At 48.0% G+C, this 115,343-nt stretch carries 102 protein-coding genes, 5 tRNA genes and 1 riboswitch (2 of these 108 only partly in view); of the genes, 55 read left to right on the forward strand and 52 right to left on the reverse strand.

Going from position 1 to position 115,343, the window contains the following annotated elements; all coding sequences use genetic code 11:
- From POREN0001_RS00880 to POREN0001_RS00935, 12 genes are all read right to left on the reverse strand, one after another.
- Positions 1–787 carry the 5' portion of a T9SS type A sorting domain-containing protein gene (locus POREN0001_RS00880; RefSeq protein WP_004332207.1) on the reverse strand. It extends 932 nt beyond the left edge of the window, so the window shows 787 of its 1,719 coding nt (coding positions 1–787); its start codon is at positions 785–787; its stop codon lies off the left edge, out of view.
- A gap of 58 nt (positions 788–845) precedes the next feature.
- Positions 846–1,682 carry an Omp28 family outer membrane lipoprotein gene (locus tag POREN0001_RS00885; RefSeq protein WP_040579915.1) on the reverse strand — a complete coding sequence of 279 codons (837 nt, stop codon included), beginning with the start codon at positions 1,680–1,682 and terminating at the stop codon, positions 846–848.
- Between the two features lie 44 nt (positions 1,683–1,726).
- Positions 1,727–3,457 carry a DUF6029 family protein gene (locus tag POREN0001_RS00890; protein WP_004332059.1) on the reverse strand — a complete coding sequence of 577 codons (1,731 nt, stop codon included), beginning with the start codon at positions 3,455–3,457 and terminating at the stop codon, positions 1,727–1,729.
- 82 nt (positions 3,458–3,539) lie between these two features.
- On the reverse strand, positions 3,540–4,031 hold the full coding sequence (locus POREN0001_RS00895) for a TlpA family protein disulfide reductase (RefSeq protein WP_004332313.1): 492 nt from the start codon (positions 4,029–4,031) through the stop codon (positions 3,540–3,542).
- Positions 4,032–4,047: 16 nt separating this feature from the next.
- Positions 4,048–4,809, reverse strand: a complete 762-nt coding sequence (locus tag POREN0001_RS00900) for an Ig-like domain-containing protein (protein ID WP_040579998.1) — start codon at positions 4,807–4,809, stop codon at positions 4,048–4,050.
- Between the two features lie 440 nt (positions 4,810–5,249).
- Positions 5,250–5,573, reverse strand: coding sequence for a PG0541 family transporter-associated protein (locus POREN0001_RS00905; protein ID WP_040579917.1), 324 nt, complete (start codon positions 5,571–5,573; stop codon positions 5,250–5,252).
- 12 nt (positions 5,574–5,585) lie between these two features.
- The gene (locus tag POREN0001_RS00910) at positions 5,586–8,717 is read right to left on the reverse strand and encodes an efflux RND transporter permease subunit (RefSeq protein ID WP_004332031.1); all 3,132 of its coding nucleotides are present in this window, start codon (positions 8,715–8,717) and stop codon (positions 5,586–5,588) included.
- Positions 8,718–8,721: 4 nt separating this feature from the next.
- Positions 8,722–9,801 (reverse strand): efflux RND transporter periplasmic adaptor subunit, encoded by a 1,080-nt coding sequence (locus tag POREN0001_RS00915; protein WP_004331990.1) that lies wholly within the window; start codon positions 9,799–9,801, stop codon positions 8,722–8,724.
- A gap of 11 nt (positions 9,802–9,812) precedes the next feature.
- A complete protein-coding gene (locus POREN0001_RS00920; protein WP_004332073.1) occupies positions 9,813–11,222 on the reverse strand; it encodes a TolC family protein in 1,410 nt (469 codons plus the stop codon).
- Between the two features lie 24 nt (positions 11,223–11,246).
- The gene (locus POREN0001_RS00925; protein ID WP_004332009.1) at positions 11,247–12,038 is read right to left on the reverse strand and encodes a LytR/AlgR family response regulator transcription factor; all 792 of its coding nucleotides are present in this window, start codon (positions 12,036–12,038) and stop codon (positions 11,247–11,249) included.
- A complete protein-coding gene (locus POREN0001_RS00930) occupies positions 12,035–13,162 on the reverse strand; it encodes a sensor histidine kinase (RefSeq protein WP_004332270.1) in 1,128 nt (375 codons plus the stop codon). The genes POREN0001_RS00925 and POREN0001_RS00930 overlap by 4 nt, the downstream gene beginning before the upstream one ends.
- Positions 13,163–13,337: 175 nt before the next feature.
- Positions 13,338–14,051, reverse strand: a complete 714-nt coding sequence (locus POREN0001_RS00935; protein ID WP_004332081.1) for a porin family protein — start codon at positions 14,049–14,051, stop codon at positions 13,338–13,340.
- A gap of 526 nt (positions 14,052–14,577) precedes the next feature.
- Between POREN0001_RS00935 and POREN0001_RS00945 the strand changes: the two genes are divergently transcribed.
- Both POREN0001_RS00945 and POREN0001_RS00950 read left to right on the forward strand, forming a co-directional pair.
- A complete protein-coding gene (locus POREN0001_RS00945) occupies positions 14,578–14,838 on the forward strand; it encodes a SemiSWEET family transporter (RefSeq protein ID WP_004332192.1) in 261 nt (86 codons plus the stop codon).
- Between the two features lie 262 nt (positions 14,839–15,100).
- Complete coding sequence (locus POREN0001_RS00950) at positions 15,101–15,883, forward strand: DUF481 domain-containing protein (RefSeq protein WP_004331991.1); 783 nt, start codon at positions 15,101–15,103, stop codon at positions 15,881–15,883.
- A gap of 367 nt (positions 15,884–16,250) precedes the next feature.
- On the opposite strand, the gene POREN0001_RS00955 is transcribed toward POREN0001_RS00950, so the two are convergent.
- Positions 16,251–16,337: transfer RNA gene (locus tag POREN0001_RS00955), tRNA-Ser, on the reverse strand.
- Positions 16,338–17,157: 820 nt separating this feature from the next.
- On the opposite strand from POREN0001_RS00955, the gene POREN0001_RS00960 reads away from it, so the two are divergent.
- The 19 genes from POREN0001_RS00960 to POREN0001_RS01050 all read left to right on the forward strand — a co-directional run bounded on the left by POREN0001_RS00960 (position 17,158) and on the right by POREN0001_RS01050 (position 38,825).
- Entirely contained in the window at positions 17,158–17,451 is a 294-nt protein-coding gene (locus tag POREN0001_RS00960) for a hypothetical protein (RefSeq protein WP_004332087.1), read from the forward strand.
- Between the two features lie 18 nt (positions 17,452–17,469).
- Entirely contained in the window at positions 17,470–18,012 is a 543-nt protein-coding gene (locus tag POREN0001_RS00965) for a lysophospholipid acyltransferase family protein (RefSeq protein ID WP_004332161.1), read from the forward strand.
- A gap of 22 nt (positions 18,013–18,034) precedes the next feature.
- Positions 18,035–18,838, forward strand: a complete 804-nt coding sequence (locus POREN0001_RS00970) for a nitrilase family protein (protein ID WP_004332169.1) — start codon at positions 18,035–18,037, stop codon at positions 18,836–18,838.
- A 213-nt stretch (positions 18,839–19,051) separates the two neighbouring features.
- The gene (locus tag POREN0001_RS00975) at positions 19,052–20,395 is read left to right on the forward strand and encodes a PhoH family protein (RefSeq protein WP_004332162.1); all 1,344 of its coding nucleotides are present in this window, start codon (positions 19,052–19,054) and stop codon (positions 20,393–20,395) included.
- A 12-nt stretch (positions 20,396–20,407) separates the two neighbouring features.
- Positions 20,408–21,376 carry a ketopantoate reductase family protein gene (locus POREN0001_RS00980; protein WP_004332200.1) on the forward strand — a complete coding sequence of 323 codons (969 nt, stop codon included), beginning with the start codon at positions 20,408–20,410 and terminating at the stop codon, positions 21,374–21,376.
- A 66-nt stretch (positions 21,377–21,442) separates the two neighbouring features.
- Entirely contained in the window at positions 21,443–23,629 is a 2,187-nt protein-coding gene (locus POREN0001_RS00985; protein WP_004332239.1) for a heavy metal translocating P-type ATPase, read from the forward strand.
- A gap of 266 nt (positions 23,630–23,895) precedes the next feature.
- Positions 23,896–25,095: a methionine gamma-lyase gene (gene megL / locus POREN0001_RS00990; RefSeq protein WP_004331988.1), complete on the forward strand. Its 1,200-nt coding sequence runs from the start codon at positions 23,896–23,898 to the stop codon at positions 25,093–25,095.
- Positions 25,096–25,334: 239 nt separating this feature from the next.
- Complete coding sequence (rsmI, locus tag POREN0001_RS00995) at positions 25,335–26,093, forward strand: 16S rRNA (cytidine(1402)-2'-O)-methyltransferase (RefSeq protein ID WP_004332147.1); 759 nt, start codon at positions 25,335–25,337, stop codon at positions 26,091–26,093.
- Between the two features lie 12 nt (positions 26,094–26,105).
- The gene (locus POREN0001_RS01000; RefSeq protein WP_004332230.1) at positions 26,106–26,960 is read left to right on the forward strand and encodes a Cbp1 family collagen-binding glycoprotein adhesin; all 855 of its coding nucleotides are present in this window, start codon (positions 26,106–26,108) and stop codon (positions 26,958–26,960) included.
- A 197-nt stretch (positions 26,961–27,157) separates the two neighbouring features.
- Positions 27,158–27,853, forward strand: coding sequence for a YjjG family noncanonical pyrimidine nucleotidase (locus tag POREN0001_RS01005; RefSeq protein WP_004332097.1), 696 nt, complete (start codon positions 27,158–27,160; stop codon positions 27,851–27,853).
- 23 nt (positions 27,854–27,876) lie between these two features.
- The gene (locus tag POREN0001_RS01010) at positions 27,877–29,415 is read left to right on the forward strand and encodes a PepSY-associated TM helix domain-containing protein (RefSeq protein ID WP_004332078.1); all 1,539 of its coding nucleotides are present in this window, start codon (positions 27,877–27,879) and stop codon (positions 29,413–29,415) included.
- A gap of 131 nt (positions 29,416–29,546) precedes the next feature.
- Positions 29,547–30,149 (forward strand): manganese efflux pump MntP, encoded by a 603-nt coding sequence (locus POREN0001_RS01015; protein ID WP_004332014.1) that lies wholly within the window; start codon positions 29,547–29,549, stop codon positions 30,147–30,149.
- 328 nt (positions 30,150–30,477) lie between these two features.
- Positions 30,478–30,993, forward strand: a complete 516-nt coding sequence (locus POREN0001_RS01020; protein ID WP_040579924.1) for a hypothetical protein — start codon at positions 30,478–30,480, stop codon at positions 30,991–30,993.
- Positions 30,994–31,166: 173 nt separating this feature from the next.
- Positions 31,167–31,820, forward strand: coding sequence for a YiiX/YebB-like N1pC/P60 family cysteine hydrolase (locus POREN0001_RS01025; RefSeq protein WP_052296656.1), 654 nt, complete (start codon positions 31,167–31,169; stop codon positions 31,818–31,820).
- A gap of 346 nt (positions 31,821–32,166) precedes the next feature.
- Positions 32,167–32,727 (forward strand): Fur family transcriptional regulator, encoded by a 561-nt coding sequence (locus POREN0001_RS01030; protein ID WP_004332235.1) that lies wholly within the window; start codon positions 32,167–32,169, stop codon positions 32,725–32,727.
- A gap of 13 nt (positions 32,728–32,740) precedes the next feature.
- A complete protein-coding gene (locus POREN0001_RS01035) occupies positions 32,741–34,009 on the forward strand; it encodes an adenylosuccinate synthase (protein ID WP_004332141.1) in 1,269 nt (422 codons plus the stop codon).
- 18 nt (positions 34,010–34,027) lie between these two features.
- Positions 34,028–35,353 (forward strand): bifunctional folylpolyglutamate synthase/dihydrofolate synthase, encoded by a 1,326-nt coding sequence (locus tag POREN0001_RS01040; RefSeq protein WP_004332056.1) that lies wholly within the window; start codon positions 34,028–34,030, stop codon positions 35,351–35,353.
- An 11-nt stretch (positions 35,354–35,364) separates the two neighbouring features.
- Positions 35,365–36,747, forward strand: coding sequence for an MFS transporter (locus POREN0001_RS01045; RefSeq protein ID WP_004332025.1), 1,383 nt, complete (start codon positions 35,365–35,367; stop codon positions 36,745–36,747).
- A gap of 38 nt (positions 36,748–36,785) precedes the next feature.
- Positions 36,786–38,825 carry a transketolase family protein gene (locus tag POREN0001_RS01050; protein ID WP_040579927.1) on the forward strand — a complete coding sequence of 680 codons (2,040 nt, stop codon included), beginning with the start codon at positions 36,786–36,788 and terminating at the stop codon, positions 38,823–38,825.
- A gap of 350 nt (positions 38,826–39,175) precedes the next feature.
- On the opposite strand, the gene rsmA is transcribed toward POREN0001_RS01050, so the two are convergent.
- Positions 39,176–39,973, reverse strand: coding sequence for a 16S rRNA (adenine(1518)-N(6)/adenine(1519)-N(6))-dimethyltransferase RsmA (gene rsmA, locus POREN0001_RS01055; RefSeq protein WP_040579928.1), 798 nt, complete (start codon positions 39,971–39,973; stop codon positions 39,176–39,178).
- Positions 39,974–40,064: 91 nt separating this feature from the next.
- Between rsmA and POREN0001_RS01060 the strand changes: the two genes are divergently transcribed.
- The 12 genes from POREN0001_RS01060 (at position 40,065) to POREN0001_RS01115 (ending at position 50,827) form a co-directional block, all read left to right on the forward strand.
- Positions 40,065–41,138 (forward strand): lysylphosphatidylglycerol synthase transmembrane domain-containing protein, encoded by a 1,074-nt coding sequence (locus POREN0001_RS01060; protein WP_004332074.1) that lies wholly within the window; start codon positions 40,065–40,067, stop codon positions 41,136–41,138.
- 26 nt (positions 41,139–41,164) lie between these two features.
- The gene (locus POREN0001_RS01065; RefSeq protein ID WP_004332172.1) at positions 41,165–42,619 is read left to right on the forward strand and encodes an aminoacyl-histidine dipeptidase; all 1,455 of its coding nucleotides are present in this window, start codon (positions 41,165–41,167) and stop codon (positions 42,617–42,619) included.
- Between the two features lie 22 nt (positions 42,620–42,641).
- Positions 42,642–43,529, forward strand: a complete 888-nt coding sequence (gene fabD / locus POREN0001_RS01070) for an ACP S-malonyltransferase (RefSeq protein ID WP_004332253.1) — start codon at positions 42,642–42,644, stop codon at positions 43,527–43,529.
- Positions 43,530–43,543: 14 nt separating this feature from the next.
- Entirely contained in the window at positions 43,544–44,488 is a 945-nt protein-coding gene (gene trxB, locus POREN0001_RS01075; protein WP_004332076.1) for a thioredoxin-disulfide reductase, read from the forward strand.
- A 106-nt stretch (positions 44,489–44,594) separates the two neighbouring features.
- Entirely contained in the window at positions 44,595–45,329 is a 735-nt protein-coding gene (locus POREN0001_RS01080) for an SIMPL domain-containing protein (protein WP_004332139.1), read from the forward strand.
- A complete protein-coding gene (locus POREN0001_RS01085) occupies positions 45,329–46,405 on the forward strand; it encodes a tetratricopeptide repeat protein (RefSeq protein WP_004332254.1) in 1,077 nt (358 codons plus the stop codon). Before POREN0001_RS01080 ends, POREN0001_RS01085 begins: the two co-directional genes overlap by 1 nt.
- A 26-nt stretch (positions 46,406–46,431) precedes the next feature.
- Complete coding sequence (locus POREN0001_RS01090; protein WP_004332004.1) at positions 46,432–47,313, forward strand: nucleoside phosphorylase; 882 nt, start codon at positions 46,432–46,434, stop codon at positions 47,311–47,313.
- Positions 47,314–47,563: 250 nt separating this feature from the next.
- Entirely contained in the window at positions 47,564–48,853 is a 1,290-nt protein-coding gene (locus tag POREN0001_RS01095) for a sigma-54 interaction domain-containing protein (protein ID WP_004332280.1), read from the forward strand.
- Positions 48,840–49,373 carry an LptE family protein gene (locus tag POREN0001_RS01100; RefSeq protein WP_004332058.1) on the forward strand — a complete coding sequence of 178 codons (534 nt, stop codon included), beginning with the start codon at positions 48,840–48,842 and terminating at the stop codon, positions 49,371–49,373. The genes POREN0001_RS01095 and POREN0001_RS01100 overlap by 14 nt, the downstream gene beginning before the upstream one ends.
- Positions 49,374–49,404: 31 nt before the next feature.
- Positions 49,405–50,076, forward strand: coding sequence for a hypothetical protein (locus POREN0001_RS01105; protein WP_004332264.1), 672 nt, complete (start codon positions 49,405–49,407; stop codon positions 50,074–50,076).
- 24 nt (positions 50,077–50,100) lie between these two features.
- Entirely contained in the window at positions 50,101–50,451 is a 351-nt protein-coding gene (secG, locus tag POREN0001_RS01110) for a preprotein translocase subunit SecG (RefSeq protein WP_004332216.1), read from the forward strand.
- A gap of 302 nt (positions 50,452–50,753) precedes the next feature.
- Positions 50,754–50,827 (forward strand) — tRNA-Asn (locus POREN0001_RS01115).
- Between the two features lie 187 nt (positions 50,828–51,014).
- On the opposite strand, the gene POREN0001_RS01120 is transcribed toward POREN0001_RS01115, so the two are convergent.
- Genes POREN0001_RS01120 through pdxH form a run of 5 tightly spaced genes read right to left on the reverse strand, consistent with a single transcriptional unit; the run spans position 51,015 to position 56,094 of the window.
- Complete coding sequence (locus POREN0001_RS01120) at positions 51,015–52,745, reverse strand: acyl-CoA dehydrogenase family protein (protein WP_004332062.1); 1,731 nt, start codon at positions 52,743–52,745, stop codon at positions 51,015–51,017.
- A gap of 24 nt (positions 52,746–52,769) precedes the next feature.
- Complete coding sequence (locus POREN0001_RS01125) at positions 52,770–53,789, reverse strand: electron transfer flavoprotein subunit alpha/FixB family protein (protein WP_004332166.1); 1,020 nt, start codon at positions 53,787–53,789, stop codon at positions 52,770–52,772.
- Between the two features lie 29 nt (positions 53,790–53,818).
- Positions 53,819–54,685, reverse strand: coding sequence for an electron transfer flavoprotein subunit beta/FixA family protein (locus tag POREN0001_RS01130; protein ID WP_004332197.1), 867 nt, complete (start codon positions 54,683–54,685; stop codon positions 53,819–53,821).
- A gap of 36 nt (positions 54,686–54,721) precedes the next feature.
- Complete coding sequence (tsaB, locus tag POREN0001_RS01135; protein ID WP_147286662.1) at positions 54,722–55,474, reverse strand: tRNA (adenosine(37)-N6)-threonylcarbamoyltransferase complex dimerization subunit type 1 TsaB; 753 nt, start codon at positions 55,472–55,474, stop codon at positions 54,722–54,724.
- The gene (gene pdxH / locus POREN0001_RS01140; protein WP_004332257.1) at positions 55,447–56,094 is read right to left on the reverse strand and encodes a pyridoxamine 5'-phosphate oxidase; all 648 of its coding nucleotides are present in this window, start codon (positions 56,092–56,094) and stop codon (positions 55,447–55,449) included. Before pdxH ends, tsaB begins: the two co-directional genes overlap by 28 nt.
- A 131-nt stretch (positions 56,095–56,225) precedes the next feature.
- On the opposite strand from pdxH, the gene POREN0001_RS01145 reads away from it, so the two are divergent.
- Positions 56,226–57,500: an L-serine ammonia-lyase gene (locus tag POREN0001_RS01145; protein ID WP_052296664.1), complete on the forward strand. Its 1,275-nt coding sequence runs from the start codon at positions 56,226–56,228 to the stop codon at positions 57,498–57,500.
- Positions 57,501–57,684: 184 nt separating this feature from the next.
- Here POREN0001_RS01145 and mscL read toward each other — a convergent pair whose 3' ends face one another.
- On the reverse strand, positions 57,685–58,113 hold the full coding sequence (gene mscL / locus POREN0001_RS01150) for a large-conductance mechanosensitive channel protein MscL (protein ID WP_004332152.1): 429 nt from the start codon (positions 58,111–58,113) through the stop codon (positions 57,685–57,687).
- Positions 58,114–58,183: 70 nt separating this feature from the next.
- Positions 58,184–59,854 carry a formate--tetrahydrofolate ligase gene (locus POREN0001_RS01155; protein WP_004332095.1) on the reverse strand — a complete coding sequence of 557 codons (1,671 nt, stop codon included), beginning with the start codon at positions 59,852–59,854 and terminating at the stop codon, positions 58,184–58,186.
- Positions 59,855–60,274: 420 nt separating this feature from the next.
- Here POREN0001_RS01155 and POREN0001_RS01160 point away from each other — a divergent pair, with 420 nt between their 5' ends.
- The 6 genes from POREN0001_RS01160 to POREN0001_RS09200 all read left to right on the forward strand — a co-directional run bounded on the left by POREN0001_RS01160 (position 60,275) and on the right by POREN0001_RS09200 (position 65,840).
- On the forward strand, positions 60,275–61,492 hold the full coding sequence (locus POREN0001_RS01160; RefSeq protein ID WP_040579931.1) for an S-adenosylmethionine:tRNA ribosyltransferase-isomerase: 1,218 nt from the start codon (positions 60,275–60,277) through the stop codon (positions 61,490–61,492).
- Between the two features lie 44 nt (positions 61,493–61,536).
- Positions 61,537–61,743: a heavy-metal-associated domain-containing protein gene (locus tag POREN0001_RS01165; RefSeq protein WP_040579934.1), complete on the forward strand. Its 207-nt coding sequence runs from the start codon at positions 61,537–61,539 to the stop codon at positions 61,741–61,743.
- A gap of 37 nt (positions 61,744–61,780) precedes the next feature.
- Positions 61,781–62,632, forward strand: coding sequence for a pantoate--beta-alanine ligase (panC, locus tag POREN0001_RS01170; protein ID WP_004332189.1), 852 nt, complete (start codon positions 61,781–61,783; stop codon positions 62,630–62,632).
- 14 nt (positions 62,633–62,646) lie between these two features.
- Positions 62,647–64,254 (forward strand): glycoside hydrolase family 10-like protein, encoded by a 1,608-nt coding sequence (locus tag POREN0001_RS01175; RefSeq protein WP_004332000.1) that lies wholly within the window; start codon positions 62,647–62,649, stop codon positions 64,252–64,254.
- A gap of 11 nt (positions 64,255–64,265) precedes the next feature.
- Positions 64,266–65,465, forward strand: a complete 1,200-nt coding sequence (gene hemW, locus POREN0001_RS01180) for a radical SAM family heme chaperone HemW (RefSeq protein ID WP_004332020.1) — start codon at positions 64,266–64,268, stop codon at positions 65,463–65,465.
- A 207-nt stretch (positions 65,466–65,672) separates the two neighbouring features.
- Complete coding sequence (locus tag POREN0001_RS09200; protein ID WP_083797812.1) at positions 65,673–65,840, forward strand: DUF362 domain-containing protein; 168 nt, start codon at positions 65,673–65,675, stop codon at positions 65,838–65,840.
- A gap of 237 nt (positions 65,841–66,077) precedes the next feature.
- Here the strand turns inward: POREN0001_RS09200 and POREN0001_RS01185 are convergent, their stop codons facing one another.
- A complete protein-coding gene (locus POREN0001_RS01185) occupies positions 66,078–68,138 on the reverse strand; it encodes an alpha-L-fucosidase (RefSeq protein WP_004332290.1) in 2,061 nt (686 codons plus the stop codon).
- A 247-nt stretch (positions 68,139–68,385) separates the two neighbouring features.
- Here POREN0001_RS01185 and POREN0001_RS01190 point away from each other — a divergent pair, with 247 nt between their 5' ends.
- Together POREN0001_RS01190 and efp are read left to right on the forward strand one after the other, a co-directional pair.
- Positions 68,386–69,219: a hypothetical protein gene (locus POREN0001_RS01190; RefSeq protein WP_004332219.1), complete on the forward strand. Its 834-nt coding sequence runs from the start codon at positions 68,386–68,388 to the stop codon at positions 69,217–69,219.
- Between the two features lie 152 nt (positions 69,220–69,371).
- Positions 69,372–69,938: an elongation factor P gene (gene efp / locus POREN0001_RS01195; protein ID WP_004332272.1), complete on the forward strand. Its 567-nt coding sequence runs from the start codon at positions 69,372–69,374 to the stop codon at positions 69,936–69,938.
- A 278-nt stretch (positions 69,939–70,216) separates the two neighbouring features.
- Here efp and POREN0001_RS01200 read toward each other — a convergent pair whose 3' ends face one another.
- From POREN0001_RS01200 to rplU, 15 genes are all read right to left on the reverse strand, one after another.
- The gene (locus POREN0001_RS01200) at positions 70,217–70,438 is read right to left on the reverse strand and encodes a DUF2795 domain-containing protein (protein ID WP_004332134.1); all 222 of its coding nucleotides are present in this window, start codon (positions 70,436–70,438) and stop codon (positions 70,217–70,219) included.
- A 70-nt stretch (positions 70,439–70,508) separates the two neighbouring features.
- Positions 70,509–71,075 carry a cob(I)yrinic acid a,c-diamide adenosyltransferase gene (locus POREN0001_RS01205; RefSeq protein WP_004332220.1) on the reverse strand — a complete coding sequence of 189 codons (567 nt, stop codon included), beginning with the start codon at positions 71,073–71,075 and terminating at the stop codon, positions 70,509–70,511.
- Positions 71,076–71,081: 6 nt separating this feature from the next.
- The gene (locus tag POREN0001_RS01210) at positions 71,082–71,672 is read right to left on the reverse strand and encodes a hypothetical protein (RefSeq protein WP_004331998.1); all 591 of its coding nucleotides are present in this window, start codon (positions 71,670–71,672) and stop codon (positions 71,082–71,084) included.
- Positions 71,672–71,938: a GNAT family N-acetyltransferase gene (locus POREN0001_RS01215; RefSeq protein ID WP_004332007.1), complete on the reverse strand. Its 267-nt coding sequence runs from the start codon at positions 71,936–71,938 to the stop codon at positions 71,672–71,674. The genes POREN0001_RS01210 and POREN0001_RS01215 overlap by 1 nt, the downstream gene beginning before the upstream one ends.
- A gap of 10 nt (positions 71,939–71,948) precedes the next feature.
- A complete protein-coding gene (locus POREN0001_RS01220) occupies positions 71,949–73,202 on the reverse strand; it encodes an ABC transporter permease (RefSeq protein ID WP_004332170.1) in 1,254 nt (417 codons plus the stop codon).
- 22 nt (positions 73,203–73,224) lie between these two features.
- Positions 73,225–75,108, reverse strand: a complete 1,884-nt coding sequence (locus tag POREN0001_RS01225) for an ABC-F family ATP-binding cassette domain-containing protein (protein ID WP_004332017.1) — start codon at positions 75,106–75,108, stop codon at positions 73,225–73,227.
- Positions 75,109–75,132: 24 nt separating this feature from the next.
- Positions 75,133–75,720, reverse strand: coding sequence for a transglycosylase SLT domain-containing protein (locus POREN0001_RS01230; protein ID WP_169307825.1), 588 nt, complete (start codon positions 75,718–75,720; stop codon positions 75,133–75,135).
- Positions 75,721–76,016: 296 nt separating this feature from the next.
- Positions 76,017–77,444 (reverse strand): 23S rRNA (uracil(1939)-C(5))-methyltransferase RlmD, encoded by a 1,428-nt coding sequence (gene rlmD, locus POREN0001_RS01235; protein ID WP_004332266.1) that lies wholly within the window; start codon positions 77,442–77,444, stop codon positions 76,017–76,019.
- 21 nt (positions 77,445–77,465) lie between these two features.
- Positions 77,466–78,857 carry a phosphoglucosamine mutase gene (gene glmM, locus POREN0001_RS01240; RefSeq protein WP_004332186.1) on the reverse strand — a complete coding sequence of 464 codons (1,392 nt, stop codon included), beginning with the start codon at positions 78,855–78,857 and terminating at the stop codon, positions 77,466–77,468.
- Between the two features lie 9 nt (positions 78,858–78,866).
- Complete coding sequence (locus tag POREN0001_RS01245; protein WP_040579938.1) at positions 78,867–79,499, reverse strand: DUF4827 family protein; 633 nt, start codon at positions 79,497–79,499, stop codon at positions 78,867–78,869.
- Between the two features lie 69 nt (positions 79,500–79,568).
- Positions 79,569–80,729 carry a DHH family phosphoesterase gene (locus POREN0001_RS01250; protein WP_004332150.1) on the reverse strand — a complete coding sequence of 387 codons (1,161 nt, stop codon included), beginning with the start codon at positions 80,727–80,729 and terminating at the stop codon, positions 79,569–79,571.
- A 121-nt stretch (positions 80,730–80,850) separates the two neighbouring features.
- The gene (gene smpB, locus POREN0001_RS01255; RefSeq protein ID WP_004332109.1) at positions 80,851–81,321 is read right to left on the reverse strand and encodes an SsrA-binding protein SmpB; all 471 of its coding nucleotides are present in this window, start codon (positions 81,319–81,321) and stop codon (positions 80,851–80,853) included.
- Between the two features lie 26 nt (positions 81,322–81,347).
- A complete protein-coding gene (gene serS / locus POREN0001_RS01260; RefSeq protein WP_004332201.1) occupies positions 81,348–82,619 on the reverse strand; it encodes a serine--tRNA ligase in 1,272 nt (423 codons plus the stop codon).
- Positions 82,620–82,944: 325 nt separating this feature from the next.
- On the reverse strand, positions 82,945–83,199 hold the full coding sequence (gene rpmA / locus POREN0001_RS01265; protein WP_040579940.1) for a 50S ribosomal protein L27: 255 nt from the start codon (positions 83,197–83,199) through the stop codon (positions 82,945–82,947).
- 31 nt (positions 83,200–83,230) lie between these two features.
- A complete protein-coding gene (rplU, locus tag POREN0001_RS01270) occupies positions 83,231–83,548 on the reverse strand; it encodes a 50S ribosomal protein L21 (RefSeq protein ID WP_004332077.1) in 318 nt (105 codons plus the stop codon).
- Between the two features lie 302 nt (positions 83,549–83,850).
- Between rplU and POREN0001_RS01275 the strand changes: the two genes are divergently transcribed.
- Together POREN0001_RS01275 and POREN0001_RS01285 are read left to right on the forward strand one after the other, a co-directional pair.
- On the forward strand, positions 83,851–84,534 hold the full coding sequence (locus POREN0001_RS01275) for a hypothetical protein (RefSeq protein ID WP_004332060.1): 684 nt from the start codon (positions 83,851–83,853) through the stop codon (positions 84,532–84,534).
- Positions 84,535–84,862: 328 nt separating this feature from the next.
- Entirely contained in the window at positions 84,863–85,240 is a 378-nt protein-coding gene (locus POREN0001_RS01285) for a hypothetical protein (RefSeq protein WP_004332044.1), read from the forward strand.
- 489 nt (positions 85,241–85,729) lie between these two features.
- Here POREN0001_RS01285 and POREN0001_RS01295 read toward each other — a convergent pair whose 3' ends face one another.
- From POREN0001_RS01295 to POREN0001_RS01345, 10 genes are all read right to left on the reverse strand, one after another.
- Complete coding sequence (locus POREN0001_RS01295) at positions 85,730–87,280, reverse strand: MBOAT family O-acyltransferase (RefSeq protein ID WP_004332051.1); 1,551 nt, start codon at positions 87,278–87,280, stop codon at positions 85,730–85,732.
- Positions 87,281–87,308: 28 nt separating this feature from the next.
- Positions 87,309–88,475, reverse strand: a complete 1,167-nt coding sequence (locus POREN0001_RS01300; RefSeq protein ID WP_004332293.1) for a GDSL-type esterase/lipase family protein — start codon at positions 88,473–88,475, stop codon at positions 87,309–87,311.
- Positions 88,472–89,917, reverse strand: coding sequence for an SGNH/GDSL hydrolase family protein (locus POREN0001_RS01305; RefSeq protein ID WP_004332181.1), 1,446 nt, complete (start codon positions 89,915–89,917; stop codon positions 88,472–88,474). The genes POREN0001_RS01300 and POREN0001_RS01305 overlap by 4 nt, the downstream gene beginning before the upstream one ends.
- A gap of 67 nt (positions 89,918–89,984) precedes the next feature.
- On the reverse strand, positions 89,985–91,331 hold the full coding sequence (gene nhaA, locus POREN0001_RS01310; RefSeq protein WP_004332094.1) for a Na+/H+ antiporter NhaA: 1,347 nt from the start codon (positions 91,329–91,331) through the stop codon (positions 89,985–89,987).
- Between the two features lie 83 nt (positions 91,332–91,414).
- Positions 91,415–92,419: a tRNA dihydrouridine synthase DusB gene (gene dusB / locus POREN0001_RS01315; protein ID WP_004332035.1), complete on the reverse strand. Its 1,005-nt coding sequence runs from the start codon at positions 92,417–92,419 to the stop codon at positions 91,415–91,417.
- Positions 92,419–93,363, reverse strand: coding sequence for a hypothetical protein (locus POREN0001_RS01320; protein WP_004332013.1), 945 nt, complete (start codon positions 93,361–93,363; stop codon positions 92,419–92,421). The genes dusB and POREN0001_RS01320 overlap by 1 nt, the downstream gene beginning before the upstream one ends.
- Before the next feature lie 69 nt (positions 93,364–93,432).
- Positions 93,433–95,559 carry a M3 family metallopeptidase gene (locus POREN0001_RS01325; RefSeq protein ID WP_004332302.1) on the reverse strand — a complete coding sequence of 709 codons (2,127 nt, stop codon included), beginning with the start codon at positions 95,557–95,559 and terminating at the stop codon, positions 93,433–93,435.
- 36 nt (positions 95,560–95,595) lie between these two features.
- Positions 95,596–95,802 carry an exodeoxyribonuclease VII small subunit gene (xseB, locus tag POREN0001_RS01330; RefSeq protein WP_004331994.1) on the reverse strand — a complete coding sequence of 69 codons (207 nt, stop codon included), beginning with the start codon at positions 95,800–95,802 and terminating at the stop codon, positions 95,596–95,598.
- Positions 95,803–96,599: 797 nt separating this feature from the next.
- Positions 96,600–96,799, reverse strand: a riboswitch (cobalamin riboswitch).
- 175 nt (positions 96,800–96,974) lie between these two features.
- A tRNA-Gly gene (locus tag POREN0001_RS01340) sits at positions 96,975–97,047 on the reverse strand.
- Between the two features lie 67 nt (positions 97,048–97,114).
- Positions 97,115–99,076, reverse strand: a complete 1,962-nt coding sequence (locus tag POREN0001_RS01345; RefSeq protein ID WP_169307826.1) for a DUF4139 domain-containing protein — start codon at positions 99,074–99,076, stop codon at positions 97,115–97,117.
- A 436-nt stretch (positions 99,077–99,512) separates the two neighbouring features.
- Here POREN0001_RS01345 and POREN0001_RS01350 point away from each other — a divergent pair, with 436 nt between their 5' ends.
- The 10 genes from POREN0001_RS01350 to POREN0001_RS01395 all read left to right on the forward strand — a co-directional run bounded on the left by POREN0001_RS01350 (position 99,513) and on the right by POREN0001_RS01395 (position 109,371).
- Positions 99,513–102,086 (forward strand): FtsK/SpoIIIE family DNA translocase, encoded by a 2,574-nt coding sequence (locus POREN0001_RS01350; RefSeq protein ID WP_004332278.1) that lies wholly within the window; start codon positions 99,513–99,515, stop codon positions 102,084–102,086.
- Complete coding sequence (locus POREN0001_RS01355; protein ID WP_004332288.1) at positions 102,083–102,730, forward strand: LolA family protein; 648 nt, start codon at positions 102,083–102,085, stop codon at positions 102,728–102,730. The genes POREN0001_RS01350 and POREN0001_RS01355 overlap by 4 nt, the downstream gene beginning before the upstream one ends.
- Before the next feature lie 44 nt (positions 102,731–102,774).
- Positions 102,775–103,125: an aspartate 1-decarboxylase gene (panD, locus tag POREN0001_RS01360; RefSeq protein ID WP_004332028.1), complete on the forward strand. Its 351-nt coding sequence runs from the start codon at positions 102,775–102,777 to the stop codon at positions 103,123–103,125.
- Between the two features lie 39 nt (positions 103,126–103,164).
- The gene (ffh, locus tag POREN0001_RS01365) at positions 103,165–104,493 is read left to right on the forward strand and encodes a signal recognition particle protein (protein ID WP_004332102.1); all 1,329 of its coding nucleotides are present in this window, start codon (positions 103,165–103,167) and stop codon (positions 104,491–104,493) included.
- Positions 104,494–104,519: 26 nt separating this feature from the next.
- Complete coding sequence (gene folD / locus POREN0001_RS01370) at positions 104,520–105,407, forward strand: bifunctional methylenetetrahydrofolate dehydrogenase/methenyltetrahydrofolate cyclohydrolase FolD (protein WP_004332050.1); 888 nt, start codon at positions 104,520–104,522, stop codon at positions 105,405–105,407.
- Positions 105,408–105,572: 165 nt separating this feature from the next.
- Positions 105,573–106,487, forward strand: coding sequence for a glycosyltransferase family 9 protein (locus POREN0001_RS01375; protein ID WP_004332179.1), 915 nt, complete (start codon positions 105,573–105,575; stop codon positions 106,485–106,487).
- Positions 106,468–106,974, forward strand: coding sequence for a S4 domain-containing protein (locus POREN0001_RS08940; protein WP_004332065.1), 507 nt, complete (start codon positions 106,468–106,470; stop codon positions 106,972–106,974). Before POREN0001_RS01375 ends, POREN0001_RS08940 begins: the two co-directional genes overlap by 20 nt.
- A 28-nt stretch (positions 106,975–107,002) precedes the next feature.
- Positions 107,003–107,536 carry an alpha-ribazole phosphatase family protein gene (gene cobC, locus POREN0001_RS01385; protein WP_004332036.1) on the forward strand — a complete coding sequence of 178 codons (534 nt, stop codon included), beginning with the start codon at positions 107,003–107,005 and terminating at the stop codon, positions 107,534–107,536.
- Between the two features lie 171 nt (positions 107,537–107,707).
- Positions 107,708–108,727, forward strand: coding sequence for an NAD-dependent epimerase/dehydratase family protein (locus POREN0001_RS01390; protein WP_004332120.1), 1,020 nt, complete (start codon positions 107,708–107,710; stop codon positions 108,725–108,727).
- Positions 108,728–108,783: 56 nt separating this feature from the next.
- A complete protein-coding gene (locus POREN0001_RS01395; RefSeq protein WP_004332175.1) occupies positions 108,784–109,371 on the forward strand; it encodes a hypothetical protein in 588 nt (195 codons plus the stop codon).
- Positions 109,372–109,695: 324 nt separating this feature from the next.
- On the opposite strand, the gene POREN0001_RS01400 is transcribed toward POREN0001_RS01395, so the two are convergent.
- The 3 genes from POREN0001_RS01400 to POREN0001_RS01410 all read right to left on the reverse strand — a co-directional run bounded on the left by POREN0001_RS01400 (position 109,696) and on the right by POREN0001_RS01410 (position 112,164).
- Positions 109,696–109,771 (reverse strand) — tRNA-Lys (locus POREN0001_RS01400).
- A 55-nt stretch (positions 109,772–109,826) separates the two neighbouring features.
- A tRNA-Arg gene (locus tag POREN0001_RS01405) sits at positions 109,827–109,900 on the reverse strand.
- A 554-nt stretch (positions 109,901–110,454) separates the two neighbouring features.
- Positions 110,455–112,164, reverse strand: a complete 1,710-nt coding sequence (locus POREN0001_RS01410; RefSeq protein ID WP_004332193.1) for an AMP-binding protein — start codon at positions 112,162–112,164, stop codon at positions 110,455–110,457.
- 153 nt (positions 112,165–112,317) lie between these two features.
- Between POREN0001_RS01410 and POREN0001_RS01415 the strand changes: the two genes are divergently transcribed.
- Complete coding sequence (locus tag POREN0001_RS01415) at positions 112,318–113,661, forward strand: DNA recombination protein RmuC (RefSeq protein WP_004332306.1); 1,344 nt, start codon at positions 112,318–112,320, stop codon at positions 113,659–113,661.
- A 139-nt stretch (positions 113,662–113,800) separates the two neighbouring features.
- Here POREN0001_RS01415 and POREN0001_RS01420 read toward each other — a convergent pair whose 3' ends face one another.
- A complete protein-coding gene (locus POREN0001_RS01420) occupies positions 113,801–114,436 on the reverse strand; it encodes a nitroreductase family protein (RefSeq protein ID WP_004332064.1) in 636 nt (211 codons plus the stop codon).
- A 5-nt stretch (positions 114,437–114,441) separates the two neighbouring features.
- On the reverse strand, positions 114,442–115,343 hold the 3' portion of the coding sequence (locus POREN0001_RS01425) for an FMN-binding protein (RefSeq protein WP_004332196.1). Its footprint extends 193 nt past the window's final position; 902 of the gene's 1,095 nt are visible here — the last part of the coding sequence; its start codon lies beyond the right edge, outside the window; the stop codon is at positions 114,442–114,444.

A 115,343-nucleotide genomic window follows, 5' to 3' on the forward strand; every position in this document is an offset into this window, starting at 1 on the left:
TGTCGCTCACCTTCGTTAGTTTGATTCCTGCAGGAGCCTCCCACTTTACCGAAGTAATAGGAGCCACTGTATTATAAGCAAGCTTCATGGTGTGTGTCTCACCTTGATAGAGATCGGTTACCCCCGAGATGCTAAGTGCTTCGGGCTTATCTTTCTCTGTCATAAAGAGAGCGAGTAGTTTCTTAAATTCCTTGAAATCCGGATCATTCGTTTGAACTTCACCACGACACTCTACCCATTTGTTGCCTGGCCCTATGAGTACGAGCGTCGGGAATCCCTCAACAGGTATACCCAAAGCCGAAGCCATCTGGGGATCTGCAAATATGGGATAAGGCACGGGGTTTCCATTGCTATCTTTGGTCCAGTCTCCCTGTGTAGCACCACCCTTACCCTTGATTTTTTCAACGGTAGAGCGAGAGTCTCCTCCGACCCAAAAGACCTCTATCTGATTTGTTCCCTTAGGACCAAATTTCTTGTAGAGTTTCTCCATGGCTCCACTCTGGTGTAGTCCCCAGCAAGGACCGCACCATACGGCAGAGATGTCAATCATGATGGCTTTGCCCGATTTGAGGATAGCATCAATGTTGTGATCTTTACCATTAATGTCTTTAGCAACATACTCTGAGCTTTTTAAGGGTTTGGGTTCCCCTGCGCGAAGTTGTGTCGCACTACGAAGCTGTACATTAGACGTTAAGAAAGATTGCTGTGCCACAACATCAGTCGTAGCCACTAGCGTGCCGGTAAGCATAGTAATGCCTACGGCCAACTGAGTAATAACTTTTTTCATACGAAACAGAATTAGTGTTTGTTATTTGAACTTTATTACATATGTCTCTTGCATTATTTCAGAGAGCTTTCTTGAGCACTTCATAGACTTCTCCTGTCTTATGGTCGTAGAGAATTGCCACCACAGCACAGTGCTCTAGCTGTATGACATCTCGATCTATGGTGCCGGTATGGTTGTACGTCTTTCCTAAATCATAAGGCTCTCCATCAATCCCATTAAGTGCTTGACGGAATATGTGGTTATGTTCGTACTCCTTATCTAAGCCCTTCTTTAGATGCTGCGGTGCCACAATATGATCTTCTACGAGCCATAGTTGTATATAAAGTTGGTGCTCTTTGAGCGATGCGGAGAGCTCCTCCGATAGGTCTAGAGCGGATGCGCTGCACTGCACCGAGATCTTGCGATCTTGTTTTGAGACTTGGAGCTCAAGCTTGTAGAGTTGGGGTAGCTCACGTATAGCTTGCATTTCTGCTGCCCATTTCGTCGCCATAGGGCTGAAGGTCTTCCCCCCATTACTTGCCAATGGCCTCCGATTGAAGGTGGCTATGGGTAGTGAGCCTCCGGCTTGTAGTCGCTCTAGATAAGTTGCAGCATCGGCATGATACAGACCTTTTGGATCTTCTTTGGGGCGTGTCCCTATTTGTGTGTTGCTACCATGTAGAGCCACGATAACAACCTTATCACCATGGGCTGAGGCTGCTTCGGCTATCGCTTTTGCCGCTGTGGGACAATTGACACAGCCAACGCCACTATAATCCTCAATAAGGACGGAGCGACCCTTGGAGAGTTCAACCTCATTGGGGATCAGTCTATCTTTTTCCGGCATAGGCCTGCACGCCACAACCAGCGCCGTAAGGAGTGTAGCTAGTGTGAGGGAAAATGTATGGAGTTTCATCTTATAATCTTGGCAAATATTGAATGATCAAAAGAGCTTTGGGGCTAGAAAGTACCGTTGTAGGTTAGGTAGATCCCTTTTGTCTCGGGCATATAGCGACACACCCCTCCCGAGCAGTTAATACCCGCTCTCGTGCGCCCATAGCCTAGTTGTACCCTATGGTTGCCGGCAGAATAAGCCACAGTACCCATATAGTAGTGCTGCTTGGTCACGGTCATATTGTATTGATCTGATAGAGAGATCATCCATTTGGGAGCTATGGAGAGCTCCGCAAGACCGAAGAGCCAGCTGCCCTCCGCTTGACGGCTATTGAGGTACTGTAGCTCGGTGCGTAACGTGTAGTTTGGTGCTAGTTTGAACTTCCCATCTAGGACAAATATATTACTATAGACGAGCGGATTATTGATTGCATGCCCCTCAACTACCTGTTGGTTGTATATCTGGTGGTAATAGTTGAAAGCGACTGAGACTGTTCGAGAAAACTTCTTACTCAGCTCAATATTCAAGTCTGAGTAGTAGAGCTGACCCATACCAAAGAAAGGATGTGAATAACCATCTGTCCCATATAGGTCTTTCTCGGAGGCATCTAAAGGCAATCGATCTGTTCCTACATTCTTTAGACCTCGTACATGGGCATAGTTAACGCGTATCCCGGTACCATACTTGCCCCCTAGTAGAGATCCTCTAGGGATTGTGTAGCGGAAGTCCCCCTGGAAGGCCCATTCTCCATCGGGTTGGGTAGCATAGGGATAAAGTGCTGCAAGTGTATAGGTATGGTTTGCCGTAAAGGCCGGGAGGTGATTGATGTGAAGAGGTGTACCTACTGAGGATCGTGCTGAGAGGAAGTTGAAGTTTTCGCTTCGTTTGGCCTGTAGTAAAAGGCTTAGACCTTTTCTTGAGTACGAAGTAGAGAGCATCGCGACAGATCCCGGAGAGTAGATATAGTGGTTACTTGCCGTAGGGTCACTACTCTTATAGGCATACTCTCCATTGAAAGCCCAGTTTCCTACAGAAAACTTGGCACGCCCCCCAAAGGCGTGTACTTGCCTAGGAAGGTTGAGACGCATTGCTCCAGTCATGCCCGGTGGAGTGGCAACAGGGATAATCTCATCTCCCTCCACTTTATTTATATAGGAGCCCCCCACGCTCAAGGTCATTCGCTTATCTCTCATGGAGGGAACCCATTGCTGGATTGCGAGCTCTCCATCTCCCCCACGGATGTATCCGCGTTCGTTGGTAAATAGTCGGGCGGTGCGATCGAAGTAGTTGCGTTGTTGTCCTACAAAACCCTTGATGCGTATCCCATCATAAGGGGTAAGCAATACATGGGCTCCTCTGACGGCATTGTCAATACCCAGCGTCCGCTCTTCATAGCTACGGAAAAGTATACCGGAACCGAATTGATCGTAAAAGTCTCCTAGGGTGACCTCAGCATACTTGCCGACATATCCTTTGAGGTGTAGGTGAGGGATACCACGCCCCTGCTCCGGCTCATGCCCAGGCATCGGACGGAGCAGATCTTCATAGCGGAGCCCTAGCTCAAGGTAATTGTTGCGGAGCGTACCGGTTACGTAGCTATTGCCCATCCACGATTTATTCCCGGCCGCTTTGTCGTCGAGAGAAAAGAGCATGTCGCTCTGTACACTAAAAGAGGGTTTGAACTTTTCCCATGGTGCCCACTCTCTTTTATCTTGAGCGGAGAGCGTAGAGAAGACCCCTACACTCACCGAAAAGATAGTGATGAGGTGCCAAGTACGGTGTAGTATCTGTCGCATACGTATTGTGCGGTATAAGAAGATAAAATAGTCTATTGCTAGTTGTAAAGAGGTCGGAGGAAAACTCTAAGGAAGACTTTGATTATTCCTCCGATTTTAGGAGCTCCCGTACTTTAGCGATAAGCTCTTGCTCTCCGCCTTCGGTATAACCGGTATGAGCGTATGCGACATTTCCCTTCCCGTCAATCACAAAGACATGGGGAATCATATTGACATTCATAGCCCGCTTGAAGTCTCCATTGGGGTCTAGTAATACTTCATACTCAAGGCCCAGCGCATCCATAAGAGGCTTGACACGATCGGTATTTTGTCCCTCGTCAATAGATACAGCAACAAGCTTGACACCGGTCTCTTCCTGCCAATCTTCATACACCTCGTTGATAGCTTTGAGCTCACGAAGACAAGGTTTGCACCAAGTCGCAAAGAATGAAATAATAAAAGGCTTACCTTCATTATTCAGTTTGCTCGTATTGATTGATTTCCCCTGTAGATCTTTGAGCTCGACCTGAGGAAGTTGTGCATGTGCTACTGGCACAATTAGAAAGAAGAGTAGGATAGATAGTAGATGTTTCATAGTTTTATGGAATTGACTAGATAATTGTTACGGTTAGATTCACTGTCCAAACGAGAGGTTCTCCACCAGCCTTAGGAGTGAGGGTGATCGTAATAGTATTTGTATAGGTTTGTCCCACTATAGGATTGGGGATATCTATATGAGTAGATATAGGGGTGGTTGCTCCTTTCTCTTTCTCATAAGGAACCTCTTCTTCGTCGGCAGTCAGTTTGATGTCTTTCTTAAACGAGGTTTGGTTTTCAAAAGCTTCGCAGGAGCCTAAGCATACAGTTCCGGAAGTCTCTTTGGCAAAAGAGAGGGAGAAGTTGTAATTAGCAGTCTTCCGCACACTAAAGTCCAATTGTAGATCATAAGACTCTGCTTTTTCCGTTGATGCAGAGACTTTGTAATCTATCGTGCTACCGGCAACATACTTCTTTTGGTCTATTTTGTTGATTAACATCACCTCAGAAGCTTTGACAACAGTGATCGTGCAAGTAGACTTTTTATCTCCTGCCTGAGCGGTGACAATTGCTGTCCCCGGAGTGAGTGCTTTGACGAGACCCGACTCGGAGACTGTGGCTACTGAGGATTTGTCAATAGTATAGGTAACCTTAGTACCTGCCGGTGTTGTCGTTGCTACGAGCTGTAGAGTCTCTCCTTCTAGCATTGTTGTAGTTGCGGGAGAGAGCGTAAGGTTGGTAACTTCTACAGGGGTGTTTATCGTATTGGGTCCACAGGAAGTTAGGAGCGATAGCGTGACTAGCGATAGTGCTACGGCGAATTTCGTTAGTTTCATTCGAGTAATTATATGGTTATAAGGGTTAAACATTATACTGTCTATTTTGTTCTGTCCTTTATTATTATACGAGTCATTCTCAAAAAAGTAACTCTCCATTGCTCATTAGAGGTTTCATCTTGTCTAAAAGAGACTGCCCAAAGGTAATAAATGTCTTGTAAATAGCAATACTTATTATGCAATAGATTAGGGATAGGGGGTGGAACCCGATGGTTGAGTCCGTATAACGTCTGTTTTCTCTGGACAATAGGTTATAGTGACACTTGAGTGTCGCCTTTCTGATAAAAGAGTATCGGAACTATTGCTGTCCGATAAAAGTGGTTGGAGAGAAAATTCAAAGGCTGACTCCAAAAGAAGAAGTCAGCCCTACTTTTCGTTATCCTTAAGTGTCTTCTAGACACTATCGGAACTAATTACAGTTGCCATCAAAGGCGAGTCCTCTATACTGATTCTATGGGTTTCGGTGCGACGAAAGATTCGACGGGCCAGAGGTAGGCACTCACGAGTTCGCTGTTGTTGTATGCCTGCTCGTTCATTTTCGCAATGCGCCCTAAGAGCGCGTTGGACTTAGAGGATTCCGCCTCTTGCACCAATAGGCAAGCATTAAAACTAGGCCATACGGCAGTATCCTTGTGAGGGATGTCAAAGTCGCTCTCAGCCAATGCTTTCGGAATGACTTGGTATACGCCAATTTCTAGCTCGTGAAGGAGCGACTCTATCTGCTCCAGCATACTGATGTTACATGTGATATATATAAGTGTCATATCAGTTGTTATCTATAGTTTTCGTCTCATCCTAAATAGTCTACGCTCCCTGTAGAGTCTACGTTGGTGCATAAATGCATAAGCAGTAGGTACCAAAATCAGTGTTACAAGCATAGAGATTAGCAAACCTCCGATGATTGTGATACCGAGAGGAGCGTACATCTCCTTTCCCATGCCGGTACTTAATGCCATTGGTAGCATCCCCAGTATTGTCGTCATTGAGGTCATCAATACGGGACGCAAGCGGGAGCGACCAGACTCCATCACGGCGTCTCGGATACTATACCCACGCCGTACAAGCATATTACTGTAGTCCACCAGCACGATACCGTTATTCACTACAATACCAACTAACATGATCAGTCCGATAAACGTTACCACACTTAAGGTTGTCCCGGTAATGAGGAATGCTAAAATGATACCGACCAATGTAAATGGTATGGCAAAGAGGATAATAAATGGATCCAAAAGAGACTCAAACTGAGCAGCCATCACCATAAACACCAACATTAGACCTATGATAAAGATAATCGTAAGCGAAGAGAAGGTATCGCTCTGATCCTCTATCTGACCACCTAATGAGATGCTTACACCTTGAGGGATCTGCGTATCGGCGATGATCTCTTTTGCCTTTTGGGCTCCATCTCCGAGTGAAATCCCATTAAGGTCGGCAGTAACTTTGACATACCTTTGTTGGGTAAGACGCTCAATCTGTATTGGCCCCTCCTTTTCTTGGAGATCTGCAACGGCAATCAATGGTATCTGCTGCCCCAGCAGATTTGTTACCTGCATTTCATTGAGCTTCTTGATAGAATTGCGATAGTCAGAAGCATATTGTATCCTAATATCGTAGTCAGTACCATCCTCGGTGTAGGCACCCGCGTTGGCACCATAGAGGTTTTCTCTCACTTGTATACCAATCACCCCGGGATTGAGAGCCATCTGAGAGGCTTTGTCCTTGTCAACTATGATATGAACCTCACGATTGCCCGCCGATACTAATGCCTCAACATTGGCAAACTCCGAATACTCCTTGACTTTTTTCTCAAGGTCAAATGCCACCTTATTCAGTTGATCCATGTTTTTCCCAAAGATGATAAACTCTATAGGAGCTTTATTTCCCGTTAGAACAGTAGCCATAGCACTGCCTCCTGAGACGGTCACTTTTTCGATTTCCGGTATCGCCTCAATCAGAGGACGAATATCGTCAGCGATCTGTTGGCTACTACGATTACGCTCACTGACGGGCTTGAGGTGGCAGAAAATCGTACCAATATTTTTACCCTCCTTAAATCCTACTGCCGTGAGGACTCCCTCTTGGGTTTGCCCGGTAATACTTGCGAGTCCCCCTTCGGCAACCTCCGGCACATTGTCGCGCAACAGCTGTATGATCTCATTACCTACCTGCTCAGTAAAGGAGTGTGATGTGCCTTGCTCTGTCTCAAACTGGATAGAGATAGAGCCGGCATCAATATCGGGGATGTAGTCGGTACCGACAGCCTTTCCTAATAACAATACTAAGACGAAGACGACCAGAGCAGAGCCAAGGGTGATACCCTTATGGAATACAGCCCAGCCCAGAAAGTTGCGATATATCCTCTCAACCCTTTGGAACATACGCTCGCTCCAATTAAAGAGTTTGCCATGTTTTTTGCTCTCCTTGCTACGTGGGGCCGGTTTGAGCAATACGCTTGAGAGCATTGGGGTCAGAGCTAATGCTGTGAAGAGAGAGGTGATCAGACAGGTAACCGTAAGGACGGCTAATTGCTTAAACATTACGCCAACGATACCACCCATAAATACTAAAGGGAGGAATACCACAATGGTGGTTAGGGTAGATGCGGCAATAGCTAATCCCATCTCGGATGCACCAAACATTGCAGCTTGCTTAGGCATAGCCCCTCGCTCTATGTGCTGTGTGATGTTTTCGAGTACTACGATGGCGTTGTCGACTACCATACCAATCGCAATTACCAACGCCACCAAGGAGAATATGTTGATGGTATAGCCGAGTATGTTCATGACGATAAAAGCCGAGATCAATGATACCGGCATCGTCAGGAATACTATGAGGCTAGATTTCCATTCTCTCAAGAAAAGCAATACCACCAAGGTGACGAAGATCAGGGCATACCAAATAGATGAACTGAGGTTGTTAATAGATGAGATTACCAATTCGTCCGAACCTATCACTTCAGAGATTTGCACGTCCGAGGGTAACTCATTTTGTATGTCGCTTATCTTTGCACGTACGGCGTTGGCGACCTCTACGGTATTGGCTCCTGATTGTTTCTGTATCAATAGGGCGATACCTCTACCCCTATGATTGAAGGCTGACGCATTAGTTTCCTTAAAGGTATCCTTGATGGTAGCAACATCTTTGAGGCGTACCACCTTTCCTTTGAATGCCTTGATAACAGTATTCTCAAGCTCTTGTACACTCTCGTATTTACTGGGCATGCGTACAGAGAAGTCGTAAGCACTCTCCGTTACAAAGCCAGAAGGCACGTTGATGTTATTGGCTTTGAGCATCATGGAGAGCTGAGTCACAGACATACCATAGCCCTGCATCCTGATAGGATCTATCTCAACTCGGATCTCACGTTCAGGCTGCCCTAGATAGATTACCGTACCTACGCCATCTACCTTTCTCAGCGTAGAAGCGATTTGGTCCTCTACAATCTCTTCTAGACCGTTGTAGTTTTCGTCTGCATTGATGGCATAACCGATCACCGGCATCATCGATGCATTGATCTTATAGATGATTGGAGTATAGGCTTGAGCCGGCATTCGAGACTTGACTAACTCCAATAGATCTCGAGCATTATTTGCCGCCGCTGTAATATCTTCTTCCCACTCATACCTCAACTGTATGAACGATACATTCTCTTTAGAAATGGATTTGATCTCGACCAAATTCTCGGCAGAAGAGAGTACTGCCTCTAGGGGCTTAGAAACCTGTTCCTCCACCTCCATTGCCGAAGCTCCGGGATAGACCGTGATGACTGTAAGGGAGGGGAACTCCATGTTAGGCATCAGGTCTAATGGCAACTTTGTCAGAGAGAATACACCTATCACCAGTATGGCCACAAAAAGCATTGCGGTCGCGATAGGCCTTTTTACGCCAAATTCAGGAAGCTTCATAGACTTACTTCTTTTTTACAACACTCACTTTAGAGCCGTCGTTGAGCTTATTTTTGCCATCTACTACAATTGAATCCCCACTCTTGATTGCATCGCTTTCGATGTATGCCCAACCGTCATTAATCTCCCCTCGAGTCACGGGGATGCGACTAACTTCGGTGCCTTCGGTATTGACTTTGAATACGAATTCTTCGGCCGTCCCGGCTAAGCGGTATATGGCATTGAGTGGTACGAATAGACCTTCTCGCTCTGGTAGAGTAATAGAGACGTTGCAATACATACCGGGTTTTAGGCGGTTGTCTTTGTTAGGGATATTGACTTCAACAGCTGCCGTACGTGTCATTGGCGAAAGTGCGGGAGAGAGGTAAGATATTTTACCCTCAGTCGGTTTATCCGGATAAGCGTCAAAAATTATGGTAGCACTCTGCCCTTTTTCTATGTAATTGAGTTCCTTTTCATTGACCTCAATGGTTATTTTGAGAGGATTGATTTGGCGAAGCTCTATGATGCCGCTTTCCAACTTAAGCTCATTGCTGAGGCTTGGTGTGAATGTATACGTCTCCCCTTCATTGACCAAAATATCAGTGATGATGCCACTAAATGGGGCGGTAATAGAAGTATTCTTTTTGAGCATAGCCACTTTGGCCACGGAGGCCTCGTACTTAGCCTTGACGTGGTCGTAATCCATTTGGCTGATGCTCTTCTTTTCTAACAAACGGGTAATACGCTCGAAGTCGCGTTTGATGGCGTCGTTTTCGATCTGTGCCTGTAATAGCATTTCGTCGGACATCTCCACGATGAGGGCTCCCTTTGGAACAAAACTCCCTTTGCCGTAGTGTATCCGCTCTATCCTTCCTGGTAGGGCAGTGCCGAGATTCGCACTTTTAGATGCCTCAGCAGTACCCGAAAAACGAATTTTTGGGGTAAATATCATTTGTTTGGCTTGGATAATGGTCACGGGCACAACTTTGTCCGCATCGGACTCCTGATCTTTATCTTTCTTTTTGCTGCAGGAGGTAGTTGTGCCGATAAGTAGGAGCAACACCGCCGGGAGCAAGAAGCTCTTAATTCCTTTGATATGCATATTGTTTTTGTCTATCTATTTTGTTTGTGAACAAGACTATGTCCCTCGGCATATTTATAGAGAGCACCGGAAGACTTCTCCAATTGAGACAATGTTACGGCAGCTTCTACTCTTGCATCAATATCGGCAGAGCTGGCTTTTTCCCACATGACCTGAGCTTCTAAAATATCCCTTATGCTGTTCATCCCCTCTAAGAGGCTGTTTTTTGTAATTCGCAGGTTTTCCTCAGCTTGCTCCTTAGAGAGCTTTGTTAGTTCCATCTTTTTAAGAGCCTCAGCATGCTTAAATCTATTTTGTTGTATCTGCAAGTTGATTTTCTCTTGGGAGTCTTGCAGTTCTAACTTTGCCTTGGCCACTTGTTGGTCTGCCATGTGTACTTGGTGTAATCTATCGCCCCAGGTTAGCACTGGGATCTGTACTCCCACGCCTATCATCCAGTCTCCGCCGAAGTTGTTTTGAGACCCTTTGTAGAGATTAGGTTGTGTCCAGTTGTATCCTGCCGTGAGGAAGATGTTGGGCAGGAATTGCGACTTCACCATCTTTCTTGCCGACTCTGTAATCGCGAGCTTATTGCGAAGCATCACTATCTCGGCACGCTCAATGGTGTTGTTATTTGTAAGCGCCAAGAGACGGCTACTCAGTTGCTCCTCACTGATAATGCCAGTGTCTAATTCTATTTGATTAGCATCTACTCCTATGATTTGTCCGAGCAACATCTTGGAGAGCTCAAGGCCGTTCTCCGCTTTGACTAAAGAGAGCTCCACTTCATTTTTCTTGACTTGAACCTTCAACACTTCGTTCCTAGTTGTCATGCCCTCGGCATAGAGATTTTCTAAGTCTTGTCCGAGATGATCTAAGAGGGACTTGTAGGTCTTAGCCAAAGTCACTTTTTCTTGTATAGAGATCACTCTCCAGAAGGCTTCATCTACAGATGCTAAGACATCCGCTTCCTCCATTTTTACTTTCTCATGCAGAAGCTCAGATGTGTAGCGAGCTATCTTGTTTGCCTCTACAATTTTAAATCCCATAAAGATAGGCTGGCGTAGTATAAAGCCTCCCGTATACACCTCCTTGGGAGCGACACTTATAAAGTCAAGAGGGATCGAAAGTCCTTGAGGTGTCACCCCCGGGATATTAAAGTTGATCGCAAAAGGGCGGATGGGTCTATCTCCCGGATTGACCCATCCCCCGGCGAAGTCAATGCGAGGTAAATACTTTGTTTTAGCCGACTGCACTAAATAGTCAGAGGCTACAGCATCAGCTTGAGCCATTTGTATCTGTTTGTTGTGCTCTAAGGCTAACTCTCTGCACTGCTCCAAAGACATTAGAGCTTGGGATTGTGCCTCTGTCTTCAATCCCACGGAGAGAACAACAGTCGTGATCAGAAAGAAGACCATTCTTTTGTTGACTGTTTGAATCATGATTTGCGCGTATTAGTTGTCTTATTATAGTTTGGTAGAGGACCCATAAGCTCCCTGATACCACTCCTTAAACTCTCTGTTTTTCGCTTTACTTACTATGACCTTCTCAGGGGTTTCTACGGAGAGTGTTACCATTAACTTGCCCCCAAACCATACAGACATACTCTGTATTGCACTATGTGCTACGATGTATTGTCTATTGGCTCTAAAGAATAGTTTGGGGTTTAAATCTTGTGCTATCTTTTCCAAAGAGAGGTCTATAAAGTGCTCCTTCTTATCGATGGTCACCAATACAGATGCTTTGCTTTCGGAGCGTATGTAGGCGATCTTTTCTACCGATATCGGGAAAAGTTTATCTCTAAAGGGAATCAAAAAATGGCTCTTATAACTCAATTGCGACTTGTTGAGTGCTTCAATCATCTTGTCCATCAGGTCTTGGTTATACACCCTCTCTCCACTCTGACCAAATCTTTTGATCTTGTCTAAAGCTCTTTGGAGGTCGCTTTGTTTGATTGGTTTGAGTAGGTAATCAATGCTATTGACTTCGAACGCTTTGAGTGCATACTCCTCATAAGCTGTGGTAAAGATGATGGGACAGGATACATTGATGCGCTTGAAGAGCGAGAATACTTGACCATCAGCCAAATGTATGTCCATAAAAGCCAAGTCGGGCTCCGGGTGGCTTTTGAACCACTCTACACACTCAGATACACTCTGGAGTATGGTCAATACCTCTATGTCAGGGCCAGTTTCGGTGAGCAGAGTTTGCAACCCTTTGGCGGTAAAATACTCATCTTCTACGATTATTACTTTCATATTAGAGATTTGGCTTTGGGTTCTAATTGGTCTAAACTCTTTATCAATGGTAGTGAAACGGAGAACTGTCCATCCTTTGAGACAATATCAATATCCTTGCCAAATACCAAACGATATTGCTCCATCAGATTATCCAGTCCTACTCCCGTACTGCCTGATGTACTTTGCTCTCTTAGTTGCAGCTTATTCTCTACTACGATCTTGTCTTCTTTCGTGCTGATGGATATGGTCAATGGTATTTTGGCACTTGCTATATTGTGTTTGATAGCGTTCTCCACCAAAATCTGCAGACCGGAGGGTATGACATAGTAATCCAAATATTTGTCATCAATATGCCACACTACCTTAAGACCATCGAAATAGCGGATACACATCAAGTAGAGATACGACTTGACAAACTCTAACTCTTCCGACAGCCGTACCACCACTTTATCGCGCATCGTATGCCTAAATACCATTGCCAACTCCTGCACATACTCCTGAGCCCGCCTATCATCCCTGCCGATTAGACCATTGAGCGTATTGAGACAATTAAAAAGGAAGTGTGGATCTGTCTGATTCTTCAGAGCCGTGTACCTGTTTTGCAGATTCTCAAAGTCCAACTTCTGCATTCCTACTACTGCCAAGTGATTTTGTTTCATCAAATAAATGGTCATAGTAAAAAGGAAGGTTACTACTAATATGACGAGATCCTTAGCATACTGCACCGTAGCATAAGTATGATAATTAAGAATATCTCTAAACCACCACCACTGCAATCGCGACAAATAGGGCGATAGTAATACCACTCCCATCAACAGCCCGAATAATATCAGCCAGAGCTGGTACTGTCGTATATCATACCTATTGATTGCCCAGGATTGGATGCTCAACAATAGATAAAAGAAGACCATGTTGACGAGTAGTGAGGCAATGGAACTCACCGACAAGATGGTTCTTAGGTCAAACTCTCGGCCGGCATCAAGCAAGCTGTAGTAATAGATAGAAGACGACAGCATCACAAACGCAAGCAAGAAACTGATGATAAGTGTAGCTAGTAATACACTCTTCTTTTCATCTCTTAAAAATATAAATCCGTTACTTCGTCGCTGTCTTAAACGGCGTTTTATGCGCGGTGTCGTCATAAGTCTTCTGTCTTTATGGATACTTTGTATCCCAAAAAGTTGCGTTTATGTTTGTATGTTGAGCTTTCCCGGTCTTCTCGCACAAGAAAGAAAAAGCAACGAGCCTATCTCACACCCTTCGTTTTTCGTATTTAGGGTGAAGGGATAAGACTCGCTGTTTTTAGGGCTTCTAAAATCAGAAGCGATAGCCTAAGCCTACGGTAACCACACTCGCATGAGCCTTATAGGCGGCGTTCTGTAGAGGGAAACCAAGCTTAGATGTGACATTGTTTATAGAGGTCTTAATGTCATCAATCTGGTTGATAAAACCATATTTATAGCCAGCATTGATTTGAATTCCGTTGGTAAACTCATACCCCAATTGGCAAGCAATACCTACATCCCACCTTTGGAGAGCCGACTTATCGTTGTGCTTCTCGTACAGGTCAATTGGGTCAATTTTCACTAGGTTATTGAATTTCTTAATTTCGTCTGTTTTAGCGGAGAATCCTATCCCAACATAAGGCCCAACACCACCATACAGAAGCCCATTACCCAACTGTAGTTTACCTAGGGCATATATGGGGATCTGCATCCCCCATTGGTTGATCTTGTTTTCCAAAGATACAGGGCCGGCCTCTGCCTTTAGACCTATCCCTCTGTAGAAGAACTCAAGCTCGGGTTGGATAGCGAAGTTGGAGTGTAGGTTGATTCTCATGAAACCACCAAAGTCGGCTCCCGGTTTCATTTGGCTTTTAAGAACATGAAAGTCGTTGCTTAAGGCAAGCCCCGAGAAGTTTACACCCGCTTTTACACCATAATCTGTAGACACTGATGACTGAGCCACGGCAGAAGTCGCTGCCATCCCCATGATTACACTTGCTGCGATAGCAATAATATTACGTCTCATACTTTCTTCTTTTTACTTTCGTTGTATTTGTTACTTACGTTTATTCTGTTGTATGACCTATCCGATCGCAATAGGCGCATCAACCATATCACAAAGGTAGGAAGAATAAAAACCCATACCAATCAGTTATTGACCCAAACGACTTAAATACCTGCCGAACACCTCTGTACTACGACTGTGGCAGAAAAGATGGAGCACAAGAAGCTAAACGCAAGTGACGGAGGGGAGTGTGCCGGTGCAGCTGGCAAAACCTAAACCACAAGGGCGACGTAGTGATGTGTATGATGCAATCTTTTCTCTCGGATAGAGGTAAGAACGAGTCGGCTTGCATGGGTGTGTCTGCTTTGGGTGGCTACGAGGACCCGGATGAAGACAAGAGGGAAACCCCTCGTTTGCTCGTTTTGTCGGCACAAGGGGAAACTACTTATGTGAGATATTTCCCTCATATGTTTTTTCGTTGGATATATGCTTTGATTAGGTTGGAAATACTACTTTTGCTACGCACAAGAACTAATATAGTAGTAATATGAATCAAGAAAAGTTTTTATCTATCCTCGGGTGGGTAGCTACTGCAACAGCCATGGCAATGTACATCTCTTATATACCACAGATTGGCTCTAACCTCGCCGGACATAAAGGCGACTGGCTGCAGCCAATGGTGGCAGGTATCAACTGCACACTATGGGTGGCATATGGCTTTGTTCGCAAGAAGAAGGATTGGCCCATCGTTATAGCCAACCTCCCGGGGATTGTTTGTGGCTTCTTGGCCTCTTTCACAGCCATGTAAAAGATTTTACTGATTCAACGAAGAACGGATGACCGGACAATAGACGATCCGGTGATGGACAAGTTATTTAAATAAAGAGCCCTCAGGGGTGTGCTAAGGGCATCCCCAGAGGGTTGTTTTATATAACTAGGAACGTTGCCTGTGTTGTTGCTTGCAAAGCTCAGATTCCCTTTCTTCTGTGTACCTAGTCGCTTTCATGGTCTTTTTACTTTAACTCCCAAATAATTTATAGATCACAATGAAACCATTTTATAGATCAACGATGAAGCTATTGCTTTGTTTTCTATTGGTCTTGTCGAGTCTACCCTCTATGTATTCGCAAATGCTCTTCTCTGAGAATCTCACAATGAGGATAGACAGCACCAAAAGAATACAAGGAACACTATTACCCGTACTGGAATTCAAGACAGAAAAGGAGAATGTATTCACCTTCAAAAACACTGCCAATCTCAATTTGATGGTAAAGCATGGTCAAATAATAAATCTAATTAATAAGATTGAGCTCTCTACCTACGGCGATAAAGTAACCGTAAGTGGAGGATATGTACATGCCGAATACCGCTATTTGTTGAATCGTGCTTTTGAGATTTATCCTTATGCCGAGTCGCAATGGGCAGAAAGTAGGGGAATGAAATTTAAGGTCTCTACGGGGTTGCAGTCGCGTTGTCGGCTGGTGAATAGTGCTAACTGTCTTTTGTTTGCAACCGTGGGGCTATTCTACGAGTTCGAAAAGTGGGAACAACCAGCCACTAGCCCCCTTGCAGGAACGGATGCATACAGTCGTAGTATTAAAAGCCACTTGTCTCTCAGTTTCAAACATCAGTTGGGTGAACGTTGGGAATTGATAACGACGGCCATTCACCAGGGGAAGCCTGACAGCTACTTAAAGGAGGCTCGTTTTGGAGGAGCTGTCGACCTCAAATACCGCATTACCCCTACGATAGGAATACGCGGAGCCTATCGACTCATCTACGATACTGCCCCCATTGTACCCGTGCGGAAAGATTATAATACTCTTGATGTTGGTATTGATCTTTCGTTTTAAGCGGGTGCTATAAATAACGGATTTGAAGTACTCTCCTCCATAGTAAAGAGCTTCAATCTTATCCAACGATAGGTAACCGTCTATTGAGTGGAGTTGATAGATTTCGTGCAAAGTAGCAGAGATAGAGCCTAATGTCGCATTGGTTTTAGTTTTGCCTTCACTGCTATGTTTTTGACTGCTGATGTTTATGTCATAGTTTCTGTAGCACAAAATGATCGATTGATGACTATGAAAGCATAGGTCTATACCTTCATATCGTTGGCTGTACATAAAGAAAAATCGTTGTAAAACCTAGTTTTACAACGATTTTCTACTTTCTAAAAGCTGCTTTGATAGAGAGGTTTGGAACGCTCTCGGAGCCTTGAAGCGGAAGCGGGGGGATTCGAACCCCCGGTACGGTTGCCCGTACGTCAGTTTAGCAAACTGGTGGTTTCAGCCACTCACCCACACTTCCTTCCATCAACCAAGGGGCACGCCCTTTTTTGACGTTGCAAAGGTACTATTTCTTTTTGAATACGCAAGATTCCTCGCTATAATAGTTCGTTTTTGAGGAGATAGAGGAGTATCAGGGTTTGGTTAGCTGCTTTCGGGAGACTAGAAAGTGGGTATAAAAAGAAAGTGAGCTTGTCTCCCGACAAACTCACTCGTATTAACCTTAAAATCTAATACCATGAAAAACACGATGCAAAGGTAGGAAAAAAATTGAGATATAGATACTCTCTCTTCTCTTGATTTTGTAGTGAATAGTTTGTTTTTCCTGTAATTGGCTGATATATAGTATATAGGCTTCTTGCTTTTTCGGTAAAGAATATTATCCAAAATAGGGTTTAGTTCATTTAATAGAGGAAAGAGAGTGGTGGATCTTGGGCTATTTGTGACTGAAATTTCGCCTTACACCCTCACGCATCGACTTCTTTCTCTGATTTCTGAAAAGTTTTAGACTGAAAATGGTCTAGGAAATCAGGTGGAAATGAAAAATTTTTTGGGCAGAAGTCCACTCCATTTTAGGCTGATTTCGGAGAGCGAAAATAGGTGGAAATATTTAGCGGTTCCTGTGGGGGATGAATGGAAGTAGGGCAGAGCTGGTTTGTTTGCTCGGGGCGGAGAGTGTTTGGGTCGCTTGGTAAGCCAAGGGAAATAAAGGACTGTTTGGGGGAAGTCCGTGGTATGTATGGGCTATTATTGGTTAATTAGCACTACCTTTGTGGGAGAGCCTTCACCTTATAAATGAGGAGGAGGGTCATACAATAATAATGATATAGACTAATAACACTATGGCATCACGTCGCAAACTTAAGAAGGGAATCAAAGAAATTACAGACTTCCTAATTGACGATATTCTTTTTATTTCTCTCGATGCAAAGGAAGAGGATCTTCGAGCTCTAGAGCTGTTGCTCAATCGTGTAGTAGACTTGCACGACGAGACAATCGCTAAGATCGGGGCTCCCGATGGGGCAAAGAATCCTCAGTTGGTAAGGAAGTTTTACGCAGACCTCAAGGCTAAATATAACGAAGAAATAGAGGCTGTAGAGTCTGAGTTGGAGAAGTATATCAGTCTCGATAAGTAAGATAGGGGCTGCGATACATTGAAAAACTTTGCTTCGTGGCTTTTGGGAGTATTTGACTGGAGGGTGATCACCCCTCCGGATAATCCTCCTAAGAGTATCATTTGTGTGGCTCCCCATACGAGTAATTGGGATTTTATATTGGGCAAACTCTACTACTCTGCCATTGGCAGGCATGCGGGGTTCCTGATGAAGAAGGATTGGTTCTTTTTCCCATTGGGGGGGATTCTGAAGTCGATGGGAGGGATTCCTGTGGATCGTTCGCGCCGCGGCTCTATGGTAGAGCAACTGGCAGAGCGGATTAACGAGAGTCCCAAACTATCCATTGCTATTACTCCGGAGGGGACACGCAGTGCTACTGAGCGTTGGAAGACAGGCTTTTATCGGATTGCCTATGCTGCAAATATCCCCATTCAGTTGGCGGTGATTGATTATAAGAAACGAGAGTTGGGGATCCTCGAAACCTTCTATCCTACGGGAGACGAAGAGGCTGATATTCGTTATATCCGGAGTCGTTATCACTCAGAGCAGGCTCGTTATCCCAAGAAATTTATAGAGCAATAACATCTCTCTTTTACCCTTCAATATGGCCCAAGAGACCCTAACTCTAGCTCTCGCGCAGTGTGATATAGTATGGGAAAATCCCACTGAAAATCTCCAAGTGATGCGTGAGACTTTCGCTCAAGCAGCCCAAGGAGGTGCCGAGATTGTCGTCTTTCCGGAGGTGATGACCACGGGTTTTTCGATGCACCTAGAGGCTATTGCCGAGCCTTTTGAGAGTTCACCCTCTTTGCAGAGCATCCGTGCAATGGTGCAGCAGTATGGCGTGGCTGTGGTCTCTTCTTTGCTTGTAAAGGAGGGGGATAAATACTTTAATAGGATCTTTTTTATCACCCCCGAGGGAGAGGAGTTTTTCCAAGATAAACGACACCTCTTCCGTATGGGAGGGGAGGCTAAGCAGGTCTCTCCGGCAGGGGGTCGGCATGTTTTTTTGTATCGGGGTTGGAACATTCTTCTGATCGCTTGCTACGATATGCGCTTCCCCGTCTGGTGCCGCAATAGAGCCAATGAGTACGACCTCTTGATAGATGTAGCCAATTGGCCCGAGCCACGTAGGCTTGTGTGGAGTACCCTGTTGCGTGCCCGAGCTATGGAAAACTTGGCCTACGTGTGTGGCGTTAATCGTGTGGGACGCGATGCCGAGGGGTTGGTCTACACGGGAGATTCTGCTCTTATCGACCCCAAAGGCAGGGAACTGGCAGCCCTAGAAGAGCGTCGTATCGAACTGAAAATAGCCACTCTGGAGCGAGCTCCCTTGGATAAACTTCGGAAGAAATTCCCTGTTTATCTCGATGCGGATGAGTTCTCAATCGTAGGGGCTACCCTCTGAGATTTTTTACTAATTATCCATTGCGGAGAGGTGAGTTGTGCTCCTCTCCTTTTTGTTATGGGGTGTTTTTGCCTCTTCCATGGCTGCATTTTGTTGCTGGGAGGGGCTTTTTGTTAGGAATAATTACGTACCTTTAGGGGACGTAAGGCAGAGGTGTTGCAGACTTCTCGCCTTGCCAAAACGGAATCAGGATGCTAAAAGCAAACTAAGACTATGGCTGTAAAACAGAAAAAATCGACCAAGAAGAATTTCGTTCTTGATACGAACGTAATCCTCCACGACTACGAATGTCTCGAGAAGTTTGAGGAAAACGATATTTACATCCCCATTACAGTTCTCGAAGAGCTGGATAAGTTTAAGAAGGGTTCGGAGCAGATCAATCATAATGCCCGAGCCTTCGCCCGTTTTTTAGATTCGCTGGAGAGTGAGAGCTTTTTTACAGAGGGGGCTCCTCTGGGCGAGGGACGAGGACGTCTCTATATCAAGATAGATGGCTTGGAGCATCCGGTCGTGAGAAAGGCTTTTTCTGAGCGTATTGCGGATCACCGAATACTCTCTTGTGCTCTTACTTTGAATACAGAGCAGAAGGACGAACCCACCATCCTCGTAACAAAAGATGTCAATCTGAGGGTAAAGGCGCGCGCCCTAGGGATGCAGGCAGAAGACTATATCAACGATAAGGTACCCACTCGCTCGCTGTTCGACGCTGCGCACGAAGAGTACACCGATATACCTGCCGAGCTGATCGATACGATCTACTCTCGTACCGAGGGTATCGCTGTGGAGGAATTGGATTTCTACTCCAAACTGCAACCCAATCAGTGCTTTATCCTCAAGAGCGACCGCAATAGTGTGATGGTGCGTTACAATCCTTTTTCGGGGCGTGTCACCAAAGTAGACAAGGTTACTCGCTCCGGGATTACCCCTCGTAATGCGGAGCAGGCTTTCGCTTTTGATGTGATTACAGACCCCAATGTCAAGTTGGTGGGGCTTACGGGGAAGGCCGGTACCGGTAAGACACTTCTTGCTCTAGCCGCTGCCCTTAGTATGCGAGAAAGCTACCAGCAGATACTGCTTGCTCGCCCCATTGTAGCTCTTGCCAATAAAGACCTAGGTTACCTCCCCGGGGATGAGAAGCAGAAGATTACCCCCTACATGCAGCCCCTTTTTGATAATCTCAACTTCATAAAAAATCAACTCCGAGCCGGGAGTGCCGAGGTGCGTGCCATTGAAGAAATGCAACACGACAACCGACTTATCATTGAGGCTCTGGCTTATATTCGTGGACGTAGTTTGTCGGATTCTTTGTTGATTGTAGACGAAGCGCAAAACCTTACTCCCCACGAAGTCAAGACCATCATAACCCGAGCCGGAGAGAATACCAAGGTGGTGCTTACGGGGGATGTGGAGCAAATAGACTCCCCTTACCTCGATGCTGAGAGCAACGGCTTGGCGTATATGATCGACAAGATGACGGGGCAGCAACTTTTTGCCCACGTCAATCTTATTCGTGGGGAGCGTAGCGAATTGAGTGAAATAGCTTCCAATCTTCTTTAATACGGCACTGTTATGTCTCAACCTATGCATATTGTCGTCTCAGGTTTAGGGGCTATAGGAGGCTATTATGGCGGAATGCTTGCTGCTTATACAGAGCAGATGCAAGCCCTACATACCTCTTTCTTTATGCGACCCGGGGAGCATCTTGAGCAGGTAAAGAGCCAAGGTCTCCATATTTCCTCCCCTACGATAGACTCCACGGTTCACCCATATAGGGTCTCTTCTGTTGCGTCAGAATTGCCCACGGCAGACGTACTTTTCTTAGCAACAAAGAGCTACGATGCCCTAGAGAATATAGAGCAGCTTCGCCCGATTATCACACCCTCTACCGCAATCGTTCCTCTCCATAATGGTTTGGATGTACCCCCTGCCATACATCAAGCCCTGCCCGATAATCTGATTCTTCCCGGGGTATGTCACATCACGGGGCGGCGCACGGCTCCGGGCGAGATTGTGGTACGTTCGGATAGTAACGTGCTGAAGTTTGGGGCTAGCGAGGCTCTCAATAGTCGTATCTCGATGGCCGAGTGGGCTACCGCCGAGTGGCTCTACACCCTGATGCAGGCGGCAGGTATCAAGTGTCGTCTCTATCGTGAGATGGCGCCTTATTTGCGAGAGAAGTTTTTGATGCTTAGCCCTTCTGCCGCTGCAACTGCCTACTTCGATATGCCCATCGGTAGGGTACAAGATGAACACAATGAGGAGTTCCGTGCCCTGATGAGCGAGCTGGCTTCGCTTTACCGTGTGGCAGGCTGGGAGCAAGATCTCTTTCTCGAAGAAAAAGGCTATCGGGCTGTGGAGAAAATGCCACGAGAGGCAACCACCTCAATGCACTCCGATATTTTGGTAGGGCATCGTTCGGAGTTGGAAAGCCTTGTGGGCTACGTCGTGCGAGAGGGGCAACGCCTAGGGGTTCCCACGCCGCTCTATCGGAAGATGTATCATGCCCTATTAGAGCGTATTGCCTCCGCCTCCATCTGATTTTGTATGGGAAGACTTACCTCAAAAAGGGGGCGAATCTTCCCTTTTTCTTGACCTCTTTTGACGATGCAACCCAATGAACGATATTTCCCTGTAGTGGGGATGCGCTGTGCCGCCTGTGCCGAGAAAGTGGAGCAGGCTGTGGCACATGCTGTAGGTGTAGAGAGCGCAGCCGTTCTTTATACCGAGAGGATATTACACGTACGCTACCGCCCTACGGAGACCTCTCCCGAAGCACTTGCCAAAGTGGTGGAGGGGGTAGGTTTCGAGCTTATTTTGGCTGATACGGAGTACGAACTGGCCGAGCAGCACCGCAAGGCTCTCCTTGAGGATGCAAAGCGTATGCGGCGCAATCTCATAGGAGCTTGGGTAGCTACCCTCCTTATGATGCTCTTGATGTTATTGCCCTTTCCCCACCTTGTGCATCAGTTGGGCATGGCTCTTGCTGCGGCTTCGGTCTATTTCTTTTTTGCTGCAGACTACCATAGGGCTGCCCTTCGGCAGATTGTACATGGGGTTTTCTCTATGGATACCTTGGTTTCGCTCAGTACTACGGTTTCGTTTGTCTCCGGAGTGCTTGCCCTTTTTGGGGGATGGGGGATTTTTACCGACGCACATATCTATTTTGATGCTACTGTAATGATTCCCGCTTTCGTCTTATTGGGGAAATGGCTAGAGCAGCGAGCCACGCAACGGACGGGGGACGCTGTGGCTGCTCTTGTGGAGAGCCGACCGAGATGGGCATTGCAAATGCGCGATGGAGTGGCTACCGAAGTGCCGGTGGAGACCCTAAAGGTGGGAGATCGTATCCGTGTGCGAGCCGGAGAAGCTATCCCTGTGGATGGTGTACTGCTCAAGGGCACAACCTCCGTCGATGAGCAATTGATCAGTGGAGAACCCCTCCCTGTGGAGAAGGTGGTGGGTAGCTCTGTCTTTGCAGGTACCCTCAACTGCGAGGGGGCTTTTACGATGGAGGCTACTTCTGTGGGGCGCGATACCATCCTAGGAACGATTATAGAAACAGTGCGTCATACGCAGACCGATAAGCCGCCTATTCGCCGTATTGCCGATCGTATAGCGGCTATTTTTGTTCCTGTTGTTATGGGGCTATCCCTCTTGACGTTGCTTCTTTGGCTTCTCTTGGGAGACCCGCTTGATGCGTGGCGTTGGGGGATGCGTTGTGCCATTTCTGTGCTGGTGATTGCCTGCCCTTGCGCATTGGGTTTGGCTACTCCTACTGCCCTTACGGTGATGGTAGGCGAGACAGCACGGAGGCATATCCTGATCCGGAAGGCGGCTTCGATGGAGGTATTGCCGCGAGTAACGCACGTTTTCCTTGATAAGACAGGTACCATTACATCGGGGCATCCTGAGGTAGTGGAGGAGACGTGGGCAGACGGCGTTTCTCCCGAGGGGTTAATGCCTTTGTTCGTTGCCATGGAGCAACAGAGTACCCACCCTCTAGCGGCCGCTATTGTGGTGCATGCCGCTCTTCCCGAAGACCTCGTTTTGCCCTCTCTAGATAGCGTAGAGACTTTTGTCGGCAAGGGCGTAGAGGCTTATTCCGAAGGGGTGTGTTATCGGATTGGTAATGCCGGTTTTGTAGGAGCTACTCCCCATCCCGAGGCGGAGGGGAGCGAGGTCTTTTTCTCCCGAGAGGGGCAGGTAGTGGCTCGCCTTTTGGTGGCAGATCGGGTAACGGAGGAGAGTAGGGAAGCTGTTGCAGACCTACGAAAGCGCGGCATTGAGGTCGTATTGCTTACAGGTGATAACCACGGAGCCGCTCAGACGGCAGCCCAAGCGGCGGGGATAGAGGAGTGGCACGCAGCCCTTCTTCCCCACGAAAAACTAGAGATTGTAGCCAAGGCTCGTGCAAAAGGTGCCGTAGTGGCCATGGTTGGAGATGGTATAAATGATAGCGAAGCTCTGGGCGAAGCGGATGTGAGTCTTGCCTTTGCTTCGGGGAGCGACATTGCCGTGTCTGTGGCAGATATCACCCTCGCTCAAAACGATTTACGTCTATTGCCCCAAGCGATAGAGATTGCCAAGCGCAGTCTTCGTACCATTCACGCCAATTTCTTTTGGGCACTGCTCTACAATTTTATTGCCATCCCTCTTGCCGCCGGCGCGCTCTACTCCGCGTGGGGTATCTTGCTTTCGCCTACCATCTCAGGGGCGGCTATGGCATTTAGTTCCCTCTCTGTGGTGACCAATAGTCTATTGCTCAAGAGAAGACTGCGGAGAGAGAAATAAGTTGCAGCCTAGGATTTGTTTCCTTCTTGCCCAAAAGTGTAGTGGCATATAGGCTGTGAAAAAAAACTTTTTCTGCCCTGGAGAGAAAAATCTCTAGGGCAGACTTTTTTGAGCGTTTCACAGAGGGTATATATCAGCTGCTAAGGCTGCGGTTTGAGATTTATTTGCTAAATTCGCCCTTGAATCCGGGGAGTATCTTTCGCGAAGATAAGTTCCTCCGGTATTCGCCATAAATGTATAAACTATCATAGATCAATCGTATTGTTATGATGAACCCCGAAGAACTCCGGAAAACCGGATTCGCAACACGCGCCGTGCACGTAGGTGCCGAAAAAAATCAATATGGCACATTGGCATCTCCCATCTACCAAACTTCTACCTTCGTTTTTGATAATGCAGAGCAGGGCGGTCGCCGCTTTGCCCTCGAAGAAGGAGGTTATATTTATACCCGATTGGGGAACCCCACCCTCACCGCAGTAGAGCAGAAAGTGGCTTCTCTAGAGGGTGCAGAGGCTTGTATGAGTGCCTCCTCGGGTATGGGAGCTATTACCTCAGCAATATGGGTATGTGTAGAGCAGGGCGATCACATTGTAGCCGGCAAAACTCTCTACGGCTGTACCTATGCCTTTCTTGAGCATGGTCTCAAGCGTTATGGCGTAGACGTTACATTTGTAGATACGCGTGACCCCGAGAATGTACGCAAAGCGATGCGCCCCAATACCAAATTGGTGTATGTGGAGACGCCTGCTAACCCCAATATGTACATTTCGGACATCGAAGCTATTGCCAAGATAGCCCACGCCCAAGAGGGAGTGCGTGTGATGGTCGATAATACTTTCTGCACACCTTATCTCTGTCGTCCCCTTGAGTTTGGGGCTGATATCGTAGTACACTCAGCAACCAAATTCCTCAATGGTCACGGCGATGTTATTGCCGGATTCGTTTGCGGTTCACAAGAATATATTGATCAAGTACGCCTTCTCGGGGTAAAAGACTTGACGGGTTCTGTACTCGGTCCGTTCGAGGCTTTCCTCATCAATCGCGGTATCAAAACGCTCCATGTACGTATGGATCGCCACTGCGAAAATGCCCAAAAGGTGGCAGAATTCCTAGAGAAGCACCCCAAGGTAGAGAGCATCGCTTATCCCGGTTTGGCTAGCTTCCCCCAAAAAGCTCTTGCCGATAAGTATATGAAGAAGCCCGGCTCTATGATTGCCTTTGAGATAAAGGGTGGCTTAGAGGCTGGTCGTAAGCTGATGAACTCTGTACACTTGGCTGCCCTTGCAGTTAGCCTTGGTGATACCGAGACTCTTATTGAGCATCCTGCTTCTATGACGCACTCTCCCTATACTCCTGAGGAGCGTGCCGCATCCGATATTTCCGAAGGTATGGTTCGTCTCTCCGTTGGACTCGAAGATGCAGAAGACATTATTGCTGACCTCAAACAGGCTCTCGATCAACTTTGATTTAGAGCTGTTTAGATAGAAGATTCCCCCTTTTGGGAGGCGATCTTTCCCCACGAGGGGTTGTAGTTGCAAATGGAAACTACAACCCCTTTTTCGTTCTTTATTGCGAGTCTTCTTCTCTCGCTCTGGGAGAGTTTGTGTGTGAGAAGTAGCGGAATACACGTGCTTTTTGTACATTTGCGGACGGAAGTCCTTTGCGGAGCTGATACTGCAAGGGGCTGTGGATAGAAGAGGAGAAGATGAGTACAGCCGGAGCTCAAGGCAAACTGACCATAGTACCTACCCCTGTAGGTAACCTCGGAGACATTACACTCCGAGCTTTGGAAGTGTTGCGGAGTGCCGACCTTATACTTGCTGAGGATACGCGTACGTCATCCGTTCTCCTCAAGCATTACGACGTCAAAAAGCCCCTAGAGAGTCACCATAAATTCAATGAGTTTAAGACCTCTTCTACTCTGGTTGCACGTATCCAAGAGGGGCTTAATGTGGCATTGATTAGTGATGCCGGCACCCCCGGTGTTAGCGATCCGGGTATTATTTTGGCGCAGGCTTGCATAGAAGCTGAGGTGCCGGTGGAGTGCCTCCCGGGAGCTACGGCATTTGTCCCCGCCTTAGTTGTCTCCGGATTAGATGCAAGTCGTTTTGTTTTTGAGGGCTTTCTGCCCCAGAAAAAGGGTCGCCACTCACGCATTCAGGCATTGGCGGAGGAGGAGAGAACCGTTATTTTGTACGAGTCTCCTTTCCGAGTGCTCAAAACTTTACAAGTATTTGCCGAGGTGTGTGGAGGTGAGCGCAAGGCAGTAGCGGTGCGAGAGCTAACAAAGGTGTACGAAGAGGTATGCCGAGGAACTCTCCAAGAACTCATCGAGCACTTCACGGAGGTGAGCCCGCGTGGTGAGTTCGTTCTCCTAATCGCAGGGGCACCTCACGAAAAGAAAATACATAAAAGCTATCGCGATAAGCTTCGCGAAGAGAATGACAATCTGAATAGTAACTAAATCGTAAAGACAATGAAGAGAACAATCTTAGTAACGGCTTTTGCTTTCCTTATGGCTGCTTGCTTCTCTATGACTTCTTGCAAGGGAAACAAGGGCGGAAAGAGCGAGCTTGACTCTATTGCTGAGGCAAACAAAAGCCTCGAGACGCAAGTAGAGGAAATGGACGAACTCATCAGTAGTGTACTTGCTAACTTCCAGGAAATTAGTGCCATGGAGGGGGTGATCAATGTTCCTGCCAATGGCGAGATGAATACAGGTCAGAAGGAGCGTGTAGAGAGCAGCATGCAGATGATTACTGAGAAGCTCAAAGCAAACAAAGAAGACATCGATCGTCTTAATGCTAAACTCCAGGCTCTCGGCTCAAAGAACGCCGTCATGACAAAGACAATTAAGGCTTTGCAAAGCGAATTGGAGTCTAAAACGAAAGAGATTCGCCGCCTTACCGAAGAGTTGCAACGCAAGAATATTGCCATAAAGGACCTTGATGATATGGTCAATGACCTCAATCAGAATGTAGAAGCTCTGGCTACTACTACCGAAAAGCAGTCCGAAACAATTGCATCTCAAGACGCATCTCTCAACACCGTACGCTACTGCGTTGGTACCAAAAATGACCTCAAGGAAATGGGTATTCTCGTAAATGGCAAGGTTGCTACAGAGAATTATACCTCCGATTACTTCCGTCAAGTGGACCTCCGTAAGCTGGCACGTATCCCTCTCTATTGCAAGAAAGCAGAGCTTCTTACCAACCACCCCTCAAGCAGCTATAGACTCTCGCCAGGGGATGATAAGCAGCTCACTCTTGAAATTATCGATCCTCAGAATTTCTGGAGTCTTTCTAAGGTACTTGTAGTACGTACCTATTGATACTGACTCTTTTACAGGAGTAAAATACGGCTCTTAGAGCCTAAGCACAGCCCTCACCATACTGCGTGGGAGGCTGTGTTTCGTTAGAGAAATAGGGGACCCTGCACCCTCTGGAGAAGGGGGAGCGGAGTTCTCTTTGTTTCGAACCTCGCCTCCCTTTCGTTTGTTATTCTCTATGTCACAAACTCTCAATCCGCATGATTAAAAACCTATTTATCGATCTTGATGATACGCTCTGGGACACCTATCACAATAATAAGGAGAGCCTGCGAGAGCTATACCTAGAGGAGGGTTGGCAGCAATTTGCTCCCGACTACGATGCCTTTTGGGAGGAGTATTGGATCCATAATGAGGGCTTGTGGGAGTTGTATCGGCACGATAAAATAGATAAGTATACCCTTACTCTACGCCGAATGAGAGAGCCAATGCCTTGGCTTGCCTCCCTGTCGGATGAAGAGATTCTCGCCCTCAATCGTCGGTTTTTATCGGTCACGGCAACCAAAACTCGCCTTGTGGAGGGAGCTTTGGAGGTGATGGAGTATCTGCATCGCTACTACCGTATTTACATTTTATCGAATGGGTTTCGGGAGGTACAGCATGCCAAAGTAGAGCGCAGTGGCCTTCTCCCTTACATCCATCGCATGATATTGAGTGAGGACGCAGGTGTAAACAAACCCAACGCTACCATATTCCGTTATGCTTGCTCGGCTACCAATAGTCGCTGTGCAGAGTCTTTGATGATTGGGGATAGTTGGCCGGCGGATATTGTAGGGGCTAAAAATGTGGGTATGCCATCTATTTGGTTTAATCCCAGGGGGCTAGAGTGTTCGATGGAAGGGTATGCCCCACGTCATGTTATTGGGCATCTTAAGGAGTTGTTCCAGCTTTTGTAATCCCCTTACTCCTCCTATATTATATGAAGAAAAAAGGCTCCATAGAGAAACAATTCCACCGTTGGGGAGGATTAGTTCTCTGCTTCTTTCTCATTGCATTTAGCCTTTCGGGCATTCTTCTTAACCATAGGGAGCCGATTGCATCGCTCGATCTTTCGCGTTCTTTGTTACCCTCGTCTTATCATGTAGATGGTTGGACGCAAGGAGCTGCAGTGGGCTCTACAGCTCTCTCCGGAGACTCAATTCTGCTCTATGGAGGGGAGGGCGTTTGGCTTACGAAAGATGGTGGACAAAACTTCTCTCGCTTGATGGAGGGATTGCCTAGTGGGGCGGACCGCTATCAGATGCGCCGCATTTTGCATTCGCGCCGCAATGGCACTTTTGCACTTTCTCAAGATGCTCTCTACCGCTGGCAGGGGAAGGAGTGGCTGGAGATGCCTCTTCCGCTGAAGGAGCGTCTCACCGATCTCGCGTTGCAGGGAGACTCCCTTGTGGTAATGGGGCGGTCTCATCTTTTTGTATTACAGCTCCCTTATCAGCAATTTAGCACCCTTACTCTCCCCGAATCCCCCGAGGTCTCTCCTCATCGTGCTACTCTCTTTCGCACGCTTTGGGCACTTCATTCAGGCGAGCTATTCCACCTCTTAGGGCGTCTTTTTGTGGATGCTTTGGGGCTCATTATGTTGCTCCTTTCGATCTCCGGGGTTATTATTTTTGTTTATCCCCGTTGGATGAAAAGAATACAGAAGCGGGTACGAGCAGCACGCAGAGCTAGAGTGAAAGAGAGAACGCGTCGCTTGCAGCGTGGTCTCAAACGCCAGTATAAACTTCATTTGTTGCTGGGCTATTGGTTATTTATCCCTCTTCTGGTTCTTGTGGTATCGGGCATGTTCCTTCGTCCTCCTCTTTTGGTTGCGGTAGCTAAGGTAAAAGTGCCAACAATCCCCACAACTGCGCTCCATAGTGCGAACAATCCTTGGCACGATGCTTTGCGCCGATTGGTCTATGTACCGGCAAGACAAGAGTGGATCCTCTCCACGAGTGAGGGTATATTCCGTTGTAAACGCTTAGGTCTTCCCTTAGAAAAAATAGAGAATACACCTCCTGTAAGTGTGATGGGAGCCAATGTTTTTGAGGTTGCTTCGGATAATCCTCATGCGCTGTTGGTCGGCTCTTTTATGGGGTTTTTTCACTGGGATCTGGAGAGTGGGGCTATTTTAGATCTCTACACAGGAAAGCCGCCTGCTCCTCAAGGTGTGATGCCCATCGGAGACCATAAAGTTTCGGGGTACTCGTCACATTTGGGCGGAAAGAAGGGGATTGCTTTTGAGTATGATGTGCCGTGCCGTGAGATCTCCCAGCCTAAGGAGATGGGGCGAGGGCGTATTTCTCTCTTTCATACGATGCTTGAGTTGCATACGGGGCGGCTCTATGTTTTCTTCGGCCCGCTTGGGATTCTCTGGATCTTTGTCTCAGGGTGTATGATTCTTTGGCTCCTTATTTCGGGGTTTCGTCGGGCACGAAAGCAGATGCGTAAGCGTCGTTCGAGGGCGACAAATTAGCCTTAAGTCCCCTTTCTTTCAACTTCTGTTGTGGAGTTTCTGAGACTAAATAGAATCTCTTTCTCCTAGGAATTATCACATTGTTTGTACCTTTGGAGTAGGAAATCGAGAGAAAACGAGCATAAAAATCCATGTTCCATTTTTTGCAAGCACTGCTTGTTGCTTTGGCTGTAGCCATAGATGCCGCTACCATTGCAGCCTGTGAAGGTATTAGCCGCGGGTGCAAACATTCTTGGGGCACACTTGCGACCATTGCATTACTTTTTGGAGTACTGCAAGGTGGAGTTACCGCAATTGGCTATTGCGTGGGGGCAGAGACGATTGACCTTGTTGATGAATACGATCATTGGGTAGTGCTCATATTGCTGGTAGCCGTAGGGGGGCACATGATTTATGATGCCTTTGCTCGGGCTCGGTATGGACAGCAGATCAAGGGATATAAGGGAAGTGGATCCTCACTTACCCTGCGCTACTTTTCTTATCTATTGATGATGGGTTTTGCCACGAGTATTGACGCCTTAGCACTGGGCTTTAGCTTCTCGTTCATGTCAATCCCCATCCATTTATATGCTCTTGTTATAGGCATTGTAACGGCCTTGGCCTCGGGGTTCGCCTTTTATGTGGGGTGCAAAATCCCTTTCAAATGGATCTCTTGGGCAGAATTGTTTGGAGGCTGGGTACTTATCGGTATTGGTGTAAAAGTGCTCATTGAGCATCTCCATTTGGGATATTAAAAAGCCTGTATTCGGGGCTGAGTCCTATTCGGAGCCAAAGCAAGCAAGGAATGTGGAATGGAGGACTTTGCCTCTTACACTATAAATTTTAGCCTTCTTGCTTTGTAATGGCCGTGCTGAATTCTGATTATTTCCCTCTACTTCTTTTGAGAGATTTTAGGTAGAATAGTCTATTTGTAGAATATTATGTTTACCTTTGCGGGCAAGTATAAGTAAGAACACTGGAGCGGGTTCTTTTGATGCTTTAGAAGAGTACCGCAAAAAACAATAAGAAAAGGTGCCTTCGGAGAATCAGGAGAAAGCGTTCCGCAAAAAGAATGAACAAATTATGAAGAAATTTGCAACCTTATGCGCTGTTGCGCTCGCATCGCTCGTACTATTCTCTGCTTGCAGCAAGAGCGAAACACCTGAAGAAGTAGCTGTTAAGTTCGTGATGGAGCTTAACAATGAGAACTATGACGCTGCTAAGGCTCTCGCTAATGAGAATGGTGCTCAGATGGTAGATCTCATGAAAAGCATGAAGGACATGTCTTCTATGGAAGGCGAAGCTGCAACGGAAGATGAAGCCGTTGAAGGTACAGAAGCTGACACTGAAAATCCCGAAACTGTAGAAGGCACAGAAGCTCCCGAAGCTCCTGAAGCAGTAGCTCCTGCTCCTAAAAAAGAAGAAAAAGTAATGCTTACAGAAGCTGACCTCGAAGTTAAGAAGTCTGAAGTACGTGGCGACTCTGCTTTCGTATGGGTTCTTAACAAGAAGGAAGCTGGTCAGGGCGAACTTCCCCTTGTACTCGTAAAAGAAGGTGGTAAGTGGAAAGTTGACAAAATCGACAAGGAAAACAAGTAATTCCACCAGTCCTCTAGAGGGGGTAGTTGTGCCCTATGGGGTTACACCCTGGCGCTTTGCCTTCCTCTGAATTATAACCCCTACCACTCTAAGGTTTGGCTGCTACTCTTGTTCTTTGAGAGTTGAGTTTAGAAAGGTCTTAGAGTGATAGGGGTTCTTATATCCGGTACTATATGAACACCAATTATAGCACAAAGAGAGGTTGGGTGGGGATTCTGTCTCTTCTCCTTTTTGCCCTAGTGGGCTGCTCTCCTAGTGTATCTACCATCCAAGAGGAGGAGCCCGAAGAGAAAGCCAAGGAGCTCCCTCCTTTGGATTTGTTGCGTTCGGGAGACCTGATCTTGCGCTTAGGGCATGGTAGTAGCTCCGAGTATTTTCGTCAGCATGCCTCCCGTAATCAAGAGTTCAGCCACTGTGGTATTCTCTATCTCCATAGGGGAGAATGGTTTGTGCTACACGCTGAGTTGGCTTCTTTTAGAGGGATGGATGGTCCTGTAATAGAGCCGCTAGAGAGCTTTGTCGATCACTCGATTCGCTGGGCTATTTACAGAAATTCGCTGGATGAGGAGGAGCGACGTTCGTTTTGCAAAAACGCATTGCAGTGTGTTAAGCAGAAGATAACGTTCGATACAGCCTTCGATAGTACAGATCCATCTCGGCTTTATTGCTCGGAGTATGTAGCGTTTTGCTTTAATAGAGTATTGCCTGCGGTAGATTGTATTAAGCCCACCTTTGAGATTGCAAATACGGGTAAGATGCTTTTTCTTTTGGATGACCTTGTTGCCGGTTTGCCCGAGATTGCTCGAGGAGAAGGAACACCGCAATAAGAAAATAACAGCCTAGAATCGCTCCGATTGTAGGCTGGTTTTTCAAAATTTCTTGCCCTGCATTTTTTATCTTCTTGCCCTATCCTTCAAAAAGTTTTGGGCAGGTTGGGAGGAAGGTTTAGGCCTGTATTGAGAAAAGGATAGGAGAGAGGCTGGAAAAGTAGTAGGGTTGGGTAGAAATAGAGGAGGGGGAGGGCCGATTTCCGGCTCATCCCCTTCCTTTTGTGTTTGGATCTGAGATTCTCCATTCGTGAGCTGACTTTGTCCGACTTTTTACCCTAAAGTCTCACCAAAAGGCTGTATATTTGCACCCTAGAGTTTGGTATGAGATACTCATACAAAGAGAATGAAACGAGAGCTTAGTTTAGACGAACTACGTGCCATTATGCGTGAATACCTTGAGGCGCACGACCTCAAGGAGACCTATACGCGTAACATCGTTTTGGAGTATGTTTACCAACTAGAGAAACCTTTTGATGCCGATAGTGTCTACAAAAGATTGCGCGAAGCGGAAGGAAAGCAGATCAGCCGAAGCACCGTATATAGCGCTATTGATCTTTTATGCCGCTGCGGCATTCTCATTCATCTGACGCGTAATTTAGGAGCCAATTACATCTTGGCATGGCGTTGTAAGGGGTATGCTCTTGTGCTTTGTAGCGAGTGCGGCAAGCTCAATCTGTTCCGTCAGGAGAATCTCTCAAAGCAGATGCAGTATGTCAAGCCCCCCCGATTTTCGCCAACGCAAGCCGTAATGGTCGTTTTTGGCGAGTGCAAGGATTGTACCAATCGCAGTCTGGCCGATAGTACAGACGTGGCTCAACGCAAGGATAAGGATACAGCAAAAAAAGCAAGCCTGCGAAGAAATCGAAGGCGAACGATAATAAGAAATAAAATACCTATAGGGTAAATACTGATACAGTATGGGAAGAGTAGACGTCTTGTTAGGGCTCCAATGGGGAGACGAAGGTAAGGGAAAAATAGTGGATGTACTCACTCCACGCTATGATATGGTGGCACGCTTCCAAGGGGGACCCAATGCCGGTCACACCCTGGAGTTTGCAGGGGAGAAGTACGTACTTCGCTCGGTGCCTTCCGGTATCTTCCAAGGGGATAAAATCAACATCATTGGCAATGGGGTCGTACTAGATCCTGTGCTCTTCCGCGAAGAGGTGGAGAGTCTTTTCAATAGCGGTCATCCCCTCAAAGATCGTCTCGTGATTAGCCGTAAGGCACACCTTATACTCCCTACTCATCGTCTCTTGGATGCCGCTGGTGAAAAGGCATTGGGAGCCCAAAAGGTGGGGACTACAGGCAAGGGAATTGGCCCCACTTATACCGATAAGGTAAGCCGTCATGGCGTACGCGTTGGGGATATAGAGGGCGATTTTGAGGCTAATTACAAGCGAGCCAAAGAGCGTCACTTGGGCATGTTGCGCGGTATGGGTGTAGAGGTGCCCGACCTAACACAGGCAGAAGCCGACTTCTTTGCTGCAGTAGAATACCTACGCCAGTTCCGCTTTGTGGATAGCGAGTTTGTGATAAACAATACATTGAAGTCCGGCAAAAATATCTTGGCAGAGGGAGCACAAGGCTCTATGCTTGATATTGATTTCGGTTCCTATCCTTTCGTAACTTCTAGTAATACGATTTGTGCAGGGAGCTGTGTCGGATTAGGTGTTTCTCCTCGCGCCATAGGCGACGTTTATGGTATATTCAAGGCCTATTGCACACGAGTGGGTGCAGGTCCTTTCCCTACAGAATTGTTTGACGAAGATGGCCGTCAGATGGCAGAGCGTGGGTATGAGTTTGGCGCCGTTACCGGGCGTCCTCGGCGCTGTGGCTGGATTGACCTTGTAGCTCTTCGCTATACGATTATGCTCAATGGCGTGACCAAACTCATCATGATGAAGAGTGATGTGTTGGATACCTTTGCCACCATCAAAGCATGCCGCGCCTATCGTATCAATGGCGTAGAAACGCGCGATTTCCCCTACTCAATAGAGCAGGAAATAGAGCCTATCTACGACGAAATACCGGGTTGGCAGTGTGACCTTACGGCCTTCGATCGTGAGGAGCAATTGCCTAAGGCTTTCCTCGATTATGTTGCTTACTTAGAGCGAGAATTAGAGGTGCCCATTGCTATTTTATCTGTAGGACCCGACAGAAAACAAACTATCGTGCGAGGCTAATAATCGCTAGCATCGTACATGACTTATCAGCAAACGATCGATTACCTTTTTGCTGCCACGCCCCAATTTGAGCAGCAAGGAGGGAGTGCTTACAAGCCCGGTCTAGAGCGAGTGTTGGCTATGGCGGAGGCTATCGGTAGCCCCCATCTTGGCACAGGTATTCGTTATATCCATGTGGCCGGTACCAATGGAAAGGGATCGACCTCTAGTACGTTGGCGGCTATTTTGTCGGCAGCCGGCTATCGGACGGGGCTTTTTACATCTCCTCATCTTGTGGACTTTAGAGAGCGCATTCGTATTGATGGTATGCCTATTGAGGAGTGTGCCGTGGTGGATTTTGTAGAACGAACACGCCCCCTTATTGAGCGATTCTCTCCCTCCTTTTTCGAGCTAACAACCTTGATGGCTCTGCATCACTTTGCAGCAAAAAAAGTGGATGTTGCCATTATAGAGGTAGGTATGGGAGGCCGACTCGATAGTACCAATATCATTACTCCGGAGCTCTCCATCGTTACCAATATCAGCCTCGATCATACTCAGTTCTTGGGCTCTACACTAGAGGAAATTGCGGGAGAAAAGGCGGGGATTTTCAAGCCCAACGTCCCTGCACTTGTGGGGGAGGCGAGTGCGTCTCTTCGCCCCGTCTTTCGGGCAAAGGCTGAGCTGTTAGATGCACCTCTTTACTTTGCAGAGGATAGCGATGTGTTGCAGGATGCCGAGCCCGATAGGGGAGGATGGTTGCTTCATACTCGTGATTATGGCACCCTTTGGGGCGAGTTGGGAGGAGCGGCTCAGCGGCTCAATGCTCGCACCATCTTGGCTGCTCTCAGCATCCTTGCTCGTCAATCTTTTCAAATCCCTAGGGTGGCTGTGGAGGAGGGCTTTGCGCATGTCGTGGAGCGTTCGCACCTCTTAGGACGATGGCAAAAGGTGGCTTCTCAGCCCGATACCTATTGCGATACAGGGCACAACGAGGCCGGTATTTGTCTTGTGGTGGAGCAGCTAAAACAAGAGCAGTACCAAGCGTTACATATCGTCTTTGGTATGGTGGCGGATAAGGATTGGCATTCGGTGCTTCGCCTGCTCCCCACGTCTGCTCATTACTACTTCGTACAACCAACGAGCGATCGGGCTTTGTCTTCCGAAGAGCTGGCTCAGGAGGCTCGTTCCATAGGTCTAGAGGGCTCTGTATTTCCCTCCATAGAAGAGGGGTGTTTGGCTGCCCAAAAAGAGGCTCTTCCCCAAGACCTTATATACATAGGGGGCAGTAACTATGTCGTTGCTGAGGCGCTCAAAAAGTGCTATCCCCACACATTAGAATCCGTATTCAATACTAATTATTAATACTCATACTTATGACTCAAGCAATTCAACAGTCGCTTCGTGACAAGGCGTGGGCAAGGTGGACGGTGCTTATCCTCATCGCCCTGACCATGTTCTTCGCCTACATGTTTGTAGATGTACTATCTCCTCTCAAGTCCATGCTGGAGAAAACAGCAGAAGAAGGGGGGCTTGGATGGTCGTCTACCGTATTCGGGACTTACGGCTCTAGTGAGTTCTTCCTCAATGTCTTCTTCTTTTTCCTCATCTTTGCCGGGATTATTTTGGACAAAATGGGGGTACGATTTACGGCTGTATTGTCGGGAGCTTTGATGGTTCTTGGTGCTCTTATTAAAGTTTATGCGTTGAGTACCACATTCAACAATGGCGGATTTGGATTTGAGTTGTTCAATTCATTCATGCCTTCGATGCCCCCTTCGGCTAAGCTCGCTTGCGTTGGCTTTATGATCTTTGGCTGCGGCTGCGAGATGGGTGGTGTGACGGTATCTCGTGCCATCGTTAAGTGGTTTGAGGGTAAAGAAATGGCTCTTGCAATGGGCTTGGAGATGGCTGTTGCCCGCCTCGGTGTCTTCGCAGTATTCCGTATGTCCGCGCCCATCGCTGAGCATTTTGGTAGCGTACAAGCTCCTGTAATCCTCTGCCTTATCCTCCTCTCTATTGGGTTGCTTTTCTATCTTATCTATGGTATTTTCGATGCCCGTTTGGATAAGACTTTGGGTAATGTTGCTAGCGCAGAAGAGGAAGAACCTTTCCGTTTCAAAGACTTGACAAAGGTTTTTGGGAGTGGTATCTTCTGGGTTGTTGCCCTTCTTTGCGTGCTCTACTATTCTGCCATATTCCCCTTCCAAAAGTATGCCACCAACATGCTGGAGACAAACCTTGGGCTCTCTGCTGAGACGGCTTCTGCCATCTTTAGTTACTTCCCCATTGGGGCTATGATCATTACTCCATTCCTTGGAGCTTTCCTCGATTTCAAGGGTAAAGGTGCTACCATGCTTATGCTTGGCTCTGTGTTGATGATTGTATGCCATACAATTTTTGCTCTTTATCCATTTGTAGCAGGAGATACCACCTCTACCATTATTGCCTATTCGGCTATTGTCTTGTTGGGTATCTCTTTCTCTCTTGTTCCTGCAGCTCTCTGGCCCTCTATGCCTAAGCTTATCGATGGCAAGGTACTAGGATCGGCTTATTCGGCAACCTTCTGGATCCAAAACGTAGGGCTCATGGTTGTACCCATCGTAATTGGTAAGGTACTAGACCAGACAGGGACTTACCGCTTGCCCATGCTTATTTTCGCTTCATTTGGTGTAGCAGCTCTTCTCTTGAGCTTGTACCTTAAAGCTATAGATAAGAAGAAGGGTTATGGACTCGAATTGCCCAACAAAAAGAAATAATAAACGTTTGAATCAGAACTTGTAATACCCTTGTGGCTATGAACTCTATAGACGTTATGAATAAGGCAGCAGACAACATCCGTTGCCTTGCTCTCTCCATGGTGGAGAAAGCAAAGAGCGGTCACCCCGGGGGAGCTTTGGGGGGCGCCGACTTTATTAATGTGCTATTCTCGGAGTATCTCCGCTTTGATCCCGATTGTCCCGGGCGCTGGGCGCGCGACCGATTCTTCCTCGATCCCGGTCACATGTCGCCTATGCTCTATGCACAGCTGGCTCTTACGGGGCGTTTTTCTCTCGAAGAGCTCGAAGCCTTCCGCCAATGGGGGAGTGCAACTCCGGGCCACCCCGAGCGCGATGTTGAGCGTGGGATAGAGAATACAAGCGGACCTCTAGGGCAAGGGCATACGCTCGCCGTGGGTGCTGCCATTGCAGCAAAGTTTTTGGGTCACCGCTTTGGCTCAGAAGTTATGCCGCAGCAGATCTATGCTTTTATCTCAGATGGTGGTATTCAGGAGGAGATCTCGCAGGGTGCCGGGCGCATAGCCGGGCACTTGGGCCTCGATAATCTCACGATGTTTTACGATGCTAACGATGTACAACTCTCTACGATGGTGGATGAGGTAGACACCGAAGACGTGGCGCGTAAATATGAAGCGTGGGGTTGGAAGGTGCTCACCATCAAAGGAAATGATGTGGCAGAAATCCGCAAAGCGTTGGACGAAGCGTTGGCGACAAAGGGCTGTCCTACCCTCATTATTGGTAAGACCTGCATGGCCTATAAGGCGCTAGACGCAGAGGGTCGGGATATTGTCGATCGCATTCCTACGCACGGGCAACCCCTTAGCAAGGCCGGTGTCTCTATCGAAAAGACACTGGGAGCTATGGGCTTCGATGCTGCCAATCCTTTTGTTATCGCTCCCGAAGTAGAGGCTTTGTACCGCCAGCGTGACGAAGAGTTGCGCCAGCTTTGGAAGCAATATGACGCTACATTCTCTCAGTGGCAGAAGGCGAATGCCGAAGATGCTGCTCTGATGAAGGATTGGTTTGATGGTAAACTTCCCGTAATCGATTGGGCTGCCATTGAGCAAAAGAGTGGACAGGCTACCCGTTCGGCTTCGGCCACGGTGCTCAAAGAACTTGCTGCTCGGGTACCCAATATGATCGTCTCTTCGGCAGACCTTTCCAATTCGGATAAGACCGATGGATTCCTCAAGGGAACGGAGGCGATGAGCCGCAATAATTATGGCGGTCGCTTCTTGCAGGCCGGTGTTGCTGAGCTTACGATGGCGGCTCTCTGTGTGGGTATGATGCTCCACGGAGGGGTAATTGCGGCCTGTGGTACGTTCTTCGTTTTCTCCGATTACCAAAAGCCGGTGATTCGTTTGGCTGCCTTGATGCAGGTGCCTGTCAAGTTCGTTTGGACGCACGATGCATTCCGTGTAGGCGAAGATGGGCCAACGCATGAACCCGTAGAGCAGGAGGCACAAATCCGTTTGATGGAAAAACTCCACAACCACTCCGGGCAACGCTCGATGTTGGTGCTCCGTCCTGCCGATGTGCATGAGACTACGGTCGCTTGGCAGATGGCTATGGAAAACGACCAAACTCCTACGGGTTTGATCCTTTCTCGCCAGAATATCGACGACCTCCCCAACGAGGGGCTTACTCCCTATGCACGTGCCGTGCGTATGATGTGTGGGGGATATATCGTGAGCGACGACGAGGGGGCAGAGATGGCTCTCGTTGCAACGGGTAGCGAAGTAGCTACACTCGAAGCTGCTGCTGCCATCCTCCGTGCCGAAGGGCGCAAGCTACGTGTCGTTTCTATTCCATCCGAAGGGCTCTTTATGGATCAGCCTGAGAGCTATCGCCGTGAGGTGCTCCCCGAGGGGATGCCTCGTTTTGGACTTACGGCAGGCTTACCCATTAACCTTGAGGGCTTGGTGGGTGCGAATGGCGTAATCCACGGATTGGAAAGCTTCGGTTATTCAGCTCCTTATAAGGTCTTGGACGAAAAGCTAGGCTTTACTCCGGAGGCTGTTGCCGAGAAGATCCGCACGTTGTTACAGAGACGATAGGGATTCTCTCCCAACGAAAATAAGTAGGGGCTCTTCCGCCATGGGGTGGGAGAGCCCTTTTTTAGGCTGATTTCCTGCTTAGTTGCTGGGTGAAAAATTTTCCGATCCTGGGCAGAAAATTTTTATTTTTCAGTCAGTTTCCCACACCCTTTTTAGGTGGATTTTTTTCTTTTTCTGGCCAGGCTTTTGGGGGAAATGTGGGTGCTGAAAAAATCACCTATAGGAAGACGAAAAATTACCTATTGAGCAAAAACGACCCTCTCCTATGGGATGCAAAGTCGGATCCTAGGGGAGAGGGTTTAGAAGTTCTAGGGAATGAAGAAGGCTCTTGTAGGTCTCCTATTAGGGGGCTATTCGGGTAGCGTCTTTATGTAGTCTTGGGTAAGGCGGATATAGTCTTCCACATCCAGCCGCTCAGCTCGTAGGGAGAAGATAGGGTCGGAGAAGTCGTACCCCTCAGGGAAAAGCGTCCGCAGCGAGTTACGGAGCGTCTTCCTACGTTGTGAAAAAGCCGCCTTTACCACCTTCTTAAATAACTCTTCGTCTACGGGCAGTTCCTTCCTATCGTTACGTATCAATCGGAGCACCCCGCCCTTGACCTTTGGAGGGGGATCGAAGTCGAGTTCGCTTACCGTGAAGAGGTATTCGCAGTGGTACCAGCAACGAAGAAGCACCGACAAGATACCATAATCGCGCCCTCCGGGAGGGGCTGTAAGCCGCTCTGCTACCTCTTTTTGGAGCATCCCTGCACAGCATGGTACGCGGTCTCTCAGCTCCAATAGACGGAAGAATATTTGGGATGATATGTTGTAGGGATAGTTGCCTATGAGTACGAATGGGGTTTGAGGTTGCCCCGGTATCAATTCGTCGGCAGGGAGTTTGAGTACATCCCCTTCGGTTAGGTGCTCTCCTTGGGCGAACCACGAAAAATTACGTTGCAGGTACTCGACCGACTCGGTGTCAATCTCAAGCGCATAAACCTCCAACCCCAGGTCCAGAAGCTCCTTTGTGAGCATGCCCATGCCCGGCCCTATCTCTAGGATAGGGATATCACGCCACGAGAGTACACTCTCGGCAATGGCACGAGCCACCGATGGGTTGGTTAGAAAGTGTTGCCCCAGGGCCTTTTTGGCACGAACTTTACTCATAGTACTGCGAAAAAAGAGTATATTTGTAGTGTTAGCAGCTACGAAGGTAGCGTTTTTCTGCCGTAGAACGGGGGTAAGACGCTCCAACCTGATGAATAAAAGGACTACAAGAGTGGATCACCCCATAACTCAAGGCTCCGACAACGTTGCCCCCGGCCTCTCCGACCATCGCAGCAGAAAGCGTTGGGTGCGCTTGGCTGTGTCTCTATCTTTGGGCATTGCCTTGATGGTTGTTGTCTACCGAAACTTTGACTTTGGGGGGCTTGTGGAGGAGTTGCGTTCCAACTCAATTAGTTGGGGAATTATTGCTCTATCCATCTTGATAGAGGCCTTAGGTAATGTTTTCCGTGGAGTGCGCTGGAAGTTGCTTGTGCATCCTTTTAGTAGACCGGCACCTCGTCTGAGGAATACCATTCTATCGGTGCTTGGGAGCTATGCGGTTAATCTCATTTTCCCTCGTGCCGGGGATGTTTGGCGTTGTGCCGCCCTATCTCGCTACGAATCTCTCTCTACGGCAAAGCTTATTGGCTCTCTGCTGATGGATCGCCTTATGGATATGATCGTGCTGGGGCTTATTGTCTTGATGGCCATTGGGGGATTCTCCGATTTCTTAAGGGGCTATTTTGTTGAGCATCCCGACCTCTCTCTCAAGGTATCGCACCTCGTTTCCTCCCCATTGTTCTATTTGACTTTGTTGGCAGTAGGGGTATTCGGCTACCTCTTTTGGCGTCTCTCCAAGAGAAGCCGATGGGGTGCAAAAATCTGCAAGGGGCTACGAGATATGTGGGAAGGGCTGCTTTCCATTCGTTTTATGCCGCATCGGGGTCTCTTTATCCTCTATACCATTGGCATTTGGGGATGCTACTTCGTAGCCTTCTATCTCACCTTCTTTGCTTTCCCTTTTACTCAAGGCTTAGGGATCAATGTAGGGCTACTTGCCTTTGTAATGGGCTGCTTGGGGGTGGCTGCACCCGTACAATCGGGTATCGGAGCCTGGCATTTCATGGTTATCACGACCCTTACGGCTGTGGGCGTTGAGCGCAGTGATGCCGGTTCATTTGCCCTCGTTGTACACACCTCGCAAACATTAGGTAACGCCCTTATTGGGTTAATCGCAATTTTAGTTATACCTTTACTCAATAGAAATTATAGTAGAACTCAATAGTAAGAATACATAATATAGAAACGATTATGGCAAAAGACATTCTAACGCTTAAACCTGAAGCTGTCTGGAGATACTTTTACGACCTTACACAGATTCCTCGCCCCACAGGGCAGATGGATGAGGTAACACGTTATGTATTTGAAGCAGGCAAAAAACTCGGGTTGGAGACCTTACAAGATGAGGTTGGCAACGTGCTTATCCGTAAACCTGCCACTCCCGGTATGGAAAAGAAGCCTATTATCACCCTACAAGGGCACGTAGATATGGTTCCTCAGAAGAATAGTGATGTACAACACGACTTCGCCAAAGATCCTATCGATGCCTACATAGATGGGGAGTGGGTGACGGCTAGAGGTACAACGCTTGGTGCCGACAACGGTATTGGGGTTGCTCTTGCTCTCGCTATTCTAGAGGACAATAGCCTAAAGCATGGCCCGCTAGAAGCCCTCTTTACCATCAACGAAGAGGTAGGAATGGATGGGGCAAACGGCCTCAAATCCGGCTTCTGCAAGGGGGATATTCTCCTTAATATCGACTCCGAAGTAGAGGGTAATCTCTACATTGGTTGCGCCGGGGGGATTGACGTAAACGTGAGCCTCGAATACAAAGATCAGGAGACAACAAGTCAAGAAGATCAGGCTGTACGCCTTACCCTCTCGGGGCTCAAGGGAGGTCACTCCGGAGTGGATATTCATATCGGTCGTGCCAACGCCAATAAGTTGATGGCTCGCTTCCTCAAGTGTGCTGTAGAAGAGTTTGGTGTGCGTGTGGCCTCTCTAGAGGGAGGTTCTATGCGCAATGCGATCCCTCGCGAAGCCTTTGCGGTGCTTACCATCGCGCCCGAAGATGCTGAAGAATTCTGCAAGTATGTTGCTGAGTTCGAAGCTCTCTTTACCAAAGAATTTGATGGAATCGAAGATAAGATTTCGCTCAAGGTTGAGAAGTGCGATATGCCTACCAATATTCTTCCCGAGGATATTCAAGACAATCTTATCAACGCACTCGAGGCTTGTCAAAATGGCCCCATTTCGATGCTCCAGAGCTTCCCGGATACGGTAGAGTCTTCTACCAACCTAGCCGTTGTACGTGCAGGTGATGGACTTGTGGAGGTGAAATTCTTGGTACGTAGCTCGTCGGATAGCCGCAAGATGTGGGTGGCTTCGAGCATCGAAAGTGCCTTCCTACTCATGGGGGCTAAGGTGGAGTTTGATGCTCCTTACACGGGGTGGCAACCCAATGCGAAGTCGCATATCATGGAGGTAATGAGCAAGGTGTATGAGGAAATCTACCACGAGAAGCCCGATGTTAAGGTAATGCACGCAGGGCTAGAGTGTGGTATCATCCAAGGTGTTATGCCCGATATGGATATGATCTCCTTTGGTCCCGAGATTCGTCACCCCCATTCGCCCGACGAAAAAGTACATATTGACTCTGTAGCTCGCACGTACGAGGTTATTGTCAAAACTCTAGAACTTGTATAACCCCACACTTTCTTTATAGTAAATGAAAACAGCATTCGTATTCCCCGGTCAGGGGGCACAATTTGTTGGTATGGGTCTCCCTCTTTATGAGGGCAATGCCGAAGCCAAGCGTTTATTCGATGAAGCCAATAAGATTTTAGGTTTCGATATTACAGAAATCATGTTCCGTGGTACGGACGAAGAGCTCAAGCAAACCAAGGTAACGCAACCTGCGGTTTTCTTGCATTCGGTGCTAATGGCACGTGCTTTGGGAGCAGACTTCCAACCCGATATGGTAGCAGGTCACTCGCTCGGAGAGTTCTCCGCGCTTGTGGCTGCAGAGGCACTCTCCTTCGAAGATGGGCTTACCCTAGTCTCTAAACGAGCTATGGCAATGCAAAAAGCCTGTGAAAAGACGCCCTCTACTATGGCTGCAATCCTCGGTCTACCCGACGAAAAAGTAGAAGAGGTATGCCAGAGCATCACGGACGAAGTAGTGGTAGCGGCTAACTTCAACTGCCCCGGTCAGATCGTAATTTCCGGCTCAATGCCCGGTATCGAGCGTGCCTGTGAATTGCTCAAAGCTGCAGGGGCTAAACGTGCTCTCCCCCTCAAAGTGGGAGGTGCATTCCACTCTCCGCTGATGGAACCCGCTCGCGAAGAGCTGGCTCAAGCTATCGAAGCAACCACTTTTGCAGCACCCAAAGCTCCGGTATACCAAAACGTGGTAGCCAAGGCTGTTTGCGACGCTGCAGAGATTAAGAGCAACCTTGTAAAGCAACTTACCTCGCCCGTGCGTTGGACAGCTTCTGTGCAACAAATGGTGGCCGATGGAGCAGAACGCTTTGTAGAATTAGGCCCCGGTAGCGTATTGCAAGGGCTTATCAAGAAGATTGCTCCAAGTGTAGTTACCGAAGGAAGAGACCAATAAAGAGGGAGGAGTGTATGAATAACGAACATGTTCGCTGTCTTATATTAGGCTCTGGTCCTGCCGGATATACGGCAGCCATATACGCCTCTCGCGCTAATCTCAATCCCGTGCTTTATGCAGGGCTCCAGCCCGGAGGTCAGCTTACCACCACTACGGAAGTAGAAAATTTTCCAGGTTATCCCGAGGGTATCACGGGACCCGAAATGATGGAGCAACTCAAGCAGCAAGCTCTGCGCTTTGGCTCCGATATACGTACGGGTGTAGCTACCTCGGTAGACTTTTCTGAGAAGCCATATAGGGTGACAATAGATGATGCGACCACCCTTACTTGCGATACTCTTATCATAGCCACAGGGGCTGCTGCCAAGTACCTTGGGCTAGCCGATGAAGAGAAGTACGCCGGTATGGGAGTCTCCGCCTGCGCTACGTGCGACGGATTTTTCTACCGCAATAGATCTGTAGCTGTAGTAGGAGGAGGAGATACCGCTTGCGAAGAAGCCATCTACCTTGCAGGGCTAGCTAAGCAGGTCTATTTGATTGTGCGCAAACCCTATCTTCGCGCATCGCAGGTAATGCAAGACCGCGTTCTCAATAATCCAAAGATTACGGTTCTTTTTGAACATAACACGTTGGGGCTATTCGGCGAAGACGGAGTAGAAGGGGCACACCTTGTTAAGCGTAAAGGCGAAGCAGACGAAGAATTGGTAGACATTGCCATTGATGGATTTTTCTTGGCCATCGGGCATAAACCCAATACGGACTTCTTAGCAGGGCAACTTGCCCTTGACGATGCCGGCTATATAGCCACGATCAATGGCTCTCCGCTGACCAGCGTCGCCGGAGTATTTGCAGCAGGCGACGTGGCAGACCCGCGTTATCGCCAAGCTATTACCTCAGCAGGCTCGGGTTGTAAAGCAGCTCTAGAGGCTGAGAAGTATTTGATCGATAATAATCTGTAACAAACTAAAAGGGAGTTTCTTCACTCTGCGAGTTCTACTCGAGGTGGAGGGCTCCCTCCTAACAAAGAACAGAATATAAACTCTAATTATTAAACTAGTAAACACCATGGAAAAGAAACAAATCATCATTGCTAGTATCCTTGGGATTGCTTTTGTTCTGGGATTGTCTTTTGCAGCTTATCAAGTATCACGCATCCGCAAGGTGCCTAGTGAAATCTCGGTTACGGGTATTGCCGAGCGTAACTTTAAGTCCGATCTTATCGTGTGGACAGCTACCTATTCTGTGCAAGATTACAGTTCCTCTGAGGGGTATCAAGACCTGCAACGGATAGGAAAAGAGGTACGGAATTTTATCAAGAAGAATGATATCCCAGACTCTTCCTACCTGTTTAGTGGGATTTCGATCTCCAAAATGTATGACCAAGTGACTGATGGCAATAACTACTATCGCCAGGTATTTGCAGGATATAACCTCTCTCAGACAGTAACTATTACTTCGCAAGATATTGACCGAGTAGAGGCATTATCTCGCAATATCACGGAACTCATCAACCAAGGTATAGAGATCACTTCGGGAGATCCGAGCTATTATTATACGCATCTCAACGACCTCAAGTTGGAAATGCTCAAGGAATCTTCGGAAGACGCACTTGCTCGTGCAGGTGTTATTGCCGAGGGGAGTAATTGCAAAGTGGGGAAACTGAAACGTTCGCAGATGGGTGTCTTCCAGATTGTAGGGCAATACAGTGACGAAGACTACAGTTGGGGCGGATCTTTCAATACCTCAAGCAAGTACAAAACGGCCTCTATTACAGTTAAGAACACCTATAAAATTCGCTGATGCGGACGAAGACTCTAACCGCCCTCTTGCTATGGGCAGGTATTTCTCTAGTTAGTGCCGTGGGGCTTTCTGCACAATCTCTGCAGGAAGCCCGTGCACTGCGGGAGATGGGAGATTGGGCAAGTGCAGAGAGTGCTTACAGCATGCTTGTGGAGCAATCTCCCCTCAATACTGCGCTCAAAGAGGAATATGCCTCTTTGCTTTTGGAGGTAGGAAAGAGCCGAGAGGCTCTAGATCTGTTGCTATCGCACTCGAATAAGAAGTCGCGTCCTTCTGCTTCGCTTTTGGCTCAAGCCTATTATGCCAACTATCTCTTTGAGGAGACGCTCTCAACTCTTGGTCGCCTTTCGCCTAAGGCGGAGACGCCCGAATTAGCCACTCTAAGGCAACAAGCCCAACGCGCTCGGCAGATGCTCGACAAGAGCGAGAGGCTAGAGATTGTGGATAGCATGCAGATGGATCTCAATGCTCTCCCAGTTCTCCCCAAGCAATACTTCTCTACGGAATGGGGACGGTTACGCTCCGCTTCGGATTTTAGAAGTGAAGTAGGACAGCTCAATGCAGAGGGATGGGTTTACGAGACAGCTCTTGGTCTAGAGTCTTTTTACGCACGAAAGTTGGAGCACAGAGGCGATTCTGATATTTTTTCTGCCTTAAAATTGCAGGGGCGTATGGCAGAAGAGAATCCTTTGGAGGCTATCAATACGCCCAATGACGAGTGCTATCCCATTCTACGTCAGGATGGAATAACGCTCATATTCGCACGCAAAAGCAACGAAGGCATTGGGGGGTACGATCTCTATCTCTCACGGCGCGATCCGGAGACAGGCAACTATCAAACACCCTCTCTCCTGGGGATGCCTTTCAACTCTCCCCAGGACGATCTTTTTCTCATTTACGACGATTTACGAGGGGTAGGAGTGCTCGCATCTACTCGCTTTTGCCCTCCGGGGAAAGTAAACCTCTATACATTCCGTATCAACGAAGAGCATACCCTGCTCCCTTTTAATTCTCTCCAAGAGAAGCGGCCGGCCGCCTCCCTAAACCCTTGGAGAGCAACGGCACAAAATCAATAGCTACACTTATTTTACCTTATTAGGTTATGGAAAAACGTATTATACCCTCTTCGGAGCTTATTGTCAATCAAGACGGTTCGATATTTCACCTTCATCTCAAACCCGAGCAGCTTGCCGATAAAATCATCCTTTGCGGAGATCCCGATAGGGTGGGCATGATTGCCAACTATTTTGATAGCAGAGAGTGCGATGTGCAAAACCGTGAGTTTCGTACCATAACCGGCTCTTACAAGGGTAAGCGCATTACGGTACAAAGCCATGGTATTGGGGGTGATAATATTGAGATTGTAGCGAGCGAATTGGATGCTCTTGCCAACTTCGACCTTGAGAAGCGTTGCGTGCGCGACGAGTTCCGTCAGCTCACAATGGTACGCATTGGTACCTCAGGAGGGCTCCAACCCGAGAGCCCAATTGGTTCGTATGTAGCAAGTGAAAAGGCCATTGGTTTTGATGGCGTTATTTACTTCTATTCCGGTACAGAAAAAGTGCGAGACCTAGCCTACGAAAAGGCTTTGACCCAACAGCTTGATTGGAAAATAGAGGGACTTAAACCCTATGTCGTATCAGCCGATGCCGAGCTACTAGAGCGCATTGTAGGGAATGACGGTCGCATTATCAAGGGGAGTACCATTGCCTGTAATGGATTCTATGCCCCGCAAGGACGCAAGCTCCGCCTCCCACTTGCAGACGAAAACTTGAACAAAAAAATCGAAGACTTCCGTTACGAGGGATATAAAATCACCAACTTTGAGATGGAAAGTTCGGCTCTTAGTGGCATTGCTTCTCTCCTAGGGCATAAGGCTATGACGGTATGTTGCATTATTGCCGGGCGGCAAAATCTCAACATGAATACCGACTATAAAGGGAGTATCGACGACCTTATCCAACTCGTACTCGAGCGCATCTAAGCTCTGTACTAGAGGTGTCTCCCCGAGACTTAACGGCTATCCCTCTTTTGACAGATAGGAGGGATAGCCTTTCTTTTTAGAGAGGGCTTCTCTTTCCTCTAGATGAGGGGAGAACATTTCTCGAGGAGGAGCCTCCCTTTCTCTCCGCCGAATGGAGTTCGCTTTTCTCCGCAATGTCGGGTAGGAATCCTGAACGTATGCCAAGAAATATAGCTAGATTAGCCAAGAGATATTGTACCTTTGTAGAAGTATGGATGTAGACGTACAACAAGTAAAGCAACGCCTAGGAATTATAGGTAACGCCCCAAAATTGCTCCAAGCCATCCGCACAGCCGTGCAGGTTGCTCCTACGGATGCGACTGTCCTCATCACGGGGGAGAGTGGTGTAGGTAAGGAGTTCTTCCCCAAAATCGTGCATCAGTACTCCATCCGTAAGCACAAGAATTACATTGCAATCAACTGCGGAGCCATTCCGGAGGGAACGATCGACTCGGAGCTTTTTGGGCATCGAAAGGGTTCTTTTACGGGAGCGTTGGCGGATCGTAAGGGTTACTTTGAAGAAGCCAACGAGGGGACAATCTTTTTGGATGAGGTCGGGGAGTTGCCTCTAGCTACTCAGGCTCGCTTGCTACGTGTGCTAGAAAACGGAGAATTTATCCCTGTGGGGGCAAGTCAACCCATCAAGACGAACGTCCGCATTGTGGCTGCTACGAATGTAAATATGGCAGATGCTATACGCAATGGTCGCTTCAGAGAGGATCTTTACTATCGTCTAAATACAGTCCCCATCTTAGTGCCACCTCTACGGGAGAGAGGGGACGACATTGCTCTTTTGTTCCGCCGATTTGCTTCGGACTACGCCTCTATGTATCAGGTGCCGCCCTTGGAGCTATCCGCAGATGCCAAGCATATCCTTATTACATATCGCTGGCCGGGTAATATCCGTGAGTTGCGCAATATTACCGAGCGTATGAGTATCCTCGAGCAAAATCGACTTGTGGAGCCGGAGGTGCTGCGCAATTACCTCTCGGCAGCAGGGCTACAAGATCTCCATCCCGTAGTGTCGGGAGTGCAGCAGAGCGTGGATCAGCAAACGTTTGCCAATGAGCGAGAGATACTATATCAAGTACTTTTTGATCTCCGTCGAGACTTCAACGAGCTCAAACAGACGGTAAACGAGATGAAAGGCGCGCCCCTTTCGGAGACGAATCGAACTATACAAATGGTGGAGCACACCGAGGCTTGTTCTCCCAGGCACGAGGACGCTTCGCATACATTGCTCCCCTCATACTCTACGCACAACCAAGAGCACGCCATCGATTACGACGAAGTGGTGGAGCCGGAAGAGGCAGAAGAGACTCTCCCTCCTTCTCAGACCCCCATTAAGGGGATTATTACATTAGAAGAGGCAGAGCGGCAACTTATTACACAAGCTCTTGAGTTGCAGAAATCCTCTCACACACGGCAGCAAATTGCCGACATGCTCGGGATTTCTGTTCGTACACTATCTCGCAAGATAAAAGAATATGGTTTGGAATAGTCTCATGCGTCGGCATGCAACAAGAGTGCTAGGAGTGTTCTCTTTGCTACTCGCCCTCTCTTCTTGTAGGATTTCTTACAAGTTTACGGGTACCTCTATTGACTATGACCAGACTAAAACGGTCTCCATCTCGGAGTTTATAAACCAAGCTCCCCTTGTTTATCCGCCCCTTAGTCAGACCTTCACAGAGGCGTTGCGCGAGCTCTTCCGACGCCAAACTCGTCTGGAGGAGGTGGCTCAAGCCGGAGACTTTAGCATAGAGGGAGCTATTGTTGGGTACGAGCTAACCCCTGTTGCGGTGCAGGACGACGCCTTTGCTTCCATGACTCGGTTTACGATGACTGTCTCTGTACACTTCGAGAATAATGCGAACCCAAAGAAAAATTTCGACAAAACTTTCTCTGCTTATACAGAGTTTGATAGCAGTAGTCTCTTCTCGCAAGTGCAAGACGATTTGGTGCGACAGCTCACCGACGATATCACCAAGCAAATCTTCAATGCTACGGCAGAGGATTGGTAATTCTCAACTATTACTCCTCGGGACTTGACACATGACTGCACAAGAGTTACGAACCTATCTCAATGCACCCAATACGCTGAATAAGGAGACGCTACCAGAGCTCAGGCAGCTGGTAGAAGCCTATCCTTATGCACAGACTTTCATCTTTTTATACCTATACAACCTAGCTCTTCTCGAAGACCTTCGCTACTTTTCTGAACTAAAAAAATGGGCAATCTCTCTTCCCTCCCGTAGCCGATTGTACGCTCTTGTGGAGAAGCGATACATCCCTCAAAGCTCCGTGGTGACAGACTCCGATAAGGGTGATTTTTCTTCCATAGATCGCTTCCTCGAAGAGATTGGCTCCTCACACTCCGGTGATACCCTCGCCTCGCTGGGCGAAGGCGTTGGTACCGGTGGTGACTACTTTGACGCCCTAGAGCGTGGAATTATAGCTCCTACTGCCGAGAACTATGAGGAGAGGGAGAAGGTACTTCCCAAGTCTCAAGCCTCTTCTTTGCCCACTCAAGAGGAAGTAGAAGAGGAGGATAGAGGCCCTCTTTTCACAGAAACGCTTGCCAAAATCTACATTCAGCAGCAGCGTTATGACCGTGCTCTTGATATTCTACGGGCAATAATGACCAAGAATCCAGAAAAAAACGCTTACTTTGCAGATCAGATTAGGTTCTTAGAGCGCCTACAAGAAATAAGTAATAGAGAATAGTATATAATAAGACACGTAAGTACAATGTTTGTTTTCCTATCCATCCTCATCCTCTTAGCAGCTGTTTTGCTTATACTCGTAGTAGTTATCCAAAACTCAAAGGGAGGGGGGCTTGCCTCCGGATTTGCCTCAAGCAATCAGATTATGGGGGTTCGTAAGACGACCGATTTTCTAGAAAAAGCTACTTGGTGGTTGGCTGGAGCTATCGCCATCCTAAGCATCGTTTCTACCCATTTCCTCCATACAAGTCTCAAGGAAGATCAGGGGATCAATAGTGTTATAGAGCAGAAAGTAGAAGAAACTCCTGAGCAACAGCTCCCCAACTTGGGAGGTGAAATGCCAGCCGCTCCTGCGCCCGAAGCTCCTCAGCAGTAATCTACTTTTTTCATAGAGAGGAGGAGTAGTCCTCCCTTTTTCACCTATACTCTCTAGGGGGTATAGGCTGATTTATATCCATAAGGCACCTAGTTTTTGTTTTCTTTTAGGGTGATTTCCCAAAGAAAATAGGCTGGGTGTCTTTCTTTTTCTCCCTAGATTTCCCTCTAGAATTAGAACCGAGAGAAAAATGAGAATAGGGGAGGTAAAAAAGGAATGTATCCCTACTTTTTATGAGGTTTTCTCAAGAAAAAGTATTGGTACATCTAACAAAATGACTACCTTTGTCGCCGGAAATGGAAGCTTCCTTAGCTCAGTTGGTTAGAGCATCTGACTGTTAATCAGGGGGTCCTTGGTTCAAGCCCAAGAGGGAGCGCATCTGATTTCAATAAAAAAGCCCTTCATATTGGAGGGCTTTTTTTGTTGTCTTCTGCTTAGAGGATGGCTGTTGTTTGTTTTCCTACAGGGTGTTTTTCTTTTCCCTCCTTGCCTCATATGACAAAAAGAAACCCCCTATTCTCATGCGAGAATAGAGGGCGTTGTTTGCTTCGATAGCCTAGAGATTAGGCTTCGGCTTCTTGTTGTTTGTTACGGTAATCAGCAAGCTCTTCTACAGCAAAGTTGCGAACAAAGCGTTCGATCTTGTCCTGCTCAGCAAGCGCAAAGCGATGATATACGCGAGCACTTTTGCCAAAGAGTTCGGGTTCGTCATTGGCTGCAAGGAGCAACAAGTGCCCAAAGAGAGCGTGCGAAGTCATCTCTACAAGGCGGCGAGCTTGGAAGTCGAGTAGCTCTTGATTCTTCTGCTCAACAACAAATTGAGTTAGCTCGTGTGCACGTTCATTCATCGCAGCTAGGCTCTCTTTCATTGCTTGCCACTCGGGTTTTACCTCCGTTGCTTGGTACTCGTGCATGCGCTCGTAGTACGTTCCGGTTGTGACGTGGCGGATAGCTGCCACTACCTGCAACTGGGTTGTACCTTCGTAGATATTGGTAATGCGGACGTCCCTATAGAGGCGCTCACAAGTATAGTCTTTCATATACCCACTACCGCCATGGATCTGTACGCAATCATACACATTCTGATTGGCGAACTCGGTGCTAAGCCCCTTACCGATAGGAGTAAAGGCATCGGCTAGACGGGTATAGTATTTGAGTTCCTTGCGTTCTTCGGGGGTGAGTTTGCGCTCTCTCTGGATGTCTTCTAGCGTCTTGTACATATCTACAAAACGACAAGTTTCGTAGAGATGAGCACGAGAAGCATCCGTTTTTGCTCTCATAATAGAGAGCATCTCATACACAGCAGGGAAATTATCAATGGTCTGGCCAAATTGCTTACGCTCAATAGCATAGGCGTAAGCCTCCTGATAAGCGGCTTCGCTAAGGCCTACAGCTTGAGACATGATACCCAAGCGAGCACCATTCATCAGAGCCATAATGTATTTGATAAGACCTAGGCGGCGTTCACCACAAAGCTCTGCTTTGGCATTAGAGAAGACCAATTCGCAGGTAGGAACGCCTTTGATACCCATTTTGTGCTCAATGCGACGTACGGTTACACCCGGGTTGTTTTTGGAGTCGAAGATGAACATCGAAAGTCCACGACCATCGCGTGTACCCTCTTCGCTACGGGCGAGCACGAGGTGGATGTGAGAGTCTCCATTGGTGATAAATCGCTTTACACCGTTGAGGTACCATGCATCCTCTTGTTCGTTGTATGTAGCCTTGAGCATTACGGCCTGAAGGTCACTACCGGCATCGGGTTCGGTAAGGTCCATAGACATAGTTTCCCCAGCCGAGATACGAGGGAGGAAGCGCTCCCGTTGGTCTTCGCTACCAAATTCATATAGGGTGGTGGCGCAGTCTTGCAAACCCCATAGGTTCTCAAACCCGGCATCACTACGCGAAACAATATCCGCTGCCATGATGTACGGAGTGATGGGGAAGTTGAGACCATCGTAACGACGGGGGAGTGCAATACCCATAAGGCCTGCCTGACGCACGGCATCAAGATTAGCCTGTGTGTAGGGGTCGTAGACAGCTCTACCCTCTACGAGAGAAGGGCCTGTTTGATCTACATTTTGGGCATTGGGGGCAATTACATCTCCGCAAAGCTCACCTACGATATGGAGCACTTGCTCATAGCTATCAAGGGCATCTTCGTAGTTTTGGGGAGCGTAATCGTATTTATCTTTATCCGCAAAGTCACGCTCACGAAGGGCTACAATGCGCTGCATCAACGGGTGGTGCAGGTGGTATTTTAGTTGGGGGGTATCTGTATAGAAATTAGCCATAATCTTAGATGTTTAGCGTGGTGCTTATTTACTATTCTTTCTGTAAGCTGCGATCATTTTAGGGATCACGTCTTCTACTCTCCCCGTGATTACGTAGTCCGCAATGCTGTTGATGGGGGCTTCGGGATCGTTGTTAATTGAGATAATGAGCGAGCTTTCTTGCATCCCAGCCACATGTTGGATCTGACCGCTAATACCGCAGGCAATGTAGAGTTTGGGGCGCACGGTAACACCTGTCTGACCAATTTGGCGGTCGTGATCGGCGAATCCGGCATCCACGGCAGCTCTAGAAGCTCCCACTTCGGCACCCAATACTTCGGCAAGTTGGAAGAGGAGTCCAAAGCCTTCTTTGCTGCCCATACCATAACCACCGGCTACGATGATGGGGCTACCTCCCAAGTTTACTTTGCTTTCTTCGATGTGACGCTCAAGAATAGAAACCACAAAGTCGGTATCCGACACGTAGTCTGCTACGTTGTGTTGGATAACTTCACCCTTGTAAGCGGCATCGAAAATCTCTTTTTTCATCACTCCGGGGCGTACCGTTGCCATCTGAGGACGACAATCGGGGTTAACGATGGTGGCAACGATGTTACCGCCAAAAGCCGGACGGATTTGGTAGAGAAGTTCGGGATAATGTTGCTTGGTCTTGGCATCGGTGTACTCACCAATCTCTAGCGAGGTACAGTCTGCCGTAAGTCCACTGTGCAGAGCCGACGAAACGAGGGGACCTAAGTCGCGTCCCAGCGTGGTGGCTCCGAGTAGTGCTATTTGGGGCTTTTCTTCATCGAATAGCTTGGTTACGATGGCTCCGTAGGGCTTCGTTGTATAGTATTGTAGGTTGGGAGACTCAAATGTATGCAGGCGATCTACTCCATAAGGGAACACCTGCTCGGCAATCCCTTTGATGCAGTTAGAGATAGCCACAGCCTCTAGTTGGCAACCAAGACGTGTGGCAAGAGCACGCCCCTTGGTAAGGAGTTCTAAGCTCACTTCTTGTACGATGCCATTTTCTATTTCGAGATAAACAAATAGGTTGTTCATAGTTATCAATACGTCTTTCGGTGCGTGAATTATCCTATGGTGTGATTGGCAATAAGTTCCACAATGAGGGAAGAAATGCCTTCGTCATTGGCTTCGTAGTGACGAGCTTCCTTAGCTTGGAATACTACGTTTTCTATGGTCTTTACCTTTGTGGGAGAGCCAAGAAGTCCGCATTGCTCGAGTTCGGCCTTTACGTCAGCAGCTGATAGCTCAGCAATCTGTAGGTAGGGGCGAGCCTCGAATAGGGCACGTTGCATTTCGCTAGCCTCCCCAAGTTCGTTGGGCACCATGGCATACTTATACTTTTGTAGCGCCTTGGCGTTGCGAGGACGGCATGGAGCGGAACTCCCGTTTACCGTGATAAGGAGGGGAAGAGAGGCCTTTACACGCTCTACTCCGTGCTCCAAGCGACGGCGAACGATCACCTCTTTTGCGTTTATTTCTTCTAGTTCTTCGGCATACGTTACGGTGGGAAGACCGAGCTTATGAGCCACCTGAGGACCCACTTGAGCGGTATCGCCGTCAATAGCTTGGCGGCCCGATAGAATGAGGTCGGGCATCCCTATATGGCGGATAGCCATGGCAAGGGCGTAACTTGTGGCAAGTGTATCTGCTCCGGCAAAGGCACGGTCGGTAAGAAGATAACCACGATCTGCACCACGATAGAGGGCTTCTCGGATTACATCGGCAGCACGGAACGGCCCCATTGTAAGCACCGATATGGTTGTATCGGGATACTGGTCTTTGATACGGAGTGCCTGTTCCAGGGCGTTAAGGTCTTCGGGGTTGAAGATGGCAGGCAGGGCAGTGCGGTTGACTGTTCCGTCTTCGCGCATGGCATCTTTGCCTACGTTGCGAGTGTCTGGCACTTGCTTAGCAAGGACTATAATGTTCATTGGCTACAAGTATATTGGTTTTATATTTATTTCTAATTAGCGATTGAGTACTTTATTCTTGGCTATAACGGCATTGTAAGGTTTGATGTAATCGGGTACCCAGTAGGCGACGTCGGCGGTTCTCCCTTGGTCTAAAGCCTGCCATGCGGGTAGCCTCAAAGAGGAGGCCAACGCCTCGGTGGGCGTGATCCGGAAGCGTGAATCGGTAAGCACTTCAGCGCATTTTGCTGCTCCATTTCCTATCAAACAAATAGGGGTATCAAGGGAGACATCGGTATAGCTTTCGGGTTGGATGATTTCTGCATGGGGCGCAACGAGTTGGGTCCCCTCGGCTGAATAGGTTGTCGTGTATACCTCCATGCGTCCTGCATCAATCATCGGCACAATAAGGGCTTCTTGGGGAATCAATCCCTGCTCAATAGCTCCCCAGGCCAACGATTCGAGTGTGGAAACAGCGATTAATGGCTTGCTGGATGCAAAACAATAGCCCTTGGCAAACGAAGCTCCTATGCGTAACCCTGTATAACTCCCGGGGCCTCCACTTACGGCTACGGCTACAATCGAATAGCCTTTTTCGCCGGCTTCTGACTTGAGTTCGTCGGCAAAGCGAGCAATAAGGGCTGCGTGTTCGTTCCCTTTTCGGTCAATGCGCTCGGCAATAACCCCCTCTCTGGAGAGAAGGGCTAGCGAACAAACGTTGGTAGAGGTGTCTATGGCAAGAATTGCCTCTAGTTGAGAAATCGCGGGCTGATGGGCAGAGATCATGGTGCCAGTCGGTCTATTTTCCAACCCTCTCCTTCTTCGTTTGGAGTATATAAGAACCTATCGTGCAAACGGCTTTCTCGGCCTTGCCAAAATTCGATACGCTCCGGCTTTACCGCGAATCCTCCCCAATTGTCGGGGCGAGGTACGCTGCGACCAACGTATTTTAGGCTCTCGGCAGCAAAAGCTACCATGATATATTCTCTATTGGGTATGGGGTGGCTCTGAGGCGATACGCGGGCTCCCACTCTACTTTTATAGGGGCGTTGTGCAAAGTAAGCGTCGCTCTCCTCGGCAGAGAGGTGGCGTACCGTACCTTCGATATGGATCTGTCTCTCCATCTCGTGCCATAGGAATGTAAGTGCCACATGGGGGTTCGCGCTCATCTGCTTACCCTTACGGCTCTCGTAGTTGCTGTAAAAAACAAACTCATCGTTGAGCACCTCTTTGAGTAGTACTGTGCGCATACTCGGATGCCCATCGGGTGTACTTGTTGCCACAATCACGGCTGTGGGTTCTAGAGCATTGCCCTCCACAGCTTCGCGCAACCACTGATTGACCTTGTCAAAAGGGTTGGCCGGCATATCTTTGCGCGTGAGACTATGCTTACTATACTCGCGCCGGTAGCTCTCAAAATGCTGATCCATTCTCTATCTTTTCTACTACAACTGCACTTTATTCTTCTGAGTGTGCAACATTCAGCACTACAAAGCTACTCTTTTTTTCGATATCTTTGACCCCTACTAGTGATGAGAATTAATTAGAACTCTCGATTATGATGGATACAATCAAGCAAATATATCGTATCGGCAATGGCCCGAGTAGTAGTCACACAATGGGGCCTAAGCGTGCTGCAACCCTCTTTCTCAAGCAGGTAGAGGGGCTTATAATCTCTTCTTTTGAGGTTACCTTATATGGTAGTTTGGCAGCTACGGGTAAGGGGCACATGACCGATCAAGCGATACTATCTGTGCTCAATCCGATACATCCCACAGAGATTATTTGGGAGCCTTCTGTAGAACTAAAGTTTCACCCCAACGGCATATTGTTCCGAGCTCTCGATGGAGAGGGGAAAGAGATAAAGCGATTTATGGTCTATAGTATTGGGGGCGGAGTGCTTGCTAATGAAGACTTTAATGAGCAGGTAACCAATGAGGTTTATAAGCTCTCGCACATCACAGAGATGATGCCCATCCTTCAAAAATATGGGATGTCTTACTGGGAATATGTAGAGCATTGCGAGGGAAAAGAAATTTGGGATTACCTAGCAGAGGTATGGAAGGTGATGAAGCAGTCGATCCACGATGGCTTAGAGGCTGAGGGTGTATTGCCCGGAGGCTTGGGGCTAAGACGGAAGGCGGCGGAATATATGGTGCGCTCCCTGAGCTATTCGGAGAGCGTGCGCTCTCGCGGTAAGGTATATGCCTATGCTCTTGCTGTGAGTGAACAGAATGCTTCCGGAGGGCTTGTCGTTACGGCACCCACATGTGGCTCCTGTGGGGTAATGCCGGCTGTACTCTATCACCTGCAAGACACCCGCAACTTTACGGATAAGCGAATATTGCGTGCTTTGGCTACGGCAGGTCTCTTTGGGAATGTTGTGCGTACGAACGCCTCTATCAGCGGAGCGGAGGTGGGATGCCAAGGCGAAGTGGGAGTTGCTTGTTCTATGGCTGCTGCTGCCGCTAGTCAGCTCTTTGGTGGTACGTTGGCTCAGATTGAATATGCTGCCGAGATGGGGCTTGAGCATCATTTGGGCTTGACTTGTGACCCTGTTTGCGGATTGGTGCAAATCCCCTGCATCGAGCGTAATGCCTTTGCCGCTAGTCGCGCTCTTGATGCCAATACCTATGCCAACTTTACGGATGGCAGGCACCGAGTAAGTTTCGACCGCGTAGTAGCGACCATGCATCAGACTGGCAAAGACCTCCCAAGCCTATATAAAGAAACTTCTACGGGAGGACTTGCGACCAATTCAGAGCTAGACGGAGAAACTCAAACCGACGAAGCCAAATTCTCTGAGTTAGATGGACCGCACACTTCGCCCTGCTAAGTAGGATCAGTACAGATAACGAGAGGTGTATAAATCCTCTCTTTATATAACCCCCTCTACTCCCTAGGCATTGCTCGGATGGAGTAGAGGGGGCTTCGTTTGTAGTGAGCCGTATATTACTCTTTCGTCTTGTACGAGATGGAGAGGTACACTGCTTCCCTTTTTAGATCGGCTTCTTACCGCATTACTTCTCGGCTTGTTTCTTGAGAAGTTCTTTGATCTCGCCAAGAAGCTTCACCTCGTCGCTGGGTTCGGCAGGGGTTGCAGGCTCTTCGGGTTTGGCTTTGCGTAGCTTGTTCATCCCCTTAATAAGCATAAAGATTACGAAGGCGATGATGAAGAAATCGAGCACAGCTTGTAAGAAGGTACCCACAGTCATAGCGACCTCCGGCCTAGTGATTTCTCCTCCTTCTATCACAGCTTCGCGGAGTACCCACTTGAGATCCTCGATATTGCTGCCACTCGTCAGTAGGGTAATGGGAGGCATAATTACGTCCGCCACGAGGGAAGAGACAATCTTGCCAAAGGCACCACCGATGATGATACCCACAGCCATGTCCATTACGTTGCCCCTCATGGCAAACTCTTTGAATTCAGAAACTAGTTTCGACATACCTAATATCCTTTCCTTTTCTTACTGATTTTCTATAGAGGTCATATCTTGTATCCTTTTGATCCGGGGGTTAGCTCAACCCCTCTATATGACCGTCTACTATATCTATATTAACGGCTTGCGGCGCCTTGGGTAGCCCCGGCATACGCATTATATCGCCCATAACCACCACAATCATACCTGCACCTCTATTGATAACGAGGTCGGTTACTTTCATCTCAAACCCTCTTACGTCGCCATACTCTTTGGCATCGGTGCTAAAAGAGAATTGTGTTTTGGCGATGCAGACGGGGAGATGCCCTAGGTGCAACTCGCGTATCTTGGCGAGAGCTTTGGCCGCTTTGCTGCTGTAGGTTACGCTGCCTGCACTATAGATCTTGTGGGCTATCTTCTCTACTTTTTGTTCGATTGTTTCATCTGATTCGTATGCAAATTTGAGGGGCATTGAGGGCTTATTCTCAATGGTGTCAACTACGAGTTGTGCCAATTCTGCGGCACCCTTACCCCCTTCTGCGAAGGCATTGTTTACGGCAAAGCCCACTCCTAATTCGTCTTCGCAGTGCCGGCGTACTAGTTCTATCTCGCTATCAATGTCGGAAGCAAAGCGATTGAAACAAACAACTACGCGCTGACCAAAGTTGCGCAGGTTGTGTACGTGCCTATCGAGGTTGGCCAATCCGCGAAGTACTCCCTCTTTATCGGGGTCTTTGATGCGCTTTTCGTCCAGACCTCCGTGCAGCTTGAGTGCGGATAGCGTGGCCACCAATACGGTGAGTTTGGGTTGTAATCCTCCCACTCGGCACTTTATATCGAAGAACTTTTCTGCCCCTAGGTCAGCTCCGAATCCGGCTTCTGTGATGGCATATTCTCCGTACGACATTGCCATCTTGGTAGCGAGCATTGAGTTGCAACCATGGGCAATATTGGCAAAGGGGCCTCCATGCACAAAGGCAGGTGTATGCTCTGTGGTTTGTACGAGATTGGGCTTGATGGCATCTTTTAGCAGTACGGTAACAGCTCCGGCTACCCCAAGGTCTTTGACCGTAAAGGGTTCGCCTTCTTTTGTGTACCCTAGGAGAATATTCTCTATGCGGAGGCGTAGATCTTCTAGGTCTTTAGCTAGACAAAGTATGGCCATGATCTCCGAAGCCGGAGTAATATCGAAGCCGGTTTGTCTGGGTATGCCATCCGTGCTGTTTCCTAGCCCCGAGACGATGTTGCGCAACGAGCGGTCGTTTACGTCGAGCACTCTCTTCCAAAGCACTTCCGACAATCCGACGCAATTATCCCTATTTTGGTATATATAATTATCGAGCAGAGCCGTAATCATATTGTGCGCCGAGGTGATCGCATGGAAGTCTCCTGTGAAGTGGAGGTTGATGTTTTCCATCGGTAGTACTTGGGCATATCCCCCACCGGCAGCACCCCCTTTTTGCCCGAAACAGGGCCCCAATGAGGGTTCGCGCAAAGCCACGATGGCGCGTTTCCCTATTTGGTTAAGCCCGAGAGCCAGACCAATAGAGACAGTAGTTTTCCCGACCCCGGCTTTGTTTGGAGTGATGGCAGTAACGAGTATCAGATTGCTTTTGGCAATCTTTTCCGGACGGAGACTGCCTAGCCCTATCTTGGCAATATGATGGCCATAGGGCTCTACGTTGGCGTTGTCGATACCCAAATTTTGGGCAATATCTTGTATTGGTTTTAGCTCTATCTCGCGAGCAATTTCTATATCTGTCTTCATAGAAACAAACTTACTATTAATTTCTGCAGCAAATGTAGTTATTCCGTTCGGATACAGGGTATTCCCCTCGGCAATAGCTTTATAGGTAAAATCAATTCGCCGAGAGAAGACTTCCGCTACAGCTTGGTTTTATAGAAAATCTTCCCTGAAAAGAAAAGTTTTTCTACCCAGAATCACTAGGCCTTACAGGCTGAAAAACAAAAAAATATAGCCCAAGATTCTTTTGAGTTTTGGGCAGGCTTTTTTGTGCGTTTCACACTGCTGTTTTTTGCGTATCGCACCCAGTATCTGTATCTGAGATTGGGTGTATCTATTCTCTCTTTGAGGGATGGGAAGTCTATCCGCTCTGTCGTGGGTTATTTGTACTTTTGCCCTAGATTTGTGGGAGACAACCGCAAATCCCCGTCCAACTATAAGGCAATGAATGAAACCAGACAAGTAGAGATAGAGAGCTACGACTACCCTTTACCTGATGAACGCATCGCACGTTATCCACTTGAAGATCGCGCTGCATGCCGGCTGCTCGTCTATCGGTCAGGTGAGATTATCTCTTCTCAATTTCGGCAGATTACAGACTTTATTCCTGAGCATTCTTTGCTCATACGCAATAATACGCGCGTAATACGCGCGCGCATACATGTGCAGAAACCATCGGGGGCGCAGATTGAGATCATGTGCCTTGAGCCTGCAAGTCCTGCCCAATACGAGCGAGCATTGTCTGCCACCTCGGGCTGTTCGTGGCATTGTTTGGTGGGGAATGCTCGGCGTTGGAAGGAGGGGGCTCTTGAGACGTTGGTGACTCTTCCTGGGGAGACTGATCCTATCCTCTTTCGTATTGAGCGAGGAGAGGGGGATGTGATTCACTTCTCGTGGAATAGCGACCACTGTACCTTTGGGGAGTTATTGTCTGTGGTGGGAATTTTGCCTATCCCCCCTTATCTCCGTCGTGAGACCGAAGAGAGTGACAACATTAACTACCAAACAGTTTATGCCCAATGCGATGGATCGGTAGCCGCCCCCACAGCCGGACTTCATTTTACTCCGGAGCTTTTTGAGGCTCTTAAAGAAAAAGGAGTATCCTTAGGGGAGATTACATTACATGTAGGGGCAGGTACTTTTATGCCAGTCAAGACGTCTAAGATTGGTGATCACCGGATGCATCAAGAGGTTTGCCGGGTAGAGCGAGGTATCGTGGCTCAATTAGCCGGCGGCTCTTACTCTCCCATTATTGCGGTGGGCACTACCTCTGTACGTACATTGGAGAGTCTTTACCTTTTGGCTCTTAACCATATAGACGAATTGGGGCAAGAGGATCATTTACCTTTTGTGACCCAATGGGAACCCTACGAAACGGACTATCCGGAGGCTTCTATGCCCCAAGTGATGGCTGCTCTGCTTAGCAAAATGGACAGTCTCTCCCTCGAGGAGGTGGTTTTTAGCACCGCTTTGCTGATTGCCCCGGGCTATACCTTCCGCGTTGTGGGGGGGATGGTGACTAATTTTCACCAACCCAAAAGTACCCTTCTACTTATGATTTCGGCGTTTCTCGGGGAGGAGTGGGAGCGCATCTACGACTATGCTCTTAGTCACGACTACCGATTTTTGAGTTATGGTGATGGCTCACTGCTATTGCCGTAAGAACCACTTTATACGATCACACAAACTTAATCCTAAATACAATTATGAGTACAAAACAATACAGCATTGTAGGCATGCATTGTGAGCACTGCGTTGCGACCGTTGCACGCGTGGCCTCTGAGGCAAAGGGTACCAGCCAAGTATCCGTATCCCTTGCACAAGGGACGTTAACCATGGAGGTGGATGAGACAATCTTTGACGAAGCTCTCTTTGTAGAAACTCTAGGCGAAGAGGGATTTGGCATTAACTGATAAGTACATCAAAGGATAGAAAGAGAGAATAAGCATTATGATAGTGATAAGTAGTAAGAAGGAGCTACAGGCCCTTCTCGAAAGAGAGCGTGAGTCTCGCAAAACTATCGGATTGGTACCCACAATGGGCGCCTTGCACGATGGGCATCTAAGCCTTGTAAAGCAGGCAATTGCTCGCTATGATGTATGCGTGGTGAGCATCTTTGTCAATCCTCGTCAGTTCAATAATCCCAATGACTTGGAGACCTATCCGCGTCAGCCGGAGAAGGATGTCGCTCTCCTTGATAGCGTGGGTTGCCACTATGTTTTCATGCCTTCTGTAGAGGAGATATACGATGGGAGTGGAGTAGAGCGCACGTTCGATTTTGGAGCTATTGGCCGAGTGATGGAGGGGGTACAACGCCCCGGACACTTCGAAGGTGTGGCTCTTATCGTGAGCAAACTCTTTGAGCTCGTTTCGCCCGATGGGGCATTCTTTGGAGAAAAAGACTTCCAACAGATTGCCATAGTACGTTCTATGGTGGAGCAATGTGGCTTCAAACTTTCTATTATAGCAGTGCCTATTGTACGCGAGGAGAGCGGACTTGCCCTCAGCAGCCGCAACCAGCGTCTTACTCAAGAGACACGCCCCTCGGCTCCACGTATTTACCAAACCCTCCGTGCCAGCCTAGAGCAGAAAGAAAAGGGAATGACTCCCAACGAAGTAATCGCTTGGGTTACTAAGGAACTTAATGGCATACCGCATCTTGAGGTTGAGTACTACGCTATTGTGGATGGTAATAGCCTGCAGCCTCTCGAAGCCTGGGAGGATAGTGAAGATCCTGTAGGGTGCATTGCCTGCTATTGTGGGGATGTACGCCTTATCGATAATATCCACTATACGAAGTAAAAGGAGATTGTATCATGCAGCACCACTCTCGCTCTTTTTTGTTCGCTCATCGCCTTACGCAATGCTTTTCGCTACTGATAGGAGTGCTATTGCTGAGTGGTGTATCGGCGTGTTCGTCTCGTAAAAAAGTTGTTTCTACGGCTCCTCTCCCAGCTCCTCCTACCCCTAGAATAGAGGTGGAGATCCCCGTAGAAAAGCCGGTAATTCCCTCTAATGCTGAGGCTATTCGTGGGGTCTGGCTTACTACCATTTATGGTTTGGATTGGCCCTCGCGCCGTGCTGTCTCTACACAAGATATGGTCTCCCAGCGTAAGGAGCTTTGTCGTATACTTGATAGGTTAGCTGAGTCGCATTTCAATACCGTTTTCTTCCAAGTTCGCCATCGTGGAGACGTGATTTACCCCTCGAAGATAGAGCCGCGTGTGACCGTCTTTACGGGAGGTCGAAACAACTATCTAGACTACGATCCGCTACAATTTGCCATCGAAGAGTGCCACAAGAGGGGGCTTAGCATCCATGCTTGGATTGTTACCTTCCCTCTCGGCAACACCTCTCATGTGCAATCGCTGGGAGATAATAGTGTTTGGAAGAAGCATCGCGACTGGTGTTTTACCCTACACAACGATTGGTATCTCAACCCGGGACATCCCGAGGCGCGGAGCTATATTACCTCTGTGGTGCGTGAGATGGTAGAGCGTTATGACCTAGATGGGGTTCATTTTGACTACGTCCGCTATCCCGATAAGATGAGGGAGAAAGAGGATCAAAACCTATATATGCGCTATGGTAAGGGACGCTCTCTTGGCGAGTGGCGTACTAGTAATATCTCGGCCTTCCTCAAAGAGGTGTCGACCGAGGTGTGTTCTGTCAAACCCCATATGCTCGTAAGTGCAGCCCCTCTGGGTAAGTTGCGCGTTTTACCCTCTATGCCCAATGTGGGATGGACGGCTCGTGAGAGTGTCTTCCAAGACCCTGCAGCTTGGTATAGGGAGGGCTCGGTAGACTTTATCGTCCCCATGATGTACTATCGAGACAACCTATTCGAACCCTTCTTGGTAGATTGGAAAGCTCAAATCCCAGGGCTACCTATTGTGCCGGGGTTAGCCCCTTATCGGACCGAAGATGAGAGCAAATGGACGGCTCGAGATATTGAGAATCAGATGAATGCCAGCGAACGTATGGGGATGGCAGGGATCTGTTTCTATCGAGAGCTCAACATTCGCCCCAATCGCAATGGCGTAGATCGTGTGATCACTCGGCACTTTATATCTCCCGTGCGGATGCCTTCATTTGCTAAGCGTGGCACCCCTCGCCCCCCTCGTCCTTCTGCCCTTACGATTGAAGACAAGGGATCGTATTTTGAGGCATCGTGGTCTATGCCCTCTTCGTGGGATAGCTCGAAGGGAACTTACAATCTCTATGTTTCCGTACCCGAAGGGAACCTTGCCGGTGAAGATTTCTTACTGGCAGCCCAGATCCCCACTACTCGGTACACCTTCTCTAAAGAGCTATTGCAGCAATTCTCTCGAGCTAAAACACTAGAATTCAGAGTGGAGGCTTCTAATCGTTCTTATGTGCGGGGGGAAGCGTCCGAAGCTGCTATTCTCGTGAAAGGTAACTAGGAGGCTCTTGAATGGCAGGTCTCTACCTACATGTCCCATTCTGTAAGAGTCGTTGTGCCTATTGCGCATTTTACTCGCAAACAAATACCCGGCAGCAAGAGGCTTTTGTAGCTGCTCTCTGTCGGGAGTTGGAGCTACGTCGGGAAGAATTAGCCCCCTCTATCTCTATTGAGACCGTCTACTTTGGTGGAGGTACTCCCTCGCTTCTCTCTCCGTCTCAGCTTGAGAAAATCGTGGATACAATCCGGCGGGTTTACTCCCCCGAGCCCGATGCGGAATGGACTTTGGAGGGGAATCCCGATGATCTAACGCCCGAGTATGCCCATGCTCTTCGCCTTTTGAGATTCAATAGAGTGAGCCTTGGAGTACAAAGTTTTTGTGATGAAGAACTTCGCTTTTTAGGGAGGCGGCACACAGCGCGGCAGGTGTATAGCGCGATTGAAGCCCTACGAACAGCCGATTTTTCCAATATAAGTATCGACCTTATTTACTCCTTACCGGGGCAGAGCCATCAGCTTTGGCAGCAAAATCTATCTTCTGCATTAGTCCTCGAGATACCCCATATTTCTGCCTATAACCTGACCTACGAAGAGCATACTCGCCTCACGCATCTTGCGCGCCGTGGCTCTATAGAAAAGCAATCGGACGAGGACGCCTTACGCGATTATTACTATCTGGTAGATACTCTCCACGGGCGAGGGTACGATCATTACGAGCTATCCAATTTTGCCTTTCGGGGGATGCACTCTCGCCATAACTCCTCTTATTGGGATCGAGTGCCCTATCTTGGTTTTGGTCCTTCGGCACATAGTTACCTCCCCGAGAGTAGGTATGCCAATGTTGCTCACCTCCATCGTTACATAGAGTACCTACAACAAGGTACTACGGCAATAGATTTTCGGGAGGACTTATCCCCTACTGATTGCTTTAATGAGATCATTATGACGGGGCTTAGAAGAGCAAAAGGGGTTGATTTACAGAATGTTTCCGAAGTTTTTGGGCGTAAGAAGTTATCTTTTTTACAGACTGCAAGCGAACCCTACCTAGCCCAAGGTTTACTCATACTCGACAGTAGTTCTCAGTACTCCATAGAGGCTCCTTCTCCCTCTATTTGCAAAGAGAGAGTTGCAAATGAGGGGCAATTTTTACGTGCTTCTAGGGAGGGAATGGTGGTTATTGACTCTATTATTAGCGATCTTTTCCTCTTGTAGTAGGGAAATCCCCCTCTAGTAGAGATTTTGTTTTCTGTATTATCTACCTGATAACTAGCTTGTTGCATAATTCCATCTTCGTCGCACTAAAAAATATTCCCAGAAAATAATACCTACTTATTGGTAGTTTCAAATTAATTACTACCTTTGCAATGTCTAAAGAGAGACAGGAACAATACGAATAACAACAATAAAGGATTAAGGATTATGGCTTACGTAATTTCTAATGACTGTGTAGCTTGCGGAACTTGCATCAACGAATGCCCCGTGAGTGCAATTTCTGAAGGCGATATCTATAAGATTGACGCTGATACTTGCATCGATTGCGGTTCTTGCGCTGCAGCTTGCCCATCAGAAGCTATCTCACAAGCATAAGCACCTTCTTTAGGTAGCTTACCCTACAAACGAAAGAGAGATAATCTCCATCCGAGTTTCATACTTGGGTGGAGATATTTTTTTGTAGAGCTGTTGTTATTTCTTCTGTATCTACCTCTCTCAATGAATTAGGCTCGGAGGGCTCCAGCTAGTGACGGTTGTAGAGGATTTCGTTGCTCCGCTATCCCTTGAGTATGCTCTCCCTACTTACCTTATACCTACTACTAAGTAGGTAGTCTATAACGCTAAATCAATACCATATAGATGAGCCGGTGAGGCGAATGGCGGCTTCATTTCCTTTGTGATTTCCAGAGTAAAGGGCGCCCCTACAGCCGGGAGTTGGATGCTCTTGTGCCAAAGTTGGATTTGAGGGAGAGGGGTAATGTGCGCCTCCATAGAGCGGCTCTCGCGATTGTATAGCTTGACTAGGAGGGTATGGGAGCCTTTTGGGAGAGGGAGGCGTAGCGTGTGTTGGTGCAACCCTCCCGACTCTTGGGGTCGATAAATTGCCCCTGCTACAATGGTGCCATCCACGAGGCAAAGCATCCCCTCCGAGAACTGAATCTCTAGAGGAAGTACTAGATCTCGGTCTGCCGTGAGGGTGTAGCGTAGGTAGCGTGCAGAGCCTTGGGATACTTTTTCTTGATACGCAAACGATACCGGAAGGGTGCGCCACAGATCGGGATTGAACTCATCTTTTTGCGTGAATTTGGCGGGGAGTGTACCAAATCGGCCGCCGGAGGAAACCACAAGGAGCTGCTGCCAATGGAGAGCTTTGAGGGGTGTTTGGTAGAGGGAGGAGTCCGCCGAAAGAAGTGCTATCACTTGCTTTTTCCCGGCTATGTTTAGCTGTATGTTTTTCCCTTTTTCCTCTTTTGTGAAAGATAGGGTAGCCTCTTGCTTCCCACGTTGGGGATGCCAGCGATACCCTACGATGCTACGATACCCTGTATAGTAGTCTATCTGCGAATGGGCGTATAGAGCCTCGGCTTCTAGAGGATAGAGCCGCTTCGCATTGTGGGGTGGGGTAATGAGGGATAAGGGGCGGTCGAAGTGGAGGGCGAGTACCGTGTAATAATCTTCGGGAGCTGCCTCCTCTAGCGTAAAGGAGATAACCCCTTTTGTTTGTTTTTGGTGAATTATTTTTCCCTTCCCTCGGAGCGTTTGGATACGGAGCATTTCCCCTTTAATCGGGGGGAGAATAATCTCTTTTTTCTCTCTATCATAGGGGACAAAAAGGTATAAGATTTTACCATCGGGGGTAACGGTCGCGAGGGGCAACCCTTCCCTTACGCCCCATGGGGAGGGCTGAGTTTGGTAGATGGCTTGTTGGATGGGGGCCATCCAGTCTCCGATGCGTTGCAGCACCTCTCTCTCAAAGTCTACTATTTTGCCACTACCCATAGGGCCGATGTTTAACAGATATTTGCCACCACCGGATACCACACTTAGCAGAGATTGTAACTTCTCTTGTACTTTGTCTTCCACTTTTCCGCGTTCTTGCCAAGAGCGATAGCCCCAAGTTTCGTCAAATATGGAGGCTGCTGTTTGCCAAGGCATGACCATGGAGTAATCGGGATACTCGTTGTCTGCCATCACACAGAAGTCCGCAAAGTCGTTGCCCAAGCGCCCACTTACCATGCATTGGGGCTGCAAACTGTGTACGAGTTGGTACATTTCTCTACTCTGGCTCTGCTGCATCGACCCCATATCGAACCACAATTCGTCCACGGGTCCATACTGAGTCAGCAACTCACGTACCTGCTTTAGGTTGTATTCGTGGTGTAGAGGGGTGATGGGATCGGCATTGTGAGACGAGAATGGCATGGCGTAGGGGTAGTGCCAATCAATGAGCGAGAAGTAGAGTCCAAAGCCTAGACCTGCCTGATGGCACGCGGCTGCAATTTCTCCCACGAGGTCGCGATGAGCCGGCGTGGCATCGTATGAATTGTATGGAGTGGTAGCTGTACGCCAGAGGCAGAAGCCATCGTGGTGCTTGCTTGTGATGACAATGGAGCGCATCCCGGCCCTTTGGGCTAGTTGCACGATCTCTTGTGCGGAAAAGTCTTTGGCGTTGAATTGCTCGGTAAGTGCCTCATATTCGTCGGAGAATCCCACCCCAAAGGTAAGTATCTGCTCGGAGTAGCCCCTCTTTACGGGGGTGCCTTGCCATACTCCGCCGGCTACGGAGTATAGTCCGTAGTGAATGAAGAGGGAGTACTTATCGCCCAACCAATCTGCCCAAGCAGAACCAACTGAGAGTAGGGTGAGGAGGAGTGCTAGAAATAAATTACGCATATTGCCTTCGGATTTCTAGGCAAAGATACGAATCTATTTGGGCTGAAAAATATTTTTTTCTTGCCTGGTTTTGGAAAATATCTCACTCGGTTTTTGGAAATTTCTTGCCCTATTTCTTTTTCAAAACCACCCACAAAAATCGCCAATTCTCACCTGCTTCTTTTTTGGCGCTGTTTGTAGGTATTTTAATATCTTTGCGCCAGGTGGTTTTTGAGACACCATTATTATTTACTAAATAGAGGGTTGTATGAGTAGAAGTAAGCTTCTCGTAGTTGCCGTTTTTTGTTGCATTACCTCGTTGTTTGTAGGGTGCTTGCCTCCTCAGTATTCAGTAGAGGAGGTGAAATGGGAAGAAGAGAATCCCGAACCGCAAACGTCTCTATATGCAGTGTATGGTTTTCGTCTTATAAAGCCGGAGATAGAGCTACTCCAAAAGAATGCTTCTCGCATGGTATATTTGGAGTATCGTCACAAAATTCCTAGCAATTATTGGGTTTCATTAAAAGAAACTAAGGAAGAGGCTAAGAGAAAAGCCCATATAGTCTGTAGTGATGATTCGGATAAAAGAGCTCTCTTCGACAGCATTGCTCGCTCCTATGGCGACATGTGGCATCCACATCCAAGCGAAAGGAGGTTGCTTTATACGCAAGTGTATAATGTGGATAAGGTCACAAATATCTCCGTCTTTGCTCTAGAAGATTGGAGTGATAGGTACCCTAAGGGGAGTTGTATGGACGATAACTTCAAATTCATTTCGGGATCTCCCGATTCCTACATCCGCAATGGCTATCACCTGGATAGTGAAACAGTAGACAAGGCTAGGGCAGGCTTTGAGTATTGGTCTTGGACCGCTCTCTATGATGCTCTATCTTCGTCTTATGTTGCCTTGCCTGTTTGTGGTAAACTCTCTGAGATCGATTTTCATCAGTATGACCTATTAGGCTATGATTATAACCTTGGTCTCTTAGAACCCATAGAGCAGAGTATCCATCCCAAACGGCAGATTGCCGTAGAGATTACTTATAAAGATGGAACAAAGAGCCGCCTGACCACATCCTACTGCAAGCCTTCTAATGGGTGATACCCTGCCGTACCTCTAGCGTATTTTGCCCCGAATGCAGCTATTTGCCGAGAATAGGCTACTTTTGTAGTCGAGAGTGTTTTTGCTTGCTAGTAGCGCATGGCTCTTGCATTGCATACGAAGAATAATTGATAATAAGATAGATAGACCTAATGGCTACAACTGCAGATTTTAGAAATGGTATGTGCCTCGATATCGATGGACAATACTTTTTCATCGTAGAGTTCCTCCATGTAAAACCCGGCAAAGGCCCTGCTTTCGTTCGTACGAAATTGCGTAATGTGGCTACAGGCCGCATTCTTGACAAGACTTGGAATAGCGGTGTAAAGGTAGAGGAAGTACGCATCGAGCGTCGCCCTTACCAATTCCTCTACAAGGATGATATGGGGTATAACTTTATGCACACAGAGACTTTTGAACAGATCACTATCCCCGGAGAAGGGATCGAAGGTGTGCAATTCCTCAAAGAGGGTGATACGGTAGAAGCAATGGTACATGCACAGAGCGAAACCGTGCTTACTTGCGAGCTTCCCCCTCACGTAGTGCTCCGTGTTACCTATACCGAGCCGGGTATCAAGGGTGATACAGCAACCAACGCCCTCAAGCCTGCAACCGTAGAAACGGGTGCTGAGGTGCGTGTTCCCCTCTTCATCAACGAGGGTGAACTTATCGAGGTAGATACTCGTGATGGTTCTTATGTTAGCCGCGTAAAAGAGTAATTTCTCTTTTATCCTCAATAAGACTAGGCTTGGGCTACTGTAGAAGGTAGCTCAAGCCTAGTTTCTTTTGTGACTTCCCCTCCCCAGAAACCTCTCTCTCGGAATAGGGTGCCATTGACGGAAGTCGACTACCAAGAAGTCTAAAAAAGAAAGACCCACCTTCGCAAAAGAAAGGTAGGTCTCCATGCTAAATCAAAACGAATCTTTCCCTAAGAGTTTAGTGTCTTTGGAGGAATGCTTTTATTTCTAGGGAAGGGGTAGCCTTTTTATTTGTACGATCAGTACTCTTCTTCGTTGAAGAAGAAGTCTTCGTCTCTAGGGTAATCCGGCCAAATGTCTTCGATAGATTCGTATATCTCTCCCTCGTCTTCTATCTCTTCGAGTATCTCTATGACCTCAAGAGGAGCACCCGAGCGTTGTGCATAGTCTATAAGTTCATCTTTGGAGGCAGGCCATGGGGCATCGTCCAAGGTAGAGGCTAATTCAAGTGTCCAATACATAATCAGTTCGTGTTGCTATTAAATAGGTTCGGCTTCCGCCACTTATCGCGCGCAAAAGTAGTATTTATTTCTATTTTACACAATGTTTTTGCCAAGTAATTTCCGGCTCACCACGGCGATGAGATTCATAGCGAGCAAGGGCAAAGAAGTAGTCGCTCAGTCGATTGATATAACGCTCTAGGGGTTCATCTACGGGTACTTCTTCCTCTAATCGGTACAAAAGACGCTCTACACGGCGAGTTACCGTGCGGCACACATGGCAGAGAGCGGCACTGCGTCCGCCTGCCGGCAAGATGAATCCCGTCATGGGCGGGGTTGCCTCGTCTAATTGATCTACCCACCCCTCAAGGGCAATGATAACCTCTTCGGAGACTTGAGAAAAGGCTTTTAGTTCTCGACTAGAGGTGTCCGTTGCAAGATTGGAACCTATCACGAAGAGATTATTTTGGATAGCGGCGAGTTGCTCAGCCGAAGAAGTTTCTAACTCCTCTGCGCGCAGTAAGCCGATAAAGGAGTTGAGTTCGTCTACAGAACCATAGCATTCGAGACGGAGGTCGCTCTTCTTGATGCGTTGCCCTCCTACCAGCGAGGTAGTACCTCGGTCGCCTGTGCGAGTATACAGATTACTTTTTGCCATATCGTTTTATAGGGTCGACTTGTATTGTTGTGAATGAAATCGGGGGGACGAGATTACTAATTGAGCCGAGGGGAGATCAATGCGGATCCCCGAGAGACGCCCCTCTTTGAAGTACTGAATCGTGCGCCTTTTTAGAGAAGGATTTTGCCAAGTAGCGACGAGTAATATCGCAGGAGTTGGCTCTTCTATTACTTGAGAGAGAGCTACCTCCTCCGTGATAAAGAAGAGGGAGAATAGGTCCCCCCGAGGGTAGGGTCCATAGGGATGCCCTAAAGGCGAGGGGCATGTTGCACGCTGCAAGAGGGGTAATAGCTCTTGCATATAGCTACAGTATGCTCCCAAAACTTGTATTCTTTTTATGGGATAATGAGCCGATATTCGGTAAAATAAAAAAGCGAGTCTGAGGTCATGTTTGCTCCTGCCATGACGATGTACAACCTCTCTTATGGAGGCAAATGCCGAATAGGGAGATTTTTCTTCCACTACACGTGTGAGCAACTCAAAGGCAAATGGAGAGTGCACACCATGCCCCCCGTGCGAGAAGCATTTGCGCCACAAAGACTTGGCAGGTAGAGCAAGAGACGAATAGGATGTCATCAAAGAGGATAATTGATGCGCTTGAGATAGGTTGCTGCGTAGCTACACTCGGGAGATACCTTCCATCCCCTCTTCTCAACAAGGAGCATCATCTCTTGCATGAGGTGGTGGGCTACGGATTGCCCCCGAAAAGCCTCTTCGGTAATGGTATGTAAGATGGTGCAAACTCCATCGTCAAGAGCGAACTCAATATGCCCGACTTCTATGTTGTCGGCATTATAGGCTCTTAGGATATTATCTCGTAATTGATAGTGAAGGTCGGTCATGGGGGTGATTTTATTGATTAAACCGGAGCGTATCTACCGCTCTAATACGGGCAATAATACGAGTGGGCAGGAGGAGGGAAATCATGGAGAGTGCAAAGACAAGAAGATTTATCCCCAAAACCCAAGGTATATCAAACTCAATGGGAACGTAAGATAGGTAATAGGTTGCCGGATCTAGCTGGATGGGCGAGAAGAAGTATTGCACTCCGGCCAGAGCAAAGGCAATCAAATTGCCCCATAAAAGGCCTTTACCTACCACGAAAGCAGCTAAGTAAAGGAACAAAGATCGAATGGAACCATAGCGAGCGCCCAGAGCTTTGAGTAGCCCGATCATCCGTGTGCGGTCAAGTATCAGTATCAAAAGCCCGGTGATGAGGGTAAATGAGGCGACAATGAGCATCAGCACGAGCAGCAGGGATATATTGGCATCGAGCATCTCTATCCATGCGAATATATCCGGCATGAGGCTCTCTGCCGTGTACATACCAAGGCTTTGCCCTCCGGTATTGGGGCTTTTGGATAGTTGCTCCACAAGCCGATCACTTAGGGCTAAATGGTCTACTTTGGGTTGGACAAATAGCTCAAGACGCGTTACTTTATCCTCATCAATGTGGGCTACATGGCGCATAACTCCGATGGGAGCCACCACGATAGGGGCTTCGATATGGGGGAGATCTACGATCCCTGCAATGGTAAAGGTTCGCACCGTAGTACGTGCTCCTGTAAAATAAATAGGCACTTTGTCTCCTACTGTGAGGCGCAGTTTCTCGGCACACTCAAGAGGGAGGAGTATAGGATTATGGAGCGTATCTGAACCATCAAAATAGGGGATATATCCATCCCTAAGAACGCCAGAAGTGTGCAGGTAGGCGTCGCGCGATGAGACACCCATCACGAGCACTGCGGAGAAGTCGCTATCGGTTTTAATTATGCCTCCACTCTGTACCACTTGGCGTATCTCCCCAATGCCCTCAATACCGGCTAGCTCAGAAAGGAGCTCAGGCGTAATCCGTAGGGAGGCAGATTCGTCGGCATAGTTCCTGCCATATTCGTTGAGGATGATATGCCCCGTGAGTAGATAGATCCGCTCGTGTACCTGGTTGCGGAATCCCTTTCCCACAAAAATGGTAAGCAACATGACCGCCAAGCTCAAAGCAATACCGAGTACGGTGAACCTCAGAAGAGAGCTGGTGGCACGGGAGGCTGCAGATTGCCTCGCAGCTAATCTCTGCGCTAGAAAGAAGGGATAGATGCGGATTTTCATTGCGGATGGGAGGGCATTAAGATTAATTGCCCAGCTCTGAGAGTTCGAGCCAACGCATGGTCTTTTCGTCTAATTCGTTACTTAGGAGTTGATATTGCGCTCCGGCTTTTTGTAGCTCATCTGATGCGAGAGCTCCCGAAGACATACGCTCTTCTAAGTTTTTGATCTCGGCCTCTAAGAGGGGCAAATCCTTCTCTAGTTGCAAAAACTCTTGCTCCTCTTTGTACGACCGCTTAGCCTTTCGCTCTTGTTGAGGTTTCCTATTTGTCGTTTCTGCATTGGCTTTAGCTTGGGTGGGTTGAGCCTTTTGTTCCGCTTGGATTTGGGCTTGGCGAGCATTGTCCCACTCCCGATACTGTGTATAGTTGCCGGGGAAGTCACGCACAACTCCATCCCCTTCGAAGACAAAGAGATGGTCTACTAAGCTATCCATGAAGAAGCGATCGTGACTAACCACGATAAGGCACCCTTTGAATTCTCTTAGATACTCCTCAAGGATACCCAGGGTAAGCAAGTCAAGGTCGTTCGTTGGCTCATCGAGGACTAAAAAGTTGGGGTTGGTGAGCAAAACGGTGCAAAGATAGAGCCGGCGTAGCTCTCCTCCACTCAACTTGCAGATAGGGGTATATTGTCTCTCGGGTGAGAAGGCAAAGCGTGTGAGTAGTTGGGAAGCCGAGAGTAGCCCCTCGCCGTGTGGGTCTCGTATCACCTCTGCCAAGTCTGTAATGGCTTCGATCACTCGCTTCTCGGGATCAAATTTTGCGCCTTGCTGACTGAAGTAGCCGAAGTGCACTGTCTCGCCAATCTCAAAAAATCCTTCGTCGGGCTTAATCTCTCCGAGCAAAAGTTTTAAGAACGTAGTTTTGCCCACGCCATTGGCTCCTACAATTCCCACTTTGTCGTAGCGAGCAAAGGTGTAGGAGAAGTGCTGTAAGATCTTTTTTTCTCCGTAAGCGAGGGATACGTTGTGAGCTGTAAAGATTTTGTTGCCGATATAGGCCCGTTGGCTATCTATCTCTGTCGCTTTCTCCTCGCGGGGTGGCTCTGTTAGCTTCTTTAGTTCGTAAAAAGCATCTTTGCGAGCCTTCTGTTTTCCCCCTCGTGCTTGAGGTTGGCGAAGCATCCACTCCAGCTCTCGCCGGTATAAGTTATTGGCTTTTTGTACCGCAGTGCGCTCTAGTTCTAGTCGCTCAGCCCTACGCTCTAAATACTGATCGAAGGTGCAGGCATAGCTATGTACGCCCGAAGGAGTCAATTCGAGGAACGAATCGCAGACGCTCTCTAGGAAGTAGCGGTCGTGTGTTACCATTAGCAGCATTAGTTTACTGCGCTCTAGATAGTGCTGTAACCACTCAATGGCATCCAAATCTAGGTGATTGGTAGGTTCGTCTAGGATTAGTAAATCCGGTTCTGATAGGAGTATCCCGGCTAAGGCAATGCGCTTCTGCTCCCCTCCGCTCAGGGACTGCGTGGAGCGTGAGAGATCCGGAACGGAAAGCTTATGGAGTATCTCCTCAGTGCGTCTCTCGTAATCCCAAGCTCCTAGGGCGTCCATTTCGGGGAGCAACTTCTCTAGGGTCTCGCTATCGTCTGCCTCTACAGCCTCTCGCCAGCAACCCACGAGATGGGGTACTTTGTCCATGGGGTTGAAGCAAGTATCGAGTATTGTTTTCCCCTCGGGCAGATGAGGACGCTGTGGTAGGTAGGCTATGCGTAAGTCCTTCCTCGTTGTGATAGTACCACTATCGGGGGTTTCTTCTCCTGTGATGATACGAAGCAAAGTCGTTTTTCCTGTACCATTGGCGGCTATCAATCCACACTTCTCCCCCTCTGCTATGGAGAAAGAAACATCCTGGAAGAGTAGGCGGTCTCCGTATGATTTGGAGAGTTGTTCAACTTGGATCATATACCTCTCGGAAGAATAAAAGTCCTATTTTTCACCCTTAGCTTGAGCGATCTGTTGTGCGTACTTTTGGGCAAGTGCGTCAATATCGCTGACGCACTTTACCGTATGTTTTCCATTGAACCGCCCAAAACGCACCTGCTTATTACGGTAATATTGAGGCTGATTCATCTTGAGAATAAAGGACTTAACCTCTTCCCAAACCAGCGGATTAGCTCCATGCTTTTGGGCTACGCGACAGGCATCGTGGATATGGCCACTACCACATACATAGGAGGCTAAAGCAAAAAGTTCTCGGTCTCGCAATGTGGAGACATGGTTAAATTCCTTAGCAAAAGCATCCAGACAAGAGGCGGCAACCCGCACAGAAGTGGTAGCGTCTCGCAACTGAGATGCACTTACTCCAAAACGCCGTCCTGTAGAGGGAAGTATACCCATAAGTCCGATAGCTACGGCTCTACCACCGCCTACATGAGGTTGGAACTTCGACTCGTGATAGGCTATAGCTGCCAGATACCACCAGTCCCAACCGATTCGTTTTGCCTCTTTGATAAACAAATGGTCGTACGCAGAAATTACGCCCTTTCCCTCTTCTTCTTCAATGCTATTAGACAAGATGTTTAGTGAGGGTTGCGAGGGGGAAAGAATATGTTGCTCTATAAGTATTGCCTCCATGGCTTGGGTGATGGCGCCAAGAGAGGGTGGGGGTGCAGCCCACAGCCCCCCAACATTTAGAAGGGCGAGGGAACAAAACAGAACTACCCCATAGCGTCTGAAAACGCATGAGGTAGCAAATTTTTTTGATGTCCTTAATCGAATTTTTCGCATCAGGTTTTGTTTTAGTTCATACTGTCTCTCTTGGGGGGCTGCTCTTTTGATTGGGAGAACTTTTTCCCCTTGGGAGATTCTTCTCAAGTATGCTCCAGTAGCATTACGTTCTCCACGTGGTGCGTGTGAGGGAACATATCTACAGGTTGTACTTTGAGTACTCGGTATCCACCCTCAACGAGGAGAGCGGCATCGCGAGCTTGCGTGGCAGGATTGCAACTAACGTAGACAATACGAGGGGGAGCTGCACCCAGAAGGGTTTTAATCACATCGGGATGCATCCCGGCTCGAGGGGGATCCGTAATTACCACGTCGGGGGCTCCATGACGGGCAATTAACTCGGGGGTAAGGATATCCTTCATGTCCCCCGCATAAAAAATGGTGTTATCGATTTTGTTTACTTGGCTATTGAGATGAGCATCTTCTATCGCCTCCGGTATATACTCAATACCCACTACTTTCTTTGCATCGCGGGCAACAAAGTTGGCAATAGTACCTGTGCCCGTATAGAGGTCGTAGACGATCTCTTCTCCCGTGAGCCCTGCAAAAGAACGAGCTACTCGGTATAACTCTAGAGCTTGATGGCTATTGGTTTGATAGAAAGATTTGGGACCAATGCGGAAAGTTAAGCCCTCCATCTCTTCTTCTATGAAGGGGCTCCCGTAGTAGGTCTCTACAGAAAGGTCGGTAAAAGTATCGTTGAGCTTTGTATTGATAACGTAGAGAAGCGAATTAACCTCGGGGAATTCGTGATGGATAGCCGCGAGTAGTTCCTCTCTGTCGTGCGCTTTCTCGTGGGCAAAAGCAACCAAAACCATGGTATGCCCCTTGCTGGTTGTGCGAATCATGAGGGTACGCATTCCCCCCTCTTGTGCCCTAAGGTCGTAAAAGGGATAACGCTCAATACGCTCCAAACAATAGGCTCGAACAAAGTTGCGAATGCGGTTGCTTAGCTCGTTCCCGAGGTGGCACTCCTCAATGTCTAGTACCTTATCAAACTTTCCCGGGATGTGGAATCCTAATCCGCTATTATCGGCTTCTCCTAACCCTTCTGGCAGAGAAGCGAGTTCTTCGCTCGTCCTCCAACGGCGGTTACTAAAGGTGAATTCAAGCTTATTGCGATACTGGTAAGTCTCTTGAGAACCTAGGATGGGGAGATACTCTCCCACCTCTACTTTGCCAAGTCTCTCCATGGCATCTCGCACTTGTGTTGCCTTGGCAGTCAGTTGTTCCTCATAGGGGATATGTTGCCATTTGCAGCCACCGCAAGTGGTAAAATGCTTACAACGAGGGGATATTCGGAGGGGTGATGGCTCCTCAAGGGTCATGATCCGAGCCTCAGCATAATGACTCTTTTTTCGGACTATCTGTAGCGTACACCTATCGCCGGGTGCACCATAGGGGACAAAGACAACAAGCTCCCCCCAATGCGCAATGGACTGCCCCTCGGCAGCCATCCGCTCTATAGTAATTCCCTCAAGGAGGGGTAAAGGTTTTTTATTTCTAGCCAAAAGGTCTATTCTCTAGTGTGATTACCGAAGCATCTCAAGCACGATATTGCAAAACTTCTCGCCTAAGCTGTTGGCTTCTTCTTCCGTGGGAGCCTCTGTGTAAATACGTACAATGGGCTCTGTATTACTGGCTCGCATGTGTACCCAAGAGGAGGGGAAATCGATCTTTACTCCATCAATGGTGTTGGGGTGATCACTTGCAAAGCGTTCTGCAATGCGGGCAAACAGAGCCTTTGTGTCAGTCCCTTCCGGGAGGTCTGCACGCTGTTTACTCATATAGTAAACGGGGTACTCACGACGAAGTTCACTAACCGATTTTTTCTTCTTTGCCAGCAAGGTAAGGAAGATGGCAATACCCACGAGGGCATCACGACCGGCGTGTAGCTTGGGGAATATTACACCCCCATTGCCTTCTCCTCCAATGAGGGCGTTGGTGGCTGCCATCTTAGCAACAACATTGACTTCGCCCACAGCAGCGGCTGCATAGGAGCCACGATGGCCTCGCTCAGTTACGTCGCGAAGAGCACGGGTAGAGCTGAGATTGGAAACCGTATTACCCCCTCCATGATAATCAAGCAGGTAATCGGCCACAGCAACGAGGGTATATTCCTCTCCAAAGGGAAGTCCATTCTCGTCGATAATGGCGAGTCGATCCACATCGGGGTCTACGGAGAATCCCACCGTGGCATGCTTCTCCCGCACTGTCTCCGAGAGGGCTACTAGGTGCTGGGGCAAAGGCTCCGGATTGTGGGCAAAGTCGCCATTGGGGGTATCGAAAAGGGGATAAACCACTTCTACTCCTAGTTGCCGGAGTAGATAGGGAACCGCAATGCCTCCTACCGAATTGATGCTGTCAAAAGCAACACTAAACCCAGCAGCTCGGATGGCTTCGGCATCTACTTCTTCTAAAGCTAGTATGGCTCGACAATGCTCGGGAAGGTAATCTTGGTAGTGAATCTGCCCCAACTCTTCTACGGGAGAGAATACAAAATTTTCGTCTTCTGCAATGGAAAGAACTTCTTTACCCTCTAGATCGGTTAAGAATTCGCCTTTCCCTCCAAGCAGTTTGAGGGCATTCCAATGTTTCGGATTGTGGCTGGCTGTGATAATAATTCCCCCTTGAGCTTTTAGCCCTATTACTGCCATTTCGGTAGTGGGGGTGGTGGCAAGATCTATATCTACCACATCACAACCCATCGCCATTAGGGTACCGGTCACGATCCTACGCACCAATTCGCCAGACATACGTGCGTCTCGTCCGACTACGATTAGGGGGCGAGCTACACCACTAGACTTTCGAATAAATGTGGCAAAGGCTGCCGTAAAACGGGTGACAGCTATAGGGTTAAGCCCCTCAGAAGCTCCCCCTCCAATAGTTCCTCGGATACCCGAGATGGATTTGATTAGTGGCATGTAAAAAGTTTATTGACGTGTAAATTCATACCGCACCTCGCGGCAATACATGGTACTACCTCGGTTGTAGTTAATCTCAGCCCCGATGGTAAAGGGGATGATGAGGCGTACCTTGGCTCCATCTCCTAGCAAAGACATGGGGAAAGCCAAGCCCTCACACATGAGGGCGTTGAGCGAATAGCCCGGAGCCGACTTGATCAAAATGAAATGTAGTGCACCGCGAGAGTAACGATCTACATAGATGAACTCAGTATCTTGGAAGCCCGGCATGGACAAATTGTTGAAGTTTTGCTGTATGGAGTCTTTGTTGAAGATATAGCCCTCGAAGCGTACATTCACACGCGTTTTCTCGGCAACGGGGCGCTCCCCTCCTACTTCTAAAACCTCCATGTAGAGGCCATTACTAAACTTGTAGTATATCCCTTTGTCAAAAGAGGTTTGCCCCTCGGCATAGTTGCGTACCGTGATGTTTTCTTTGTTGATGAGCTTAGAAATGGCTATCTCCTCCTCTTTGAGCATTTGGGAGAGAGACTTAATATCTTTGGTTTTACTACAGGCTGTACCCCCAAGAGCCACGAGACCTGTTATAAGAATTGAGAGTAAATATTCCAGTTTGAAACTGGTGGAGCGAATTTGTTTCATTGCTAAATCGTATGAAAGTGATGATTGGGTGTGTATTCTTTCTTTGTTGTTTTTTTCCCTGTTGCGGCTCTAGTTGAACATTTCTTGCAGCTCCTTTGGGATGGGAATCCCCATGGCAGGCTTCCGCTCTTTGCTTGGTCTGAGGTAATGGCGTCGCATGTAATCGACAAAGAGATCTACGGCTTCACTTATGGAGCCTTGAGAGAATTCCCCACCGGCAGCATTCTTGTGTCCACCACCTCCGAAGCACTCACTACATAGTTCGTTTACGGCAATATCCCCGATGGAGCGTACAGAGACTTTAACCCCCTCATCGAGCGTTTCTCTAAAGAAGGCAGAGCAATTAATGCCCTTTATATCTAGGGGTTTATTGACAAATCCATCCGTGTCTGCCGCTCCGGTTTCAAAGCGTTCCATCTCCTCTCTTGTAAGCACAAAGTAGGCACTTTGTATCTCGGGCATTACAACCACTTTTTCGTAAAGGATGTACCCCTCAAGGCGTTGTCTGCTCTCGGGATGGTTGTGATTTATCTTGTCTACAATAAGGTCTTTATCAGCTCCCGAACGCAGTAGAACGGCTACTAATTCGTACAAATCGGGACGCGAAGAGTTGTGATTAAAAAGCCCCGTATCGGTGATAATCCCGGTCAAAAGAGCGGTGGCTATCTTGGCGCGAAGAGCCTCTGCTTGAGTGGGATCGAGGGGTGTAGAATCTGTTGCCTCGGGGAGACGGATACAGCGCTCGTCGGGAGATAAAAAAAGCCGAGTAAGCACTTCGCAGGTAGCTGCTGCCTCCGGGCAACTCCATTGCCAGCTAAATTCGTCGCTGGGGTAGGGGTGATGGTCGATCATCAACACGGGGATACTCCGTTGTGCCAGGGAGGCTCGGAGACGCTCCTCTAGTAAGGGACCGATGCGATATAGCGCGTTGAAGTCCAAGCAGATAATTAAGTCGGAGAGCGATAGAGCCTTGTCAATCTCTTCGTCTTGACGCCCCTGCTGTAATATCTCGGTTGCCCCCGGCATCCAACGCAGGTTGAGAGGCATCCCACCGGCCATGATAACCTGAACAGATTTGCCCAGACTCTCCAAGAGCATTCTCATTGCCAAGGTGCTCCCAACGGAGTCGCCGTCAGGGCCTTTGTGACCAAAAAGTACGATATGATGTGACTTGGCAAGGAACTCGGAAAGTTCGTCGTATGCTTTGCGATAGTCTCTACTCTGTTCCATTATTCTTTGGCTCTGCTGATGCAAATATAGTGTATTCTGCCCAGAGAGAAGGCTTTGCGAGGAAACGAATAAAGGGGGAAGATGATACCATATCCTCTCCCCCTTCTGGTTCCTTATTCACTTAGTGTTTCATTATGCGAGCTAGGGTGCGCTTGTCTTCCCGCTCTTTGATGGAGGCTCGTTTGTCGTAGAGTTTTTTCCCTCTAGCCACCCCGATAACTACTTTGGCATAGCCTCTATCATTGATAAAGACAGAGAGGGGGACAATGGTGACTCCAGGCGTCTTTACCGAGCTTTCCAGTTTGGCAAGCTCCTTGCGAGAGAGCAGAAGCTTGCGATCCCGACGCTCTTGGTGATTGTTGTAGGTGGCGTAAAAATACTCCGCTATGTACATGTTTTTGAGCCACAACTCTCCGTTGGCAAAGAAGCAATAGCTATCTGCCAAGCCAGCTTTGCCCAACCGGATAGATTTTATCTCCGACCCTACGAGTACAATACCTGCCGTGTAACGATCAAGAATCTCATAGTCGAATGTAGCTCGCCTATTCTTGATGTTTACCCGACGGTCTAGCTGAAGTTTTTTATTCGCCATAGACTACTTTTGAGTATATAAATGCGTTAGTTGATGATATCGAAGCCGGTGTAGGGGCGGAGCACCTCAGGCACGATAATACCCTCTGGAGTTTGGTAGTTCTCGAGAATCGTTGCTACAATACGGGGGAGAGCAAGGGCACTACCATTGAGGGTGTGACAGAGCTCTGTCGCTTTGTCTTTGCGGTAGCGACACTTGAGTCGATTGGCTTGATAGCTCTCAAAATTGGATACAGAGCTAACCTCTAGCCAACGCTCTTGAGCCGCTGAGAAGACCTCAAAGTCGAAGGTAAGAGCCGATGTGAAGCTGATATCTCCCCCACAAAGGCGGAGGATACGCCAAGGGAGCCCTAACTCTTCTACCAAGCCCTGTACGTACGATACCATAGAGTCTAGTGTCGCGTAAGAGCGTTCGGGAGTATCGATGCAGACAATCTCTACTTTGTTGAATTGGTGCAAACGATTGAGCCCTCGTACATCTTTGCCATACGATCCTGCTTCGCGACGGAAGCATGCCGAGTAGGCTACGTTCTTTATAGGAAGCTGGCTCTCTTCGAGGATGACATCTCTATACATATTGGTAACGGGTACCTCTGCTGTAGGGATGAGATAGAGATTGTCGGCAGGGGCAAAGTACATCTGTCCCTCTTTGTCGGGCAATTGTCCCGTACCATATCCCGAGTCTCCATTCACTACATAGGGAGGCTCCACCTCTTGGAAGCCTGCAGCGATGGCTTTGTCGAGAAAGTAATTGATAAGAGCACGCTGCAAGCGAGCACCGCGACCCTTGTACACGGGGAATCCTGCTCCGGAGATTTTTACTCCCAACTCAAAGTCGATAAGGTCGTACTTCTTCGCGAGGTCCCAGTGCGGTAGCTTGTTGTCTTGAGAGAGCTGAGGCATCGTGCCTCCTGTTTTTATACATACGTTGTCTTCTGCTCCCTTCCCCTCGGGTACACTCTCGTGGGGCATGTTGGGGATGGTGAGAAGGAGCTGACGAATAGACTCTTCTGCCTGCTTTTTGCTCTCCTCAGCCTCTGAGCTTTGCTCTTTGAGCTTCTGCACCTGAGCACGGAGAGCCTCTCCGGCGGCTTTATCGCCACTCTTCATTTTCTCTCCGATTTGCTTTGCTAGTTGCTTTTGCTCCTGCAGCGAGGCATCCATAGTTTGCTGTGCACTACGGCGTTGAGCATCTAACTCTGTGATACGAGCCACTGACTCCCGAGCATCGAAGTGCTTTACTCCCAGGCGAGCAATTACCTCTTCGGGTTGCTCTTTTATTACTTTGATTGTGAGCATATATAGTCTATACTGCTTATATAATTCCTCTCCATAAAAACAACAAGAGAGGTACCTTCAGGCTCTTCTTGCATCGCTTTAAGCGACCAAGTAGCCTATATGCACCTCTCCTTGTGTGGATCCTCTCCCCTTTATAGGCTCCCTAGGAACCGTAAGCAGACCCTCTAAGGTCCTTCTTCGGTATAAAGAATGTAGGGAAGCGTGGGGGAGACCCCTTTTTTTGATTGGGCAAGGATAAACAGAGAAAGCCGCTGCCTCTCTTCTATTGAGAGATGCTTTTGGTACGACCCCCTCTCTGTCTAACTTACCAAAATGTTGTGTTTCCTTATGCTTCTATCGCTTCGATAGATACGAACGAGCGATCTTCACCTTTGCGAGTGAAGACTACCTTACCGTCTACAAGGGCATACAACGTGTGGTCTTTTCCCATACCCACGTTTTCTCCGGGATGGTGCTGCGTACCGCGTTGACGCACCAAGATATTTCCGGCTTTTGCAAAATCGCCACCAAAGATTTTGATCCCTAGGCGTTTGCTCTGTGATTCGCGACCGTTCTTAGAACTGCCGACACCTTTTTTTATGTGCCATGTCTCTTTACTTCTTTAGTTTGGGTTATGCAATAATCTCTTTTACCTTGACTTCTGTAAACTGCTGGCGATGACCATTGAGCTTACGATAGCCTTTTCTACGCTTTTTGTGGAAGATAAGTACCTTATCACCCTTTACGATGGGAGACACTACCTCGCATACCACCTTAGCGCCTTCTACAAGAGGAGCGCCAACCTTTACGGCACCATCATTGTCTACGAGCATTACTCGGTCGAATGATACCTCAGCACCTGCTTCCACATTCTTGATGTGGTGAACATACAATTTGCGGCCGGCTTCTACCTTAAACTGCTGGCCTTGAATCTCTGCAATTACGTACATACTACGTTTTTCTATTACTAATAATTTAGTCCCGCAGGGCGGTCCGTTGTAAGCTACAACACACTCTTAATGAGCCCTACATAGGATTGGCGCCTGCAAAGGTAGTACTTTTTGACTATTTGGCAATGGATTTTCCCCTCTGTCTCACCATCGGTATTTCTTTTACTCTGGGCAAAAGAATGAATGCGAGTTTTTCTGTTTACCTTTGTGGAGTGGGGCATTGGGGTTTTCGAATCACTCGATCCCTGCGATGATATTTTGATGATACAATAAATTTAAATCAAAGAAAAATAGAACGTACCATGAAAAGAAAGAGTGTACCATTGCTCCTTGTGATGGGGCTATTTTTTGCCTTAAACTCAAATCCGATAGCAGCTCAAAAACAGAAGAAATCCCAGCTTGTAAAAGAGGGACGTACTATCGAAGAGGTTGTTCCCAATGGTTGGGATATACAATCTGCTACAGGGGACCTCAATAAGGATGGAATAGAGGATTTTGTCTTAATTGTCCGCCCCAACGACCCTGCGCACATCAAGACGAGAGACGACGGCTTTGAGTACAATTTCAATCCTCTGTTCCTTGCTGTCTATTTTGGTTCGCCCTCTGGAGTATACAAGAGGTTCAAGGTGTGGCACGATACTGTTAGCGGTCGAGAGGATGAGTACACAGATATAACAAATGAACTCTCTATTACGCCCAAAGGGGCAATAGACATAAGCGTGTCTTCGTGGTCAAGTATGGGAACAGCTGCTACGGGTGGCTCGACCTATAGATACAGATTTCAATCGGGAGATTTTTACCTTATTGGCGAAGAATCTAGTTGGCTAAATCGTATGACCGGAGAAGGGGAGAGTACTAGTATCAACTATCTTACCGGACAAAAAGAGATCACCACGGGGAATATGATAGAAGAGAAAGATCTGAAAACCAAAAAGGTCAAGATCAAGAAAGAGCCTCTTCGCCTCTTGGGTTCATTCCAGATGTGAGACTATAACAGAGAAGCCCTCTCTCTGAGAGAGGGAACAAACTTTCCGAGTTTATAGAGCAATGCAGAGCGGAGACCTGAAAAAGTCTTCGCTCTGTTTTATTATGAGGAGCCCCTACCCGACAATTAAAGCTCCCTTCGTATTCCCAATTTTCTATCTGAAACTCCTTGTAGAATCTGCAGTATTTTTTGCTCCGGGGAAAGGGGGGAATGCAAGGTTTTCTGTTTACCTTTGTAGAGTAGGGTGCTTGGGTTTTCGATTCGCTTGGCTCCTATGATGATGTTTTGATGATGCAATAAATTTAAACCAAAGAAAAATAGTACGTACTATGAAAAGAAAGAGTGTAGCATTACTCCTCATGATGGGGCTATTTTTTGTGTTAAGCTCAAATCCGATAGCGGCTCAAAAACAGAAGAAACCCCAGCTTGCAAAAGAGGGACGTACTATCGAAGAGCTTGTTCCCAATGGTTGGGAGGTACAATCCGCTACAGGGGACCTCAACAAGGATGGAATTGAGGATTTTGTTTTACTTGTCCGTTCCAATGATCCTGCGTATATCAAGACGAGAGATGATGGTTTTGAGTCCAATTTTAGTCCCTTGTCCCTTGCTGTCTATTTTGGTTCGCCCTCCGGAGTATACAAAAGGTTCAAGGTGTGGTACGATACCATTAGCGGTCGAGAGGATGAGGAGAGAGAGAACAAATGAAGTCTCTATTACGCCCAAAGGGGCAATAGACATACGAGTATCCTATTGCTCAAATATAAGAACAGACGAAACGGGTGCCACGACCTATAGATACAGGTTCCAATCGGGAGACTTTTACCTTATTGGCGAAGAATCCACTTGGGGAAATCGTTTGGCCGCGGAATGGGAGAGGACTAGTATCAACTATCTTTCCGGACAAAAAGAGGTCACTTCCGGGGATCTGATAACAAGAAGAAACCTGAAAACCAAGCAGGTTAAGATCAAGAAAGAGCCTCTTCGCCTCTTGGGGTCATTCCAGATGTAAGGCCATAAGAGAGAAGAAAGTACCTCCCCATCTTTCTAGGTGAAAATCCTTGTAGAAGTTGCCTAGAAATAAAAAGTTTTCAGACCTATACTTTTTCGGATATAGGTCTGAAAACTTTTCTTTTTTACCCAGAGAGGTACCTCGAAATTAGCCAAGCTTTCTCCGAGTTATAACGTGCTTAATTTTTAGAACTGGAAGTAGATAAAGGGCTGTACATCGGCACTCTTCATCTGGAATACAAGGAAGATAAGAGCGGTGAGTAGCAGGGTTTGTACCCAAAAGGGCGCACGCGTTAAGGCTCGCTCTGCTGCTCTTCGTTGGCTAAAGGGTAGGTAGTGAAGTACGTACCCTATGAGCATGAGAAGGAGTACCCAATGGTAGCCGGTGACAAAGTCTAGGATGATTTCCGGATGGAAATTTCTTGTAATCTGCGTGAGTACCTGCTCTACTACATCGATGCTATCGGCTCGGAAGAAAATCCAAGCAAAGCAAACGAAGTGGAAGGTGATGATACCCCCTATCGCCTTTCCTATGCCATTGCGTTTGATTCTTCTCTTATGTGCCGGATAGAAGAGGGTGCACCAAACTTTGTGTATCGCCAGAGCTATACCATGCATTCCCCCCCATAGGATAAAGCGGAGGGCTGCTCCGTGCCACAATCCCCCCAGTAGCATGGTAATAATGAGATTGATATAGGTGCGAATGCGCCCCTTGCGATTGCCCCCTAGAGGAATGTAGAGGTAGTCTTTGAGCCAAGTAGAGAGGGAGATATGCCACCTGCGCCAAAACTCAGTAATATTGGTAGATGTATAGGGAACATCGAAGTTTTTGTTGAATCGGAAGCCCAAGAATAGAGCGATACCAATAGCCATATCCGAGTAACCGGAGAAGTCGCAATAGATTTGTAGGGCATAGCCATAGACCGCCATTAGGTTTTCTAAGCCGGAGTAGAGTGTGGGGGCATCGAATATTCGGTCTACAAAGTTGAGACTTATATAGTCTGAAATGACCGCTTTTTTGAATAGTCCCAAAAGAATAAGGAATAGCCCTCGCCCAAATTCCCCACGAGTGACCCACGGACGGCGATGTATTTGTGGGATAAAGTCTTTAGCTCGTACAATAGGGCCTGCCACCAGTTGTGGGAAAAATGAAACATAGAAGAGATAATCGATCCAGCGTTTGAGCGGTTTTATATCGCCTCGGTATACATCGGCTATATAGCTCATCGTCTGGAAAGTGTAGAACGAAATCCCCACGGGAAGGAATATATCCCACGGTTCCCATTGCAGAGAACTTGCCGTCTCCATGCCCATAAGTCCCCCTATGCCGGCAATAGCTTGTACTATTAGGTCTAGTAAGAAATTGAAGTATTTGAAGTAGGATAATATCCCTAAGTTGATAATCATACTCAAGGCTACCCACCTTTTTCTATTGGGGGAGCCTTGGGGCGTATGGCTTAGAGCTTGGGCTATGAGAAAGTCGCTCGTGGTGGCAAGCAGAAGGAGTAGTACATAGAATCCGCTACTCTTGTAGTAGAAAAAGAGAGAGAAGAGCACCACGTAGATGATGCGGAGGGTAGCGGTACGCTTCGATAGCCCCAGTAGCCCATATATGGGTAGAAAGAGGATAAAAAGGACAAAAAATAATCCACTAGAGAAGATCATCGGAGCCTCCTCGTGGTAGCGCAATAGCTCGGGGAGTAGGGACCCATCAAGGGTAGAGAAAAAATCGATCATATACCGGGGTTAGTAGGGATGGCTCGTTTTACTGCAAAAGGTCAAGTAGGGCTTTGCCAATGAGTTGACCTTGGTGTGTGTACCCATAGGCCGAGAAATGGACGCCGTCGTAGGCATAGTAATCCCCCTCTTGGCGTCGATTGTAGGCACCTTCTTCACAACCGAGAGCTTCGTACATGTCGAATAGCTCCAGATTTTCTCGGACGGCAATTTGGCGCAGCACCTCACTTACGACCTCTATTTGGTCGTTGTAAGCACGATTGCGGCGGAAGCTGGGTGGTGGCGTTGTCAGTAAAAATGTAGCCTTGGGGTGTTGCTTTCGTAGGAGACGTATGAGCTGCATTACCTGCTGCTCAAAGCCGCTTCTACTTATTTCTCGCGCTTGGGCTTCGTTTGTACCAAAGGATAATACAATGTGAGTCGGGTGAACCCACGACGTTTGATGTATAAAACCTTCGTGGGTAAAGGTGGAAAACATTGCCCCGTTTATCCCAATGACGTGGTACTCGATGGACTGCTTTTGTTTGAGTAAGACAAAGCCTCCGTAGGTAGCTCCTTGGGTGGGTGTCTGTTCGTTTCGCAGGAAGACCCTTCTCTGCTCTGTGGGGTAGAGGAGAGTATCTGCCACAAAATTCCCAATTTTCTTTTGACCCACAATCAGTGTTGCACTCCCGATGGAGGGCACGAGAGAGGGAGTCGATGGCGTGCGATAGACAATGAGTTGGTCGAAAGGTCGGGCGTTACTACTTATCGTAAAGGTGTAGGGGCTGTTGTCCACTTTGGAGAGGATCATACCCGAGAGCCCCACTTGTAGCGGAGGGCGTTTGATGAACAACTTCTCGCTATTCCACTTTACAGAAGATTGTATCTGGTAGGAGCGAGGCCCATTGGTACGAGCCAACTCATAAGGAATAATCAATCCGGGACCCTCTAATGGTAGCTCTCGAGCAAGAGTTGTGCGGATGGCCTCGGGTAAGACCCCCGCCTGTAGATGACTATCCCCCAAGTGTAGTATTGAGATTTTTTGAGGGAAACTCCGATGTATCATGGCAGACAACTGCGCTGTTTTCTTTTCATCGATTTTGATGGAGGGTACTTGTGCTACAGCCACAAACAAAGAGACGAAGAGCAGGAGAGCCAACGTCAGAAGATGGTGTTGCCATCGGTGGTACAGCAGTCTTGGCAGCCCTTTCATCGGCGGATGCGTTGGTAGTATTTCTCTTCGAATAGGAAGCTATTGTAGAATACTTCTGCGAGCCTTTTCCCCCCTTTGAAACTCAAGTGGGTATAGTCTTTGGCTGCCCATCCCTGTTTTACAAAGCGGCCCATACTATTTTCTCCCCCCATGGCTTCGAAGGTGTCCCAAAAGACGATGCCCTTTTCGCTCGCCAATTTTCGCTGCGCATTGCGTAGAGCGTATATGGCAGGCATGGTATGAGGCTCGCCACCGGAGCGTTTTGCCCGATCAGAAACTCCCATAATTACAATGTCGGTATGAGGATAAAGTTTCTTCAGATGGTCTATTGCTTCTGCCATCCGTTTGGTGTAGTAGGTGTAGTCTTTGGTCTTGTCAGAAGCTACATTAAGCCCATATTGCAGTACAATAAGGTGGTAGGGACGAAGAGCGGCGAAGCGTTTCCCTAGCTGTGTATCTATCTGCCCTAACTGGAATCCGGAGCTACCCCTATGTGAGAAGTTATCCAATATTACTCCTCCCCCTTGCTTGGTGCCATCTAGAGCTATGCCGTAGAACTTGGCTCCCTCTGCTCCGGAGAATGAGAGTTTCATCTCTCCTCCTTGTCCTTTTATGGCATAGGCGCTCATCTCCGAGGAGGGGGGAAGACTATATTGTTGGGTGGTGTCTGCACTGCTCAAGGTTACCTGTACCTCTTTGTTCGAGGTATAGAAGATGGTGGCACAGTCCCACGGCGTATACCCCTTTGCTACTTTGTATTGTAGGGTAGCACTACCTTCGCAAGTATAGTAGTGACCCGTGAGAGGGTACAGCTCCTTAGATTGGCGGATAATGAAGTGGTCTTTCCATCCGGAGAAGCTATGGGTTATCCCTTGTCGGTAGCCCGAGACTTCGCTAGAGAAGGGCATCCATCCCGCACCTCCTCCGCCATAGCGACTCTGTAAAAACTTGCGTAGGTCGAGGGTAAATATGTCGGCTTCGATAAAGGAGTCTCCCAAGAAAGCAATCCGAAGAGGAGTACCATCTATCTTTCGTTTGGCTAGTGCTGCATACGTGTTGCGTAGTCCGAGGTGAGAGGGATTGAAGTCTTCGAAGTAAACTTTTGGGGTTGACTTACTCTCTTCTTTGTCTGGAGAAGAGGGTTCGATAGAATCCTCATTCTCTAAGGTCGCATCTTGCTTTTTGAGATCTTCGTAGATGGCATCACGCTCTTTTATCTCCTTCTCTGTTTCACCATCGTCTGTTGCCGAGTTGCGTGTCAGTTGTTCTACGTCCTTTCCATTGGGAGCGTCTGCATCAGAGTGGCGCAGCTCAGAGAAAATATCCACTTTTTGCAGAGGTACCCCAAAGAGGTTGTCGGGGAGCCAATAGAGGAGTGAAATGATGGCAAAAGTGGAGAGAAGCATTCCCCAAAGGTACCAGGTGTAGTTCTTTTTTTTCATTACCGAGAGAGTATAAGTATGGTACTTTTGGTACTTAGTTTAGTGCGCTTTTCTACAAAGTAAATACCTATCCGTGATGTTCGTGCTTGAGTACAGCCTTTAGGAAGAAGTACCCCAGGATACCCGAGAGGATACTCCCCGTGAATATACCGATCTTGGCATCGTTGAGGAAGTGTGCAACCTCGGGTTGTGCATACGACAGAGAGGAAACAAATAGAGCTACCGTAAAGCCAATCCCTCCTAAGCATGAGAGTGCCAATAGATTTGTGGTAGTCATCCCCTGAGGAAGACCGCCCTTGGATAGTTTGGCAAAGACGATAGAGAAAAGGAAGATCCCCAAAGGTTTGCCCAAGAGTAGCCCCAAAACAATCGCCAAGGGCACGCCTACTAAAGACTCCATGGAGACACCTCCGAACGCAACTCCTGCATTAACAAAGGCGAAGAGGGGTAGTACAATAAAATGTACGATGGGCGTAATCTGTTGCTCCATGCGTTGTACCGGGCTTACGGCACCGCGCACGTCTTGAGCCATAGAGTGCACAACGGCAATTTGTTGGTGGGGAAGTAGTACATTCTTGCCCCTTGTTTTGTGTTCACTCTCGGGTAGAAGCCGAAGCATGGTGCGCATTCTGTCTGCCATGTGATCCGTGCTAAGCTTTGGTCTGGCAGGTACCAAGAAAGCAACCAATACGCCGGCGATGGTCGTGTGTACACCGGATTTGAGGAAGAAGGTCCACACAACAAAAGCTCCTATGTAGTAAACTAAAAGGCTACGCACGCCAAGTCGTCCCAAAAGATAGATGGCTCCCAAACAAAGAGCTGCCCAGAGAAGCATCATGAGATTGAGATGCGTACTATAGAAAATAGCTATTACCAAAATACCTCCTATGTCATCGGCTACTGCCAACGACGCCAAAAAGGCCTTGAGAGAGGAGGGAACGCGCTTCCCCAATAGGGAAAGAACGGCAAGAGCAAAGGCAATATCCGTAGCCATCGGGATGGCCATACCTTTGCTGGCAGGGGCTTCGTGGCACACTAGTAGGAAGAATAGGACAGGCATAATCATCCCTCCTATGGCTCCTACAACAGGGAAAACAGCACGTCGCAGCGTGGAGAGCTCTCCCACCAAACCTTCCTGCTTTATTTCTAGCCCCACTTGGAGGAAGAAGAGCACCATCAGTACATCGTTGGTAAAATCAAGGAGGGTCATGGTCTCTCCGGCATGAGAGAAGATATTGAACTCCCCAATTTGCACCATTATCGGGTACTGGAGGAGTTGGTTGTATAGCCCACTAACAGAGGGAATGTTTGCGATAATGACCGCTGCTACAGCTGCTAAAAAAAGGAGAACAGAGGAGTCTACTCTTCTTTTGTACAGGCGTTGTAGCGGCTTGATAAATTGTCCTGTTTTCATCTTGTATATGCCATAAAATAGAAGGGGAGTAGGGATTGAATTGAACCGAAACTACCCCCTTTTCTCAGCAAAGGTAGTACATTTTACTCTTGGATGGGTAGGGTATCCTGGGTGAGTATTGTGCGTACTTGGGCAAGGATGTCGAGCAGTTGCTCCATGGTAGTTGCCTGTAACATGGCAATGCGCCAGGGGCGGAAGTTGGCAATCCCTTTGAATATGGGAGAGGCTGCCAGATGCCTGCGAGAGTGGAGGATACCTCTGCGTTCGTCTAGTTTGTCTATGTTGTTCCTAATCATTTGGATGAGCGTATCTAGCCGCTCTGAGGCAGGGCGGTCTTGGAGTAGCTCTCCGGTGTCGAGGTAGTGGCGCATCTCCTCGAAAACCCACGGACGACCAATTGAGGCTCTCCCTACCATTACCGCATCTACTCCGTACCTGTCGAAGGCTTCTTTTGCCTCTTGTGGAGTGGTAATATCTCCATTGCCAATGATCGGGATGGTAATACGAGGGTTATTCTTTACAGCCCCAATCAGGCTCCAGTCCGCATTGCCGTTGTACATGTCGCTGCGCGTCCGCCCATGAATGGTGAGCGCAGCAATACCACAATCTTGTAACGCCTCTGCCAGATCTTCTATGATGATATTTTGGTGATCCCACCCGAGGCGCGTTTTGACGGTAACGGGTACCCGGCTTGCTTTCACCACAGCTCGCGTAATTTCCAGCAATAGAGGGATATTTCGTAGCATGCCACTTCCGGCTCCTTTGCCCGCCACTCTTTTTACCGGGCAGCCGAAGTTGATGTCAAGTATTTCGGCCCCTGTGGTGGACGCAATGGCAGCCGCTTCTGCCATACTAGCCACGTCTCGTCCGTAAATCTGTATGACGGCAGGGTGCTCGTCGGGGTGTATGAATAGTTTGTTGCAGGCACCACGTACCGAGCGAATGAGCGCATCGGCACTGATAAATTCACTATACACCATCGAAGCTCCAAAGCCTCGGCAGAGAAGACGAAAAGCACTATCGCTAACATCTTCCATGGGGGCTAGGAGAAGCGGTTGAGAGCCGAGATCTTGACCAGCTATGAGCATCAGAATTTGGGAATAAGAGGATCTGTTAGTTTGTCGTAGAGGGCTTCGATAGCTTCTTCTCCCCAAGGTGTTGACCCTAGGTAGCGCACGAGCTCTCCTTCGTATAGGTATATGCGATGCTCTTCTGTCTTGGTTTTGTTGTAGATAAAGAGCAAGCTATGATCACGGAAATAGTATTCCGAAACTCCCTCATTGGTGCGATGTACAGCCTTTACTAGGGAGTCTCCTTCGTAGAAGAAGGTTACGTTGGGGAGGTATTCTGCCTGTTCGGAGGCAGTGAGTAGGAGTTTGTTTTTGAGGGTTTTTGAGCGGTTGATTTGCTCAACATAGGGGCGGATATCCCGATCTATATAGGAAGATTTCTTCATAGACTCGGTGTAATCGTCCACGGAAATAGGGGAGAAAAAGGTCATGTATGGGACCTCTTCGAATGCATCTTGCCCCTCTTTCTTGCGATAGAATACGTAGTCTGTACTCGCCATGGCATCAGAGGCATTTTGCCAGATAGTCCCCTCTTTGAGTATGCCCATGCCACTTCTCCAAAAAGGCATCCCCTCGTCTGGTATGTGTTGTGAGAGGGAGCGTACTTTGATTGGGATATTTATTGGCTTTTGTGTGTTGCTTTTTGGGGAATGATAGAAGAACAAAAGCTCTCCATCTCTCATCTCGGGAAGAATGCGATAGGCAAGGGCAATGAGATATTTCTGAGGGTCGTCTTTGCTGCGCCATAGGGCAAAGTCGTAACAATGGCTTCCCTCTTCTCCAATGTTTGCTCGTAGTTGGAGTGTCTTTTTATTCTGAAAGACGGTGGTGAGATGCTGGGACTCCGATTGCTCAATAGGGCGATCCTTGATGATTTTTAATGCAATGGAGCGGAGGTCTTGTGCGTAAGAAGGGAGAGCAATAAGGGCTCCTAATAGAAGTGTGATAAACCTAGTTCTCATGGTCTTGCTGGTAATTAAAGAGGACGACAGACCCCAAGAGAGATCTGTCGCCCGATGTGTAAATCTAGATTATTTGAGTCCTTTAGCAACGAGTAGCGGCGTGAGATCTACTTGTTGATGTCCTGTAAAGGCGGTAAAGAGGCTCATCAAGTCTGTACTATTCCCCTTAGAGAGGATCATAGAGCGTAGGCGATCACCATTTTCGGCATTGAGCCCACCGTGAGCCATCATCCAAGCAAAAATGTCGTTGTCGAGAGCTTCGCTCCAAAGGTAAGCGTAGTAACCGGCAGAGTAACCGTTGCTCCAGATATGGCGGAAGTAAGAGGTGCCATAGCGAGGAGGAATTGCCGAGTAGAGCGCATTAGCCTTGCGGAGTGCATCTTCTTGGAACTTGTTGATGTCCGTTACGGCAGCAGCTTCTTCCGGAGAGAGTGTGTGCCATGCCATATCGAGGAGGCAGGCTGTAATGTTTTCTACCAATCCATAGGCTTGGTTGAACTTTTCTGCATCGCGCATCTTCTTTACTAGCTCTGCCGGCATAGCCGCACCGGTCTTGTAGTGCTTAGCAAAGTTGGCAAAGATAACGGGGTCTGCAGCGCAGTGCTCATTGAACTGAGAGGGCATCTCAACGAAGTCGCGAGGTACATTTGTACCCGATAGAGAGGGGTACTTTTGAGAGGCAAACATACCATGTAGAGCATGACCGAACTCGTGGAATAGAGTATTGGTTTCGTCCCAAGAGAGGAGGCAAGTCTCGCCCTCTGAGGGTTTCTTGAAGTTGCAGACGTTGTAGATAACGGGCTTGAGACCGAGGAGGTAGCTTTGCTCTACAAAGTTACTCATCCAGGCACCACCGCTCTTGGAGGGGCGTGCATAGGGGTCGAAATAGAATAGAGCAACTACAGAACCGTCCTTGTCAAGCACATCCCAAGTACGTACATCTTTGTTGTAAACCGAGATGTCTGTACGGGGCTTAAAGGTGAGTCCGTACATCTTGTTGGCAGCAAAGAATACTCCATTGTGGAGCACAGAGTCGAGGGCGAAGTACTGGCTGAGGGTTGCCTCATCTACGCCATACTTTTCATTGCGTAGCTTCTCTGCATAGTAGCTCCAGTCCCAAGCTTCGAGGGTGAAGTCAGCCCCCATCGTCTTGCGAGCAAAGCTTTCTAGCTCTGCCTGATCAGACTTGGCCTTGGGGTCTGCTAGCTTAGCTAGGTTGGTGAGCATGGTAATTACGTTTTCAGGTTTAGCTGCAAGTTGGTCTTGTAGCTTCCAAGCGGCGTAATTGGGGAAGCCTAGGAGCTTCGCTTTGTCCGCACGTACCTTGGCAAGCTCTAGTACAATCTTTTGGGTATCGTACTCATCGCCTTTGATACAACGCTTGATACTTGCTTCATAGAAGAGCTTACGAGTCTCGCGCACGTCAAGGTTAACCATAATGTCTTGTTGGGTTGTATTGACAAGACTAAAGGCGTACTCGCCATTATGACCCTCCTTCTCTGCAAGATCGGATGCACTCTTGAGTTGCTCCTCGCTAAGCCCCGCAAGTTGGGCTTTGTCCTTGATGAAAATAAAGGCGTTGGTTGCCTTGGTGAGCTTATTGCCAAAGTCGGTAAGTAGTGCGGCCTCCTTTTGGTTGAGGGTTTTGAGTTGTTCTTTATCCTCAGGAGAGAGCAACGCTCCGGCTTGCACGAAGTTGTCGTAGTAATGCTTAACGAGGCGCTGATCTTCCGGCTCTAGAGAAGAGAGATCTCCATCGTGGATCGCTTTTACACGCTCAAAAAGCTTGTCGTTGAGGTAGAGAGCATCGCTGTGGGCTGAGAGCTTGGGGGTGATCTCTTCTTCGATGGCGATGAGTTCGTCGTTGGTATCGGCACTTGTCAAGGCGAAAAAGACGCTGGATACACGATTCAGTACACGACCGCTCTTCTCGAGAGCAACAAGTGTGTTCTCAAAAGTAGCAGGCTCGGGGTTATTGGCAATGGAGTCTATTTCAGCCTCGTGCTGCCGTATCCCTTCCTCGAAAGCCGGGAGATAGTGTTCTATCTTGATACTATTGAAGTCCGGAGAGGCCATATAGGTCTCCGCAGGGTTTACGAAAGGATTGGATGCCAAGTCGGCATTGCTTTTCCCTCCTCCCGTGCATGCTGTAGTGATAGCCATAACTGCTACTAGGGGAATGAATTTCTTGAACATAATCTATTGCTTAAGGTGAATGATTCTCTTTTTCCTCTACTGTTGCTCTTCTTGATTGAGCTGGGCAAGAAGCTCTTCGATGCGTTTGTCGGTCACCTTGAGCGTCTCTCTACAGTAAGCGATGAGCTGAACAGCTTCGTCTGTAAGTTGCATAAGCCGATCTACATCGGGGCTGTCATGCTCGATGGTTTCTACTATATCGGTCAGTCGACTGATAGCTTCGGCATAGGACTGTTGCTTCATAAGATTTCATTTAGAACTCAGCTGTACAAAGGTAAGAGATTTCGCTAGATAGACCTACAAATAGCTGAATGTGTAGGGAGGAGGGGGGAGGTTTGAACGCTCCTCTTGAGGAAGAAGAGAGAGAGGCCTTCCGTAGGATTGGGTTACATAAAAGGGGTGAAAGCCTCTCGGCTCGGTTGGTAGTAGAAAAAATAGACCCCGAACCCAACCTTTGTGGAGCTCATCCCACAAAAGGAAAGAAGGTACGGGGTCTACCGAATACACTAAGTCGGCCTGTAACAAAAGGCAACAAAACAAAGCCGACCCTGGCACACGCTACCTCTGCGATGAGCAGCACATGCTTGATTCTTTCTGTTTTCTAGGGAAATTGGGGAGGTTAGATAGTGGTAGTGACGAACGCTGAGTGGCGAGGCGCAAGATGGGTGAGACAGAGGGGCTTGCGGATAAGTACTCTCTCACATTCTTCTCTCTTTTGGGGTCGCGCTCCGACCGCTAAAGAATAGTCAAACAAGAGAGATGCGCATTTTTGTTTGTGGCAAGAAGTGCCGACTGCAACCACTCGTTTGCACAAAACCAATACACTTAGCCTTGCAAAACAACTCGGGTAGGGATCCTCGTTGCCTCTCGGGTAAATGATCGGTCGCGCACAACCGAAGTCGTAGTCTACGCATCTTCGTCTTTCTTCCAATGAAGAAAACTCCACTTTCCGGCAAAATCTCTCGGTGTCGTACACCTCTTCTTTGCGTTGCCTTGCTCTCTAGGCACGTACTACAACATCCTCCTTAGCTTTTCCTCGAAGCCGCAGAACAAGCTTTGCAGGTCTTCTGACTTATCTCCTTCTCGCTACACCTTCCCAACGCATAACAGATTAGCATCAGTGGCATCACGTAGCGAGTTTTCACAAGAATCACAGCAGCGGGACTGTTGGAGAATTGCACTCCTATTCCCTTTTAATCAGTTACCTATCTTCTCCTAAAGAAAGGCCTTCCCGTACGTGGAGAGCCCTCGTGAAGTAGATAAATAACCGAACAAAGCCGCGGCAAAGGTACTAATTCCTTAGTTAATTTGCAACGAATAACTAGAAAATATCTGGTTTTCTCTCTTTCTCAGACTTGATAAAAAGAAAGTACCCCATCGTACTACGATGAGGTACTATCCCTTCTAAATATAAGAGCGGTAGACGAGGCTCGAACTCGCGACCCTCAGCTTGGGAAGCTGATGCTCTACCAACTGAGCTACTACCGCATCTCAAGATTCCCTTTTTCCGAGTGCAAAGGTATAAATTCTCTTGAGATGTACAATACTCCTTGGTTTACTCTACGTGGAGTTTTTTCTCCTTGGGGCTTTTTACGATGTATTTTAGGTTGAGGGTCTTGCTCTCTGAGGGGTTGAGTTTGAGTTTCCACTTCACCTCTCCCGTATTGGGGTTGTACACACCGCCCGAGATGTTTTCTGTACGCACAGAGATCTCGTCGTTGGTTGAGACGGGGACCTGATCGTAGAGCGTGATGTCGATGGGGGTTGATTTGCCGTTTCGTAGAGTCGTATTCCAAGAGCGTGTTTCTTCTGTTTTGCTGCTCAAGAATCGGCTACTGTTCTTTTCGATTTCCTTTTCTCGCGTTACACGGATACCCTTGTCGCGCCCCAATGACACCTGTAGAGTATCGGTGAGGGAGCGAGTGTCGAGGAGGGTTTTGCCCACAAAGCTATTTTCGTAGAAGATATTTACTTCTCCGGAGAGTAGCTTGTATTGCTCCCAGCCTCCGATGTGTGCCAAAAGGAAGGCGTCGGGGTCGGCCTTAGGTACGCATACATATTCATAAGAGGCAGGGAGGGAGTGTCTCTTTACTTCGAGGATAAAAGGTTTCTTGTCCGAGGGGATAGAATAGGGCGTTTGCAGCTCAAACTCTACTGCCGTTTGGCGTTCGTCTTGTTTTACTTCTAGGGTAGAGTTGCGTTCTCCGGTACTGCTACGCATCTTTCTTGAGGCGGAAGGTGCTTCTTTGGCTTCAGCCCTATCCATAGATACCTCTGCGGCATAACCTGCTACCACTACCTCATCTAGATTTTCGTATTCCGACTCTAGATAGGTGGTTGTAAACTGACTGGTGATGGGAATGATGCTTTTCTTGCATCCGACATAGGAGATCTCTAGAGAACCTCCCGAGTTGGGAATCGTGATGCTGTACCTCCCATTTAGGTCGGTCATCGTGGCTATGTTGGTCCCGGCAATGCGCACGGTGGCACCTACTATAGGCTCACTATCTTCTTCGAAGAGGACCATTCCGCTCGCTTGGTCGTCTTTGTTTTGGGTATAGCGAGGGGCGGGGATATTATAGTTTAGGTAGTAAGTCTTTTGGGTAGGAGGCGTATTTGAGATTTTGGGATCGAGTGAGCTAATGGTCAGGTGTACCCTATTCCAGTCTTCTCGTGTTGCTTGGTGGATGGTAGCTTTGTACGATAGCTCAAGAGGCTTGCCTACCCCCGATGAACGGAGGTCGTAAGAGGGGATCCAGCTTGCATTCTCTACATAGTAGCTAAGCTCTACAGGGCAAGATAGGGCTCTCTTAGCATCTACACGGATGTGTACTTCGCCCATGGGGTTCTCGTCTAGTTTGCCCTGCTGAGAGATCTCCTTATTTACGATGTCTCTTTTTTCTCTTAGTTGCTTTAGCTCCTTCTCTAGCTCTAGCTTTTGATTGCGCAGGTGTAGGTTTTGCTCTCTGTAATAGTCGTTTACGCTCTTGAGGTTGGCGAGACTGACACCGGAGCTAGTCCCCTTGATGGAGCGATTTTCCTGCAAAAAAGCCAATTCGTCTTGCACTACAGATACTTTGTTGCTAACGCGGGCAATTTGCTCGTTGAGGCTCTCCAATTTCTTTTGCCACTTAGCCATCTCCTCGCTTGTCGCTCCGGAGTTGGCGAGGTCGTACATGTGATTGACAGATAAAACCGTAACATCTCGGCTTGCCAACTTGACCTGTACGCTTTTGGCTTCGGCATAAGGCGAGATGCCTGTTAGGATGATTTCGGAATTGCCTTGAGGTATGGAGACGCTTCCCTCGCGCACTACCTCTGCTCCGCTCAAAAAGACGGTAACGTACTTAACGGGAGGCGTTGCTTTAATTTCTGATAGCTCCTTTCTTGTGGGTGCTTTTGCCTCAAATTCGGGGGCGGTCTGTGCATGCATCTGTGTGCCTGTCAGCAAAGTGCATAATGCTAGTGTGTGGCAGAGAATGCATTTCTTGCTGAATGAGAATAGGATCTGTTTCATAATCATCTCAGGTTGTTTACTATATGGCAAATGTAATACATTGTGAGGTAAATATCAATTCTAGTAGACCGAGAAAAGAGAAGTGAGTAGATTTTTGTTTTTCCTTTGGCTGCGATCTCTGAGGGGAAGGGGGATGAGCCTTGTGAAGAGTGGTCTAGGGATTTTTCACCCTATGTGTGAATGCGAAAATATGCTTGCCTAGTTTTTCAAAATATCTTGCCCTGCAACAAAATATTTCTCAGGTGAAAATGCTAGGACTTTTTGGGTGAGATTTTTTTTGTTTTAGCCTGAGAAGGAAAATCTTTTTAGCCTGATGTCGAATTGACTTCTGTCTGTTTACTCTTTTGCAAGTACTATTCTACACCTTATTATATATAGAGGAATTGTAGGTTTATGACTTGCTAGATACCACACTAAATTGTACCTTTGCCGAGCAATGAATTCGCAAAATAAGAAACAACATAAGCCCTCCCTCTCCCGCAAAACAAGTAGGGGAACTAAAGGGCAAAACTCCAAGGGTAAGAAGCCTTCCGGCGATACGTGGTTTGCTCGTAAACGCAAAGGGGTGGTCGAAGATGTGAAGAGCATTAGTGTGCCACGCAGCAGTGTCGATTTTATAATAGGAACATTGCTTCTGCTGGTGACCCTATATGTCTCGGTCGCTATGGTGCATTACTTCTTTACGATAGAGCAAGATCAAAGTGTTTTGCACAGTACGCAAGATGCTGCCGAGCTTGTTGTGGGTGCTAACGCCACCGAGAGTATAAGGAATTGTACAGGGCTTTTGGGTGCACGTATTGCCGATGGGCTCATTGATGGTTTCTTGGGTTTGGGAAGTCTTTTCTTGCCCATCTTTATCCTGACTATTGCATTCCGATTTATATTGGGCTGGAGCCGTATTTCCCCTCTTAAGAGCTTACTCTTCTCTACCTCTATGGCACTTTGGGTATCCCTTTTCTGTGCCTATCTTGAGTCCATTGTATCGTTACATCTTCCTTTCGCTTTGGGAGGTGCATCTGGGGAGCAGATTATTGCCGCCTTAGGGGCTCATGTGGGTTCTATTGGAATTATAAGTATTCTTGTTGTCTCTTTTGTGATTGTGCTTGTCCTTTGTAGGGCAAGTATCGTGGGTAAGGTACGTACCATGGCCGAAGCAAAGACGAAGAGAAAGAAGAAAGAACCGAACGTTGATACTCAAACGCTGGGCGAGGAGGATGAAACGGAAACCTCTCTGGAAGAGGAACCGAATGACGAAGATCCCGAGGATTCTTTCCCTGTGGATACAGACGAACAGCCCGACGAAGTGGAAGAAGAGGATCAGGATTCGATAGAAGGTAGCCACCCTGCCCAATCATTTGTCAATGGCAAAGAAGAACCTCTCACCCCTCGTGGAGGCGAAGTCCCCTCAGAGCCCCTTCCCTCTCAGCTTAGCTCCGGTATGACGATAGAGGTCGCCCAAGGTGACGAAGTGGGGGATGAGAGCGCTCTGCAAGAGAGACAAGCCTCCGGTAACGGTACGCACGATCTCCCCGGATACACCTTCCCAAGTCTTGACCTCTTAGAGCGTTATGACAGAGAAGCGATGATGCCCGACATGGAAGAAATATCCGAGAACGAGCGTCAAATCATTGATACCTTGGAGAGTTTTAAGATCAAAGCTCGCCCCACAAAAGCAACGGTGGGTCCTGCCGTTACACTCTATGAGATAGAACCCGATGCCGGGATTAAGATCTCCAAGATACGTAGCCTCGAAGACGACATCGCCCGTAGCCTAAAGAGCGAGGGCGGGATTCGTATCATAGCACCCATCCCAGGGAAGGGGACCATCGGTATTGAGGTGCCGAATAAACGCCCCCAGACGGTGGCTCTCTATTCGCTTCTTACTTCACGTAAGTTTGTCGAAAACAATATGCACTTGCCGGTTGCTATCGGTAAGACGATCACGAACGAAGTGTTTATGTTTGACCTTGCCAAGATGCCGCACCTCCTCATTGCCGGTGCCACAGGGCAGGGTAAGAGTGTGGGGCTTAATGTAATGATCACCTCGTTGCTCTACAGCAAACACCCCTCAGAACTCAAGTTTGTGATGATTGATCCCAAGATGCTAGAGTTCTCCATTTATGAGGCACTAGGGCATCATTATTTGGCAAAGCTCCCCGAAGAGGGAAGCTGTATTATCACAGATATGAATAAGGTAGTCCCCACGCTCAACTCCCTCTGTATTGAGATGGACAACCGCTACAAATTACTATCAGACGCCCGAGTACGCAATATTGCAGAGTACAATAGTTTGTTTGATAAAGGGGAACTATCCACCGCAGATGGGCATGCTCGTCTGCCCTACATTGTGCTGATTGTGGATGAGTTTGCCGACCTTATCATGACCTCGGGTAAGGAGGTAGAGAAGCCCATTGCACGTATTGCACAAAAAGCGCGTGCGGCAGGGATTCACATGGTGCTGGCCACACAGCGTCCTACTACCGATATTATCACGGGTACAATTAAGGCGAACTTCCCGGCTAGAATTGCCTTCAAAGTATTTTCGGCAGTGGACTCGAAAACGATCCTCGATGCGCCCGGTGCAAATCATCTTGTGGGTAGGGGTGATATGTTGTTCTACCAAGGTAAAGATATGCTCCGCCTGCAGTGTGCCCTTGTGGATACGCCCGAGACGCAGCAGATTGTGGACGAAATTTCTCTACAGCCGGGGTATAGTGGAGCCTATCAATTGCCTGAGGCTCCTGTGGAAGAGAGCGACGAGTCTCGAGCTATCTCCCTTGATAAGCGAGACCCACTGTTCGACCAAGTAGCAACTATGGTGGTAGAGACGCAACAAGGGTCTGCATCAAAAATCCAACGACAATTCGAGATTGGGTTTAATAGAGCCGGACGCATAATGGATCAGTTAGAGGCGGCAGGGATTGTCTCCGCACAGCACGGAAGTAAACCGCGTGAGGTGCTTATCTCCGATATTTTTACTCTTAATAATTTACTAGAGAGTCTGCGATGAAAACAAAGCGTATCGCTATATGGGTTGCTTTGCTCGTATTTATGGGTTGCATAGTACCCTCTGTGGCCATGGCTCAAGCGAAGCAACCTACAGCACAAAGCCTTATCAATACAGTGGCTCAACGTCTAGAGAAAGGAGCCAAAATAACCTTTTCCGGAGAGCTTTTCGATGCCTCCGGGGCGCGTGTCGAAACCAAAAAGGGAGTGCTCTACACCTTTGGGAAAAAGTTTCGCTTGCGCTACAATCCTATAGATGCCAATTACAATGGTCGGGAGTTTAGCTTCTATAATGCAGAAGATCGCACCTATACCATTATGCATCCCTCTATGGAAGATCTAGCGGCTCTTAACCCCTTTGTTTTCTTGTCTTCTTCGGCGTCTGTGTACACCATTAAGGAGATTGGTGGCACCAAGAATAGCCGCATTATTGCTTTCACTCCACGCAAGAAGATGGACAACATCACGGCCCTAGAGGTCTCTTTTTTACGCAAGACGAATGCCCCCTCCCAGATTGTAGGTATCTTTGCAGACGGTATGCGTCTGGTGATGAATGTAACCTCCATTGAGGGAGAGACGCCTTCGAGTCAAATGTTTATTCAGCAGCAATCCTCATACCCCGGTAGCGAACTTGTGGATCTTCGCTAGGGTTATAAAAGAAGACGAATTAACGATTAAGAGAATAGAATTTCATGTTACTGCAAATGCTTAAGGCCAAGCTCCATTGTGTGCGAGTGACTGAGGCTAACCTCAATTATGTAGGCAGTATTACAATAGATAAGGCGTTGATGGAAGCGGTGGATATATTGCCGGGAGAGCGCGTTCAGGTTGTTAATAACAACAACGGGGAGCGTTTCGAGACCTATGTGATAGAGGGACCCGCCAATAGCGGAGTAATCTGCCTCAACGGAGCCGCAGCGCGCCTTGCTCAACCCGGAGACATTGTTATTATTATGGCATATGCCATGATGGAAGATGCCGAAGCGCGTACTTTCAAACCCAAGGTGGCGTTTCCAGACTCTGTTACCAACCGATTGCAGTAATACAAAACCTAGATTAGACTATAAACAACATCCCGATATATGTTTGAGAATCTCAGCGAACGCTTAGAAAGATCCTTCAAAAACCTCAAAGGTGAAGGTCGTATCACCGAGATCAATGTAGCCGAAACACTAAAAGATGTGCGTCGTGCTCTACTTGATGCCGACGTTAATTACAACGTAGCAAAGAAGTTTACCGATACCGTTAAGGAGACAGCTCTTGGGCGTAATGTACTCACGGCTGTACGCCCTAGCGAGATGATGGTAAAAATCGTACACGATGAGTTGGCTCGCCTTATGGGGGGAGAAGCTGTGGAATTGCGTCTACAGGGCTCGCCCGCTGTGGTGCTTATGTCGGGGCTTCAGGGGTCGGGTAAAACTACCTTCTCGGGTAAGCTTGCCAAGTTGCTCAAGACACAACGCCATAAAAATCCTCTTCTTGTTGCTTGTGACGTGTACCGCCCTGCTGCTATTGATCAGCTAAAGGTGCTAGGGGAGCAGCTCAATATCCCCGTATATGCCGAGGAAGACAACAAAAAGCCTGTGCAGATAGCGGAGCGTGGGATCACCTATGCTCGTGAGCATGGTCACGATGTCGTTATTGTGGATACCGCGGGTCGTCTTGCCGTAGATGAGGAGATGATGCAAGAGATTGCAGCCATCAAGGCCGCTATCAACCCCGACGAAGTGCTCTTCGTTGTGGACTCGATGACGGGTCAGGACGCCGTAAATACAGCAAAAGAATTCAATGATCGTCTTGACTTCGGCGGCGTTGTATTGACCAAACTCGATGGGGATACACGAGGCGGAGCAGCCCTCTCTATCCGTACCGTGGTGACCAAACCTATCAAATTTGTTGGTACCGGTGAAGGAATGGATGCTCTTGATGTTTTCCATCCGGAGCGTATGGCCGATCGTATCCTTGGTATGGGTGACATCGTTTCTCTTGTAGAACGTGCCCAGCAACAATACGACGAACAAGAGGCTCGACGCCTAGAGCAACGTATTGCCAAAGACCAATTCGATTTTAACGACTTCCTCAAACAGATCCATCAAATCAAGAAGATGGGGAATATTAGAGACCTCGTTTCCATGATCCCCGGTGTGGGAAAAGCAATCAAGGATATCGATATAGACGATGATGCCTTTAAGGGAATCGAGGCTATTATCTACTCCATGACTCCAGAGGAACGTGCACACCCTAGTTTGCTGAATGGGCAGCGTCGTAAACGCATTGCCAAGGGAAGTGGTACCACTGTGCAGGATGTAAATAAACTGATTACTCAGTTTGACCAAGCTCGTAAGATGATGAAAACGGTGCAGGCTATGGGTAGTAACCCCAAGCAGATGGCACGCATGCGTCGTAAATAATAAACTACAATACAACCATGGATCCAATGTATCAAATACTAGATGGCCGTAAGATCTCGGCAGAAATAAAGCAAGAGATTGCTCGAGAAGTTGTCGAAATGGAGAAAAAAACGGGTCGTCGTCCTCACCTCTCTGCCATATTGGTAGGGCACGATGGTGGGAGCGAAGCTTATATGGCCTCTAAGGTGAAAAGCTGCGAAGAGGTAGGTTTTGATTCTTCTCTTATTCGCTTCGATAGTGATGTAACGGAGGAGAGACTGCTCCAAGAAATCGATCGTTTAAACAACGATGCCGGGGTGGATGGGTTTATCATTCAGCTTCCCTTGCCCAAGCACATTGATGAGCAAAAGGTGATTGAGCGTGTTGATTACCGTAAGGATGTGGACGGCTTCCATCCGATCAACGTGGGACGTATGAGCATCGGGTTGCCCTGTTTTGTCTCAGCTACCCCCCAAGGTATTGTAGAGTTGTTGCGCCGTTATGCCATCCCTACGAGAGGGAAGCATTGTGTGGTACTAGGGCGTAGCAATATTGTAGGAAAGCCCATTGCCCAACTCCTTATGCAGAAGGGAGAGCCGGGAGATTGTACTGTAACGGTATGTCATAGCCGTACTCCCAACATTAAGGAAGTGTGCCTATCTGCCGACATCATTATTGCAGCACTTGGCAGCCCCGAGTTCGTGACAGCCGATATGGTAAAGAAGGGTGCTGTTTTGGTGGATGTGGGCACAACACGAGTACCCGATGCTACCAAAAAGAGCGGTTCTCGCCTTACGGGAGACGTCAAATTTGACGAGGTAGCTCCTCTTTGCTCCTATATAACCCCAGTGCCTGGTGGGGTAGGCCCCATGACGATTGTATCGCTCATGATGAATACGCTCAAGGCAGCTAAGAAGGAAATCTTCCGCGATTAGTTTCCCTTAATAGCTACTTCCACAAGAAAAGAAGAGTGACAAATGGATTTTCCTTGCCCTATAGTTTTTTCTTCCTAGGGTACTCCGTTTGTCACTCTTACTCTTTTTCTAGAGAACCTTCACCCTAAATAGAGGCAAGCTGATAACCCAAGCTGCAACACGTCCATGGCGCACTATCTGATTGTTCGCACCTCTTCGTTGGGGGATGTTGCCCTCAGCCTTCGGTTGGTTTATGCCGTGGCTAAGCAGTATCCTGAGCATCGGTTTACCTATCTCATGAAGCCTTCTATTACAGGGATTTTGGTTAGCCCTCCGCATAATTTGGAGGCAATGGCGATAGATATTAAGCACTCCGATCGCACGTTGTTTGGGCTCATTTCTCTGTCGAATAAACTTATATACGACCGCTTCGATGCTATCATCGACCTGCAACGTAGCTGGCGGAGTCGTTTTTTGTCTCGTCGTCTTCGTTGCTGCCGTGCTAGGATTCGTTGTACGCGTATTGCCAAAAGTGCGGTGGTAAAGCGCTGTCAAGAGCATATTCCCCTATCTGATGCCGAGCAGATGCTTTCTCTTTTTGCAGATACGTTTGCTCGTGCAGGCCTCCATGTACAGGCGCCTCACCCCTCTTTCCCTAGGATCCATTACCCCGAGATTCACCCTAATCCTTTTTCCATTGGGATTGCTCCTTTGCAAGGGGAGCAGCCCATCCAAGATGACTTTGAGCGTACTGCAGGGCTTGTTTCTGCGCTCCGCGAGGCGTTCCCTCACGCTACGTTTTATCTTCTTGGGGTCAAAAAAGAATTATTTTCTAAGTATAGCGACCTTTTCGAGTTACTACCTCGAGGGGTCAATTTCATCACCGGACTATCATTTGCTCACGAGCTAGCCTACCTATCACAGCTTTCTTGCCTTATTACGGTAGATAATTCTATGGCTCATCTTGCCCGATTGATGGATACTCCTTTTATAGAAATTCCTTCGATTCATACGGAGGAGAATACTCTTTTGTCAATCATTCATCAAATACAATCAATAACAAGCGAACAACCTGTTTCCCATGAATGTGAGAATCAATAAACTCCTAAGCGATACGGGCTTAGGCTCTCGCAGAGAAGTAGAAGCCCTGATAGAAGAGGGGCGTGTTTGGATCAATGGAGATCGAGCTGAGCTTAGCGATGTGGTCTCTGAGGATGATGTCGTAGAATTGGATGGGGAGGAACTTCCCGTGCGCGACTTACTCCGGGATATGGCAGCCGAGCAAAAGCAGCGCATTGCAGAGCAGGCTTCTGTACGAATTGGAAGACAATACATTGATGTAGACGAGGATAATGATCGACCTCATCGCGCTCGCCCAAAAAATGCAGGGGCAAAAAAGGATCGCCGTACTGATGGTTTTGCCCCTATGGGGAAGCCTAAAACCGTAGGAGGTCGCCCTGCGAAGTTTCGCAAAGATAGAGAGGACGAGCGTCCTTCTTCTCGTGGAGGTAGAGAAGAGCATCGCTCTTTTGATGCTAAGAAAAAGGGGCGAAAGGGAGGCTTCGACGGCAAGAAGCGTTTTTCTTGATTAGTTGTTTTGGAGAGTCTTTATCCCTATGAAAGTTAGTTTGGTACGTCACACTTCCGTGGAGTTAGATGGTAATTTCACTTGCTATGGAGCCCTTGATGTAGAGGTGAATCCTACCTTTGAGCAAGAAGCGAAAGGGGCGAAAGAGCGCATTGAAGGTCTGCAACCCGATGGGGTCTTTACAAGTCCTCTCCAGAGAGCTGTAAAGCTGGCTACCTACTGTGGATATGGCCATGCCGAGCGAGACGACCGCTTGCGTGAAATGAATTTTGGAGCCTGGGAGGGTAAGCCTTGGAGTGAGATTCTAACCACTCAAGACATCCCGGCGTTCTTTAGGTACTACGTGGATCATCGCACGCCCGGAGGGGAGTCCTTGAGCGATCAGCAGCTGAGAGTACGCGCTTTCTTAGAAGAGAAAAAACTGGAGGGCTTCCGGCATATATTGCTTTTCTGCCACGGAGGAGTGATCAATTGTGCTCGCACTCTTGTGGGTGAGACGAGTATTGTTGAGGCCTTTGCTTCGCTCCCCGGATTTGCGTCTCATACTCTTATTGAGTACTGATTATAACCTTTTCTCCTCTTCGTCTTAGGGCGGGGAGGAGGTTTTCTATCCTTACTTTCTATTATTATGGGGGCGTAGAGCAACAATTGTCTACCCTATTTTGGGTAGAAATGCCTGCGCCTGCCAACTATTGCGTATATTTGAAGCAGAATAACTAGAGAGAGAATCATTATGAACGATAAGACCAATGTGCTCCTAGTGGGAGCTAGTACCGAGATCGGTCGTTATGTGCTGAAACAATTATTGGCACGCAAAGATAAATTTAATATTACCGTTTTTGATGTAAAAAAGAGTCGCTCACAGACGTTGCTCGAGCCTCTTCGCGACGAAATAACTGTTGTTTATGGGAATATCGCACTACCTGCGGATACGGTAGAGGTAGTCAAAGGACAAGATTTCGTGATTCATTGCGGTTTCCTCTCTCCGCGCACGGCTTGCAAGAAATACCCCCTTGCTGAGGAAGTCAATGCCCTAGGTACTCGTTTCCTTATCGAGAATCTTGAGCATTATTCCCCTCAAGCCTATTTGGTGATGCTCTCTTCTATTGAGGTGTATGGAGACCGCCTAACCGCTCCGATGCTCCGCACAAGCGATTTCTTGGCTCCCTCCATTGGTAACTTCTCGGCACTGACGCGCATACAAGCAGAGAAGTTTGTGCAGGATAGTTCGCTAGAGTGGACCATCTTCCGCCCCGGTATTGTGATGGGGACAGAGATGGAGGAGATGGACGGAGAAATCTTCTTGATGCCTCTAGAGTCGCACCTTGAGTTTGTACATGCCGAGGACTTGGCTTTTGCCCTCGTGGAGAGCTATCAGCATCGTCCCTCTCTCTGGAATAAGATCTTCAATGTGGGCGGTGGTACTACCTGTCGGGCAGTCTATTCGGAGTTCCTTTCACGTCTCTTTTCTACGATTGGTTGGGGCGAAATGGACTTCCCCGAGCGTACTTTTGCTACGTACAATCGCTATGGTGGTTATTTCTCCGATGGAGATGCCTTGGAGGAGATCCTCCACTTCCGTAAATATTCGATTGACGATTATTTCTCGGAGTTGGCTAATGCCAAGACCTTGGCGGGTAAGTTGGCCACAAAGCTCTTTGGCGGTCTCCAGAAGAAGAACCTCCTAGCAAAGAGTGAGCCCTACAAGGCATTCCGCCAAAACGACTCTACTAAGATGAAGTACTACTTCTAGAGGGTAGAGGAGTCATTTCCCCCCTTTTGATTATTCACCTTTTAAGTTCCGTATATATGGTAAAAAAAGTTCTCTTTAGTCTCTTTGTTGCTCTTTTCCCTGTACTCTCTTTGAGTGCTCAAACAGAGGGTTTCCCTCACTCCAAGGCACACGATCACAGCCACGATGGTAGGATCTTTGTGGGAGGAAGTCTAAACTACTGGTACAATACCGATACCAAAAGCAGTGCCTTTTCTCTCCGACCGGAGGCAGGGTATTTGTTCAACGATACTTGGGGGGCTGGGGCTTTTCTTGCCTATGAGTTTGAGGAAGACAAGCACTCTGTAGGAGTAACTCCCTTTGTACGCTATTATTATTTGCACCGTCTTCCCTTTAATCTCTACCTTGATGGTTGTTTTGGATGGAATATGACGCTTGCCAAGGATGCCGCCAAGAATACCAAGAAAGAGTATGGCTGGGAGGTAGGAGTGCGTCCAGGGGCTTGTATTGACCTTACAGAGGGGCTTTGCTTGTGCCTGCGTCTAGGCTTCGTAGGATACCGCGATAATTTTGTGATGGGAGAAGAACCTGAGATTGGTGCAAAGGGATTTGGTATCCGCTTTGCTCCTGAGGAACTGCAGATCGGGCTCGAATTGGAGTTCTGATCTCTCTCCGCTAGCGGGGTTGTTCTCTTCTAAGGAGAGAATCTATATAGAGAGGGGTAGATTTATTTCTACCCCTTTTTTAGAATCATACCACCTCTACTTCTACTTGCTAAGGAGGGATTTTGGGGAGAATAGAACGCAAAGAATCACCCTTGATACGTCAAGGGTAGAGAAGAAGAGGGCGGAATAGGAAAGTGTAGATGTTCTCGTTTTTGTTGCCATTGAGGAGCCAAGGGCGCACGACGATGTGCGAAGATGAGAATTTTAGCTCATTAGGGCAACAAAAAAGCCCTCAGTGTTGAGGGCTAAAATTTGTTTGTCATATGGTGACCCCGGAGAGGCTCGAACTCTCGACCCACTGATTAAGAGTCAGTTGCTCTACCAACTGAGCTACGGAGTCATGCACCCATACTTGGTGACTTCTTTTGGGAATCGCCTCTCCCGCTTCTCGATAGTGACCGATGCAGGATTCAAACCTGCAACCTTCTGATCCGTAGTCAGATGCTCTATTCAGTTGAGCTAATCGGCCAGTCCTAATAGGCGTTATCGATTTCCGAATGCAAAGGTACTACTTAATTTCTAATGCACAATACTCTTAGGGCTACTTTTTTACTCTCTTACTAGCTCCTAAGGGGTGAGTTTCTCCCTATATATTTGGTTCTTAGTTTTTTATGACGGAAAAGAATTTTGCTCTGTGCGTCAGATTTTTTTTCGTCCTGATGCTGTTTGGGCGAGGAATGGAGGCGAAATGGGTTCCTGGATAGTACAATTCTTAGGAGGGGGCTTGGGGGGCTAGAAAGATAGGCCTTGCGGAGAAGGATTTTATTCTAGGCCTGCAGCAAAAAATTTCTAGGCCTATAGCAAATTATTTTTAGGGTAGAATGTTGGGCATTTTCAGGCAGAATAGGGAGGTGTTTTTGGCTGGAATAGAAGAGTAGTTTAGGGCAGAAAAGAAAACCCCTTGAGGAATGGCTTAAAATCCTTGGGAGCTATTGCCTTTCTAAGGGGCAGAGAGAACAAAAAGAGACAATCCCGTAAGGAATTGCCTCTTTCCATAGTATGATGTCCCTATTGGTTAAGGGCTCAATTAGTCTTCTCTTCGTAGAGGAATCGTTTGATGCTTCGTTTCGGAGTCTTGACGAAGGGTTCTTCTTGGAGGACAAAGCGAGTAACCTTTTCGTAGGCAGCTACTTGATTGTTGAGTTGTGCTCGGAACTCCTCGATTCGTTGCCAAGCGGCTTCCGGGCTAAGCCCTTCGCGTTGTGCAACCTCTGGGTCGGGTACGATGAGGGCTACCAGCCTATCTGCTCTACGTACGACCAAACTTTCTGCAACGAGAGAGAAGCTGTTGATTTTTTCTTCTATCTCTTCGGGGTAGATATTCTGCCCATTGCTAGAGAGGATCATAGTCTTGGACCGCCCACGTATGAATAGGTTGTTATGCCGATCTAAGGTACCGAGGTCTCCCGTATGCATCCAGCCGTCGGAGGTAAAGAGTTGCGCATTGGCTTCCGGATTTTTGTAGTATCCTTGGCATACATTCATACCTCGTACTTGTATTTCTCCGGGGGCATTGAGAGGAGCTCCTTCTTCGCGTACGATACGTACTTCCATTGTGGTAAGTGGCTTCCCACAGCTGCCTGGCACCCAGTGTTTGTGGTTTTCGTAGCTGATAAGAGGGCCGCACTCGGTCATTCCATACCCAACAGTTAGCGGGAATCGGATCTTTTTTAGGAAGGAGCCCACCTGCTCCGATAGGGCAGCTCCTCCTACAATCACTTCGCGAAACTCACCCCCCAGGGCGTGTTCTAGTTTGCGTCGGATACTCTTGTACACAATGCTTTTGAGCCCGGGTATGTGAGTGAGGAACTTAATAAGAGGTTGCTCTAGCTTGGGGGCAATTGCCTGCTTGTAGATCTTCTCTAGGATGAGGGGGACGGTGATAATGAGTTGTGGGCGCACCTTGGCAAAGGCGGCCATGATAACACGAGGAGAGGGGACTTTTCCCAAGATGGTCACGTGTGCCCCCATGGTGATGGGGGTTATCAAATTGAATGCACAGCTATAGGCGTGCGCTAGGGGGAGGAAGCAAAGTTCACGATGCCCCCGATACATGAGGTCGAGTCGGTGCGCGTAGAGGGCATTACCCGCAATATTTTGTCCGGTAAGGAGCACTCCCTTGCTTACACCCGTGGTACCGCTTGTGTAGTTAATGTACATTACTTCGCTATTCTCTCGCTGAGCAAAGCAGATGCTCTCGCGAGCAAAGCTGCCGCCCTCGGAGTAGAGTTTCCATCGATCGCGGTGGGCAATGGATTCTCTTAGGGCTTTTTCGTTCTCCTTTTTTTGCTTGGCAACGTGTACTATATCCAGCTCCTCTATCCCCAGTAGTATCTCTACTTGGGGACAACGATTGAGGTCTATGGAGGTGCGGAGCTTCTGGTCTAGGAAAAGTATGCGAGAGTCGCTATGATCGATAATGCGTTCAGCATCCTGAGGGTTAAAATCCTGTAGGATGGGAACAATTACCGCACCATAGGTAATAGTGGCAATAAATATAATGCACCAGCGTGCCGAGTCTGCCCCCATGAGGGCGACCTTGTCTCCGGCTTTGAGGTCTGCCGTGCGAAAGAGGGCATGGAGGCGAGCAATCTCTTGTGCTGCGCTGCCATAGGTAAAGGTTTCGTTTGTATCGTAGTCGGTAAATGCCGGTAAGTCAAAACTCTCTTTGAAGGAGTCTTCGATTACCTTTAGTAGGTTCCTGTTAACGTCGTTATTCGTATATTTATTCATGCACAGTTGTTCTTTAGCTGTGCAAAAGTAGCTCTTATTGATGAATTGTAGGTATAGATAGATACACAAATTGGCCTAAAATGTGTATTTATATGGAAGAATGGAGTGGAATATTGTACCTTTGAGGGTCGTAGAATGAGACCCTAAAGTAGTATGATTTACTCCCTTATCGCAGCAATCGTTGTTGTCTTTTGTCTTGCCTTTTTGCTCTTGAGAGAGCATCGTATTTCCTTATCTATCAGGGAAAAACGAGAGCAGGAACAAGCCGAAATAGTAGAGGCGCGTACTCTAATTTCTGTGCAAAAAGAGGAGATCCGAAGAGTAACTGAGGAGAGTGTGCAAAGGCAAAGTGCTCTTGAACAGTTGCGGAGCGAAAAGGAGAACCTAGAGCATGAGGGCTATCGTTGGCAGATAGAGTGCCAGCATCTGCAACGCGCTCTTGAGGAGGCGAAACAGAAGAATCAAGACCAAGCCAAGGAGCTACAATTGCAGTTCAAAGAGATCGCTACACAGATTGTAGAAGAGCGCTCCAAAACCTTAGGTGTACGCAACGAGGAGACCCTTCGTCCCCTGAGAGAGGATATAGAACGCCTCGGTAAGAGAGTAGAGGAGACCTATAGTGCCGAGTCGCGCGAACGTATTTTGTTGCAAAGTACGATCCGAGAGCTTATGCAGCAGAGCGGCACGCTAAGCACGGAGACGAATGCCCTTATCAAAGCCCTCAAGGGGGATAGCAAAGTGCAGGGGGACTGGGGAGAGATGATTCTTGAGAACATTTTGCAGTCGAGTGGCTTGCGACGTGGTGAGGAGTATATGGTGCAGGAGACTTTGCGAGATGAGCAAGGAGACGTTCTACATCCTGCGGGAGAGAGGAGTGCTTTGCGCCCCGACGTGATCGTGCGCTACCCTAATGGCGGAGCCATGGTGATCGATAGTAAGGTCAGTCTTACGGCTTATAGCAGGTACATAGCCGCAGAGGATGATGAGGAGCGCAAGCATTTTGCCCAAGAGCATCTTGATAGTGTGCGCAAGCATATTGCGGAGCTATCGGCCAAGCGTTACCCGGAGTTTATAACGGGGGCTCCCGACTTTGTTGTTCTATTTATCCCTAACGATCCGGCTTATTCTCTGGCTTTAACACAAGATCCTGCACTCTGGGAAACGGCGTACAAGAAAGGGGTTGTCCTCATCAATGGTACCAATTTGATAGCCGTACTGCGCATGGCGCAAGATATGTGGCAGCGCGATCGACAAATTAAAAATGTGGAAGAGATTGTACGGCGTGCCAGTACCATGTACGACAAGTTTTGCACTTATGCAGCTACCCTTGTAGAGACGGAAGATAAGATGGTAAAGGCAACAGAGAGCCTGCGCAAGGCACGAGGACAATTGAGCGAGGGGCGAGGAAACTTTATCCATCAGATGGAGCAATTACGCGAATTGGGCGTCAAGAATACCAAGAACATCCCGACTAGTATTTTGCCTCCTACGGAGTAATCTTTACTCTATCATAAGGATTTGCCCCAAGATCCTATCCGTTGCGTGATAGGCACTTGGGGCATACTTTTGTTGTGTTAGTTTAAGATCTTAGTTTCTGCCACCCATCATCATTGTAGGCATACCGCTAGCCATCTATCTACTCTTCTCCGTACATATTGTATGAGATGTTCTCTTCCGTCCATTTATCCTTTGGGGTTGCCTCAGTATCAGGGTAACCTATAACAATAGTATTAAGAGGAATTAATGACTCCGGCAGTCCAAGGACCTCAGATACAGCAGTGTAGCGTTCTTTTGCCGGGTAGGCTCCAGTCCATACGGCTCCGAGTCCCATTCCCGTAGCTGCTAGGAGAATATTTTCTGAGGCTGCGGAACAATCCTGAATCCAGAAGTCACGCGCATCGCCATCGAGAGCTTTGGTCATGTCGCCACAGACTACAATAGCCAGCGGAGCCTTAGCAGCCATTGCGGCATGGGGGTTAGCCTCAGCAAGTTTTTGCAGCAGTTCCTTTTCCGTAACAACTATAAAGTGCCATGGCTGTTTATTTTTAGCCGTTGGGGCTGCCATCCCTGCACGGAGCAACTTTTCTATCTTTTCTTCTTCAACAGATTGGTCTTGATAGGAGCGGATAGATGTGCGCTCAAGAATATTGTTGAGAACTACCTCAGAGGTATCCTGTTTCTCTCCCTTCTTCTCCCCAGTTACTGCAACCTTATAGCATAGGAATACGAGTGCAATAGCGAGCACTACATTGAGAATCATTGACGTCTTCATATCTTTTATTTCTTGTTTTTAGGACTTGAATATTGACTGCACTTAAAGAGAGAACCTGTGGGACAAACAAAGCGGCAGTAGGGTCGTATAACCACCGTGGAGAGGGCCACGAATACTACAGCAATGGCAATGACCACCCATGAGGCTGATTGGAAAACAAAGGCAGAGAAGGGCTCGTAATCGATCCAATCGAACCATATACCTGTCCACAAACATAGCATGAGTACAGACCATAGAATCTGGCGAAACATATCTAAGTATTTGATAGTCGTTGGCTTCATCTTTATTTTGTACCCTACGCATTTCCCTGCAAGCTCTTGCAACGAACCGAGCGGACATACATGTGTACAGTAGTACGATTTTTTGCCAAAAAGCGGATATACGAAGGCCGTGATGAGCATGATGACCGGTACGATTAGGGCTATTACATTCATCCCATTTGACATATAGCTGACCATTGATGTGTAGTTCAGAAACGAGCCGCACCAGAAGCCGAGTACAACAACATTAAGGATTTGCTGAGCTATCCTATAGCGTTTATTCCTAACAAAAAGCGGTACGATGGCAGCTAAGAGCACGACAATTAGTCCGGCTATAGCCTTAGCAGAAAGGTCGAAATCTGACCAGATTGATCCCTTTTCGGGATTATTCGCCGCGTACTGAAGTCCTCGCTGTACGTTCTCGATAATAGCCTTTGATGTGAATGTTGCACCGGATACACCGTCTACCTCCAGTTGCTGTGCTTCTTCTATGGTCAGCCCATCCCACTTACTAAGGAGTACTGATGCCGACTCAAAGAATTTGGGAGTCTCTGAATTTGGGAGGGCCTTGACACTTTTAATTCTACCATCTTGCAAAGTGATTTCCAAAGGTACGGTACCTCCATAGCCTATGATGTCTTTCCCCA

The organism is Porphyromonas endodontalis ATCC 35406 (assembly GCF_000174815.1).
Lineage (GTDB): Bacteria > Bacteroidota > Bacteroidia > Bacteroidales > Porphyromonadaceae > Porphyromonas > Porphyromonas endodontalis.

Bases quoted from the DNA above. Each gene is read 5' to 3' on its own strand.
- mscL (WP_004332152.1), bottom strand. From the start codon at position 58,113: ATGTCGAAACTAGTTTCTGAATTCAAAGAGTTTGCCATGAGGGGCAAC.
- POREN0001_RS01185 (WP_004332290.1), bottom strand. From the start codon at position 68,138: ATGCGTAATTTATTTCTAGCACTCCTCCTCACCCTACTCTCAGTTGGT.
- POREN0001_RS01215 (WP_004332007.1), bottom strand. From the start codon at position 71,938: ATGACCGACCTTCACTATCAATTACGAGATAATATCCTAAGAGCCTAT.
- POREN0001_RS01040 (WP_004332056.1), top strand. From the start codon at position 34,028: ATGACTTATCAGCAAACGATCGATTACCTTTTTGCTGCCACGCCCCAA.
- secG (WP_004332216.1), top strand. From the start codon at position 50,101: ATGTTTGTTTTCCTATCCATCCTCATCCTCTTAGCAGCTGTTTTGCTT.
- POREN0001_RS00895 (WP_004332313.1), bottom strand. From the start codon at position 4,031: ATGAAACATCTACTATCTATCCTACTCTTCTTTCTAATTGTGCCAGTA.
- POREN0001_RS01085 (WP_004332254.1), top strand. From the start codon at position 45,329: ATGCGGACGAAGACTCTAACCGCCCTCTTGCTATGGGCAGGTATTTCT.
- POREN0001_RS01345 (WP_169307826.1), bottom strand. From the start codon at position 99,076: ATGAAACAGATCCTATTCTCATTCAGCAAGAAATGCATTCTCTGCCAC.
- pdxH (WP_004332257.1), bottom strand. From the start codon at position 56,094: ATGGATCAGCATTTTGAGAGCTACCGGCGCGAGTATAGTAAGCATAGT.
- cobC (WP_004332036.1), top strand. From the start codon at position 107,003: ATGAAAGTTAGTTTGGTACGTCACACTTCCGTGGAGTTAGATGGTAAT.
- rsmI (WP_004332147.1), top strand. From the start codon at position 25,335: ATGAGTACAGCCGGAGCTCAAGGCAAACTGACCATAGTACCTACCCCT.
- POREN0001_RS01375 (WP_004332179.1), top strand. From the start codon at position 105,573: ATGGCGCACTATCTGATTGTTCGCACCTCTTCGTTGGGGGATGTTGCC.
- megL (WP_004331988.1), top strand. From the start codon at position 23,896: ATGATGAACCCCGAAGAACTCCGGAAAACCGGATTCGCAACACGCGCC.
- POREN0001_RS01000 (WP_004332230.1), top strand. From the start codon at position 26,106: ATGAAGAGAACAATCTTAGTAACGGCTTTTGCTTTCCTTATGGCTGCT.
- fabD (WP_004332253.1), top strand. From the start codon at position 42,642: ATGAAAACAGCATTCGTATTCCCCGGTCAGGGGGCACAATTTGTTGGT.
- POREN0001_RS00935 (WP_004332081.1), bottom strand. From the start codon at position 14,051: ATGAGACGTAATATTATTGCTATCGCAGCAAGTGTAATCATGGGGATG.
- POREN0001_RS01065 (WP_004332172.1), top strand. From the start codon at position 41,165: ATGGCAAAAGACATTCTAACGCTTAAACCTGAAGCTGTCTGGAGATAC.
- POREN0001_RS00980 (WP_004332200.1), top strand. From the start codon at position 20,408: ATGTCTCAACCTATGCATATTGTCGTCTCAGGTTTAGGGGCTATAGGA.
- POREN0001_RS01165 (WP_040579934.1), top strand. From the start codon at position 61,537: ATGAGTACAAAACAATACAGCATTGTAGGCATGCATTGTGAGCACTGC.
- POREN0001_RS01030 (WP_004332235.1), top strand. From the start codon at position 32,167: ATGAAACGAGAGCTTAGTTTAGACGAACTACGTGCCATTATGCGTGAA.
- hemW (WP_004332020.1), top strand. From the start codon at position 64,266: ATGGCAGGTCTCTACCTACATGTCCCATTCTGTAAGAGTCGTTGTGCC.
- POREN0001_RS01295 (WP_004332051.1), bottom strand. From the start codon at position 87,280: ATGATCGATTTTTTCTCTACCCTTGATGGGTCCCTACTCCCCGAGCTA.
- POREN0001_RS01120 (WP_004332062.1), bottom strand. From the start codon at position 52,745: ATGGCTAATTTCTATACAGATACCCCCCAACTAAAATACCACCTGCAC.
- POREN0001_RS01395 (WP_004332175.1), top strand. From the start codon at position 108,784: ATGGTAAAAAAAGTTCTCTTTAGTCTCTTTGTTGCTCTTTTCCCTGTA.
- POREN0001_RS01305 (WP_004332181.1), bottom strand. From the start codon at position 89,917: ATGAAAAAAAAGAACTACACCTGGTACCTTTGGGGAATGCTTCTCTCC.
- POREN0001_RS01415 (WP_004332306.1), top strand. From the start codon at position 112,318: ATGATTTACTCCCTTATCGCAGCAATCGTTGTTGTCTTTTGTCTTGCC.
- POREN0001_RS01245 (WP_040579938.1), bottom strand. From the start codon at position 79,499: ATGAAACAAATTCGCTCCACCAGTTTCAAACTGGAATATTTACTCTCA.
- POREN0001_RS00910 (WP_004332031.1), bottom strand. From the start codon at position 8,717: ATGAAGCTTCCTGAATTTGGCGTAAAAAGGCCTATCGCGACCGCAATG.
- POREN0001_RS01020 (WP_040579924.1), top strand. From the start codon at position 30,478: ATGAAGAAATTTGCAACCTTATGCGCTGTTGCGCTCGCATCGCTCGTA.
- trxB (WP_004332076.1), top strand. From the start codon at position 43,544: ATGAATAACGAACATGTTCGCTGTCTTATATTAGGCTCTGGTCCTGCC.
- POREN0001_RS01350 (WP_004332278.1), top strand. From the start codon at position 99,513: ATGAATTCGCAAAATAAGAAACAACATAAGCCCTCCCTCTCCCGCAAA.
- POREN0001_RS00970 (WP_004332169.1), top strand. From the start codon at position 18,035: ATGGCCCAAGAGACCCTAACTCTAGCTCTCGCGCAGTGTGATATAGTA.
- smpB (WP_004332109.1), bottom strand. From the start codon at position 81,321: ATGGCGAATAAAAAACTTCAGCTAGACCGTCGGGTAAACATCAAGAAT.
- xseB (WP_004331994.1), bottom strand. From the start codon at position 95,802: ATGAAGCAACAGTCCTATGCCGAAGCTATCAGTCGACTGACCGATATA.
- POREN0001_RS00900 (WP_040579998.1), bottom strand. From the start codon at position 4,809: ATGAAACTAACGAAATTCGCCGTAGCACTATCGCTAGTCACGCTATCG.
- POREN0001_RS01225 (WP_004332017.1), bottom strand. From the start codon at position 75,108: ATGATCCAAGTTGAACAACTCTCCAAATCATACGGAGACCGCCTACTC.
- panD (WP_004332028.1), top strand. From the start codon at position 102,775: ATGTTACTGCAAATGCTTAAGGCCAAGCTCCATTGTGTGCGAGTGACT.
- rplU (WP_004332077.1), bottom strand. From the start codon at position 83,548: ATGTACGTAATTGCAGAGATTCAAGGCCAGCAGTTTAAGGTAGAAGCC.
- glmM (WP_004332186.1), bottom strand. From the start codon at position 78,857: ATGCCACTAATCAAATCCATCTCGGGTATCCGAGGAACTATTGGAGGG.
- POREN0001_RS00950 (WP_004331991.1), top strand. From the start codon at position 15,101: ATGAAGCTATTGCTTTGTTTTCTATTGGTCTTGTCGAGTCTACCCTCT.
- POREN0001_RS01125 (WP_004332166.1), bottom strand. From the start codon at position 53,789: ATGAACAACCTATTTGTTTATCTCGAAATAGAAAATGGCATCGTACAA.
- POREN0001_RS01320 (WP_004332013.1), bottom strand. From the start codon at position 93,363: ATGAGAACTAGGTTTATCACACTTCTATTAGGAGCCCTTATTGCTCTC.
- POREN0001_RS01100 (WP_004332058.1), top strand. From the start codon at position 48,840: ATGGTTTGGAATAGTCTCATGCGTCGGCATGCAACAAGAGTGCTAGGA.
- POREN0001_RS01015 (WP_004332014.1), top strand. From the start codon at position 29,547: ATGTTCCATTTTTTGCAAGCACTGCTTGTTGCTTTGGCTGTAGCCATA.
- POREN0001_RS00915 (WP_004331990.1), bottom strand. From the start codon at position 9,801: ATGCATATCAAAGGAATTAAGAGCTTCTTGCTCCCGGCGGTGTTGCTC.
- panC (WP_004332189.1), top strand. From the start codon at position 61,781: ATGATAGTGATAAGTAGTAAGAAGGAGCTACAGGCCCTTCTCGAAAGA.
- POREN0001_RS01060 (WP_004332074.1), top strand. From the start codon at position 40,065: ATGAATAAAAGGACTACAAGAGTGGATCACCCCATAACTCAAGGCTCC.
- POREN0001_RS00885 (WP_040579915.1), bottom strand. From the start codon at position 1,682: ATGAAACTCCATACATTTTCCCTCACACTAGCTACACTCCTTACGGCG.
- POREN0001_RS01325 (WP_004332302.1), bottom strand. From the start codon at position 95,559: ATGTTCAAGAAATTCATTCCCCTAGTAGCAGTTATGGCTATCACTACA.
- POREN0001_RS01355 (WP_004332288.1), top strand. From the start codon at position 102,083: ATGAAAACAAAGCGTATCGCTATATGGGTTGCTTTGCTCGTATTTATG.
- POREN0001_RS01210 (WP_004331998.1), bottom strand. From the start codon at position 71,672: ATGACATCCTATTCGTCTCTTGCTCTACCTGCCAAGTCTTTGTGGCGC.
- POREN0001_RS01080 (WP_004332139.1), top strand. From the start codon at position 44,595: ATGGAAAAGAAACAAATCATCATTGCTAGTATCCTTGGGATTGCTTTT.
- dusB (WP_004332035.1), bottom strand. From the start codon at position 92,419: ATGCTCATAGCTGGTCAAGATCTCGGCTCTCAACCGCTTCTCCTAGCC.
- POREN0001_RS00930 (WP_004332270.1), bottom strand. From the start codon at position 13,162: ATGACGACACCGCGCATAAAACGCCGTTTAAGACAGCGACGAAGTAAC.
- POREN0001_RS01095 (WP_004332280.1), top strand. From the start codon at position 47,564: ATGGATGTAGACGTACAACAAGTAAAGCAACGCCTAGGAATTATAGGT.
- POREN0001_RS00960 (WP_004332087.1), top strand. From the start codon at position 17,158: ATGGCATCACGTCGCAAACTTAAGAAGGGAATCAAAGAAATTACAGAC.
- POREN0001_RS01090 (WP_004332004.1), top strand. From the start codon at position 46,432: ATGGAAAAACGTATTATACCCTCTTCGGAGCTTATTGTCAATCAAGAC.
- POREN0001_RS01200 (WP_004332134.1), bottom strand. From the start codon at position 70,438: ATGTATTGGACACTTGAATTAGCCTCTACCTTGGACGATGCCCCATGG.
- POREN0001_RS01160 (WP_040579931.1), top strand. From the start codon at position 60,275: ATGAATGAAACCAGACAAGTAGAGATAGAGAGCTACGACTACCCTTTA.
- POREN0001_RS01420 (WP_004332064.1), bottom strand. From the start codon at position 114,436: ATGAAGACGTCAATGATTCTCAATGTAGTGCTCGCTATTGCACTCGTA.
- POREN0001_RS01050 (WP_040579927.1), top strand. From the start codon at position 36,786: ATGAACTCTATAGACGTTATGAATAAGGCAGCAGACAACATCCGTTGC.
- POREN0001_RS01175 (WP_004332000.1), top strand. From the start codon at position 62,647: ATGCAGCACCACTCTCGCTCTTTTTTGTTCGCTCATCGCCTTACGCAA.
- POREN0001_RS00945 (WP_004332192.1), top strand. From the start codon at position 14,578: ATGAATCAAGAAAAGTTTTTATCTATCCTCGGGTGGGTAGCTACTGCA.
- POREN0001_RS01205 (WP_004332220.1), bottom strand. From the start codon at position 71,075: ATGGCAAAAAGTAATCTGTATACTCGCACAGGCGACCGAGGTACTACC.
- POREN0001_RS01130 (WP_004332197.1), bottom strand. From the start codon at position 54,685: ATGAACATTATAGTCCTTGCTAAGCAAGTGCCAGACACTCGCAACGTA.
- POREN0001_RS00985 (WP_004332239.1), top strand. From the start codon at position 21,443: ATGCAACCCAATGAACGATATTTCCCTGTAGTGGGGATGCGCTGTGCC.
- POREN0001_RS01155 (WP_004332095.1), bottom strand. From the start codon at position 59,854: ATGAAGACAGATATAGAAATTGCTCGCGAGATAGAGCTAAAACCAATA.
- POREN0001_RS01045 (WP_004332025.1), top strand. From the start codon at position 35,365: ATGACTCAAGCAATTCAACAGTCGCTTCGTGACAAGGCGTGGGCAAGG.
- POREN0001_RS01005 (WP_004332097.1), top strand. From the start codon at position 27,158: ATGATTAAAAACCTATTTATCGATCTTGATGATACGCTCTGGGACACC.
- POREN0001_RS00905 (WP_040579917.1), bottom strand. From the start codon at position 5,573: ATGACACTTATATATATCACATGTAACATCAGTATGCTGGAGCAGATA.
- POREN0001_RS01250 (WP_004332150.1), bottom strand. From the start codon at position 80,729: ATGGAACAGAGTAGAGACTATCGCAAAGCATACGACGAACTTTCCGAG.
- rsmA (WP_040579928.1), bottom strand. From the start codon at position 39,973: ATGAGTAAAGTTCGTGCCAAAAAGGCCCTGGGGCAACACTTTCTAACC.
- POREN0001_RS01025 (WP_052296656.1), top strand. From the start codon at position 31,167: ATGAACACCAATTATAGCACAAAGAGAGGTTGGGTGGGGATTCTGTCT.
- POREN0001_RS01220 (WP_004332170.1), bottom strand. From the start codon at position 73,202: ATGAAAATCCGCATCTATCCCTTCTTTCTAGCGCAGAGATTAGCTGCG.
- POREN0001_RS00925 (WP_004332009.1), bottom strand. From the start codon at position 12,038: ATGAAAGTAATAATCGTAGAAGATGAGTATTTTACCGCCAAAGGGTTG.
- POREN0001_RS08940 (WP_004332065.1), top strand. From the start codon at position 106,468: ATGAATGTGAGAATCAATAAACTCCTAAGCGATACGGGCTTAGGCTCT.
- POREN0001_RS01275 (WP_004332060.1), top strand. From the start codon at position 83,851: ATGAAAAGAAAGAGTGTACCATTGCTCCTTGTGATGGGGCTATTTTTT.
- POREN0001_RS00890 (WP_004332059.1), bottom strand. From the start codon at position 3,457: ATGCGACAGATACTACACCGTACTTGGCACCTCATCACTATCTTTTCG.
- efp (WP_004332272.1), top strand. From the start codon at position 69,372: ATGGCTACAACTGCAGATTTTAGAAATGGTATGTGCCTCGATATCGAT.
- POREN0001_RS01190 (WP_004332219.1), top strand. From the start codon at position 68,386: ATGAGTAGAAGTAAGCTTCTCGTAGTTGCCGTTTTTTGTTGCATTACC.
- folD (WP_004332050.1), top strand. From the start codon at position 104,520: ATGTATCAAATACTAGATGGCCGTAAGATCTCGGCAGAAATAAAGCAA.
- POREN0001_RS09200 (WP_083797812.1), top strand. From the start codon at position 65,673: ATGGCTTACGTAATTTCTAATGACTGTGTAGCTTGCGGAACTTGCATC.
- POREN0001_RS01410 (WP_004332193.1), bottom strand. From the start codon at position 112,164: ATGAATAAATATACGAATAACGACGTTAACAGGAACCTACTAAAGGTA.
- nhaA (WP_004332094.1), bottom strand. From the start codon at position 91,331: ATGAAAACAGGACAATTTATCAAGCCGCTACAACGCCTGTACAAAAGA.
- serS (WP_004332201.1), bottom strand. From the start codon at position 82,619: ATGCTCACAATCAAAGTAATAAAAGAGCAACCCGAAGAGGTAATTGCT.
- POREN0001_RS00920 (WP_004332073.1), bottom strand. From the start codon at position 11,222: ATGATTCAAACAGTCAACAAAAGAATGGTCTTCTTTCTGATCACGACT.
- POREN0001_RS01300 (WP_004332293.1), bottom strand. From the start codon at position 88,475: ATGAAAGGGCTGCCAAGACTGCTGTACCACCGATGGCAACACCATCTT.
- ffh (WP_004332102.1), top strand. From the start codon at position 103,165: ATGTTTGAGAATCTCAGCGAACGCTTAGAAAGATCCTTCAAAAACCTC.
- POREN0001_RS01390 (WP_004332120.1), top strand. From the start codon at position 107,708: ATGAACGATAAGACCAATGTGCTCCTAGTGGGAGCTAGTACCGAGATC.
- POREN0001_RS01105 (WP_004332264.1), top strand. From the start codon at position 49,405: ATGACTGCACAAGAGTTACGAACCTATCTCAATGCACCCAATACGCTG.
- POREN0001_RS01285 (WP_004332044.1), top strand. From the start codon at position 84,863: ATGAAAAGAAAGAGTGTAGCATTACTCCTCATGATGGGGCTATTTTTT.
- POREN0001_RS01035 (WP_004332141.1), top strand. From the start codon at position 32,741: ATGGGAAGAGTAGACGTCTTGTTAGGGCTCCAATGGGGAGACGAAGGT.
- POREN0001_RS01010 (WP_004332078.1), top strand. From the start codon at position 27,877: ATGAAGAAAAAAGGCTCCATAGAGAAACAATTCCACCGTTGGGGAGGA.
- POREN0001_RS01145 (WP_052296664.1), top strand. From the start codon at position 56,226: ATGGATACAATCAAGCAAATATATCGTATCGGCAATGGCCCGAGTAGT.
- POREN0001_RS00975 (WP_004332162.1), top strand. From the start codon at position 19,052: ATGGCTGTAAAACAGAAAAAATCGACCAAGAAGAATTTCGTTCTTGAT.